102 protein-coding genes, 1 tRNA gene and 1 pseudogene (2 of these 104 running past the window's edge) are annotated in these 113,592 nt (G+C 72.0%); 57 read left to right on the top strand and 47 right to left on the bottom strand.

All coding sequences use genetic code 11. The features are described 5' to 3' along the window. Positions 1-125: the end of an MFS transporter gene (locus ACQRWP_RS26930; protein WP_430498701.1), read on the top strand. It extends 1,369 nt beyond the left edge of the window; the window shows 125 of its 1,494 coding nt (coding positions 1,370-1,494); its start codon lies beyond the left edge, outside the window; it ends in the stop codon at positions 123-125. A gap of 29 nt (positions 126-154) precedes the next feature. Here ACQRWP_RS26930 and leuA read toward each other — a convergent pair whose 3' ends face one another. Both leuA and ACQRWP_RS26920 read right to left on the bottom strand, forming a co-directional pair. After that, on the bottom strand, positions 155-1,906 hold the full coding sequence (gene leuA / locus ACQRWP_RS26925) for a 2-isopropylmalate synthase (protein WP_430498699.1): 1,752 nt from the start codon (positions 1,904-1,906) through the stop codon (positions 155-157). A gap of 237 nt (positions 1,907-2,143) precedes the next feature. Continuing rightward, entirely contained in the window at positions 2,144-3,415 is a 1,272-nt protein-coding gene (locus tag ACQRWP_RS26920; RefSeq protein WP_430498697.1) for an MFS transporter, read from the bottom strand. A 78-nt stretch (positions 3,416-3,493) separates the two neighbouring features. Here ACQRWP_RS26920 and ACQRWP_RS26915 point away from each other — a divergent pair, with 78 nt between their 5' ends. After that, complete coding sequence (locus ACQRWP_RS26915) at positions 3,494-4,480, top strand: DUF5937 family protein (protein ID WP_430498695.1); 987 nt, start codon at positions 3,494-3,496, stop codon at positions 4,478-4,480. 13 nt (positions 4,481-4,493) lie between these two features. Here the strand turns inward: ACQRWP_RS26915 and ACQRWP_RS26910 are convergent, their stop codons facing one another. Together ACQRWP_RS26910 and ACQRWP_RS26905 are read right to left on the bottom strand one after the other, a co-directional pair. Next, positions 4,494-5,045, bottom strand: a complete 552-nt coding sequence (locus tag ACQRWP_RS26910) for a nitroreductase family protein (RefSeq protein WP_430498694.1) — start codon at positions 5,043-5,045, stop codon at positions 4,494-4,496. An 85-nt stretch (positions 5,046-5,130) separates the two neighbouring features. Next, complete coding sequence (locus ACQRWP_RS26905; protein ID WP_430498692.1) at positions 5,131-5,919, bottom strand: hypothetical protein; 789 nt, start codon at positions 5,917-5,919, stop codon at positions 5,131-5,133. A gap of 259 nt (positions 5,920-6,178) precedes the next feature. Between ACQRWP_RS26905 and ACQRWP_RS26900 the strand changes: the two genes are divergently transcribed. Both ACQRWP_RS26900 and ACQRWP_RS26895 read left to right on the top strand, forming a co-directional pair. Further along, positions 6,179-7,444: an aspartate kinase gene (locus ACQRWP_RS26900; protein ID WP_151491046.1), complete on the top strand. Its 1,266-nt coding sequence runs from the start codon at positions 6,179-6,181 to the stop codon at positions 7,442-7,444. A gap of 5 nt (positions 7,445-7,449) precedes the next feature. Next, complete coding sequence (locus ACQRWP_RS26895) at positions 7,450-8,511, top strand: aspartate-semialdehyde dehydrogenase (RefSeq protein ID WP_430498690.1); 1,062 nt, start codon at positions 7,450-7,452, stop codon at positions 8,509-8,511. 146 nt (positions 8,512-8,657) lie between these two features. Here the strand turns inward: ACQRWP_RS26895 and ACQRWP_RS26890 are convergent, their stop codons facing one another. Next, positions 8,658-10,067 carry a diguanylate cyclase gene (locus ACQRWP_RS26890; RefSeq protein ID WP_430498688.1) on the bottom strand — a complete coding sequence of 470 codons (1,410 nt, stop codon included), beginning with the start codon at positions 10,065-10,067 and terminating at the stop codon, positions 8,658-8,660. A 199-nt stretch (positions 10,068-10,266) separates the two neighbouring features. Between ACQRWP_RS26890 and ACQRWP_RS26885 the strand changes: the two genes are divergently transcribed. Then, a complete protein-coding gene (locus ACQRWP_RS26885) occupies positions 10,267-11,046 on the top strand; it encodes a phosphodiesterase (protein WP_430498686.1) in 780 nt (259 codons plus the stop codon). A gap of 10 nt (positions 11,047-11,056) precedes the next feature. Beyond that, on the top strand, positions 11,057-11,707 hold the full coding sequence (locus tag ACQRWP_RS26880; protein WP_430498685.1) for a histone deacetylase: 651 nt from the start codon (positions 11,057-11,059) through the stop codon (positions 11,705-11,707). Positions 11,708-11,742: 35 nt separating this feature from the next. Here the strand turns inward: ACQRWP_RS26880 and ACQRWP_RS26875 are convergent, their stop codons facing one another. After that, a complete protein-coding gene (locus ACQRWP_RS26875) occupies positions 11,743-12,540 on the bottom strand; it encodes an alpha/beta fold hydrolase (RefSeq protein ID WP_430498683.1) in 798 nt (265 codons plus the stop codon). A gap of 280 nt (positions 12,541-12,820) precedes the next feature. On the opposite strand from ACQRWP_RS26875, the gene ACQRWP_RS26870 reads away from it, so the two are divergent. Further along, positions 12,821-14,527, top strand: coding sequence for a bifunctional metallophosphatase/5'-nucleotidase (locus ACQRWP_RS26870; protein WP_430498681.1), 1,707 nt, complete (start codon positions 12,821-12,823; stop codon positions 14,525-14,527). Positions 14,528-14,980: 453 nt separating this feature from the next. Here ACQRWP_RS26870 and ACQRWP_RS26865 read toward each other — a convergent pair whose 3' ends face one another. Next, positions 14,981-16,264, bottom strand: coding sequence for an MFS transporter (locus ACQRWP_RS26865; RefSeq protein ID WP_430498679.1), 1,284 nt, complete (start codon positions 16,262-16,264; stop codon positions 14,981-14,983). A 150-nt stretch (positions 16,265-16,414) separates the two neighbouring features. On the opposite strand from ACQRWP_RS26865, the gene ACQRWP_RS26860 reads away from it, so the two are divergent. Next, positions 16,415-16,888 (top strand): hypothetical protein, encoded by a 474-nt coding sequence (locus ACQRWP_RS26860; protein WP_430498677.1) that lies wholly within the window; start codon positions 16,415-16,417, stop codon positions 16,886-16,888. A 68-nt stretch (positions 16,889-16,956) separates the two neighbouring features. On the opposite strand, the gene ACQRWP_RS26855 is transcribed toward ACQRWP_RS26860, so the two are convergent. From ACQRWP_RS26855 to ACQRWP_RS26830, 6 genes are all read right to left on the bottom strand, one after another. After that, a complete protein-coding gene (locus ACQRWP_RS26855; protein WP_430498676.1) occupies positions 16,957-17,781 on the bottom strand; it encodes a class I SAM-dependent methyltransferase in 825 nt (274 codons plus the stop codon). A 151-nt stretch (positions 17,782-17,932) separates the two neighbouring features. Next, entirely contained in the window at positions 17,933-19,381 is a 1,449-nt protein-coding gene (locus ACQRWP_RS26850) for a hypothetical protein (RefSeq protein ID WP_430498674.1), read from the bottom strand. Then, positions 19,378-19,944: a SigE family RNA polymerase sigma factor gene (locus tag ACQRWP_RS26845; protein WP_430498672.1), complete on the bottom strand. Its 567-nt coding sequence runs from the start codon at positions 19,942-19,944 to the stop codon at positions 19,378-19,380. Before ACQRWP_RS26845 ends, ACQRWP_RS26850 begins: the two co-directional genes overlap by 4 nt. A 79-nt stretch (positions 19,945-20,023) precedes the next feature. Beyond that, entirely contained in the window at positions 20,024-20,425 is a 402-nt protein-coding gene (locus tag ACQRWP_RS26840) for a hypothetical protein (protein ID WP_430498670.1), read from the bottom strand. Between the two features lie 106 nt (positions 20,426-20,531). Continuing rightward, positions 20,532-20,608 (bottom strand) — tRNA-Pro (locus tag ACQRWP_RS26835). A gap of 187 nt (positions 20,609-20,795) precedes the next feature. Next, complete coding sequence (locus ACQRWP_RS26830) at positions 20,796-21,689, bottom strand: metallophosphoesterase (RefSeq protein ID WP_430498668.1); 894 nt, start codon at positions 21,687-21,689, stop codon at positions 20,796-20,798. Between the two features lie 25 nt (positions 21,690-21,714). Between ACQRWP_RS26830 and ACQRWP_RS26825 the strand changes: the two genes are divergently transcribed. After that, positions 21,715-22,170, top strand: coding sequence for a GatB/YqeY domain-containing protein (locus ACQRWP_RS26825; protein WP_030328082.1), 456 nt, complete (start codon positions 21,715-21,717; stop codon positions 22,168-22,170). A gap of 112 nt (positions 22,171-22,282) precedes the next feature. On the opposite strand, the gene ACQRWP_RS26820 is transcribed toward ACQRWP_RS26825, so the two are convergent. Next, entirely contained in the window at positions 22,283-24,727 is a 2,445-nt protein-coding gene (locus ACQRWP_RS26820; protein ID WP_430498666.1) for a penicillin-binding protein, read from the bottom strand. A gap of 407 nt (positions 24,728-25,134) precedes the next feature. Here ACQRWP_RS26820 and ACQRWP_RS26815 point away from each other — a divergent pair, with 407 nt between their 5' ends. After that, on the top strand, positions 25,135-25,455 hold the full coding sequence (locus ACQRWP_RS26815; RefSeq protein ID WP_030328078.1) for a WhiB family transcriptional regulator: 321 nt from the start codon (positions 25,135-25,137) through the stop codon (positions 25,453-25,455). 6 nt (positions 25,456-25,461) lie between these two features. On the opposite strand, the gene ACQRWP_RS26810 is transcribed toward ACQRWP_RS26815, so the two are convergent. The 3 genes and pseudogenes from ACQRWP_RS26810 to ACQRWP_RS26800 all read right to left on the bottom strand — a co-directional run. Then, positions 25,462-26,613 (bottom strand): ArsA family ATPase, encoded by a 1,152-nt coding sequence (locus tag ACQRWP_RS26810; RefSeq protein WP_410822253.1) that lies wholly within the window; start codon positions 26,611-26,613, stop codon positions 25,462-25,464. A gap of 53 nt (positions 26,614-26,666) precedes the next feature. Next, positions 26,667-27,644 carry an ArsA-related P-loop ATPase gene (locus tag ACQRWP_RS26805; RefSeq protein ID WP_430498663.1) on the bottom strand — a complete coding sequence of 326 codons (978 nt, stop codon included), beginning with the start codon at positions 27,642-27,644 and terminating at the stop codon, positions 26,667-26,669. 26 nt (positions 27,645-27,670) lie between these two features. Then, positions 27,671-28,258 (bottom strand): annotated as a pseudogene (locus ACQRWP_RS26800) (hypothetical protein); the annotation flags it as partial. A 583-nt stretch (positions 28,259-28,841) separates the two neighbouring features. On the opposite strand from ACQRWP_RS26800, the gene ACQRWP_RS26795 reads away from it, so the two are divergent. From ACQRWP_RS26795 to ACQRWP_RS26765, 7 genes are all read left to right on the top strand, one after another. After that, positions 28,842-29,318, top strand: a complete 477-nt coding sequence (locus ACQRWP_RS26795; protein ID WP_430498661.1) for a hypothetical protein — start codon at positions 28,842-28,844, stop codon at positions 29,316-29,318. Positions 29,319-29,368: 50 nt separating this feature from the next. Continuing rightward, positions 29,369-29,524: a DUF4177 domain-containing protein gene (locus tag ACQRWP_RS26790; RefSeq protein ID WP_007466198.1), complete on the top strand. Its 156-nt coding sequence runs from the start codon at positions 29,369-29,371 to the stop codon at positions 29,522-29,524. Continuing rightward, positions 29,521-29,982 (top strand): RidA family protein, encoded by a 462-nt coding sequence (locus ACQRWP_RS26785; protein ID WP_430498659.1) that lies wholly within the window; start codon positions 29,521-29,523, stop codon positions 29,980-29,982. Before ACQRWP_RS26790 ends, ACQRWP_RS26785 begins: the two co-directional genes overlap by 4 nt. Positions 29,983-30,105: 123 nt before the next feature. Continuing rightward, positions 30,106-30,942 (top strand): MBL fold metallo-hydrolase, encoded by an 837-nt coding sequence (locus ACQRWP_RS26780; RefSeq protein ID WP_430498657.1) that lies wholly within the window; start codon positions 30,106-30,108, stop codon positions 30,940-30,942. After that, positions 30,939-34,586: an adenylate/guanylate cyclase domain-containing protein gene (locus tag ACQRWP_RS26775; protein ID WP_430498655.1), complete on the top strand. Its 3,648-nt coding sequence runs from the start codon at positions 30,939-30,941 to the stop codon at positions 34,584-34,586. Before ACQRWP_RS26780 ends, ACQRWP_RS26775 begins: the two co-directional genes overlap by 4 nt. 212 nt (positions 34,587-34,798) lie before the next feature. Beyond that, positions 34,799-35,302, top strand: coding sequence for a hypothetical protein (locus ACQRWP_RS26770; RefSeq protein WP_430498653.1), 504 nt, complete (start codon positions 34,799-34,801; stop codon positions 35,300-35,302). Positions 35,303-35,332: 30 nt separating this feature from the next. After that, positions 35,333-36,829, top strand: a complete 1,497-nt coding sequence (locus ACQRWP_RS26765; protein ID WP_430498651.1) for a serine/threonine-protein kinase — start codon at positions 35,333-35,335, stop codon at positions 36,827-36,829. Here ACQRWP_RS26765 and ACQRWP_RS26760 read toward each other — a convergent pair. After that, a complete protein-coding gene (locus ACQRWP_RS26760; RefSeq protein WP_425695709.1) occupies positions 36,816-37,157 on the bottom strand; it encodes a hypothetical protein in 342 nt (113 codons plus the stop codon). The two genes, ACQRWP_RS26765 and ACQRWP_RS26760, sit on opposite strands and share 14 nt — an antisense overlap. Positions 37,158-37,325: 168 nt before the next feature. Between ACQRWP_RS26760 and ACQRWP_RS26755 the strand changes: the two genes are divergently transcribed. Continuing rightward, a complete protein-coding gene (locus ACQRWP_RS26755) occupies positions 37,326-38,267 on the top strand; it encodes a transporter substrate-binding domain-containing protein (protein ID WP_430498648.1) in 942 nt (313 codons plus the stop codon). Further along, on the top strand, positions 38,264-39,472 hold the full coding sequence (locus tag ACQRWP_RS26750) for a hypothetical protein (RefSeq protein WP_430498646.1): 1,209 nt from the start codon (positions 38,264-38,266) through the stop codon (positions 39,470-39,472). The genes ACQRWP_RS26755 and ACQRWP_RS26750 overlap by 4 nt, the downstream gene beginning before the upstream one ends. Positions 39,473-39,500: 28 nt before the next feature. On the opposite strand, the gene ACQRWP_RS26745 is transcribed toward ACQRWP_RS26750, so the two are convergent. Continuing rightward, the gene (locus ACQRWP_RS26745) at positions 39,501-39,938 is read right to left on the bottom strand and encodes a hypothetical protein (protein ID WP_430498645.1); all 438 of its coding nucleotides are present in this window, start codon (positions 39,936-39,938) and stop codon (positions 39,501-39,503) included. 97 nt (positions 39,939-40,035) lie between these two features. Between ACQRWP_RS26745 and ACQRWP_RS26740 the strand changes: the two genes are divergently transcribed. Together ACQRWP_RS26740 and ACQRWP_RS26735 are read left to right on the top strand one after the other, a co-directional pair. Next, the gene (locus ACQRWP_RS26740; protein ID WP_410822265.1) at positions 40,036-40,383 is read left to right on the top strand and encodes a PadR family transcriptional regulator; all 348 of its coding nucleotides are present in this window, start codon (positions 40,036-40,038) and stop codon (positions 40,381-40,383) included. Between the two features lie 80 nt (positions 40,384-40,463). Beyond that, positions 40,464-41,393 (top strand): hypothetical protein, encoded by a 930-nt coding sequence (locus ACQRWP_RS26735; RefSeq protein WP_430498642.1) that lies wholly within the window; start codon positions 40,464-40,466, stop codon positions 41,391-41,393. Positions 41,394-41,521: 128 nt separating this feature from the next. Here ACQRWP_RS26735 and ACQRWP_RS26730 read toward each other — a convergent pair whose 3' ends face one another. The 9 genes from ACQRWP_RS26730 to ACQRWP_RS26690 all read right to left on the bottom strand — a co-directional run bounded on the left by ACQRWP_RS26730 (position 41,522) and on the right by ACQRWP_RS26690 (position 52,386). Continuing rightward, complete coding sequence (locus ACQRWP_RS26730) at positions 41,522-42,712, bottom strand: acyl-CoA dehydrogenase family protein (protein WP_430498641.1); 1,191 nt, start codon at positions 42,710-42,712, stop codon at positions 41,522-41,524. Then, entirely contained in the window at positions 42,709-44,733 is a 2,025-nt protein-coding gene (locus ACQRWP_RS26725) for an acetyl/propionyl/methylcrotonyl-CoA carboxylase subunit alpha (protein ID WP_430498639.1), read from the bottom strand. The genes ACQRWP_RS26730 and ACQRWP_RS26725 overlap by 4 nt, the downstream gene beginning before the upstream one ends. A gap of 71 nt (positions 44,734-44,804) precedes the next feature. Next, the gene (locus ACQRWP_RS26720) at positions 44,805-46,406 is read right to left on the bottom strand and encodes an acyl-CoA carboxylase subunit beta (RefSeq protein WP_430498638.1); all 1,602 of its coding nucleotides are present in this window, start codon (positions 46,404-46,406) and stop codon (positions 44,805-44,807) included. After that, positions 46,403-47,599: an acyl-CoA dehydrogenase family protein gene (locus tag ACQRWP_RS26715; RefSeq protein ID WP_430498636.1), complete on the bottom strand. Its 1,197-nt coding sequence runs from the start codon at positions 47,597-47,599 to the stop codon at positions 46,403-46,405. Before ACQRWP_RS26715 ends, ACQRWP_RS26720 begins: the two co-directional genes overlap by 4 nt. Positions 47,600-47,654: 55 nt before the next feature. Next, positions 47,655-49,319, bottom strand: coding sequence for an acyclic terpene utilization AtuA family protein (locus ACQRWP_RS26710; RefSeq protein ID WP_430498634.1), 1,665 nt, complete (start codon positions 49,317-49,319; stop codon positions 47,655-47,657). Then, a complete protein-coding gene (locus ACQRWP_RS26705; RefSeq protein ID WP_430498632.1) occupies positions 49,316-50,113 on the bottom strand; it encodes a TIGR03084 family metal-binding protein in 798 nt (265 codons plus the stop codon). The genes ACQRWP_RS26710 and ACQRWP_RS26705 overlap by 4 nt, the downstream gene beginning before the upstream one ends. A gap of 38 nt (positions 50,114-50,151) precedes the next feature. Beyond that, positions 50,152-50,757, bottom strand: a complete 606-nt coding sequence (locus tag ACQRWP_RS26700; protein ID WP_124853601.1) for a TetR/AcrR family transcriptional regulator — start codon at positions 50,755-50,757, stop codon at positions 50,152-50,154. Positions 50,758-50,853: 96 nt separating this feature from the next. Further along, positions 50,854-51,597, bottom strand: a complete 744-nt coding sequence (locus ACQRWP_RS26695; RefSeq protein ID WP_430498630.1) for a metallophosphoesterase family protein — start codon at positions 51,595-51,597, stop codon at positions 50,854-50,856. Positions 51,598-51,708: 111 nt separating this feature from the next. Beyond that, a complete protein-coding gene (locus ACQRWP_RS26690; RefSeq protein WP_007466162.1) occupies positions 51,709-52,386 on the bottom strand; it encodes a Crp/Fnr family transcriptional regulator in 678 nt (225 codons plus the stop codon). Positions 52,387-52,529: 143 nt separating this feature from the next. Here ACQRWP_RS26690 and ACQRWP_RS26685 point away from each other — a divergent pair, with 143 nt between their 5' ends. The 6 genes from ACQRWP_RS26685 (at position 52,530) to ACQRWP_RS26660 (ending at position 57,847) form a co-directional block, all read left to right on the top strand. Continuing rightward, positions 52,530-53,237: an adenosylcobinamide amidohydrolase gene (locus ACQRWP_RS26685; protein ID WP_430498626.1), complete on the top strand. Its 708-nt coding sequence runs from the start codon at positions 52,530-52,532 to the stop codon at positions 53,235-53,237. 11 nt (positions 53,238-53,248) lie between these two features. Further along, the gene (locus tag ACQRWP_RS26680) at positions 53,249-54,427 is read left to right on the top strand and encodes a CapA family protein (RefSeq protein ID WP_430498624.1); all 1,179 of its coding nucleotides are present in this window, start codon (positions 53,249-53,251) and stop codon (positions 54,425-54,427) included. 41 nt (positions 54,428-54,468) lie between these two features. Next, positions 54,469-55,257, top strand: a complete 789-nt coding sequence (nth, locus tag ACQRWP_RS26675; RefSeq protein ID WP_430498623.1) for an endonuclease III — start codon at positions 54,469-54,471, stop codon at positions 55,255-55,257. Beyond that, positions 55,254-55,916, top strand: a complete 663-nt coding sequence (locus ACQRWP_RS26670; protein ID WP_430498621.1) for a TlpA family protein disulfide reductase — start codon at positions 55,254-55,256, stop codon at positions 55,914-55,916. The genes nth and ACQRWP_RS26670 overlap by 4 nt, the downstream gene beginning before the upstream one ends. Next, the gene (locus ACQRWP_RS26665) at positions 55,913-56,605 is read left to right on the top strand and encodes an NUDIX hydrolase (RefSeq protein WP_091403299.1); all 693 of its coding nucleotides are present in this window, start codon (positions 55,913-55,915) and stop codon (positions 56,603-56,605) included. The genes ACQRWP_RS26670 and ACQRWP_RS26665 overlap by 4 nt, the downstream gene beginning before the upstream one ends. Before the next feature lie 63 nt (positions 56,606-56,668). After that, positions 56,669-57,847 carry a MarP family serine protease gene (locus tag ACQRWP_RS26660; protein ID WP_430498619.1) on the top strand — a complete coding sequence of 393 codons (1,179 nt, stop codon included), beginning with the start codon at positions 56,669-56,671 and terminating at the stop codon, positions 57,845-57,847. Between the two features lie 19 nt (positions 57,848-57,866). Here ACQRWP_RS26660 and ACQRWP_RS26655 read toward each other — a convergent pair whose 3' ends face one another. The 4 genes from ACQRWP_RS26655 to eccCa form a co-directional block, all read right to left on the bottom strand. After that, on the bottom strand, positions 57,867-58,574 hold the full coding sequence (locus tag ACQRWP_RS26655; protein ID WP_430498617.1) for a phosphatase PAP2 family protein: 708 nt from the start codon (positions 58,572-58,574) through the stop codon (positions 57,867-57,869). 37 nt (positions 58,575-58,611) lie between these two features. Beyond that, complete coding sequence (locus ACQRWP_RS26650; RefSeq protein ID WP_430498615.1) at positions 58,612-59,403, bottom strand: phosphatase PAP2 family protein; 792 nt, start codon at positions 59,401-59,403, stop codon at positions 58,612-58,614. Between the two features lie 52 nt (positions 59,404-59,455). After that, the gene (gene mycP, locus ACQRWP_RS26645) at positions 59,456-60,796 is read right to left on the bottom strand and encodes a type VII secretion-associated serine protease mycosin (protein WP_430498614.1); all 1,341 of its coding nucleotides are present in this window, start codon (positions 60,794-60,796) and stop codon (positions 59,456-59,458) included. A gap of 74 nt (positions 60,797-60,870) precedes the next feature. Beyond that, the gene (gene eccCa / locus ACQRWP_RS26640; RefSeq protein ID WP_430498612.1) at positions 60,871-64,854 is read right to left on the bottom strand and encodes a type VII secretion protein EccCa; all 3,984 of its coding nucleotides are present in this window, start codon (positions 64,852-64,854) and stop codon (positions 60,871-60,873) included. 101 nt (positions 64,855-64,955) lie between these two features. Between eccCa and eccD the strand changes: the two genes are divergently transcribed. Beyond that, the gene (gene eccD, locus ACQRWP_RS26635) at positions 64,956-66,359 is read left to right on the top strand and encodes a type VII secretion integral membrane protein EccD (protein ID WP_430498610.1); all 1,404 of its coding nucleotides are present in this window, start codon (positions 64,956-64,958) and stop codon (positions 66,357-66,359) included. A 31-nt stretch (positions 66,360-66,390) separates the two neighbouring features. Here the strand turns inward: eccD and ACQRWP_RS26630 are convergent, their stop codons facing one another. Beyond that, a complete protein-coding gene (locus ACQRWP_RS26630; RefSeq protein ID WP_109816465.1) occupies positions 66,391-66,897 on the bottom strand; it encodes an inorganic diphosphatase in 507 nt (168 codons plus the stop codon). A 527-nt stretch (positions 66,898-67,424) separates the two neighbouring features. Here ACQRWP_RS26630 and dacB point away from each other — a divergent pair. The 3 genes from dacB (at position 67,425) to tilS (ending at position 71,060) form a co-directional block, all read left to right on the top strand. After that, positions 67,425-68,894: a D-alanyl-D-alanine carboxypeptidase/D-alanyl-D-alanine endopeptidase gene (gene dacB, locus ACQRWP_RS26625; protein ID WP_430503298.1), complete on the top strand. Its 1,470-nt coding sequence runs from the start codon at positions 67,425-67,427 to the stop codon at positions 68,892-68,894. Positions 68,895-68,986: 92 nt separating this feature from the next. Continuing rightward, a complete protein-coding gene (locus ACQRWP_RS26620) occupies positions 68,987-70,057 on the top strand; it encodes a zinc-dependent metalloprotease (protein WP_238682311.1) in 1,071 nt (356 codons plus the stop codon). 10 nt (positions 70,058-70,067) lie between these two features. Next, positions 70,068-71,060, top strand: coding sequence for a tRNA lysidine(34) synthetase TilS (gene tilS, locus ACQRWP_RS26615; RefSeq protein WP_430498607.1), 993 nt, complete (start codon positions 70,068-70,070; stop codon positions 71,058-71,060). Between the two features lie 91 nt (positions 71,061-71,151). Here tilS and ACQRWP_RS26610 read toward each other — a convergent pair whose 3' ends face one another. Beyond that, complete coding sequence (locus ACQRWP_RS26610; RefSeq protein ID WP_430498605.1) at positions 71,152-72,114, bottom strand: GlxA family transcriptional regulator; 963 nt, start codon at positions 72,112-72,114, stop codon at positions 71,152-71,154. Between the two features lie 42 nt (positions 72,115-72,156). Here ACQRWP_RS26610 and ACQRWP_RS26605 point away from each other — a divergent pair, with 42 nt between their 5' ends. The 4 genes from ACQRWP_RS26605 to folE all read left to right on the top strand — a co-directional run bounded on the left by ACQRWP_RS26605 (position 72,157) and on the right by folE (position 76,326). Further along, positions 72,157-72,402, top strand: a complete 246-nt coding sequence (locus tag ACQRWP_RS26605) for a hypothetical protein (protein ID WP_430503405.1) — start codon at positions 72,157-72,159, stop codon at positions 72,400-72,402. Between the two features lie 100 nt (positions 72,403-72,502). Further along, positions 72,503-73,078, top strand: coding sequence for a hypoxanthine phosphoribosyltransferase (hpt, locus tag ACQRWP_RS26600; protein WP_354969094.1), 576 nt, complete (start codon positions 72,503-72,505; stop codon positions 73,076-73,078). Positions 73,079-73,606: 528 nt separating this feature from the next. Next, entirely contained in the window at positions 73,607-75,625 is a 2,019-nt protein-coding gene (gene ftsH, locus ACQRWP_RS26595) for an ATP-dependent zinc metalloprotease FtsH (RefSeq protein WP_396791119.1), read from the top strand. 35 nt (positions 75,626-75,660) lie between these two features. Further along, positions 75,661-76,326 carry a GTP cyclohydrolase I FolE gene (folE, locus tag ACQRWP_RS26590; protein WP_030328001.1) on the top strand — a complete coding sequence of 222 codons (666 nt, stop codon included), beginning with the start codon at positions 75,661-75,663 and terminating at the stop codon, positions 76,324-76,326. A gap of 108 nt (positions 76,327-76,434) precedes the next feature. Here folE and ACQRWP_RS26585 read toward each other — a convergent pair whose 3' ends face one another. Then, positions 76,435-77,154, bottom strand: coding sequence for a hypothetical protein (locus ACQRWP_RS26585; RefSeq protein WP_430498602.1), 720 nt, complete (start codon positions 77,152-77,154; stop codon positions 76,435-76,437). A 28-nt stretch (positions 77,155-77,182) separates the two neighbouring features. Beyond that, entirely contained in the window at positions 77,183-79,744 is a 2,562-nt protein-coding gene (locus ACQRWP_RS26580) for an FtsK/SpoIIIE domain-containing protein (protein WP_430498600.1), read from the bottom strand. 195 nt (positions 79,745-79,939) lie between these two features. Between ACQRWP_RS26580 and ACQRWP_RS26575 the strand changes: the two genes are divergently transcribed. Further along, the gene (locus ACQRWP_RS26575) at positions 79,940-80,503 is read left to right on the top strand and encodes a hypothetical protein (RefSeq protein ID WP_430503297.1); all 564 of its coding nucleotides are present in this window, start codon (positions 79,940-79,942) and stop codon (positions 80,501-80,503) included. A gap of 1 nt (position 80,504) precedes the next feature. Here ACQRWP_RS26575 and ACQRWP_RS26570 read toward each other — a convergent pair whose 3' ends face one another. The 7 genes from ACQRWP_RS26570 to ACQRWP_RS26540 all read right to left on the bottom strand — a co-directional run bounded on the left by ACQRWP_RS26570 (position 80,505) and on the right by ACQRWP_RS26540 (position 89,007). Beyond that, a complete protein-coding gene (locus tag ACQRWP_RS26570) occupies positions 80,505-81,104 on the bottom strand; it encodes a hypothetical protein (protein WP_430498598.1) in 600 nt (199 codons plus the stop codon). A 12-nt stretch (positions 81,105-81,116) separates the two neighbouring features. After that, complete coding sequence (locus ACQRWP_RS26565) at positions 81,117-82,295, bottom strand: M23 family metallopeptidase (RefSeq protein WP_430498596.1); 1,179 nt, start codon at positions 82,293-82,295, stop codon at positions 81,117-81,119. Then, a complete protein-coding gene (locus ACQRWP_RS26560) occupies positions 82,292-82,840 on the bottom strand; it encodes a hypothetical protein (protein WP_430498594.1) in 549 nt (182 codons plus the stop codon). The genes ACQRWP_RS26565 and ACQRWP_RS26560 overlap by 4 nt, the downstream gene beginning before the upstream one ends. A gap of 5 nt (positions 82,841-82,845) precedes the next feature. Beyond that, positions 82,846-84,801, bottom strand: coding sequence for an MFS transporter (locus ACQRWP_RS26555; protein ID WP_430498593.1), 1,956 nt, complete (start codon positions 84,799-84,801; stop codon positions 82,846-82,848). Between the two features lies 1 nt (position 84,802). Beyond that, the gene (locus tag ACQRWP_RS26550; RefSeq protein WP_430498591.1) at positions 84,803-88,246 is read right to left on the bottom strand and encodes an ATP-binding protein; all 3,444 of its coding nucleotides are present in this window, start codon (positions 88,244-88,246) and stop codon (positions 84,803-84,805) included. A 70-nt stretch (positions 88,247-88,316) separates the two neighbouring features. Further along, positions 88,317-88,679, bottom strand: coding sequence for a hypothetical protein (locus tag ACQRWP_RS26545; RefSeq protein WP_053654782.1), 363 nt, complete (start codon positions 88,677-88,679; stop codon positions 88,317-88,319). A gap of 13 nt (positions 88,680-88,692) precedes the next feature. Then, positions 88,693-89,007, bottom strand: coding sequence for a hypothetical protein (locus ACQRWP_RS26540; protein WP_030327982.1), 315 nt, complete (start codon positions 89,005-89,007; stop codon positions 88,693-88,695). A 356-nt stretch (positions 89,008-89,363) separates the two neighbouring features. Between ACQRWP_RS26540 and folP the strand changes: the two genes are divergently transcribed. From folP to ACQRWP_RS26505, 7 genes are all read left to right on the top strand, one after another. Continuing rightward, positions 89,364-90,260, top strand: coding sequence for a dihydropteroate synthase (gene folP / locus ACQRWP_RS26535; protein ID WP_430498588.1), 897 nt, complete (start codon positions 89,364-89,366; stop codon positions 90,258-90,260). Beyond that, on the top strand, positions 90,257-90,625 hold the full coding sequence (gene folB, locus ACQRWP_RS26530; protein WP_430498586.1) for a dihydroneopterin aldolase: 369 nt from the start codon (positions 90,257-90,259) through the stop codon (positions 90,623-90,625). Before folP ends, folB begins: the two co-directional genes overlap by 4 nt. After that, positions 90,622-91,149 (top strand): 2-amino-4-hydroxy-6-hydroxymethyldihydropteridine diphosphokinase, encoded by a 528-nt coding sequence (folK, locus tag ACQRWP_RS26525; RefSeq protein ID WP_112674319.1) that lies wholly within the window; start codon positions 90,622-90,624, stop codon positions 91,147-91,149. The genes folB and folK overlap by 4 nt, the downstream gene beginning before the upstream one ends. Positions 91,150-91,168: 19 nt before the next feature. Beyond that, entirely contained in the window at positions 91,169-91,705 is a 537-nt protein-coding gene (locus ACQRWP_RS26520; protein WP_396817813.1) for a DUF3180 domain-containing protein, read from the top strand. A gap of 119 nt (positions 91,706-91,824) precedes the next feature. Further along, positions 91,825-93,039 carry an ABC transporter permease gene (locus ACQRWP_RS26515; protein ID WP_430498584.1) on the top strand — a complete coding sequence of 405 codons (1,215 nt, stop codon included), beginning with the start codon at positions 91,825-91,827 and terminating at the stop codon, positions 93,037-93,039. Between the two features lie 53 nt (positions 93,040-93,092). Further along, entirely contained in the window at positions 93,093-93,401 is a 309-nt protein-coding gene (locus tag ACQRWP_RS26510) for a hypothetical protein (RefSeq protein ID WP_430498582.1), read from the top strand. Between the two features lie 125 nt (positions 93,402-93,526). Continuing rightward, positions 93,527-93,958, top strand: coding sequence for a hypothetical protein (locus tag ACQRWP_RS26505; protein ID WP_308193261.1), 432 nt, complete (start codon positions 93,527-93,529; stop codon positions 93,956-93,958). A gap of 55 nt (positions 93,959-94,013) precedes the next feature. Here ACQRWP_RS26505 and ACQRWP_RS26500 read toward each other — a convergent pair whose 3' ends face one another. Next, positions 94,014-95,018: an ABC transporter ATP-binding protein gene (locus tag ACQRWP_RS26500; RefSeq protein WP_430498580.1), complete on the bottom strand. Its 1,005-nt coding sequence runs from the start codon at positions 95,016-95,018 to the stop codon at positions 94,014-94,016. Positions 95,019-95,020: 2 nt separating this feature from the next. Between ACQRWP_RS26500 and ACQRWP_RS26495 the strand changes: the two genes are divergently transcribed. From ACQRWP_RS26495 to ACQRWP_RS26480, 4 genes are all read left to right on the top strand, one after another. Further along, a complete protein-coding gene (locus tag ACQRWP_RS26495) occupies positions 95,021-95,707 on the top strand; it encodes an ABC transporter permease (RefSeq protein ID WP_354940124.1) in 687 nt (228 codons plus the stop codon). Further along, the gene (locus ACQRWP_RS26490; protein WP_430498577.1) at positions 95,704-96,444 is read left to right on the top strand and encodes an ABC transporter permease; all 741 of its coding nucleotides are present in this window, start codon (positions 95,704-95,706) and stop codon (positions 96,442-96,444) included. Before ACQRWP_RS26495 ends, ACQRWP_RS26490 begins: the two co-directional genes overlap by 4 nt. 200 nt (positions 96,445-96,644) lie before the next feature. Beyond that, positions 96,645-97,649 (top strand): glycine betaine ABC transporter substrate-binding protein, encoded by a 1,005-nt coding sequence (locus tag ACQRWP_RS26485; RefSeq protein ID WP_430498575.1) that lies wholly within the window; start codon positions 96,645-96,647, stop codon positions 97,647-97,649. A 110-nt stretch (positions 97,650-97,759) separates the two neighbouring features. After that, positions 97,760-99,409 carry a hypothetical protein gene (locus ACQRWP_RS26480; protein ID WP_430498573.1) on the top strand — a complete coding sequence of 550 codons (1,650 nt, stop codon included), beginning with the start codon at positions 97,760-97,762 and terminating at the stop codon, positions 99,407-99,409. A gap of 18 nt (positions 99,410-99,427) precedes the next feature. Here ACQRWP_RS26480 and ACQRWP_RS26475 read toward each other — a convergent pair whose 3' ends face one another. Both ACQRWP_RS26475 and ACQRWP_RS26470 read right to left on the bottom strand, forming a co-directional pair. Then, positions 99,428-100,615: an NADH-quinone oxidoreductase subunit D gene (locus ACQRWP_RS26475; protein ID WP_430498571.1), complete on the bottom strand. Its 1,188-nt coding sequence runs from the start codon at positions 100,613-100,615 to the stop codon at positions 99,428-99,430. Continuing rightward, positions 100,612-101,778 (bottom strand): SAM-dependent methyltransferase, encoded by a 1,167-nt coding sequence (locus ACQRWP_RS26470; protein ID WP_430498569.1) that lies wholly within the window; start codon positions 101,776-101,778, stop codon positions 100,612-100,614. The genes ACQRWP_RS26475 and ACQRWP_RS26470 overlap by 4 nt, the downstream gene beginning before the upstream one ends. A 333-nt stretch (positions 101,779-102,111) precedes the next feature. Here ACQRWP_RS26470 and ACQRWP_RS26465 point away from each other — a divergent pair, with 333 nt between their 5' ends. From ACQRWP_RS26465 to ACQRWP_RS26435, 7 genes are all read left to right on the top strand, one after another. After that, the gene (locus ACQRWP_RS26465) at positions 102,112-103,083 is read left to right on the top strand and encodes a Rossmann-like and DUF2520 domain-containing protein (RefSeq protein WP_430498567.1); all 972 of its coding nucleotides are present in this window, start codon (positions 102,112-102,114) and stop codon (positions 103,081-103,083) included. A gap of 55 nt (positions 103,084-103,138) precedes the next feature. Next, positions 103,139-103,987 carry a pantoate--beta-alanine ligase gene (panC, locus tag ACQRWP_RS26460; RefSeq protein ID WP_430498565.1) on the top strand — a complete coding sequence of 283 codons (849 nt, stop codon included), beginning with the start codon at positions 103,139-103,141 and terminating at the stop codon, positions 103,985-103,987. A 44-nt stretch (positions 103,988-104,031) separates the two neighbouring features. After that, on the top strand, positions 104,032-104,460 hold the full coding sequence (gene panD / locus ACQRWP_RS26455) for an aspartate 1-decarboxylase (RefSeq protein WP_112674301.1): 429 nt from the start codon (positions 104,032-104,034) through the stop codon (positions 104,458-104,460). A 96-nt stretch (positions 104,461-104,556) separates the two neighbouring features. Then, the gene (locus tag ACQRWP_RS26450; protein ID WP_430498562.1) at positions 104,557-105,453 is read left to right on the top strand and encodes a septum formation family protein; all 897 of its coding nucleotides are present in this window, start codon (positions 104,557-104,559) and stop codon (positions 105,451-105,453) included. 98 nt (positions 105,454-105,551) lie between these two features. Next, on the top strand, positions 105,552-107,249 hold the full coding sequence (locus ACQRWP_RS26445) for an L-aspartate oxidase (RefSeq protein WP_430498560.1): 1,698 nt from the start codon (positions 105,552-105,554) through the stop codon (positions 107,247-107,249). 53 nt (positions 107,250-107,302) lie between these two features. After that, on the top strand, positions 107,303-108,199 hold the full coding sequence (gene nadC / locus ACQRWP_RS26440; RefSeq protein WP_430498558.1) for a carboxylating nicotinate-nucleotide diphosphorylase: 897 nt from the start codon (positions 107,303-107,305) through the stop codon (positions 108,197-108,199). A 17-nt stretch (positions 108,200-108,216) separates the two neighbouring features. Then, positions 108,217-108,975: a type III pantothenate kinase gene (locus tag ACQRWP_RS26435; protein WP_430498556.1), complete on the top strand. Its 759-nt coding sequence runs from the start codon at positions 108,217-108,219 to the stop codon at positions 108,973-108,975. Positions 108,976-109,011: 36 nt separating this feature from the next. Here ACQRWP_RS26435 and ACQRWP_RS26430 read toward each other — a convergent pair whose 3' ends face one another. Then, complete coding sequence (locus tag ACQRWP_RS26430) at positions 109,012-109,752, bottom strand: class I SAM-dependent methyltransferase (RefSeq protein ID WP_430498554.1); 741 nt, start codon at positions 109,750-109,752, stop codon at positions 109,012-109,014. Between the two features lie 88 nt (positions 109,753-109,840). Here ACQRWP_RS26430 and lysS point away from each other — a divergent pair, with 88 nt between their 5' ends. The 3 genes from lysS to ACQRWP_RS26415 form a co-directional block, all read left to right on the top strand. Further along, entirely contained in the window at positions 109,841-111,349 is a 1,509-nt protein-coding gene (gene lysS / locus ACQRWP_RS26425) for a lysine--tRNA ligase (protein ID WP_430498553.1), read from the top strand. Between the two features lie 112 nt (positions 111,350-111,461). Then, positions 111,462-111,806, top strand: coding sequence for a histone-like nucleoid-structuring protein Lsr2 (locus ACQRWP_RS26420; RefSeq protein WP_036392792.1), 345 nt, complete (start codon positions 111,462-111,464; stop codon positions 111,804-111,806). Positions 111,807-112,340: 534 nt separating this feature from the next. After that, on the top strand, positions 112,341-113,592 hold the start of the coding sequence (locus tag ACQRWP_RS26415) for an ATP-dependent Clp protease ATP-binding subunit (protein ID WP_430498550.1). It continues 1,295 nt past the right edge of the window; only the first 1,252 of its 2,547 coding nucleotides appear in the window; its start codon is at positions 112,341-112,343; the stop codon falls past the right edge of the window.

Genomic DNA, 113,592 nt, shown 5'->3' with positions numbered 1-113,592 from the left:
AGTGGTGTGCCGGGCTGCTCGTGGCCGGCGCGCTACTGGCCCTCGTGCTGGTCCACCGACCGCCCCGGGAAGCCCCGCCGTCACAGCCCTGCCATTCTCTGCCCGCCGCGACACCCCCGAAGTAGGAAGCCACTTCGGGGGTGCCGCGCACAGGTCAGCGGCGGGCGCGGTTGACGGCGCTGGTGACCGCCTTGATCGACGCGGTGACGATGTTGGCGTCGGTGCCGACACCCCAGACCGTCTTCCCGTCCACCTCACACTCCACGTACGCGGCGGCCTGCGCGTCACCACCGGAGGAGAGCGCGTGCTCGTGGTAGTCGAGCACCCGTACGCCCACCCCGACCGACTGGAGTGCGTTGACGTACGCGTCGATCGGGCCGTTGCCGACCGCGGCGAGGGACCGCTGCTCGCCGCCCACACCGACCTGGGCCTCGATCTCGACCTTGCCGTCCACCGTGCCGATCGTGTAGCCGGCCAGCCGGACCGTCGGGTCGGGCTGGTGGTCGAGCAGGTAGTGCGTCGCGAAGATCTCCCACATGGCGGCCGGGTCGACCTCGCCGCCGTCGTGATCGGTGACCTGCTGCACCACCCCGGAGAACTCGATCTGGAGCCGGCGCGGCAGGTCCAGCTGGTGCTCGCTCTTCATGATGTACGCGACGCCGCCCTTGCCGGACTGCGAGTTGACCCGGATGACCGCCTCGTAGGTGCGGCCCAGGTCCTTCGGGTCGATCGGCAGGTACGGCACCGCCCAGGTGTGCTCGTCCACCGATACGCCGGCCGCCTTCGCGTCGGCGGCGAGGGCGTCGAAGCCCTTCTTGATCGCGTCCTGGTGGGAGCCGGAGAAGGCGGTGTAGACCAGGTCGCCCGCGTACGGGTGGCGCTCGTGCACCGGCAGCTGGTTGCAGTACTCGACGGCTCGCCGGATCTCGTCGATGTTCGAGAAGTCGATCATCGGGTCGATGCCCTGGGAGAAGATGTTGAGCCCCAGGGTCACCAGGTCGACGTTGCCGGTGCGCTCACCGTTGCCGAACAGGCAGCCCTCGATGCGGTCCGCGCCGGCGAGCAGGCCCAGCTCGGCGGCGGCCACGCCGGTGCCGCGGTCGTTGTGCGGGTGCAGGCTCAGCACCACGCTGTCGCGGCGCGGCAGGTGCCGGTGCATCCACTCGATCGAGTCGGCGTACACGTTGGGGGTGGCCATCTCGACGGTGGCCGGCAGGTTGATGATCAGCGGCCGGTCCGGAGTCGGGTCGATTACGTCGATCACCCGGGAGCAGACCTCCAGCGCGTACTCCAGCTCGGTGCCCGTGTAGGACTCCGGCGAGTACTCGTAGAAGATCTCCGTGTCCGGGGTGTGGATCTCCGCGTACTTCTGGCAGAGCCGCGCCCCGGTGGTGGCGATGTCGGCGATGCCGTCCCGGTCCAGGCCGAAGACCACCCGCCGCTGGAGGGTGGAGGTCGAGTTGTAGAAGTGCACGATGGCCCGCTTCGCGCCGCGCAGCGACTCGAACGTCCGGTCGATCAGGTGCTCCCGGCACTGCGTGAGCACCTGGATGGTGACGTCGTCCGGGATCATGTCGTCTTCGATGAGCTGCCGGACGAAGTCGAAGTCGGTCTGGCTGGCCGACGGGAAGCCGACCTCGATCTCCTTGTAGCCCATCTGGACCAGTAGCTGGAACATCCGGCGCTTGCGCTCCGGCGACATCGGGTCGATCAGGGCCTGGTTGCCGTCGCGGAGATCCACGGCGCACCAGCGGGGGGCGGCCTCGACGGTGCGGGTGGGCCAGGTGCGGTCCGGCAGCTCGACCCGGAACTGCTCCCGGTACGGCTCGTAGCGGTGGTACGGCATCCGGCTGGGGCGCTGCCGGGCGATCGGATCGGTCTCAGCGTCGGTGACAGGTTGAGCCATCTCAGAGTGCTCCCTGGAACATGTGGCGTCAGCAGATCGGAAGGTGTCGGCGAGATGCCGGGCGACGGTGCGCGGCGGTGCCGAGAAGAAACTCGGATGTGCTGGACGGCGCGATGCGACTCCGCGACGAGGTGCCGGCCGGTCAGGCCTCGTCGCGGCGGCTAAGGAGGAGCAGCGCCTGCCACATGACCAGGTCACCCTACGTGATGGAACGGGGGGTGGAAAGACAGGTCCGGACTATGGGACCGGAGTCATGGCCGGTGCCGCGGCCTCGGCACCCAGCCGCGGCGTGCGTCCTGCCCAGGCCACCGCGGGCACGATCGCCAGCCCCACCAGCACGAAGATCGCTGCTATCGGTAACCAACCCCACCCGCCGGTGGTCACCCCGAGCGCGGTCAGCCCCGCCGGCGCGATCAGGTACTGGACCTGCACGCCGAGTCCGAGCGCCCCCACGTACGCACCGCGCTGGTCGGCCGGCGGCAGGGTGGCGGTGAGCCCCCAGGTGCCCGCCGACTCGATCAGCTCGGCCAGGATCAGCAGCAACGCGGCGGCCACCAGCACCACGACGGTGAGCGCGCCCCGAGTGACGCCGGAAATCGGCAGGACCAGGCAGAACAGGGCGATCAGCAGTCCACCCCGACGGGAGGCCCGGGCCGCGCCCGCCGCGGTGTCCGCGCCCCGGCTGACGCGCACCTGGAGCAGCACGATCAGGATCGTGTTGAGCAGCACCAGCCCGGCGATCACCGTCTTCGGGGCGTCGGTGTGGGTGAGAATCCAGAGCGGCAGCACCGTCAGGTAGAGCACCCCGTGCGCGGTGAGCAGCCCGGACAGCAGGGACACCGCCATGAACGGCCGGTCCCGGAGCACGGCGAGCCGACTCATCGGCTCCGCCGGTCGGGCCACCTGCGGCAGCCGGGGCAGTCGCCGCACGAAGAGGGCCGTCACGAGGAAGACCGTCGAGATGAACCAGACCATCCCCCGGTACGCCGTGATCGTGTCCACCGCCAGCACCAGGCCGCTGATCACCGCGCCGAGCCCGAAGCCGACGTTCAGCGACGAGCGCTGGTACGCCATCGCCGTGACCCGTTCGGCCGGCGGGAGCGCGTTGATCGAGTAGACCTGCCGGGCCACGCCGACAGCGGCGTCCACGGCGGCCAGCGCCACCACCACGGCGAGGAAACCCGCGAAGCCGCCCACGAACGGGTAGGTCGCGAACAGCGCCGCGTTCAGCACCAGCCCCACCACCCAGACCCGCTGCGGTCCGTACCGGTCGGTGAGCCCACCCAGCGGCACCGTGCCCAGCAGCGACACCCCCGCCGCGATGGACAGCCCCAACCCGACCTGGGCGGCGCTGAGCCCGAGTGCCCGGGTGAAGAAGACGGCGCTGCCGGCGTGGAACAGGCCGCTGCCGACGGCGTAGACCATGGCCTGCACGGCCAGGGCGCGCGTCAGCCCGGCTGGCGGTACGACGTCTCGGACGGCGGTGCGGATGGTTTCTCGGGTCCCCATTTGGCTGAGTGAACGGGTGCCCCATGACCCCGGTCGAGTCTTTTAGGCTGGACCGAATCCTGCTCCCCGGGGGTGCGTGTGTCCGAGTTGCGGTTCAGCGTGGCCGACGTGGCGGGAGTGCGGCTCGCCGTGTCACCGGCCAACGAGACGGTCATGAGCATGTGGGCGCTGGCCAACCCGGTCCGCTACGCGGTGCACCTGCCCTGGATCGACCGGGCCCGGGTGACGTTGCGTCGTCCCGAGGTGGCCGACCGGGTCCGACCTCTGGTGGGGTTGGTCGTGCCGGGTCGCTGGCTGCCCGACTTCCTCACCCCGGCGGCGCGACCGAACGTGGAGATGGCCGAGCAGCTCGACCAGATCGCCGCGACGCCGCCTGCCGTGGTGGTCCAGGACCTGCTGGCGACCACCTCACAACGACCGCTGAGCCCGTTCGGGCGGGCGCTGCTCGCCGACCCCGGCGGGCTGCTGCCGCAGGTCGTCGACGCGGTGCGGGTCTGGTACGACGAGGCGATCGCCCCGGACTGGTCGCGGATGCGGGCGCTCCTCGACGCCGACGTGGCGTACCGGGCCGCGCAGCTCGTCGAGAGCGGCGCCGGTCGGTTCGTCGAGCAGCTCCACCCGAGCCTGCGCTGGCACGGCGACCGGGTGATCAGCGACGACACGTTCGAGCGGGACTTCGACCTCCGCGATCGTGGGCTGGCGCTGAACCCGACGGTGTTCAGCGAGCGGCACGTGCTGTGGAACCTGCTGGAGGATTCGCTGCCGGCCGGCGCGTACCCGGTTCGCGCCGTCGGGACGCTCTGGGAGGCGAGCGCGCCGCCGCCCGGCGACCCACTCGCACGGGTGATCGGGCCGGGCCGGGCCGCGCTGCTGCACCTGCTCGAGACGGCGCTGACCACCACCGACCTGGCCCGACTCACCGGGATGTCCGCCGGGAACGTCTCCCAGCACCTGGCCGCGCTGCACGGCGCCGGTCTGGTCTCCCGCCTCCGGCAGGGTCGGCACGTCCTGTATCGCAACACCGAGGCTGCTGCGGTCCTTCTTCGCGCGAGCCGCGGCGAGTAGGGCCGGCGAGCGATCAGCCGAGCAGGAGTTCGGCCAGCGGTCGGCGGCGGCGTAACCCCGTCTCCTCGGCGACGAGGTCCGCCGGCAGGCTGTGCGGGTCGCCGAGTTGCCCGACGACGAGCACCGCGTACGGCCGCACGTCGGGGGGCAGGTGTAGGTCGGCGGCGAGTCCGGCGCGGTCCACGGTCAGCACCTGCCGCACGTGCAGCCCGAGCGCGGTGGCCTGCACGGTGAGATGGGCGACCGCCTGGCCCAGGTCGTACGCCGCTCCGTCCGGCGGCGTGGCGTCCGGTGCGGTGTCGCCGTCGACGTGTGCGGCGAGCAGCAGCGCGGCGGCACGGTGTGCCCACCGTTGGTCGCGCTCGGGCAGGTTGACCAGGATCCGTTTCCACGTCTCGTCGTCGCGGTGACCGAGGGTGAACCGCCAGGGTTGGCGGTTGCCCAGTGACGGTGCCCAGCGGGCCGCTTCCAACAGGGAGGACGCATCGGTCGCGTTCAACTCCTCGGTGGGGTGGAACGCCAGCGGACTCCAGCGGTAGGCGAGCAGCGGGGTGAGGTCGGTCATACGCCGGATCGTCCCGTATGGGCGATTCGCCCCCTCGGGAGGGGGTAGCTAAATGTGGGCAAGAGCACCCGTAACGGGACGAAGATCAGGGCGTTCCCGCGCTCGGGCTGTCCGACGGGTCCGGGGTCGGCGGCGCCGCGGTGTCGAGCGGCTCCCGATCGACCACCACCGGGCCGGCCAGCTGCACGGTGGCCGGTGCCGGGCCGGGTGCGGCCGCCAGCCTCAGCGACCCGGCCCCGGTTCGGACGCCGGTCGGCGTGCCGTCCTGGTCGTAGCAGTAGATGCCCACATCCAACGGGGCGTTGAGCGACGCCGAGGTGGAATCCACCGAGTAGCAGGTGCCGGTGAGGCCCTCGGGCGCGTCGGCCGGAGCGACCGCCAACGGCGCGCGTCGGTCGGTGAGCACGTACAGCCAGTCGGTGAGCAGGTGCTGGACCCGGGGGTCCGACCGGCGTGGGATCGCGTCGTCGCGATCACCCAGACGTACGCAGCTCGCCGACTCGGTATGACCGGCCGACGGTAGGGCGCACTGGAACAGCCCGTCGGCCGTGTTGGCCATCGAGACATCGGCGGTGCCACCCAGGGCGCCCCCCGGCACGTCCACCCGCCAGCTGCCGTCGTTCGCGCTGGTGAGAACGATGGTTCGATCCGGTTGACCCGCCTGGCTGTAGACGTACTGGGCCACCAGGTGACGGTCCTGAGCCGCCGCGGCCAGCGCGGCCAGCTCATCCCGTGCGGCGTCCACCTCGACCGGCCCCGGATCGACGGGCGGCGGAGTCGGAGGCTGCTCACTGGTGCAGGCGACCAGGAGGGCCGGCAGGGCGAGGACGAGCGGCCCGAGCACGCGGCCGGCCGAACGGATGAGGACGGGCACCGGCCCATTCTGGTGGGTGTGGGCGGTCGGTGGGTGCCGGCGCGTACCGGGCTCGTTCCGGCGTGTCGGGCGGGGCGTCCCCGCGTACCCACCCGACCTGGTGGGACCGGCCCGGCCGGGCCCGGGCGGGCCGGATCGTGGGATCACCTGACCCGGCTTCGTTACCCGCCGGATACCCTCATGAGGTCTGACACGCGCCGCCGGCCCCGGTTCCGGCGGCGTCGGCACGCTCAGGGTCGCTGGGAGGGAGTGCACCGTCGTGGCACTCGTGGTGCAGAAGTACGGCGGGTCCTCCGTCGCCAACGCCGAGCGGATCAAGCGGGTGGCCGAGCGCATCGTCGCCGCCCGCAAGGCCGGCGACGACGTGGTGGTGGTGGTCTCCGCGATGGGCGACACCACCGACGAGCTGCTCGACCTGGCCAACCAGGTCAGCCCGCTGCCGCCGGGCCGCGAGCTGGACATGCTGCTCACCGCCGGGGAGCGGATCTCCATGGCCCTGCTGGCCATGGCCATCCACAACCTGGGGTACGAAGCCCGCTCGTTCACCGGTTCGCAGGCCGGCGTGATCACCACCTCGGTGCACGGCCGCGCCCGGATCATCGACGTCACCCCCGGGCGACTCAAGGGCGCGCTCGACGAGGGGTCGGTGGTCATCGTGGCCGGCTTCCAGGGCGTCTCGCAGGACACCAAGGACGTCACCACGCTGGGCCGCGGTGGTTCGGACACCACCGCGGTGGCGCTCGCCGCCGCCCTGCACGCCGACGTCTGCGAGATCTACACCGACGTGGACGGCATCTTCACCGCCGACCCGCGGATCGTGCCCAACGCCCGGCACATCCGGCACATCACCTACGAGGAGATGCTGGAGCTGGCCGCGTGCGGCGCGAAGGTGCTGCACCTGCGTAGCGTGGAGTACGCCCGGCGGGCGGGGTTGCCGATCCACGTCCGTTCGTCATACTCGACCAACACCGGCACGATGGTCACCGGATCGATGGAGGACCTTTCCGTGGAGCAGGCACTGATCACCGGAGTCGCGCACGACCGCAGCGAGGCCAAGATCACGATCGTCGGGGTGCCCGACGAGCCGGGTGCCGCCGCGCGGATCTTCGACACCGTCGCCGGCGCCGAGATCAACATCGACATGATCGTGCAGAACGTCTCCACCGAGGGCACCGGCCGGACGGACATCTCGTTCACCCTGCCCAAGGCCGACGGCCCCACCGCGATGGCGGCGCTCAGCAAGATCCAGGAGCCGGTCAAGTTCAAGGGCCTGCTCTACGACGACCACGTCGGCAAGGTCTCACTGATCGGCGCGGGCATGCGCTCGCACCCCGGGGTGGCGGCCGGCTTCTTCGCCGCGCTCGGCGCCGCCGGGGTCAACATCGAGATGATCTCCACCTCCGAGATCCGGGTCTCCGTGGTCTGCCGGGACACCGACCTCGACGCTGCCGTCCGCGCCATCCACGACGCGTTCGAGCTGGGCGGCGACACCGAAGCCGTGGTCTACGCGGGGACGGGTAGGTAGCGCCGATGACGGCGCTGCCCACCCTCGCCGTGGTCGGAGCGACAGGTGCCGTCGGCACCGTCATGTGTGAGCTGCTCACCGGGCGACGCAACGTCTGGGGTGAGATCCGGCTGCTCGCCTCCGAGCGCTCCGTCGGGCGCCGGGTGCGCTGCCGGGGCGAGGAACTTGTCGTCCAGGCGCTGACCCCCGAGGCGTTCGACGGGGTCCAGGTGGCCATGTTCGACGTGCCCGACGAGGTCTCCGCCGAGTGGGCGCCGACCGCCGTCGCCCGGGGCGCGATCGCGGTCGACAACTCCGGCGCGTTCCGGATGGACCGCGACGTCCCGCTGGTCGTCCCGGAGATCAACCCCGAGCAGGTCCGCAACCGACCCCGGGGCATCATCGCCAACGCCAACTGCACCACCCTGGCGATGATCGTCGCCGTCGCGCCGCTGCACCGCGAGTACGGCCTACGAGAGCTGGTGCTCGCCTCCTACCAGGCGGTCTCCGGAGCCGGCCAGTCCGGCGTCGATATCCTGCACGACCAGCTCACCAAGGTCGCCGGCGATCGGGCGCTCGGCTCGCGTACCGGCGACGTACGCCAGGCGGTCGGCGACGACCTGGGCCCGTTCCCGGCACCCATGGCGCTCAACGTGGTCCCCTGGGCCGGCTCCCCGGCGGACAGCGGCTGGTCGTCGGAAGAGATGAAGATCCGCAACGAGTCGCGGAAGATCCTCGGCCTCCCCGACCTCAAGGTCTCCGCCACCTGCGTCCGGGTGCCGGTGGTCACCGCCCACTCGGTCGCCGTGCACGCGGTCTTCGCCACCGAGGTCGACGCCGAGGGCGCCCGCGAGGCGCTGCGCAACGCACCCGGGGTGATCCTGGTCGACGACCCCGCGGCCGGGGAGTTCCCCATGCCGATCGACGCCGTCGGCACCGACCCGTCCTGGGTCGGCCGGATCCGCCGTGCCCTGGACGACCCCCGCGCCCTCGACTTCTTCGTCACCGGCGACAACCTCCGCAAGGGCGCAGCCCTCAACACCGCCCAGATCGCCGAACTCCTAGCCAAAGAACTCCGAACCCCCTAACAGCTGTTTCGTCACCTCCGCGCACCGCCGCCCCCACCCTGCGCAGGTCGATCATGGAGTTGTGGTGGGCGCTTTAGCCCCGGCAGCAGCAAATGTCCCCCACCACAACTCCATGATCGACGGGGTGGGGTGGGGTGGGGTGGGGGTTACGCGGCGGAGAGCAGGACGCCGTCTCGGCCCTGGCGTTTTACCGCGTAGAGGGCCTGGTCGGCTCGCTTCAGGGTGCGGTCGGCGGTTTCGCCGGGGCGGGGCAGCGCGACGCCCACGCTGATCGTGCGGCCGATGCGTCGAGCCGCCTCGGTGAGCCGTTCGGCGATCCGGACCGCCTCCTCCGGGCGGCTCACCTCGATCACCGCGACGAACTCGTCGCCACCGATCCGGTACAACTCGTCGCCGTGCCGCAGCGCACCCTCCAGCGCCCGGGCCAACCCGACCAGCACCCGGTCGCCGGCCTGGTGGCCGTACGTGTCGTTCACGATCTTGAAGCCGTCCACGTCGATCGCCAGCAGGGCCGTACGCCCGGGGGTGGCCGCCGCGATCCGTTGCCCGAACGGGCCGGTGTGCCGCAACCCGGTCAGCGGGTCGGAGCTGGCCTGTTCCCGCAGCCGGGCCAGCGTGCGCAGCCGGTCCACGCTCGTCCAGGCCTGCCCGGCGAGCAACTCCATCAGGCTGACCGTGGTCGGGTCCGGACGCAGCGCGCGTTCGTCGGCGACCAGCAGCACCCCACCGGCGTCCGTCGGCCCGACCGGCACGGCGACCAGCGTGCGTACCCCCGCCCGGGTCAGTGGGCGGTAGTCCTCGGTCGGGGGATGCCCGGCCTCGCCCAGCGTGTACCCGGCGCCGTACCGGTGTGCCCGCTCGACCATCCGGTCCAGGGCGGCCGGACCCGCCCCGGCCAGCTCGGCGCGGATCCGGGTCTCCAGGTCGCTCGGCGTCGCCGGGGACGGGCCGAGCTGGCCGCCGATCAGCAGTAGTGCGGTGGAGAGCGTGGAGACCTCCCGGGCGGCACGGGCCGCCGCCCCCATCACCTCCCCCTCGTACGGCGCGGAGGAGAGCGCGGCGGCGTGCCGGAGCAGCTTCTCGCTGCGGCTCTCCGCCGGTGGGCCACCGAGGGCGCCGATCCGCGCGCCGAGCCCGTCGGCCAGCCGCTGCGCGGTCTCCCGCCACGGCTCCAGGTCGGTCGGCTCACTCCACTGAAGGTCGAGCACGCCGATCGCCCGACCCGTCGGGTCCAGCACCGGTACGCACAGCTCGGCGGTCACATCCGGGCGTACCGGTAGGTAGTCCGGGTCGACGGTGACGTCCGGGACGACGGCGGGAGCGCCGGTCGCGTACACCCGGCCGACGATGCCGGTCCGCGCCGGCACGGTGGCGAAGACCTGCCAGGCCCCGGTCGCCGCGACGCAGCGCAGGCGGTCGTGGACCGCGAGCAGCACGGAGATGGTCGCCGGGGTGTGGCGGGACAGCGCGGTGACCGTCCACCGACACGCTTCCGGCGTGCTCGACGCCATCGGCAGGCGGACGGTGACGTCACGGATGACTCGCTGATGATCCACTCGCACGTCGTTCCAGGTAGGGGAGGGGCCCGGCCGACGCCGAACCGCTCGATCAAGCGTACTCACGGTGGCTGGGACCGGCCGGGCTTCGTACACACGTGCTATCCACAGGCTGTGGACGCAGCCTGTGGACGCATGCCCCCCGGGATGCCGCGACCGGCGATAGCGTGGAGCATCCCGGCGCCGAGGAGGCGAGCCCATGCTCATCGCCCAGCTCAGTGACCCGCACCTGACCACCGGCCTGCTCGCCGCCGAACCGGCCGCCGGGTTGCACCGAGCGCTCGGCCGGGTGCTGGCGTTGCGACCCCGACCGGACTGCGTGGTGATCAGCGGCGATCTGGCCGACCACGGCCAGCCCGACGAGTACGCGGCGTTGCGCGAGGTGATCGGCCGGTTCCCGCTGCCGGTGCACCTGACCACCGGCAACCATGACGACCGGGAGTCCCTGCTCGACGCGTTCGGCGGCACACCGTGGCTGGGCGGCGGCTTCTCCGCCTACTACCACGTCGACCACGAGGCGGCGTCCGTCGTGGTGCTCGACTCGCTCGTCCCCGGCAGCGACGGCGGCCAACTCGGCGAGGAACAGCTCGGCTGGCTTGACGGGGTGCTGGCCGGGCGGCCCGAGGTGCCCGCCGCGATCTTCCTGCACCACCCGCCGGTCGCGGTCGGCATCCCCGCGGCGGACTCCATCCGGCTCGCCGACGGTGACGCGCTCGCCGAGGTGATCGGCCGGCACCGGCACGTCGTACGGGTCGGCGCCGGCCACCTGCACCGCCCGGTCACCACGGCGTACGCGGGCACGGTCCTCACCGTGGCACCCAGCACGTGGAAGCAGAGCACGCTCACCATGAGCGCCGACGAGCAGATCGGTTGGGTCAACGAGCCCACCGCCTTCCTGCTGCACTCGGTCGAGGCCGGCGGCTGCGTCACCCACACCGTGCAGGTCAGCCACTCCGCCGGGCAGACCTGCGGCTTCTGAGGGGTTCGTCATGCTGGCCTGGTACGTCTCGTACGGCTCGAACATGCACGCCGCCCGGCTGGGCTGGTACATCGGCGGCGGCTGCCCACCCGGCGGAAAGCGGACGTACCCGGGCTGCCGCGACCGGCGCCCACCCAGCCGGTCGACGCCCGTGTCGCTGCCCGGCGGCATCTACTTCGCCGGCGAGTCCGGTGCCTGGACCGGCGGCATGGCCTTCTACGACCCGCACCTGCCGGGCGAGGCCGCGGCCCGCGCCTACCTGGTCACCCTGGAGCAGTTCACCGACATCGCGGCCCAGGAGATGTACCGCCCTCCGGGCGACACGACGGAGCTGATCCCGGCGACCGGCGCGGCCATCGACGCCGCCGTCGCCAACGGACGGGCCAGGCTCGGCCCGGGACGGTACGAGACGCTGCTCTGCCCGGGCAGCCGCGACGGTGTTCCGATGCTCACCTTCACCGCCCCCGAGGGGGCGTCAGCCGTGCCGTGCCGACCTCCCGCGCCGATCTACCTCGGCATGATCGCCCGAGGGCTGCGCGAGTCGCACGGCTGGCCGGCCGAACGGATCGCCACCTACCTGGCGGCCCGGCCCGGCGTGGCGGGCGCCTGGCCACCGGAGGCCGTAGCGGCCCTGGTCGACGAGGCGCTGGCCGACGGCTGACCGACCAACTCGCGCCTCGTCGGCCGTTGGTGCGGTCAACCGAGCAGGAACTCGCGCAGCGCGGGGGCCAGCGTCGCCGGCGGCACGTCGTGGTAACCGCCGTCGAGGCTCACGGACCGGCCGCCCGGCACGGCCTCGGCCGCCGCGCGACTCGCGTCCCGCAACCACTGTGGACTGCCGGTGCTGTCCACCGCGAGGGTGGGCGCGGTGATGGCCGCCAGCCGGTCGGCGGGGAGTCGCCCTCCGGCGGTGACGATCGCGTCGTACACCAGGGTGTGCGCGACCGCCGTCAGCCCACCCCACATCGGTTGCGACCGCATCCCGGTGATCTGCTCGGCCGGCAGCCCCACCGAGGCGCTGAGGAAGGTCTCCACCGCGCCGTCCCGGTCGTCGGCGGCGATCAGCTCAATGAGCTGCGGGGTGATGTCCTTGCGGACGCCCACGTGTGAGCCGACCTGGAACGGCGGCTCGAACATGACCAACTTGGTCACCGGCAGGCCCTGTGCGGTGGCGAGAGCGGCCAGGACGGCCCCGGAGGAGATGCCGTAGACGGCGGCGGAACCATCCGCAGCCGCGATCAGGGCGGCCAGGTCGTCGATCTCGCGGCCGACCTCGTACGGTGCGGTGTCGCCGCTGTAGCCCCGACCCCGACGGTCATAGCTGAAGGCGGTGAAATCCGGTGCCAGTGCGGCGCCCAGATCGCGGGTCGCGTTGCGATCGCTGAACGCGCCGCCGACCAGGATGACCGCCGGCCCGGCACCGGACCGCTCGAACGCGATGGGTGTGCCGTCGACCGATCGCACCTGCTCCGCCACGGGTGTCGTTCCGCTCACGATGCCGCCCCCCACTCCTCGTTGGTCGTCCCGTCCTTTCTAGACCCTGGGTCCGACGTTGTCCGGCAGACCGCGTTAAACGATGATCGATAGCGGCCTCGGCGTACGCGCTGCTCCGATGCGCTGCCCGGGTCGACCGGTGGGCGTCCGGATGAGAGGCTGTCGGGGCGGGGGCCATGCTCAACCACCGTCATCCGCGACCCTTTCTACGGCGCCCGTCGGCGGCCCCGGTCGACCCAGAGTCCGGGCACCGTACGCGCCGATTCTCACGAGGAGATCCATGTTCATACCCGGGATGCGTCGGGCCGCTGTCGGCCTGACCGCGCTCGCGGTGGCCGCTTTCGGCGCGGTCGCCACCAGCCCTGAGCAAGCCGACGCGCGGCCGAAGCCGGTCGACGTCACCCTGCTCGCCCTCAACGACTTCCACGGCAACCTCGAACCGCCGAGCGGGTCCAGCGGCACCATCGCCGGGCAGACCGCGGGTGGCGTCGAGTTCCTCGCCACCCACCTTGCCGAGCTGCGCGCCGCAGCCAAGAAGAAGAACACCATCACTGTCGCCGCCGGTGACCTGATCGGCGCGTCCCCGCTGCTCTCGGCCGCGTTCCACGACGAGCCGACCATCGAGGCGCTGAGCATGGCCGGGCTGGACTACGCCAGCGTCGGCAACCACGAGTTCGACGAGGGCGCCGCCGAGCTGCTGCGAATCCAGAACGGCGGCTGCCACCCGGTGGACGGCTGCATCGACGGCACCCCGTACCGGGGGGCCGGCTTCCAGTACCTGTCCGCGAACGCCTTCAAGACCGCGACCGGCAAGCCGCTGATGGCGCCGTACGCGATCCACAAGGTGCAGGGCGTCAAGGTCGGCTTCATCGGCATGACCCTGGAGGGCACCCCGCAGATCGTCAGCCAGCAGGGCGTCGCCGGCCTCAGCTTCGCCGACGAGGCGGACACCGCCAACCGGTACGCTCGCGAGCTGCGCCGCAAGGGTGTACAGGCGATCGTCGTCCTGCTGCACGAGGGTGGCACCCAGGCCGCGACCGGCGGGATCAACGACTGCGTCGGCATGACCGGCCCCATCGTGGACATCACCAACCGGATGGACCCGTCGATCGACGTGGTGGTCAGCGGGCACACCCACCAGGCGTACAACTGCGACATCAACGGCAAGCTGGTCACCAGCGCCAGCTCGTTCGGTCGCCTGGTCACCGACATCGACCTGAAGATCGACCGTCGGTCCGGCGATGTCATCTCCGCCGCCGCGAACAACGTCGTGGTCACCCGCGACGTCGCCAAGGACCCGCGGCAGACCGCGCTGATCAACCGGTACAAGACCGTGCTCGGCCCGGTCGCCGGACGCCAGGTCGGCGTGACCAGCCAGGCGATCACCCGGAGCCAGGAAACCCTCTTCGGTACGAGTCTGGGCGAATCGCCACTGGGCAACCTGATCGCCGACGCGCAGCTCGCCGCCACCGACGACGAACAGAACGCCGTCGCCGCCTTCATGAACCCGGGCGGGGTCCGGGCCGACCTCGACGCCGGCCCGGTCACCTACGAGGAGGCGTTCACGGTGCAGCCGTTCGCCAACAACCTGGTGACACTGGACCTCACCGGGGCGCAGCTCTACTGCGTCCTGGAGCAGCAGTTCGTCACCGGTCGGACCCTGTACCCGTCGGCCACTGTGGGCTACGTGGTCGACCCGAACGGCACCACCGGTACGGTCGCCGACCCGTGCGCCGGCACCCGCGTGGTCCGGGGCAGCCTCACCCTCGGCGGCACCACCGTCGACAACGCTGCCACCTACCGGGTGACGGTGAACAACTTCCTGGCCGGCGGCGGCGACGGCTTCAGCGCCCTCACCGGCGGCACGAACCTGGTCACCGGCCAGATCGACCTGGACGCCTTCGTCGACTACCTGACCGCCCAGTCGCCGGTCTCCGCGCCGACGCTGGACCGGATCCGCACCACCGCCGAGGTCCCCGCCGCCTGACGGCCGACCCCGCGATCATCGGGCCCCGGAGCACCAGCTCCGGGGCCCGACCCGTCCCAGACCCAGACCCCGCCCGCCCGCGCCCGCCCGCGCCCGTCCCCGCGCACGCCCGCGCCCGCCCGCGCCCGCCCCTCGGGGCAAGATCGCGCTCGAACATGGATGTAGTGGCATCGGCGCGTGGGGATGCCACTACATCCAGGATTGAGCGCGATCTTGGCCCGCGACAAGATCAACGGCGAGATCAATGAGGAAGATCCGCGCAACTTCCCGGATGTTGCTGTCTCCCGCGCGCCCGAGGCACCGACTTCCGGGAAGTTGCTCGAATCTTGGTGCGGGGTGCGGGGTGCGGGGTGCGGGGTGCGGGGTGCTTGGCGCAGCGCGGTGCTGTGCGGGGTGCTTGGGTGAGGCGCAGGATGGGGGTATGTCGCGGGCGGCGCGGAGGGGCGGTCGAGGTCAGGCCGGGGCGGGCGTGGGGTTGGGGGATGCCGGGGTGGTCGTCGCCAGGCCGTCCTGCTCCGTGGTGAGCAGCCGGCGCAGGGAGAGCGCGACCAACGAGGCGACCAGGCAGCCGCCGACCACCGTCGCCACCCAGACCATGCCGTTGGCGGCGCCGATGAGCGGGCCGGCGGTCACTGGGCCGATCACACCGCTGATTCCGAAGATCATCGAACTCATCGCGTTGTATCGGCCGCGCAGCTCGTCGGTGGCCAGGGCGTTGGTCAGTGCGGGCATCACCGGGGACAGCATCGTCTCGCCGAAGCCGAAGATCGCCGAGCAGAGCACCACGCACAGGGCGGCCAGTACGGCGTTCTCAGCACTGACCAGGCCGGCCGCGCCGAGGACCAGCCAGGCGGCGGCGAACACCGCTCCGACCACGGCCAACGCCCGGGTGCGGCTGCGTCCCTCGATACGGCGGATCACCAGCAGTTGCGCGAGCACGATCATCACGGTGTTGGCCGCGAGCGCCCAGGCCACTACCCGGGGGTTCACCTCGGCCACCCGCACCGCGTACGCGGCGAAGCCCACCTCCACCTGCGCGTAGCCGCAGGTGGTGAGGATCAGCCCGAAGATCACCAGCCGCCGGAACGGGCGGTCACGGAGCACCGTCAGGTAGCCGCCGGGCGACGGATCGTCGACGCCTCGACGTTTGCCGAGTCGGTGGCCCACGCCGGGCAGGGTGAGCAGGATCAGCGCCGGCATCAGGTAGGTCACCGCGTCCAGCAGGTAGATCGCCTGGAAGGTGCCGGGCCGGGCGGTGTCGACGATCGCGCCGGAGGTCATGCCACCGATGCCGATGCCGAGGTTGAGCAGGGCGAAGTTCAACCCGAAGACGCGTTGCCGCTCATCGTCGTCGGTCAACGACGCGAGGATGGTGTTCTGCCCGGACCAGATCGCCGAGCTGCCGATCGCGATCACCGTCATCACCAGCAGGGCCGAGCCGGTCGAGTGGACCAGCGCCAGCGAGCCGGTGCCGATGGCCTCGATCAGCAGGCAGGGCACCACCACGCGGCGGGCGCCGATCCGGTCGATCAGCGTCCCGCCCAGCGGCGACAGGGCCAGGGTGACCACGCCGTACCAGCCGATGACGAGCCCGGCGCGGGTGTCGGTGAGCCCGCGGACATCGGTCAGGTAGATGAACAGGAACGGCAGGGTCAGACCCCGCCCGATCGCCGAGAGCAGAGTGCCGAGGAGGATCCGGCGAGCTTCCGAACGGCGGGGCAGGGCGCGACGCAGCATGCCGGCATTCTGTTCGGTGGGTCTGACGCCGCGCGAACCGTTTTGGCCACGCCACGCGGTCGCCGGGACCGGCAGGTGACCAATCCCACGTTGATCCACTGGCCGTGATCGCGGCCGGTCGGTGTCCGCCGGGTCTGCGATGCTGGCTCGATGACCGGCACCTGGCGACATCTGCCCGCTACCGCCCGCGCCATCGCGTTGACCGCAACGACGGCCGTCGCCGCCGCCCAGGCACGCGACGCTCAGGCGTACGACGAGGCGGTCAGCGGTCTCGCCGCAGACGAGCGTTCCGGCCTGGTGCTCGGCGCGGTGGTCCGGTTACTGCTGGAGGAGAGCCATCCGGACGGGTTGGCCGGCGACGACATCCGTCAGGTGTTGACCCACTGTGTGCAGGAGTCGACGCGGTGGCGTTCGGATGTCGACCCGCACGTGGTGCTTGTCCTGCTGGCCGGGGCGTTGGGGGTGTACGACCCCGACGGCGACGAGTCATCGCCGGACGCGACGGCGCTGGCCCGACACGCTCCGCTGCTGGTGGCCGACCTGTTGGCGGCGACCAGCGTGCCGTTGGACGGCTACCTGGCCGCCGCGTTCGCGGAGATCGAGCGCACCGAGCGGCAGGACTGAGATCGAGCGCACCGAGCGGCAGGACTGACCGGCCCGCGCCACCCCGAACAAGGTGACGCGGACGGGCGTCAGGCCGGGTCGGGGGTCCGCTGCGCCACGACCTCCAGGTACTCCGCCGGGATGCGGACCGTGGCGTCGGTGGCGCGGGTGTGGGTGCGGGCCAGCTCCACCAGATCGGCGTGCAGGTCCGGGCGCCGCTCCTCGGGCAGTGCCTCGAACGCCTTCAACGTCGGCCCGTAGTTGACCCGGAAGAAGTCGGCGAACTCCTCCGGTGTGCCGAAGCGGAAGACGAACTCCCGGCGTACCGCCCGCAGTTCACCCACGGCCGCGCCGAGCAGTTCGCGGACCCGGCCCTCGTCGCCCCACTCCACCGGCGGGCGCAGCCCCGCCGGTGGCGACACGTGCCGCCCCACCGTGCGGAACAGGTCGCCGATGAAGCCCTGCGGCGTCCACGACGCCAGCGCCACCGTGCCGCCGGGCCGGCAGACCCGGACCAGCTCGGCCGCCGCCCGCTCCTGGTCCGGCGCGAACATCACTCCGACGACGGAGAGGACCGCGTCGAAGGACCCGTCGGCGTACGCCAGGCGCTCTGCGTCGCCGGTCACGAACGTGACTGGGAGTCGCTCCGCAGCGGCGCGGGCCTGGCCGCGTTCCAACAGTTCGGGTACGTAGTCGACGCCGGTCACGACGCAGCCGCAGCGGGCGGCGGCGATGGCGGCGTTGCCGGACCCGGTCGCCACGTCGAGTACGCGGGCGCCGGCCGACAGGTCGGCGGCGGTCACCAGAAGCTCGGAGATCGGGTGGATGAGCGCGGCGACCGCGCCGTAGTCACCGCTGGCCCATGTCACCTGCTGGCGTGCCTTCACGGCGATGAGATCGGGTGCGATGGTCATCGGTGGTCCCCCTCGGACATTGTGGTGTGCCACTGACGTTAGGGGCGGCAGCCCCTCGGGGGATCGGTAGAAACACCTATACCGGCAGCTGAAGGCTGGTCGGCGGGGTGTCCGATAGGCGTCACCGCGCCGGCGGCCGTCTCGGACGCGATCACTTCTCGTTCCAGGTGTCGGTCTCGGTTGTCCGCCGGGAGCCCTGCTTCGACACCTGGCCGCTGGCGATTGTCCCGCCGGACACGTCGAGCGCCTCAACGACAAGGCCCGCGGTGGGGCGGGGCACCTGCATGGCCGTCCCGGAGCCGCTGACGGCGCTCCTCGCCACCTCCTGCCCATCGCGCAGGACGCGCACCGTGGTGGCGGCTGCCGGCGTCACCACGAGCAGAAGCTGCTGGCCCTCGCTACCGCCGGTGTCATCGTCGATGGACACGGCCAGCACGCCGGCGGGATCGGTCGGGTCTGCCGTCGCGGTGAAGGAGGTGCCAGTGCTGAGCACGCCGTCGGACCGTGGCTGATCGGGGGCGATCGACACCTCACCGACCCAGTCGCCCCCCACCCCGGGAGCAGCCAGGACCGTCACCTGGGCGTCCTCCACCAACGGCTCTCCAGCCGCCGGCGACGTGTCGCCCAGGCCGGTTGGGAGGCCAGCGAGGTGCCCGCCCCACACCACGCTCGGAAGGGCGGTCAGGCGGTAACCCTCCGACTGGGCCCACTGGTACATCAACTCCCGGGCACGTTGCTGCTCCGCGCTGCCGCGTACGCGGGACATCGCCGTCGCGAGCTGAGCGTCGGTGATCGGCTTGGAGGCCAACGAACCCGGACCGGGCGTTATCTGGCGAGTCACCGCGCCGCAGTCGACCCGCCACCACTCGGGCCGTTGGGTCCGCGCCGTACGGACCAGGTAGGACCCGGTCGGCTCCGGGGTCCACCGGAAGGTGTTTCCGTCGGGCAACGGTGAGCTGAGGAAGACGCAGCCGGCCGGAGCGATCGCCACGTGTGCCTCCTCCGGGCCGTCCACGGCCAGGCTCTCGTAGGGTTCCAGAGCGTCGCTGACCCCCCGGACGGAGGCGGTGCTGGCCAGTTCCTGGGCGCTGGCACCCTCGTCGGCGACCAGCCACACAGCTGCGCTCGGCCAGCCGGTGACCGGATCGGGCTGGTTACGGACGAAGGCGGCGAGGGCGACCCGGTGGCCGTCCACGTCGTCGGCGAAGAGGACCTTGACCCCGCTCACCGGCACCGTCAAGCGGGAGAATTCTCCCCGGCGCTGGGCGGCCAACAACTGTTCAGAGAGCTGACGCACGTAGCTGCTGACCCCGGCGACGGCGCCGCGCGGCGGCGACTGGAGGAGCCGGTCCGACCACGCCAGCACGGGTGCGATGGACTCGGACGGGTCGGCCGGTAGTGGCTGCGTGGTCCGGCCCGGGCTGGCGATGGCGAAGGCCGTGCTTCCCACGGTGACCACGAGGGCCAGAACCAGCCCCCCGAGGCGTCGCTGCCGGCTCCGTCGGTATCGCGCCCTCGCTCGGCCGTACGGGTCTGGCTGCGGGGTCAGTGTCCTGCTCAACTCTGCCAGGGCCTGGCTCAGCTCATCGTCGACGGTCATGGTGTTACCCCCGTCATCTTCGTCGTCCCGGTCGGTGCTGGATCAGCTGACGTTGGTGTTGGAGTCGGGGGCTGTGCCGACGGGGGCGCGTCCGGCGCCAGTGCCAGGCGCAGGCGAGCCAAGCCTCGTGATGCGCGACTCTTGACCGACCCGACGGAGCAGCCGAGAGCGGCCGCGACCTCCGCCTCCGGCAGATCGACCACGTACCGAAGCACGATCACGGCACGGGTACGAGGTGTCAGCGCCCGCATTGCCTCGTAGAGAGCGCGCCGTTCGGTAACCGTCTCGGTCATGTCCCGGGTGGGCCGCTCGGGGAAGAACGCAGTCACCACCTCGTGCATCCGGTGGCGACGCCAGACACTGATGTGCTGGTTGATCATGACGCGCCGCAGGTAGGCCATCGGGTCGTCGACCCGCCGCCACCGACGCATCACCTTCACCAGCGCGGCCTGCACCAGATCCTCGGCATCCTGGGTCGAGCCGGTGAGGTGGTACGCCACGCGCAAGAGATCCATGTAGCGCGTCTCGACGAACTCTCGAAAATGCTCGTCGTCAGCTGCCATAAGCCCCCGCCTCGATTGGTTACCTCTCACGACTCCGTCGGGGGTCAAAAGGTTGAAGGCGGGAGCCGGCTACCGGTTGCTACGAGTTGGTAGTCGCGGTCGTCGAGACCCAGATCAGGAAGACGATCGTCGCGACGACCCCGGTGACCGAGACCAGACCGGCCACCAGGGCCGCACGAGGCGCGTTGCGCCCGCGCAGCTCGAAAGCGGCGGTGATGGTGAACAGCAATGCGAACACTTCGAACCCAGCGAGCCCGAGCAGTCCGACGAAGCTCAGCAGACCCTCGACCATGTCGCGGCCACGAAAGATCAGCAGGGCGCTGTACGCCGCTCCCGCCCAACACACCGTCGCCAGGCCCGCCAACACGTACACGGTCAGGAGGGAAACGAAGGTGGCGCGGCCGGCCCTCGGGGTGGCAGGGGGTGCCGCCGGCGGGCCGTCGGGCGGGGTCCACGGTTGAGGCGCCTGGGGGTGGGTCATACGCGGACGCTAGCCACGCGGCCGTGGCACGGGAATCGGTCGACAGGGCTTGCCGGGGCAGACTAAAAGGCCAGGTGAGAGAAGATCTCACCTGGCCTTTTACCTCTGGTCGGGGTGGCCGGATTCGAACCGACGACCTCTTCGTCCCGAACGAAGCGCGCTACCAAGCTGCGCCACACCCCGAGGCGTGCCGACAAATAGTAGCCCACCCGCCCCGATGGTCAAACTCGGTACCCCCGCCGCCCCGGCCCTGCCCGGAGTGGCCAAGATCCGCACAACTACCGGGATGTTGCTGCCTCACGACGCGCCGAGGCAGCAACATCCCTGATGGTGCGCGAATCGCGAAGCGGCCGGGCGGGCAGCGCGGCGGTCAGCGGGGGATGAGGGTGAGGATGCTGGCCTCCGGGGGGCAGGCGAAGCGGATCGGGGCGGTCGGGTGGGTGCCGAGGCCGGCGGAGACGTGCAGCCAGGAGTCCGAGCCCGGCCACCGGTGCAGACCGCGCGCCATCGAGCGGGGCAGGCCGCAGTTGGTCACCAGCGCCCCGTAGCCCGGTACGCAGACCTGACCACCGTGGGTGTGCCCGGCCAGCAGCAGCCCGAAGCCGTCCGCCGCCATCTGGTCGAGCACCCGTGGCTCGGGTGAGTGCGTCAGCGCGATGGAGAGATCCGCCGAGGACGAGACCGCGCCGGCCACGGAGGGGTAGTCGTCCCGGTCGATGTGCGGGTCGTCGACGCCGACCAGGTCGAGCTGTCGGCCGCCGGCCTTCAGCATGGTCCGGGCGTTGTTGAGGTCGGCCCAACCGGCGCCGATGAAGACCTGACGCAGTTCCTCGTAGGGCAGCTCGACGCCTTCGGTGTACTCCCGGTCGGGCAGGAAGTACGTGAAGGGGTTCTTCAGCACCGGCCCGGTGTAGTCGTTGGAGCCGAACACGAACGCGCCCGGGTAGTCCAGCAGTGGTTGCAGGGCCCGCAGCACCCCGGGCACCGCGCCCGGGTGCGCCATGTTGTCGCCGGTCACGACCACCAGGTCGGGGTCGAGGGCGGCCAGCGATGCCACCCAGCGCTGCTTGCGCGCCTGGTCGGGCATCATGTGCAGGTCCGACAGATGCAGCACGCGCAGCGGCTCCGCGTCGGCCGGGAGCACCGGCACGTCGTACCGCCGCAGAGTGAACATGTTGCGCTCGACGAGCGACGCGTACGCCAGGGTGGCCGCGCCGATCGTGGCGGTTCCGGCGGCGAGCCGGAATAGTGTGCGCTTTCGCATGGCGTTCAGGGTAGTTTGACCGTCCATGAGCACGCTGAAGGACCGCCTCACTGCCGACATGCGTTCCGCGCTCAAGGCGCGCGACGAGCTGACCACCTCCACGCTGCGGATGGCCCTGGCCGCCGTCGGCACCGCCGAGGTCGCCGGCAAGGCCAAGCGCGAGCTCACCGATGACGAGGTGCTCGCGGTGCTGACCAAGGAAGCCAAGAAGCGTCGGGAGGCGGCGACCGCCTTCGCTGACGCCGGCCGCGCCGAGCAGGCCGCGAAGGAGAGCGCCGAGGGTGAGGTGCTGGACCGCTACCTGCCCAAGCAGCTCTCGGACGCCGAGCTGACCGAGCTGGTGTCGGGGGCGCTCGCCGCGGGCGGCTTCACCGGCAAGGCCCAGATGGGCCCGGCGATGAAGGCGGCCCAGGCCGCGGTGGCGGGCCAGGCCGAGGGTGGCCGGGTGGCCGCCGAGGTACGCCGACAGCTCGGTCTCTGACTCAGCGGGTCAGTGGCGCGGCAGGACGTCTTGCCGCCGCTCACTGATCCGCGCAGACGAAACGGGCGGGCACCCGAGGAGGGTGCCCGCCCGTTGTGTCCTACTCGTCGGCTCAGCCGTTCGGACGGCCGTTGCCTGGTCGACCGGGTTGGTTGCCGGGCTGGCCGCCCGGAGTGCCGTCGGTGTTGCCCGGCGTTCCGCCGCCACTGCTGACCTGGATGGTGACCACGCCATTCTTGATCGTGCGTCCGTCCGGACTGGTGCCGGCCGCGTCGCCGGCCTTGCAGGAGGACGGCACCTTCGCGCTGGAGACGACCGGCTCGAAGCCGGCACCCTTGAGCCGGGACTTCGCCTGATCCACCGAAACGCACTTCACGTCGGGGATGCTGCGCTGGTCACCCTCGGAGATCTTCTGGCCCGGCGGCTCGAACTTGATCCGCGGTTTGCCCTTCATGGCATCCCGCAGGGTTTCGTAGACCGGCGGGTTGATGCCGTCCTTCTGGGAGTGCTTCATCTTGACGTTCGTCTGCGGCCAGTCCGGGTCGGCCATGATACCGGCCACCGAGTACTGCTTGGTCATGGCGACCAGGGCGGCCGTCTTCTCCGAGTCGGTGGTGCCGGACTTGCCGGCCACCGGCGCGTCGACGATGTTCTTCACAACGGCGGCCGTACGGCTGCCACCGCACTTGCTGGTGCTCGAGTTGTCGCCGACCGGGCAGCGGGCGGCATCCACGGCGGCCCGTGCCACCTCGGTGCTGAACCGCTTCTCACAGCGCGGGTTGGCGATGTCCAGCTTGTTGCCCTCCGGGTCCCGGATTTCCTGCACCGGGATCGGCTCGCAGTACTTGCCGTCGGCCGCGAGGGTCGCGTACGCGTTGGCCAGGTCCAGCGGCGTGGTGGAGGAGACACCCAGGGTGAAGGCGCCCCACTGGTGAGCGTATTCCTTGGTCGCGGCGAACTTGGCGTCGTTGCTCGCCCGGAACTGGATGCCGGCCCGCCGGGCGGCGTCGACCACGTTCTCCGCACCGACCTGCTGCTGGAGCGGGACGAAGTAGGTGTTGATCGACGCGCTGAAGGCGCTCCACATGTTCTGCACGCCGCCGGCCTTGAGGCCGGAGTTGGTCGGGCAGTAGAAGTGGGTGCCCTTGCAGGCCGCCGGGCTGCTGCTGTCGATGATGTATTCCGACTTGAACTGCTGCGGCGCGTTCATCGAGTAGCTGAGCGGGATGCCCTTCTCCAGCGCGGCGACGATGCTGAAGATCTTGAAGGTCGAGCCGGCCTGGTAGCCGGTGATGCCGTTGCCACCGGTGAGTAGCGGGTTGACCGTCGCCGGGTAGTTGCCCCGGATCTTCTTCTTGCTCTTCGCTGGGTCGCTGGAGAGCTTGTTCTTCGGGTTCTTCGGGTCGTCGAGCTTGAACTGCCGGTTGACCGCGAGCGCCCGCACCCGGCCGGTGCCCGGCTCGACCACCGCGACCATTGCCGCTTCCTTGCTGTTCACGCTCTTGGCCTTACGGACCGCCTTGTCCGCGCCACGCTGCGCCTGGACGTCGATCGAGGTCACGACGGTGTAGCCGCCGCTCTTCAGCCGCCGCTCCCGGTCGTACGTGGTCGAGCCGAACGTCTCCTGATCCATCCACCAGCGGTAGAAGTAGTCGCAGAAGAAGCCCCACTCGTTGACGTTGGCGGCGACGCAGCCGTTCGGGGTGCGCTTGTCCTTCACCACCAGATCGGTCGCCTTGGCGACGTCCGCCTCCTGCTGGGTGATGGCCTTGATGTCGACCATGTTCTGGATGACGTAGTCGCGACGGTCCTTGGCGAGCGGGTAACCGGCCTCGGTGGTCGGATCGTTTGTCGTTGGCGCCTTGACCATGCCGGCCAGCAACGCCGCTTCCTCGATCTTCAGCTTGCTCGGCGACTTACCGAAGTAGACCTGGCTGGCGGCGTAGATGCCGTACGCGCCGTTGCCGAACGAGGCGAGGTTGAGGTAGCGGGTGAGGATCTCGTCCTTGGAGAATTCCTTGTCGACCTGGAGGGCCAGCCGCATCTCGCGCAGCTTGCGTGCGCTGGTGTCCTCGGTCGCCGCGACGACGTCCGCCGGGTGGGTGGCCGAGTAGGCGATGGCCAGCCGGACGTACTGCATGGTCAGCGTCGAGGCGCCCTGCCGGCCGGAGCCCTCGCTCTGGTTGTTGACGAACGCGCGGGCGACACCGTTGATGTCGACGCCGTTGTGCTTGTAGAAGTCATGGTCCTCGGCCGCGATGATGGCCTTCTGCATGAACGGCGAGATGTCGGGGAGTTTCACGTCCCGTCGGTTCTCGTCGTACATCGTCGCGAGCGGTGTCTTGCCGTCCGAGGCCAGCAGGTAGCTGATCTGTGGCGCGCGGGCCACCGTCAGCTCCGTGGGCAGGGCACCGAATGTCTCGGCGCCGGCCTTCGCAGCCAGGCCGGACATCGCTACCGCGGGGAAGGCCGCCGCAGCGACCACCACGCCGGCCAGCAGGCCACACACGAGTAGCGATGCGGCGTTGGTCAGCACATTGTGGTCACGTTTCCGCATCCAGGTCACCTCGACAGGGTACGCGAGTAGGGAACGAGGGGCGCTGGGGCGTTCTTTCCCCATTTCCTGCGCGCGCTGCCCTCGTTGTGCTAAACGCACGACCCCCGGTACTTGGTTGCGTGTGACCCGGCGTGAGTCTCCTCCGATTCGGTGAGGCGGCGCAGCGTTATCGCTGACCTCGGCGGGGTAACCGGCGGTCGAAGGCCCGGGAAGCCGGGAGTGTCCGGAATGATGGATTTCGTCGACAACGTTGCGTAATCAGTCGACTACAGAGCATGATGGGGGCGGCGACAGCGCCACATGTCGTCCGCGCCGCCTTGGGGAAGGCAGGCCGGACGATCGGGGGGAATTGCCGGCTGACGTGCATCGACGAGGTCGGTAGGTACTGCAAGGGGGGACGTGTACACATGGGCATGATCACTGACTGGCCGTCGCTTGCGGCATGTCAGAACGGGGACCCGGACGCGTTGTTCGTACAGGGCGCCGAACAGAACGTGGCGAAGCGGATCTGCCGGAGCTGCCCAGTTCGGTACGAGTGCCTGGCCGACGCGCTGGACAACCGGATCGAGTTCGGTGTGTGGGGCGGCATGACCGAACGCGAACGGCGGGCGCTCCTGCGTCGTCACCCGCAGGTGACGAGCTGGCGCAAGATGTTCGAGGCCGCGATGAAGAAGAACAGCAAGGACAAGGCCGGCAAGGACAAGATTCTCGTCAGCGCGGCCAACTGACGCCGGTCACGGCCGGCTGATCGCCGCGCCGATCGTCCGTAGCCCGTCGACGTCGTGCACGTCGGCGGGCTGCGCCGTGACCGAAACCGCCGGCACGGCCGGGAACGCCTCGGTGAAGCGTGCGGCGACCTGCTGCTCGCGTACCGCCTGGCGAGCCAACGCCGCGTGTGCCCGCAGCACGTCGGCGGTGGCCTCATGCCCACCCAGCTCGGTCAGCCGCTCGGCGGCGACCCGGCTCTGCTCGGCGTCCAGCTCCGGGACCGCCGGGCGGTGCACCCGGTTGAGCACCAGGCCGGCCAGCGGCATCCGCTCGTCCCGTAGTCGGCCCGCGAAGTAGGCGGCCTCCCGGACCGCGTCCGGCTCCGGCGTCGCGACCAGCAGGAAGGCCGTCTCCCGCGCCTGAAGGATTCGGTACGTCTGCTCGGCGCGCTGCCGGAAACCACCGAACATCGAGTCCAGTGCGGCAACGAAGCCGGACAGGTCGGTGAGCAGCTGCGCGCCGAGCACCTTCTGCACCACCTTCGAGAACATTCCGAACGAGGCCGTGACCAGGCTGAACATGCTCCGACCGCCGCTGCGCGCCGGGGCCAGCAGCAGTCGCAGCATCCGGCCGTCGAGGAAACGGGAGAGCCGAGCCGGCGCGTCCAGGAAGTCCAGTGCCGAGCGGGACGGTGGAGTGTCCACCACGATCAGGTCCCACTCGCCCCGGGCGTGCAGCTGGCCCAGCTTCTCCATCGCCATGTATTCCTGCGTGCCGGCGAAGGTCGAACTCATCGCCTGGTAGAACGGGTTCGCGAAGATCTCCGCGGCCTTCGTCGGGTCGGTGTGCTGCAACACCACGTCGTCGAAGGTGCGCTTCATGTCCAGCATCATGGCGTGCAGCTCGCCGCCGCTGCTCTCGACGTCGATCCCCTTGACCTGGCGAGGGGTGTTGTCCAGCTCGGTCAGGCCCAGCGACTGGGCCAGCCGGCGGGCCGGGTCGATGGTGAGCACCACAGTGCGCCGGCCGTGGTGCTCGGCCGCCCGCAGCGCCAGCGCCGCGGCCGTGGTCGTCTTTCCCACCCCGCCGGCACCGCAGCACACGACGATCCGTACGCCGGGGTCGGCGAGGATCTGGTCGACGTCCAGCTGCGGCGCCGCGTCTTCGGAAGGCACCAATCGAGCGTATCGGGCCGGTGGGTCCGCGCGCCCGTGCTGCGCTCAGGTGTGAGTCATTCGGCGCGGACGAGGGCCTGGGCCAGCGTCGCGAGCCCCGCCCGATCCACCCCGTCGGGCAGCAACGGCAGCTCAATCATCGGCAGCCCCAACTCCACCAGGTCGGCGCGGAGCGAATCCTCCAGTTCGCGCCGGATGAGCTGGTCACGCGCCTCATCGTGCAGTCCGGACACGATGTCCCGATCGGCCGGCAGCCCGGCGGCGACCAGCCCGCGCTTCAACTCCGCGGCGGTGACCGCCGGTCCTGCGGGCAGCGGGGGTCGGACTCCGTTGACGAGCACCTTCCCGACGCCGAAGCCGAGGGCCGTCAGGTCGGCGATCGCGTCGACCGTCTCCTGGGTCGGCATCTCCTCCAGCAGCGTGACCACGTGTACCGCGGTCATCGGGGACCGCAGCAACGCGGCGACCCCCTCGCTCTGGGTCTTGATCGGGCCCACCTTGGCCAGCCGGGCGGTCTCCGCCGTCACGTTGAGGAACCGGCCGATCCGCCCGGTCGGCGGGGCGTCCAGCACCACCGCGTCGTACGCGCGCCGCTGCCCGGTGGTGCGGGTGGTGGCCTCCTTCACCTTGCCGGTGAGGAGGACGTCCCGCAGGCCGGGCGCGATGGTGGTGGCGAAGTCGATGGCGCCGAGCTTGCGTAGCGCCCGGCCCGCCGCGCCCAGTTTGTAGAACATGTCCAGGTACTCGAGCAGCGCCTCCTCGGCGTCCACCGCGAGCGCGCGCACCTCACCGCCGTCCGGCGCGTCGGCGAGGTGCCGCTCCTCGTACGGCAGCGGCTCGATTCCGAACAGTTGGGCGATGCCCTGCCGCCCCTCGACCTCGACCAGCAGGGTGCGCCGGCCACCAGCGGCGAGCGCGAGGGCCAGCGCCGCCGCCACGCTGGTCTTACCGGTGCCGCCCTTGCCGGTCACCACGTGGAGACGGGCGGGCCATCCGGTACCGGCCGGGTCGATCGGACGCTCAGCTGCACACACCCGTCGAGCCTATCCAGGCTGGGCGGTCAGGCGACCTCGCAGACCCACCAACCCGTCTTCTGCACCACAGTGAAGCGCAACTCCTGGTCGGCGACCTTCTCGTCGGCGGTGGTCATGGTGAGCCGGGTGGAGACGGTGGCCCGTTCCCCGGTCTGGTTGTCCACCTTCGGGGTGGTCCACCGGAAGCGCGGGTTCTGGTAGGTGGAGGCGTACTTCTCCACCTCGGCCACCTTCGCGGCGATCTTGTCGTCGTCGCGGGAGGCGGCGCAGACGCGACTGGCCGCCTTGTTCGCGTCGCGATCCTTGTAGACAGCGGTGAGGAACTCGTCGACGGCGACCGCCGGCTCCTTGGCGCCTTCGCCGGTCTCGGTATCGCGCAGGGTCAGGAAGGCCACGACCCCGCCGCCCACGCAGAGCACCATGATCACGACCAGAGCGATCGCCGCGATCAGCAGGCCGCGCTTCTTCTTCGGCTCGGCTGTGCCCTGATAGGGCGGGTAGGCCGGTGGGGCCGGGGGGATCGACGAGGGGTTCGGGGCGCCCGGCGGCGTCGGCGCGGCGGCCGAGGTGGGGCCGCCGTGCCCGTCCGGCTGCCCGGCGCCGGTGGGCTGCCCCGGGAAGGTCGGCTGGCTGGCGCCGGTTGGCTGCCCGGGGAAGGCCGGTGAGGTGGGGGCGGCGGAGAGCGCCGGCTGGGCGGGAGATGCGGGGAGGGCGAGCTGCCCGGGCGGCGGAGCGGGGGTTGGCTGGCTGGGGATGGCCGGCGCGCCGGGCTGACCGGCGGGATCCGGGTGGGCCGGCGGGTGAGCGGGTGTGCCGGCCTGGTCGCCGCTGGGCGGGTGGGTCATGTCGTTCCCCCAGGGGTGCGGCGCCCGCCGCCACCCCTGGCGCCGAGCGTGATCGAGCGGGCGGCCGGGCGCAGCGCGACCGTCCGACCGGAAGGGTAGCGGTCGATGACCGCATCGGTGTCGCCCCTGCCTGTCGGGCGACCCAGCGATCCGGTGAGCGGTACCCGCGTCGCTTTCGGTGTCAGGCCCCCGACCTGCGGTGTGTCGCATATGTGACTGTTGGTGACCTCTTGTGCGCGTCCTGTTGGCGGGACCGTGGCCACAGACCTACCTTCGTCCGGTGCGGGGGCCGGAACGGACGAATGGGTCCGGGCCGGAAGCATGGTCCGAGAGGTACGACCGGAGGCAGTGCATGCGCGACGCGGACAACATCCCTCGCACCCAGTTCCCGACGAACGACCGGCCCCGCCGGGCCGGGTCCGTGGTCGAGGCCGGCGGGCAGGTCACCAACCAGCCGATCAACGAACGGTCGTACCGCCGGATGCCGGAGCAGGCGGAGACGGCCCGAGTGCCGAGCCAGCCCGCCGAGCGGACCCGCGAGGACGACGAGCCGGGCTTCGTCATCCACCTGCCGATCCGGGTGCCGAGTCTGGCGGCGGCGACCGTGCTCGCCGGCCGGGTCGCGGTGTCCCTGGGCTTCCTGCCTGAGCTGGACGCCGGCGAGACCACCGTCTCCAACGCCGACGATCAGAACAACCGGCACCGGGTCTTCTGTGACCTGCTGCTGCCCGACCGGTCCCGCTGCCCCCAGGGGTACGAGCACGAAGGGCGCTGCGGGGAGCTGCCGGCCGCGCCGGAGCAGCGTCCCGTACCTCGTCCGGCCAGCTGACCGTAGGCTGTCCCTCGAACAATTCCGCACCTAGAGGGAGCCCTTCAGCGATGCAGAAGTGGGAATACTCCACGGTCCCGCTGCTGGTCCACGCGACCAAGCAGATCCTCGACAACTGGGGCGAGGACGGGTGGGAGCTCGTCGCCGTGGTCCCCGGCCCGAATCCGGACCAACTGGTCGCCTACCTGAAGCGGCCCAAGGCGTGAGCAACGGTCCGCACGCGAAGCTCGCCGAGCTGGGTTTCGAACTGCCCGAGGTGGTGCCGCCGGTGGCCAGCTACGTCCCGGCCGTGCAGTCCGGGCAGCACGTGTACGTTTCCGGCCAGTTGCCGATGGCCGAGGGCAAGTTGCTGGCGACCGGCAAGGTCGGCGCCGGGATCTCCGCCGAGCAGGCGAAGGACCTGGCCCAGCGGTGCGCGCTCAACGCCCTGGCCGCGGTCGACTCGCTCGTCGGCCTGGAGAACGTGGTCAAGGTGGTCAAGGTGACCGGGTTCGTGGCCTCCGCGCCCGGCTTCACCGGTCAGCCCGCCGTGATCAACGGTGCCTCCGACCTCTTCGGCACCGTCTTCGGGGAGGCCGGCCGACACGCGCGTAGCGCGGTAGGCGTGGCCGAGCTGCCCCTGGACGCCCCGGTGGAGATCGAGCTGATCGTCGAGGTCGCCTGACGCGTCCCCTCCGCCCCGCGATCTTGCACTTTCTGCTCGGACGAAAGCCCTGAACGGGGATGAATCAGGGGCCGCAAGTGCAAGATCGTGGGGTGTGGCGGGCGGGGTCGTACGATCGCAGCCATGAGCGGGCACGTGACGGGGGCGGTGGCGGCGCTTGCCGACGAGTTACCCCGCTGGGTTTCACTACTGCGTGCGCCGAACCCGGGGCCGATGACCCTCGACGGCACCAACACCTGGGTGCTGCGCGCCCCGGCGGCCGAGTCCGGCATCGTGGTCGACCCGGGGCCGGCCGACGAGGGGCACCTGACCCGGATCGCCGAGCACGGCCCGGTCGGGCTGATTCTGATCACCCACGGCCACCCCGACCACACCGAGGGCGCGGCCCGGCTGAGTGAGCTGCTCGGCGGCGTGCACGTGCTCGCCGTCGACCCGGCGCACACCATCGGCGGCGATCCGCTGACCGAGCCGGGCGAGCATTTCGGCAGCTTCGGTCTGGCGATCCGTCTGCTGGAGACTCCGGGGCACACCGCCGACTCGGTCTGCTTCCTGGTCGAACACGACGACGAGCGGGTGGTGCTCACCGGTGACACCATCCTCGGCCGGGGCACCACCGTGGTCGCCCACCCGGACGGGCACCTCGGTGACTACCTGAGCAGCCTGGAGACGCTGTCCGCGTACCGGGGAATCCCGGCGCTGCCTGGACACGGCCCGGCGCTGGCCGACTGCGCCGCCGCTGCCGACTTCTACCTCGCCCACCGCCGGGCCCGGCTCGACCAGGTCCGGGCGGCGGTCGCCGCCGGCGCCCACACCCCCGCGGACGTGGTGGCGGCGGTCTACGCGGACGTGGACCGCTCGCTCTGGTGGGCGGCCGAATGGTCGGTCCGCGCGCAGTTGGAGTATCTGGGCGTCGACACCGGGGAATCCGCGCCCGGGGTCAGTGGGTTGGAGCACATGTGACCTGCCCCGTGTGTGGAACCGTTGCCGTTCCCGGCGCGCGGTTCTGCCACAACTGTGGCGCCGCGCTGCCGGCCGCCGCCACGTTGCCGGCGGCCGAGCGCCGGGTGGTCACCGTGCTCTTCGGTGACCTCTCCGAGTTCACCTCCTGGTCGGAGGACCTCGACCCGGAACGCGTCGGCGCGGTCACCGACCGGGTGCTCGCCGCCCTCGCCGGTGCGGTGAAGACGTTCGGCGGGCACGTCGACAAGCTGACCGGTGACGGCATCATGGCGGTCTTCGGCGCCCCGGTGGCGCACGAGGACGACGCCGAACGCGCCGTCCGGGCCGCCCTGTCCATGCAACGGGCCGTCCGCCGGGTGCTCGACGACGAGCGGGGCGGCGGCGCGCCGCTCGGGCTGCGGGTCGGGCTGAACACCGGCGACGTCATCGCGGGCATCCAGGCCGCCATCGAGTACACGGTCATCGGCGACACTGTGAACACCGCGGCCCGGCTCGCCGACGCCGCCGCCGTGGGAGCCGTCTACGCCGGTGGACGCACCGCCGCGGCCACCAGGCACGTCGCCTCCTGGCGGGCACTGCGCCCGCTGCGGCTCAAGGGCAAGCGTGAGCCGGTCGAGGCGTACGAGCTGCTGGGTCTGCTGGACGCGCCGGGCACCCGCTCGGGGCTCGGCGACGAGGCGCCGTACGTCGGCCGGGAGACGGAGATCGGTCGGGTCGCCGGCCGGCTCGCCGAGGTGATCGACCAGGGCGACCCACGGGTGCTGCTGATGACCGCCGAGGCGGGCATCGGCAAGTCCCGGTTCGCCGCCGAGGTGGAGCGCCTCGCCGCCGGGTACGACGTCGGTGCCGGCCGGTACGCGGCGCACACCGGGGCCCGGGTGCTCTCGGTGCGCTGTGCCGCGTTCGGGGAGCGGCGACGGCTGGCGCCCCTGGCCGACCTGGTGCGGGCCGCCGTCGGCCTGCCCAGCGACGCCTCCACCGCGCTGACCCGGCCGGCGGTCGAGGAGCGGCTGCGCCGGCTCGGGCAGCGGCTCGCCCGCTCCGGTTCGGAGACACCGCCGATCGCCACGGAGCAGCTGCTCGCCCTGCTCGGCTACGCCGAACTCCCGGCGCACGGTGGCACCGACAGCGGCGAGTGGGGCGGATCGGGCACTCCGGCCGCGGACGCCGAGGTGGTGCCGAACGCGGTCGCCGACCTGCTCAGCGGTCTCGCCTCGGAGGCGCCGCTGGTGATCGTGGTGGACGACCTGCACGATGCCACCGCCGAGACGATCAGTGCCCTCGGGCTGACCCTGTCCAGGCTCACCGGCCCGGTGCTGGTGCTGCTGCTCGGCCGCCCCGAGCTGGTGCGTACCGCTGGCGCGCTGACCCGTGTCGCGGACGCCGAGGTGCACTCGCTGCCGCCGCTGCGCGGTGCCGACGCGGCCCGGCTGCTCACGACCTACCTCGGCGGCGGCAAGCTGCCGCAGGCCGACACCGACAGGTTGCTCGCCACCGCGCAGGGCAATCCGTTCTACCTCGCCGAGCTGGTCACCCTGCTGATCGAGCGGGGCGCGCTCACCACCGAATCGGTGCGCGGCGCCGCGTCGGCGCGAGGTGCCGCCGTGGAGCGGCCTGGCTCCGGCGAGCGGGAGCAGAGCGGGTCGACCGGCTGGCGGTTGGTGCCCGGTTCGTTGGGCAGCCGGCTGCTCTCCCGGGACCTCGCCGCCGTGCTGGCGGCCCGGATCGACGCGTTGCCGCCGGACGCCCGGTCGGTGCTGCGCGACGCCGCGGTCACCGGTGACACGGTGCCGACCGGCGCGTTGGAGGCGATGCGCGAGCAGCGCGGCGGTCGCGACGGCCGGCCGTCGGCAGTGGTCGCGGTCGAGCTCGACCGGGCGGTCGAGGAGTTGCTGCAACGCCGCATGCTGCACCGCTCGCGTGCCGGCTACTCGTTCGCCACACCGCTCATGCGGGAGGCCGCGTACGCCGGGGTGAGCAAGGCCGAGTTGGCCGAGCGGCACGCCGCGCTGGCCCGCTGGGCGGCGCCGGCGGACGAGACCACGCCCAGCACTGTGGGCGGGTTCACCGACGAGGCCCGGGACGACTTCGTGGCGACGCACGTCGAGCGGGCCGCCACGCTCGCCGACGCGGTGAAGCTGCGCCCGGACGCGCCGGCCCGGGCGGTGGTTCCGCTCGGCGTCGCCGCGCTCGGTCGGGCCGCCCGTCGGTCGCTCTCCGCCGGAGAGCCGGCAATGGCCGTCGAGTACGCCGAGCGCGCCATCGAACTGGCCCGCGACGGGGTGCCGGCAACCGATCGGGTGGTGCACGCTCGGGCGTTGCTCCAGGTCGGCCGGGTCTCCGACGCGTTGGCGTACGCCGAGAAGATCGCCGCGAACGCGGGGGACGAGGTCACCCGGGTCAGCGCCCTGCTGTTGGCGGGGCAGGCCCAGGAGACCCTCGGCGACCAGGGCCGGGCGGTGACCGCCTGGCAGGAGGCGTTGCAGGTGGCCACCGAGGGTCGGCTGCCCACGCAGCGCGCCACGGCGATGCGCCGGCTCGGCATGGCCGACTTCGTGGCGGGGCGGCTGAGTCAGGCGAGCAGCCGGTTGGCTGCCGCGTACCAGGTCAGCCTCGGCGCGCAGGACCGACGCGGGCAGGCGTGGTCCCTGCAGAACCTGGCCTGGGTGACCACCACCCGGGGTGACTTCGCCGGCACCGACGCGGTGCTCGGCCGGGCCGCCCGGCTCTTCGCCGAGCTGAAGGACCCGTACGGGCGGGCCTGGCTGCGCGGCACCACGGCGTTCGCCCGACTGCTCGCCGGCCGGCTGCGGGAGGCGTGTCGGATGGCGCAGGTGTTCCTGCCGTTCGGCGAGCGGGTCGGTGAGGCGTGGGCGGTGGGCACGTTGCGGGCGGTGGCGGCTTTCGCCACGGCCGAGCTGGGTGACCTGGCCGAGGCGGACCGGGAGGCCCGGCGGGCGTACCGGGAGTTCGCCGCCGCTTCCGACGACTGGGGGCGTGGGTTCGCCCTGGTGGTCCGGGCAGTGGTGGCGCGTGGGTTGGGCGAGCCGGAGCACGCGGCGGACCTGCTCACCGACGCCCTGGCGTACGCGGAGCGCACCTCGCATCCGCTGCTCACCGGGATGGCCGGCACACTGCGCGGCTTCGTCGCGTTGGACATGGGCGACTGCGAGACGGCCGAGCGGGTGGCCCGCGCCGTGCTGACCGCCGTGGAGCCCCACAACCCACAGGCCCCGGCGCAGGTGGCGCCCCGGGTGTTGCTGGCGACGGCCCGTCTCGCCGCCGGCGACTCGGCGACCGCAGTCGGGCTGCTCGCCCCGGTGGCCACGGCCGCCGCGAACGCACCCTCGCTGCTCTTCTCCCGCCGCCAGACGATGGCCCAGTACGCTGCGGCGCTGCTCGCTCACGGTCAGCGGGAGCAGGCGTTGGACTGGGCCCGCCGGGCGGTCACCGCACCGGCCGAGGACGTGCGCAGTCAGGTGATCGCGGCGAGTGTGCTGGCGGAGGCGTTGGCCGCCTGCGGTCGCCCGGCGGAGGCGCTGTCCTGTGCGCAGGAGGCGGTCCGCCTGGCGTACGCCACCGAGCAGCGCAGCGAACGCGCCGCAGCCGACGCCCTCCACACCCGCCTGACCGCCCTGGTCTAACCCCATCCCTGCCCCACTCTCACCCTCCGCTGTTGATCAAGAGGTTTGCGTCAGCAATCGGGTTGTCGATGACCGGAATATCTTGATCAACTTGAACCAGGGAGGGCAGTTTGCCGGTTCTGGGGATGTGGTGGTCGGGGTGAGCGGCTAGCGTGTCACCACCGCGTACGGGTCCACAGTGGTGACCGTCGCCGTGCCTGGGGAGGCCCTTCATGAAGCTGCCGCGATCCATCGCGGGCTGGACCATCGCGGTCTTCGGCGTGTTGGCGCTGGTGATGGGCGCGGTTGGGCTGCTCTGGCCGGAGGCGCAGCTGCGCATGCTCGGGTTCGAGGTGCCGGCGACGCGAGCCGTCGGTGACCACACCGGGACGTTCCTGCTGGCGTCCTCGATGGCGGCCTTCAACATGGGCGTCTACTACCTGCTCGCCACGGTGACCGAGTGGCGGGCGTTCTACCGGTTCACTGTGGTCTTCCGACTGGTCACGTTCACCGTGTTCGCCATCGCGGTGCTGGCCGACATCGCTCCCGACCGGTTCTTCGGGGTGGCGGCGTGGGAAGGGCTGGGCGCCGTGGCCACCGCCATCGGTCTGCGTCTGGACGCCCGCCGGGGCATCCCGGCCGGCGGGGTCGGATCGTCCGAGGGTGTCGGGACGACTGCGGTCGCCGAGGAGGGTACCGGTCCCGCCGGTGCCGCTCCGGCGGACGCGGTGCGCTGAGCCATCGGTCGGGTTGGGTATTTTCGAGCGGTGACCGACACCCCGACCGGCGGCCTGCCAGTGCCGATCGTGCCCGGCCTGACTGATTTGCGGGTCTTTGCCCGGGGCGGGTACGCCACCGTCTACCAGGCCACCCAGATCTCCGTGGGTCGCGAGGTCGCCGTCAAGGTGGAGAACCGGACGCTGGACAGCGAGCGGGATCAGGCCCGGTTCCTGCGCGAGGCGCGGGCGGCCGGCCGGATGTCGTCCCACCCGCACGTGGTGGACCTCTTCGACGTGGGTGTCACAGTCGATCAGCACCCCTACCTGATCATGGAGCTCTGCGACGGCTCGTACGCCGAACGGATGCGCACCTCGCCGCTCGGCCCGGTGGAGGCCCGCGACCTCGGTATCAAGATCGCGGACGCGCTGGCCCACTCGCACGCCGCCGGGGTGCTGCACCGGGACGTGAAGCCGGCCAACATCCTCTACTCGCCCTTCAACTCGGCGGTGCTCGCCGACTTCGGGCTCGCGGTGCTCGCCGAGCACCGGGACGCCTCGGTCACCCTGGAGGTGCTCACCCCGGCGTACGCGCCGCCGGAGATGTTCAGCCACAGCCCGCCGTCGCCGGCCGTCGACGTGTACGCGCTCTGCGCCACCCTCTACGCGGTGATGCACGGCCGGCCGCCACGCTGGCAGTCCGAGCGGAACCCGAGCCTGGTCACCGTGCTGGAGATGTTCAACCAGCCGCTCCCCGCCCTGCCCGGGGTGCCGGACGAGCTGATCGACGTGCTGCGCGTCGGCATGGCCAACGATCCGGGCGAGCGTCCCTCGGCCGTGGAGTTGCACGACCTGCTCACCAACCTGCCACTCGGCTCGCCGGCGACACCGGTCAGTGGCGCTCCGGTCAGCGGTGCCGCGACGCTCTCCGGCCCGTACGCGGCCAGCCAGCCGGTGCCTCGATCGCCCATCGAGGACACTCAGCGCGCCGACCCCGCCGGTCGGCGTTGGCGGCGCTGGCTCTTCGGCGGTGCCGGGGTGCTCGCGCTCGCCGCCTCCGCGACCGCCGGGGCCTGGGTCGCCGACCGGGCACCACCACCCGCGCCGTACCCCTCGGCCACCCAGATCGCCGCACCGGCGACCGGACCGTTGCCCGGCTGCGCGACCGGCACCGGTGCGCCCACCGCCCTGCCCGAGGGTGCCCGGTGCCTGCCCGAGCTGGAGTGCTTCGGCCCGATGCGGATCCGCGGCAGCCGCGCCGAGGCGGCTCGGCTGTCCTGCGCCGGCCGTCACACCTGGGAGACGTACGCCGAGGGCATCCTGCCGGTGTCGCTGGTCGGGGCCGACTACGACGAGGTGGCCGCCGCTGAGCCGGTGCGGCAGGTTTGTAGCGCCACGACGTTCCGGTTGACCACCGGGATCGCCGAGGCGACCGGCTGGCACCTGGAGGTGCTACCGCCGGTCGACGGCAGCATCGACCGGACCTACCGGTGTCTGGCGGGGCGCGGCGTGGACGCGCTCTCCGCACCAACGCTCACCGGCCGCTGAGCCCGTTCGGCCCGCGTCGGCGGTCACGCACCGCACGCAACGCGTCCCGGGGGTCCAGGGCGTCGAGGGTGTCCGCGTCGATCCCGTACGGCATCAGCTCGGGCGGCCCGACGGCAGCCGACCGGTCCGCCGGCTCGGGATCGTCGACCTGGCGAGCGGCGGAGACCGCGACCCCGGCAATCATGGTCATTAGCACGCAGAGTAGCGCGAGAACCACGCCGAGGAGGTCCTGTCGGCGCCACACGACCAGCATGACCAGCGGCGCGAGGGCTCCCAGCGCCGCGAGCACCGCGACCGTGCGCGCATCGGGTCGGGACAATCGGCTCACCCGTCCAGCATGTCGTGACGAGGCCGGCTGTCAACCGCCGAGCCGACCGCCGCGCCGATAGACGTCGATCCGAGCGGCCCACTCGACATGGATCGCCGCACCCACACGGATTCGACAAGAACGGCTACTCTCGGTGTTCCGCAGGCTCTTCCGGCAGCGAGGTCGCCCATGAACTCAGGCAGTTCGCAGTCCCGGCTCCGCTCGTTCGCGTCGACGCTGGCGGTCGCCCTCACTCTCGTGCTCGCCGCCGCGGCCGGTTGCGACAGCCGGAAGGAACCGGACCTGCCTTCCGTGCAGGAGAAGATGCGCGAGACGCACATCTACGGTCAGTCGAAACTGCGGGTCGGTGTCGCCACCAACGAGCCGTTGATGAGCGAGCTGCGCAACGGCAAGCCGGTCGGCTTCGACGTCGAGATCGCCCGGTACATCGCGGCCTCCCTTGGCTACGAGGGGGATCAGCGGCTGGAGTTCGTACCGGTGGCCACCGAGGAACGGATTCCCGCGCTACAGGGCGGGACTGTCGACCTCGTGGTGTCCAGCTTCTCCATCACCGAGGAGCGCAAGAAGGTGGTGAGCTTCGCGGGGCCGTACTTCGTCACCACCCAGGAGGTGATGGTGCCGGCCCGGCTGAAAGGCAAGATCAGCACGATTGAGGACCTTCGTAACCCGGACTACAAGATCTGCACGAGCGGCGGCTCCACCTCCGAGGCGGAGCTGGGGAGTCACCAGGTCAAGGCGCTGGTCGTGAAGACCGTTGGGGACTGCGTCGCCGGCATCCGAACGGGCCGCTACGACGCGGTCAGCTCCGACGAGACGATCCTCGCCGGTTTCCTGGCGCACCACCCGAAGGAGTTCGAGATCGTCGACATGCCCTTCGGCACCAGCGAGTTGCTGGGCATCGGCGTGCCGATCGGCGATCCCGCCCTGCGCGACCTGGTCGCGTTCTTCCTGCAGAAGAGCTACCAGCAGGGGCGCGACGAACAGGCGACCCCCTGGCAGACCGCGTACAACCGGACCCTGGGCCCCTGGCTGAAGGCCGAGAAGCGCCAGCCGCAGCCGCTGGAGGTGCCGAAGCTGGTCGACTTCGACGACAAGGCGCCCGCGAAGTGAGCGCGGCGCCGACCGCAACCGGCGGCGACGGGCCGGTCCCGCCGCCCCGCACGTCAGTGCCCGGCGGCGCCGCGTCGACAATCGACGGTACGGCCGCAGCGCCGCCGGCCGTCGATCGCCCAGCGGCCGGAGCTGGAGGTGAGGGTGCCTGGCCGGCCGCTGTGCCGGTCGCCGAACCGGCCGAGCTGGTCGTTGCCGCGGTCGAGCCCGGGCGGGTCCGCTGGGATCCGGCGGAGCGGCGCGCCCGCGCCAGCCAGTCGTTCTGGACGGCAGTGGTGGGCGTACCGGCGATCTTCTCGGTGCTCCGCCTCGGTGTGGAGGCCGGCGGGGAGCTCCAGACCACGCTGCTGCTGGTGGCCAACGTCGGGCCGGTCAACCTGCTCGCCGGTTTCCTGACCACGGCGGCCCGGCTGCTCTCCACCGGCCTGGTCGCCGTGTTCGCGCTCGGCGCGGTGCTGGCCGTCAGCGCGGATCGACTTCCGCCGGGCACCCGTCGCCGCCCACTCTTCGCCCGCTGGGCCGACATCACCCCGGCCTGGGTGGTGCTGGCCAGCTTCCTGCTCGCCCTGATCACCTGGCCGTTGCTCTACCTTCCGCTGCTGTTGCCGGCGTTCGTGGCCGCGTTCCAACTGCGCCCGGGGCGGCTGCACGAGCGGGTAGCGCCTCGGCTGCTGCTGATCGGCGCGCTGCTGGCCGGGTACGGCTGGCTGATGCTGCCCACGATGCGCGACGCGATGCGGCAGGGCGACGAGTGGCTGGTGCTGGTGCTCATCGTGGTGCCTCCGCTGCTGGCCCTGTTCATCGCGGGGCCGCTGCCGGGCATGGTGATCCGGCCGCTGGCGTCGGTGACCGAGGTGGCGGTGCTGGCGACCCTGATCTGGGCCGCGGTGCCGGTGATCACCACCCCGGTGTTGCCGCTGACAGTCACCACAGTGGGCCCGGAGAGTGGGCCCACCGAGGACGTACGCGGGCACGTGGTCACCACCGACGACGTCAACATGGTGATCCTTCAGGAACGGGGCGGCGTCCGGTACGTCCCGGTCGGTCTGGTCCGCGCCCAGGTGCTCTGCCCGAGCGAGGAGGAGTTGCCCCGCCACCAACTGCGCATTCACGACTTCCACGTCGAGGATTCGCTGTTGGAGGGCATGGGTCGTCGGGTCCGCCCGGTCCACCGCATCGACGCCGCCTGCCGTACCCCGGCCTGACGCCCGTCTGAGGAGGGCAGCGCGTCGCCTACCGTGCCCGGCGGTTGGCCCGCACGAGCGCGACGGTGGCCAGCGGCACGCTGACCGCGGCGAAGGCCGCGACACCGGCGAGCAGGTAGGCGGTGCTGTGGTTCTGCGGGGCGCGGCGATCGGCCACCTCCGCCTCCGGGTCCTGCGGGTCGTAGACGATCGGGATCTCGTCGCCCACCGCCGGAGCGGCACCCGGCGGCTCGTCGCCCTGACCAACCAGCGTCTGCGCCCGCCGCCCGTCCGCGGTGTCGAACTCCACGTGGATGCGGCCCTTGTTGACCTTGACGATTTGGGCGGTGGCCTCCACCCCCCGGTCCTGTAGCGCCTTGTCGTTGCTCCACACCGTCCAGGCGGCGATGGCGAAGCCGATGACGACGACGAGGCCGAGCCCGGCGAACAGCGGTGCCGGCGGGCGACGGGTTCGCAGCAGATCCATGCCGCTCTCCATGTCCGGCGGGGCGGGCCGGTAAACACGAGTCGGATTGTGGCGAGCATCCACTCGTATATACAGTCGCACGGTATATGCTGCGGGGATGGCGAAAGCTTCCCTGCACGAATCCACCTACCTGATCCTCACCGCGCTCGTCGAGGCTCCACGGCACGGGTACGCCGTCCTCGAGGAGGTCCGCCAGATCTCCGATGGGCGGGTCGACCTGCGCGCCGGCACCCTCTATGCGGCCCTCGACCGGCTGCGGACCGAGGGCCTCATCGACATCGAGCGCGAGGAGCAGGTGCAGTCCAGGTTGCGCCGCTACTACCGACTCACGGCGTCGGGGGCGCAACGACTCGCCGAGGAGTCGGCGCGGCTGCGGAGCAACGCCGACGCGGCGAGCGTGCGACTGCGCCGCGCCGGTCTCATCGTCGACGGGGGTGCGGCATGACGTTGGAACACGGTTACCGGTGGCTGCTGGCCTGTTATCCCCGCGCCTACCGTCGTCAGTACGAGGACGAGCTGATCGGGGTGCTGCTGGACGACGCGTCACCGGGCCAGCGCAGGCCTGTGCCGCGAGACGTGCTCGCCCTGCTCGGCGGGGCGTTGCACGCGCATGTCCGCCAGGCTGGTGCGCGATTCTCGGGCGATGCGTGGCGGGAGGCGGCACAGGCGCTCGGCCTGATCGCCGCGTTGATGTTGTTCGTGCGGGATGCGCGCGTTCCGGTGCTGCACCTCGCCATGTTCGCGGACAGCTATCCCGAGGGGTTGGGAGAACCGTTCGTCCTGTGGCCGGTCGGTTTCGTGGCGCTGCTGTGGCTCACCGTGGCGGTGTCGGCCGTGTTCGGGTGGGGCCGGGCAGCAGCCGCGATCGCCGTCTGTTGCGCGGCGTTCGAGGTGGTGCGGGTCGCCGAGGATTACGGGCAATATTCCACGGTGCGCAATCTCTGGCCCGCCGTGCTCGCCGCGATGGTTCCGCTGGTGCTGGCCGTCCGTGCTCCCCGTTCCGCGACGGCTTCCCTCGCGCGCTGGCGGCTCGGCGCGCTGGCGGCGGCGACGCTGGTCAGCGTCGGTGCTCCGAGCATCGCCCAGGTGACTGGTGCTGATGACTCGACGACTCCCGTTTACGGCACGTGGATCTTCACCGTCGGCGTCGGCCGGATCGAGGCGATCCTGTTGATCGCGGGATACCTGCTCTTCGCCCTTGTCATCCTGTCGACGCCGGCGGTGTTGCGGCGACGCCTGCTCGCCCTTGTGGTTCCGGTGGGCGTCACGTTGGTGCTCACCCGGGTGGGGCTCGGCACCACGGGGACGTTCCTGGAGCGTTCCACCCACGACGGTGTCCTCGATGCGCTCACCCTGGCGCAGTGGCTGACCCTGGTGCTGGCGCCCGCGCTGCTCTTCGCGGTGGCCGTGGCGATCCTGCACCAGCGGGAGCGCTCGGGCGCACAAGGCGCGTGAGGAGGCCGCGCGTCACGCGGCCGAGCGGCTGATCGACTCGGCTTCCTGAAATCAGGGGTATCGCTGGCCCTCGGACACCCCGGAACCCAGGAAACCGAGTCGATCAGCCCCGGGCGCGCTGGCCCGGGTCAGTACGACTTGTCCTGGCCGAGGACGTGTTGGGCCACGAAGTTGAGGATCATCTCGCGGCTGACCGGGGCGATCCGGCCGGCCCGGACCGCGCCGAGCAGGGTCGCCACCCCGTACTCGGTGGTCATGCCGGCCCCACCGAGCACCTGCACGGCGGTGTCCACGGCGAGCGCGGCGGCCTCCCCGGCCGCGTACTTGGCCATGTTGCCGGCCACCCCGGCCTCCAGGTCACGGCCGGCGTCGTACAGGGTGGCCGCCTTCTGGATCATGAGGCGGGCCAGCTCCACCTGCACCGCCGCGTGTGCCAGCGGATGCGACACCCCCTGGTGCGAGCCGATGCTCCGACCACCCCAGACCTTGCGGGTGGCGGTGTACTCACTGGCCCGCTCGATGGCGTACCGGCCGGTGCCGGCGCCCATCGCGGCCACCGTGATCCGCTCCGGGTTGAGCCCGGCGAAGAGCGCCGGCAGCCCGGCGTCCAGCGACTCGCCGAGCAGCGCGTCGGCGGGTACCCGCACGTCGTCCAGGTAGAGCAGGAACTGGTTCTCCGGGGACACGATCTCCATGTCCAGCTTGGAACGGGTCAACCCGGCCGCGTCGGTCGGCACCAGGAACAGCGCCGGCTTGAGCCGCTGCGGAGACGTATCCCCTGAGCCGGCCGAGCCTTCATCGACGGCGACACGGGCCACCACCAGCACGTGACCGGCCTCGTCGACGCCGGAGATGTAGCACTTGCGGCCGTTCAGCAGCCAGCCGTCGCCGTCGCGGCGAGCCACCGTGCCGAGCCGGTGGAAGTTGGAACCGGCCTCCGGCTCGGTGATCGCAAAAACGATCTTCTGCGAGCCGTCGGCGAGGCCCGGCAGGTGCCGCTTGCGCTGCTCCTCGGTGCCGTGCCGACTGAGCACGGTCGCCGCGATCGCGGGGGAGACCACCAGCAGCAGCAACGGGCAACCCGCCGCCGCCAACTCCTCGCAGACGATGGCCAGCTCGGTGATGCCGCCGCCCCCGCCGCCGTACTCGGTGGGGATGTTGACCCCCAGGTAGCCGAGCCGTCCGGCCTCCGCCCACAGCTCGGTGGTGTGTTCGCCGGCCCTCGCCTTCTCGACGAAGTAGGAGTGACCGTACCGGCGGCCCAACGCCCGCACGGCGTCGCGCAGCTGGTCCTGCTCGGGGGTGAGGTCGAAGGTCATCGGGGGTCCTTTTCGTCGACAACGGCCAACACGGCGCCCGTCTGCACCTGGCCGCCGGTTGGCACCGGCAACTCGGCGACCACGCCGTCGATCGGGGCGAGCACGGGATGTTCCAGCTTCATCGCTTCCAGCGTGAGCAGCGGATCGCCGGCGGCGACCCGCTGGCCGACCTCGACGTGCACCCTGGTCACCACGCCGGGCAGCGGCGCGAGCAGCGACCCGGCCGCCACCGCCGCTGTGGGCAGCGGGAGACGCGGCAGCTCGACCAGGCTCGCCGCCCCGTCCGGGCCGTCCACGAAGACAGCCGACCCCACCCGGTGTACGCGGTACGCGCGCCGAACCCCGTCGACGTCGAGCATCACCCGGTCCGGGGTGGCCTCGACCAGCGCCACTATGGGCTCACCCGCCGACCCGGTGGTTTCGGTCGCTGTCGGTCGCTCGGGAGCGCCTTCTGCCGCTGACGTGCTGGACCATTCGGCGAGTCGGCCGGTCCGGTCCAGCCGGTAGCGGATCTCGATCTCGTCGCCGTCCGGCCCGACGAAGCGGCTGACCTGCGGGACTGCGGGCACGTTGCGCCAGCCGGAGGGGAGCCCGGAGAGCACCGGCGCGGTCGCCCGGCGCTGGGCGGCAGCGGCCAACGCCGCGGCGAGGGCGGTGATCGGCAGCCGGTCGGCGGGGAGCAGCGGGGCGAAGACCTCCGGGTGCCGGTCCAGGAAACCCGTGTCGATCTCCACGGCGGCGAACGCGGGGCTGCGCAGCACTCGGACCAGCAGGTCCCGGTTGGTGGTCACCCCGTGCAGCTCGGCCCGGGCCAGCGCGCTGGCCAGCAGCCGGGTCGCCTCCGCGCGGGTACGACCCCAGGCGATCACCTTCGCGAGCATCGAGTCGTAGTGCACCCCGACCACCGAGCCGGCCAGCACACCCGAGTCGAGTCGCAGACCCGGCCCGGCCAGCCCACCGAACTCGGTCGCCACCGCGCCGACGCTGAACCGGTGCAGGGTCCCGGTGGCCGGCCGCCAACCCGCCGCCGCGTCCTCGGCGCAGAGGCGTACCTCGATCGCGTGCCCGGTGCTCGCCGGCAGGGCCGCCGGCAACGGCTCACCCTCGGCGACGAGCAGTTGCAACCCCACCAGGTCCAGCCCGGTGCACAACTCGGTGACCGGATGCTCGACCTGAAGTCGGGTGTTCATCTCCAGGAAGAAGAACTCGCCGCCCGGAGCGAGCAGGAACTCCACAGTGCCCGCGCCCAGGTAGTCGACCGCGCGTCCGGCGGCCACCGCCGCCTCGTGCAACGCCGTCCGCACCCCGTCCGGAACGACCGCCGGCGCCTCCTCGACGATCTTCTGGTGCCGGCGCTGGATCGAGCACTCCCGGTCACCGAGGGCCACCACTCGACCGTGGGCGTCACCGAAGATCTGCACCTCGACGTGCCGGCCGCGCTCGACGTACCGCTCGATGAAGACAGTGCCGTCGCCGAACGCGGCGGCCGCCTCGCGGCGCGCGGAGGCCACGGCCTCGGCCAGTTCGTCGGCGGTCCGGACGATCCGCATGCCCCGGCCGCCACCGCCGGCGGATGCCTTCACCAGCACCGGGAAGTCGGTGATCTCGTCGGTGTCGGTCCAGCTCGGCAGCATCGGCACGCCCGCCTCGGCGAGCAGCGCCTTCGCCGCCAGCTTGTCGCCCATCGCGGCGATCACCTTGGCCGGCGGCCCGACCCAGGTCAGACCGGCGTCGGTCACCGCCGCCGCGAACTCGGCGTTCTCGGCGAGGAAGCCGTAGCCGGGGTGGACGGCGTCCGCGCCGCTGCGGCGGGCCGCGTCCAGGATCAGGTCGACCCGCAGGTACGTCTCGGTCGGCGAACTCCCCGGCAGGCGTACGGCCTGGTCGGCCTCGGCCACGAACGGCGCGTCGGCGTCCGCGTCCGAGTGCACGGCGACGGTCTGCACGCCGAGCGCTCGGCAGGTGGCGAAGACCCGACGGGCGATCTCGCCCCGGTTGGCCACGAGCAGTCTGTTGATCATGGTCCCCTGAGCCTGCCTCTCATTCGCGACTGCGGGACTCCGCTTCGCTGCGTTCCTCGCGCTCACGGTGCCTACATCCGGAAGACGCCGAAGCCGTCGGCGCCCTTCACCGGTCCGTTGTGGATCGCCGAGAGGCAGAGCCCGAGGACGGTCCGGGTGTCCCGGGGGTCGATCACCCCGTCGTCGTAGAGCCGGCCGGAGAGGAAGAGTGCCCCGGACTGCGACTCGATCTGCTGCTCGACCATCATTCGCATCGCCGCGTCGGAATCCTCGTCGTAGTCGCGCCCCCGCGCGGCAGCCGCCTGCCGGGCCACGATCGACAGCACCCCCGCGAGCTGCGCCGGGCCCATCACCGCCGACTTCGCGTTCGGCCAGGTGAACAGGAACCTCGGCTCGTACGCCCGGCCGCACATGCCATAGTTGCCGGCGCCGTAGGAGGCGCCCAGATTCACAGTCAGGTGCGGCACCGTCGAGTTCGACACCGCGTTGATCATCAGGGCGCCGTGCTTGATGATGCCGCGCTGCTCGTACTCGGTGCCGACCATGTAGCCGGTGGTGTTCTGCAAGAAGATCAACGGGGTGTCCGAGGCGTTCGCGAGCTGGATGAACTGGGCCGCCTTCTGCGCCTCCGCGCTGAACAGCACCCCCCGGGCGTTCGCCAGCACCCCCACCGGGTACCCGTGCAGCTCGCCCCAACCGGTGACCAGCGCGTCCCCGTACGCCGGCTTGAACTCGTCGAAGTCGCTGCCGTCGAGTATTCGGGCCAGCACCTCCCGCGGGTCGAACGGCACCTTCAGGTCGGCGCTGGTGATGCCGAGCAACTCCTCCGGGTCGTACTTCGGCGGCTGCGGCACCGCCGTCCGCGGCGACGGGCCCTGCTTGCGCCAGTTCAGCCGGCGGACGCACTGCCGGGCCAGCCGGATGCCGTCCCGCTCGTCGGCGGCCAGGTAGTCGGCGAGCCCGGACGTGCCGGCGTGCATCGCCGCGCCACCAAGCGACTCGTCGTCGGTGACCTCGCCGGTCGCCATCTTCACCAGCGGCGGACCGGCCAGGTAGACCTGTGAACGGTCCCGAATCATGATGACGTGGTCGGACATCCCCGGCACGTACGCGCCGCCGGCAGTGGCGTTGCCGAAGACCACGCTGACAGTGGGGATGCCGGCCGCCGAGAGCCGGGTGAGGTCACGGAACACCCGACCACCGGGGACGAAGATCTCCGCCTGGGTGGGCAGGTCCGCCCCGGCCGACTCCACCAGGTTGACCATGGGCAGCCGGTTGGCCAGGGCGATCTCGCCGGCCCGCCGGGTCTTGGCGAGGGACCACGGGTTGACCGCGCCGCCGCGTACCGTCGGGTCGTTGGCGACGATCAGGCACTCCACGCCCTCGACCACCCCGATGCCGGTGACCACGCTGGCCCCGACCGGGAAGTCCGAGCCGTACGCGGCGACCGGCGACAACTCCAGGAAGGGGCTGTCGGCGTCCACCAGCAGCTCAATCCGCTCCCGAGGGAGCAGCTTGCCGCGGGCGTGGTGCCGGGTTACGTACTTCTCGCCGCCACCCGCCCGCGCCTGGTCCAGCGCGGCGTCCAACTCGGTCAACCGCTCCAGCAACGCCGCCCGATTCGCCTCGTACGAGGGCGCGGACGGGTCGACCGCGCTGTCCAGGATGGTCATAGGCCCATGCCTTTCGCGATGATCTCGTTCATGATCTCGGTGGTGCCGCCGCCGATGCCGAGGATCCGCGCGTCGCGGTAGTGCCGCTCCACCTCGGCGTCGCGCAGGTAGCCGAAGCCGCCGTGCAACTGCAACGCCTGGTCGACGACGTGGTCGCAGGCGGCCACCGCCACGTTCTTCGCCATCGCCACCTCGGTCACCACCGGCTCGCCGGCCGCCACCCGAGCCGCGACCCCGTGGACGTACGACCGGGCCGCCTCGGCCCGGGTGTGCATCTCGGCCAACCGGTGTCGGATCAACTGCCGGCTCGCCAGCGGACGCCCGAAGGTCTCCCGATCCCGGCACCAGCGCACCGCCAACTCGACGCAGCGCTGCGCTGTCGCGTACGCCTGGGTCGCCAGCGACAGCCGCTCCGCCGCGAAGTGCTGCATGATCGCCAGGAAGCCGGTGTTCTCCGCGCCGATCCGGTTGGCGACCGGCACCCGCACGTCCGCGAAGGACAACTCGGCGGTGTCCGAGCAGTGCCAGCCCAGCTTCTCCAACCGGCGTCCCACAGTGAACCCGGGTGACCCCTTGTCGATGACCAGCAGGGTGAGTTCACCGCTGCCGGGGAAGTCGGTACACACGGCGGTGGTCACGAAGTCGGCCCGGTGCCCGCTGGTGATGTACGTCTTCGACCCGTTCACCACGTAGTGGTCGCCGTCGCGGCGGGCGGTCGTGCGGATGCCGGCCACGTCCGAACCGCCGTCCGGCTCGGTGATGGCCAGCGCGCCGATCATCGTCCCGGACAGGGTGGGCCGCACGTACCGCTCGATCAGGCTGTCGTCGCCCGGGGACGAGACACCGCCGAGCCGACCGCCCAGCGAGCCACCGGTGCGGGCACCTGCCGCAGCGACCATGTGCGGCAACGCGATTCCGTGCGTGAACAGGGCCGCCACCAGCCCGGACGAGCCGCCGGATCGGATCAGCTCCTCGGTCACGATGATCGAGTCGAGCAGGTCACCGCCGCTGCCACCGACCGACTCCGGGAAGCCGATGCCGAGCAGGCCGAGCTTCGCGGCGGTCGCGTGCAGTGCCCGGGGCACCTCACCGGCCCGCTCCCAGTCGTCCAGGTGCGGCAACACCTCACGGGTCACGAACGCCCGGGTCAGCTCGCGTAGTTGCCGGCGCTCGGGGGTGTCGACAATGCTCACGGCGCCACCTCTGTTCGCGACTGCGGGGCTCGCAAGATCGGCTCACTCCTCGCGCTCACGGCGCCACCTCGGTCGGTAGGTCGACGATCCGGGCGCGCAGCAGCTCGCCCAGCGCCTTGGCCTGCGGGTCGAACCGGGTGGACGCGGCCACCCCCGCGCCGAGCAGGCCCTCGATCACGAAGTTGACCGCCCGCAGGTTCGACAACTCGTAGCGCCGCACCGACAGCGGCGCGGTCTCCGGCACCAGTTCGGCCAGCCGTTCGACTGTCAACCAGGTCCGCAGCCACGCGTACCCGGGGTCGGAACGCGCCCAGACACCGAGGTTCGCGTCCCCGCCCTTGTCCCCGGAGCGTGCGCCGACCACCTCGCCGAGCGCCCCGCGCCGGGTCGGGCCCCCGACCGCCGCCTCGCCACCCGGGGTCGATTCGTCCTGCCTGGCAGGGGCGGTGCGGATCAGCGGGGCGATCGGCACCCGCTCGCCGCCGGGCAGCACCGCGACGTGCGCCACCGCGTCCTGCGGCACCGCGTCGGCGGTGAAGACGCCGTACGGTGTCGCGTCACCGGGCAGGGTGGTCAGCGTGCAGCCCGGGTACGAGGCCAGGGCCAGCTCCACCGCGGCGGCCGAGAAGGCCCGCCCGGCCCGCGCCTTGTCGCCGTCGCGCAGGTGTACGTGCAGCAGGGCGCTGGCGGCCTCGGTGTCGGCGGCGTCCGGATGGTCGGTCCGGGCCAGCGTGAACTCCAGCCCGTCCTTGCCCACCGCCTCCTCGACCTGCCCGCGGACCAGGGCCGCCTTGGCCTCGATCTGCAGGCCGCAGAGGACGAACGTCATCGAGTTGCGGAAGCCGCCGAGGTTGTTGACGCCCACCTTCAGCGTGGGCGGTGGCGGCGTGCCCCGTACACCGGAGACCCGGACCCGATCCGGCCCATCGGGGTGCAGCGTCACAGTGTCCAGTCGGGTCACCACGTCCGGCCCGAGGTACGACGGCCCGCCGATCTCGTAGAGCAGTTGGGCGGTGACCGTCTCCACGGTGACCGCGCCGCCGGTGCCCGGATGCTTGGTGACCACCGACGAGCCGTCGGGGTGCACCTCGACGATCGGGAACCCGGGCCGATGACCGCCGTCGGGCAGCTCGGTGAAGAAGCTGAAGTTGCCGCCGGTGACCTGCGCGCCGCACTCGACGAGGTGCCCCGCGACGGTGGCCCCGGCCAGCTCGTCGAGGTCGTCGCGGCCCCACCCGTACCGGGCGATGGCCGGGCCGACCACCAGCGACGCGTCGGTGACCCGGCCGGTGACCACCACGTCCGCACCGGCGTCGAGGCAGGCGGCGATCCCGAACGCGCCGAGGTAGGCGTTCGCGCTCAACGCGTCCGGTCGCTGGATCGTGTCGCCCTCGACGTACCCGACCTGGGCCGGCAGGCCGAGCCGGTGGGCGAGCTTCTCGATGGCGGCGGCCAGGCCGGCCGGGTTCAGCCCGCCGGCGTTGGTCACGATCCGCACCCCGCGGTCGAGGGCGGTGCCGAGGCAGGTCTCCAGTTGCCGCAGGAACGTCTTCGCGTAGCCCAGGTCGGGGTCGCGCAGGCGGTCCCGGGCGAGGATGAGCATGGTCAACTCGGCCAGGTAGTCGCCGGTCAGCACGTCCAACTCACCGCCGTCGAGCATCTCCCGCCAGGCGGTGAACCGGTCGCCGTAGAAGCCGGAGGCGTTGCCGATGCGGATCATGCCCGTATCCCGTTCCGGCCGGTCGGCTGCCGGCCGTCACCCGGCGGCCCGGCAAAGGCCTGTGCCACGTCGAGCCACTCGTCGGCGACGGGCCCGGTGGCGACCAGAGCGAGGTCCGCGCGGTGTCGGCGCTGGGTGACCAGCAGGCAGAAGTCCCGAGCCGGGCCGGTGACCCGGTCGGCGGCGTCCGCCGGGCCCCAGCTCCACGTCTCCCCGCCGGGTCCGACCAGCTCGACCCGGACCGGCGCCGTCGGTGCCTGCCGGCCGTGCGCGGCGAAGCCGTGCCCGAGGGTACGCACGCCCAGGTGCGCCACGTGCCGGAGTCGGTCGCTGTCGGGGCGGACCACGTCGAGGGCGTCGGCCACGTCCGCGCCGTGCGCCCAGGTCTCCATGATCCGGGCGGTGGCCATCGAAGTGGCCGACATCCGCGTGCCGTACCAGGGCAGCTTGTCGCCGGCCGGAACGGCGGCCAGCGCGTCGACGAGCGTGGTTCGCCCGGCCCGCCAGCGGGCGAGCAGCTCGGCCGGCGGGGCGAGGAATTCCTCGGCGCCGACGTCGACGAGTCGGGTCACGTCCGGTGCTGCGGTGACAGTCGCGTAGAACGCCTCGGGATCGGTCGCGGCCAACAGCGCGACGTGGTCGGTCCAGGCGAGGTGGGCGATCTGGTGCCCGATGCTCCAGCCCGGCGCGGGGGTCGGCCTCGCCCAGTCGGCGGTCGGCAGTGGCGCCACCAGGGCGTCCAGCTGGGCGGACTCGTCGGCCAGGTCCGTGAGCAGGTCGCTGAGGTCGACCATTGTGCCTCCGGTCGGTGGTGGGCCGGTGCGGCCGGCGGTCAGGGCGTGAGCAGGGTGGCGAGCTGGCGCTTCCAGGTGGTCAACAGGGCGGTCCGGCGGGCGGAGTCGTCGCTGAGCAGGTTGGCCACCCCGAGCCCACGGAGCAGATCGAGCGTTGCCTGCACCGCTTCGCGGACACCCGGTCGACGCTCGTCGACACCGAGCAGGGCGACGGTGAGCCGGTGCATCTCCCGCCCGACCGTCGCCTCCAGCGGCACCAGGGCGTCCCGCAGCTCCCGATCGGTGCGGGCGGCGACCCAGAGCTCCAGCGCGGCCACGAACAGCGGCCCGGTGAACGCCACGGCGAGCAGGTCGACGACCCGGTCCAACCGTTGCGGCCCAGCCGGCAGCGCCTCGGCCTCGGTACGCAACTCGTCGGCCCGGCGCTCGGCCAGATGGGCCACGGCGGCCGTCACCAGCGCCGCCTTCGTCGGGTAGTGGTGCAGCTGAGCTCCACGCGACACACCGGCCCGCGCGGCGACGACGGTGGTCGTGGTGCCCGACCAGCCGTGCTCGATCAGGCAGTCGACGGTCGCCTCCAGCAGCCGGGCCTGGGTGGCGCGGCTGCGTTCCTGCTGAGGGACACGTGTCGATGCGGTGGGCACGGGGACAGCCTGGGGCCTCCGAAACAAACAGTCAAGACTGACTTTTTCTGAGCCCGCGACGCTCGGATGGACACAGGTGGCCTTCCGACTGCTCGCTCAGCGGCCGTCGCGGGGGCCGAAGACGGTCAGCGCGTCGGCGTCGCTGTGCTGGGAGCGCAGGTACTCGTCGGCCCAGGCGGCAGCGTCGGGGAAGGTCGACTCAGCCGCCACCCGGGCGCAGGCCGCGTCCACGTCGAAGGCGGTGCGGCGCAGTTGGACGCCCGGCCCGAGCAGCGCCCACCACGCGCCCGCGCCCCCGTACGGCATGCCGATGCTGCCCGGGTTGACCACCAGACGCCGGTCGACCAGCCGGGTGAAGGGCATGTGCGTGTGGCCGCAGACCACCGTGGCGACCTCGGCGGGCAGACCGTCGAACACCTCCGCCCAGCGGGCCAGCCGGGAGTCGACGAGCACGACCTCCTCGTCATCGCGGGGCGTGGCGTGGCAGAACAGCGTCGGCCCGAGGCCGTCGATCTCCAGCGTCGCCGTCGCCGGCAGCGCGGCGAGCCGGGCCACCTGGTCGTCGCGCAGCTGCCCGGCGGCCCAGTTCGACACCTCGATCGACGCAGGGCGGCCGGCCCGGGCCTCGACCAGCTCGCGGTCGGCATTGCCGCCGACCCAGCACACCCGGTCACCCAGGTCGGCGAGCACGTCCAGCACCTCGACCGGTTGCGGGCCGGCGGCGATGTCGCCGGTGAGCACGATCAGATCGGCGGCGGCGACGTCCGGCTCGACCAGTACGGCCTCCAGCGCCGGCAGGACACCATGGATGTCGGAGAGCACCGCAACTCGGTTCACCATGGCCCCACCCTCACCGCCGGCACCGCCCCGAGGCCAGCGATTCTGCGCCAGGCAGATGGCAAACGTCCCCGCCTACCGTCGGTGACGGCAGGCGGGGACGTTCGGTGCTGCTCAGACGCGGGCGCGACGGGCCAGGCGCTCCGGGTCCAGGATGATGATGCTCTTGCCGTCCAACCGCAGCCAGCCGCGCGAGGCGAAGTCGGCCAGCGCCTTGTTGACGGTCTCCCGGGAGGCGCCGACGAGCTGGGCGATCTCCTCCTGGGTGAGGTCGTGGGTGACCCGCAGAACGCCGCCGTCGCGGGTGCCGAAGCGGCCCGCCATCTGGAGCAGGTTCTTGGCGACCCGGCCCGGCACGTCCGTGAAGATCAGGTCGGCGAGCGAGTCGTTGGTCCGGCGCAGCCGCCGGGCGAGCACCCGGAGCAGCTGCTCGGCGATCTCCGGGCGGTTGTTGAGCCACGGCCGCAACGCCTGCTTACGCAGCCGCACCAGCCGGGTGTCGGTCACCGCGGTGGCGGTCGCCGTACGCGGACCCGGGTCGAAGAGCGACAGCTCACCGACCATGTCCGACGGCCCCATCACCGCGATCAGGTTCTGTCGGCCGTCCGCCGCGCGGCGACCAACTTTGATCTTCCCGGACAGCAGGATGTAGAGGCTGTCACCGGGCTCGCCCTCATTGAAGACGATCTCGCCCTTGCGGACTTCGATCGTCTCCATCTCCTTGGCAAGCGCCTCGGCAGCTTCCGGGTCAACACCCTGGAAGATCCCGCTGCGGGCCAGTACCTCGTCCATTGCGCACCTCCGGTTGCGCGTGCCGTCCGTCGGCCGGGGCCGCCGTCCGCTGATCCCCTCGCGCGCCGCCAAGTCTAGGCGCACGTGAGCATGAATCAGAGGTCGCCCCTGGAATCTTGATCGGTGGGCGTAACCTGCCCGACGTGCTGAGCGAGCCGACTCTGACCAGCCGCGCCGAGGACGGGCGGCCCGTCCCGCTGCTCGTCTGGCGCGCGGACGTGCCTCTGCGGGCGGTCAGCAGTGCCCCGCTGGGCGGTGGCATCGGGGTCCGGCGGTGGGTTTTGAACGCGACCGTACCGATGTCGTACGACCGGGAGGACCCCGCGGCGCACCTGGCCTCGCTCGCCGCCGAGCTGGCCCTCGACGGGCCCGGGATTGGCCTGCTGACCGGCGTCGATGTGACCGAGGTGGTGGCGCGAACCGACGCCGGGGTGCGGGCCTGGGCGACGGTCGGGCTCGGCACGCCGGTGCCCGCGGCCGCTCCGACGCCGGCCGCGCTCACCGAACGCGTCGGCACTGTCAACATCGTGGTGTACGTGCCGGCCCGGCTCGCCGACTCGGCGCTGGTCAACGCGGTGGCCACCGCGACCGAGGCGAAGACCCAGGCGATCACCGAGCTGGGGGTGCCGGGGACCGGCACGCCCACCGACGCGGTCACCGTGCTCTGCCCGGTGGACGGGCCGGAGGCCGCATACGGGGGGCCGCGCTCCACCTGGGGCGCTCCGCTCGCCCGAGCGGTGCACGCGGCGGTGCTCGCCGGTGGTTCCCGGCCGGTCGTGCCGTGGTCCGACCAGCTCAGGGGCGCAAAGTCCAACCGATCGGCTGTCGTCGGCGCGTTTAACGACCGGTAGGGTCGCGAGCGATGTACGCTCCCGCCCTCCTCGCGTCCCGCCCGCGTCGCCGCGTCGCCCTCGGCCTCGCCGCGCTGCTGGCCGCCCTCCTCGTGGCCGGCTGTGCCGACCCCGGTGGTGAGGCACCCGTCTGGCAGCCCGGCGCGGGAGGTGGTGGCACCGGCGCGCCGGTCTCCACGACCAGCCCGAAGGCCACCGGGCCCGCGTCGTCCGGTCAGGGTGGCGCGATCTCGCTCTCCGCCACCGGCGACATCATCATGGGCAACGCGCCCAGTCGGCTGCCCGCCGCCGGCGGTAAGGGCTTCTTCAACTCGGTCACCGAGGCGCTCAAGGCCGACCTGGTGATGGGCAACCTGGAGGAGCCGCTGACTGTCGACACCGGCACCGGTAAATGCGGGGCGAACTCCACCCGCTGCTTCCAGTTCCGCGCCCCGCCGGAGTACGCCGCACACCTGCGTGACGCCGGCTTCGACGTGCTCAACCAGGCCAACAACCATGGGTACGACTACGGGCCCAAGGGCTACGAGAACACCCAGAAGGCGCTGAAGAACTACGACCTGGAGCACACCGGCGCACCGAACGAGATCACCGTGGTCGACGTCAAGGGCGTCAAGGTCGCCGTCGCCGGCTTCTCGTCGTACGTCTGGTCCAACAGCCTCGTCGACATCGACAAGGCGAAGGCGGTGGTCGCCAAGGCCGCCACCATGGCCGACCTGGTCGTGGTGCAGGTGCACATGGGTGGCGAGGGCGTCGACAAGACCCGGGTGAAGCCGGGCACCGAGATGTTCCTTGGCGAAAACCGGGGCGACCCCGTGAAGTTCTCGCACGCCATGATCGACGCCGGCGCCGACCTGATCGTCGGGCACGGCCCGCACGTGCTGCGCGGGATGGAGTTCTACAAGGGGCGCCTGATCGCGTACAGCCTGGGCAACTTCGCCGGCGGCGGCAACTCGCTGAGCAACGCCGGCCGCCTCGGCTGGGGCGGGGTGCTGAAGGTGTCGCTCAAGCCGGACGGCAGTTGGGCCGGCGGCTCGTTCGCCTCCACGTACATGAACTCCGCCGGCAAGCCGACGATGGACCCGGACGACCGGGGCCTGGGCCTGGTCACCGAGTTGAGCCGCGCCGACTTCCCGAAGGGCGGCGCTCGCCTCGACGGGCAGGGGAAGATCTCGGCGCCGACCGCCGGCTGACCCGACGAGGAGCGTCCGGGGTGCGACGTAGGCTGACCGTCGTGACCAGTAGCCCTCCCGGTGCCAGCGAGACCGATCTCGGGCGCAAACGCCGTGCCCGCAAGATCGGCCGGGTGCTGACCGAGACGCATCCCGACGCGCATTGTGAGCTGGACCACTCCAACGCTCTGGAGCTGGCCGTCGCCACGATTCTGTCCGCGCAGTGCACGGACAAGAAGGTCAACGAGGTCACCCCGAAGCTCTTCGCCCGCTACCCGAGCGCTGCCGCGTACGCCGGGGCCGACCGGGGCGAGATGGAGGAGTTGATCCGGCCCACCGGTTTCTACCGCAACAAGACCGATTCACTGCTCAAGCTCGGTCAGGCCCTCCTCGACCGGTACGACGGCGCGGTCCCGGGCCGGCTCGTCGACCTGGTGACGCTCCCCGGCATCGGCCGCAAGACCGCCAACGTGATCCTGGGCAACGCCTTCGACGTTCCGGGCATCACCGTCGACACGCACTTCCAGCGGCTGGTCCACCGGTGGCGGCTGACCGCCGAGACCGACCCGGTCAAGATCGAGCACGCGATCGGCGCGCTGTACGACAAGCGCGACTGGACCATGCTCTCGCACCGGATCATCTTCCACGGGCGACGGGTCTGCCACGCCCGCAAGCCGGCCTGTGGCGCGTGCACCCTCGCGAAGCTCTGCCCGTCGTACGGCACCGGCCCGACCGAGCCGGCGGCCGCCGCCAAGCTGCTCAAGGGTCCTCGGGCGCGCGACCTCGCGGTGGCTGCCAGGGTCGACCCGGAGTTGGTGCCGGCGCAGGCGATCACGGCGGAGGTGCCGTGAACCGCCGTCTCGCCCTCGCCGTCCTGCCGCTGCTGCTGGCGGTCACCGGCTGCACCAGCGGCACGGCCAACGACGAGCCAGCCCCCCGTCCGGCCGCGGCTGAGCGACCGTCCCCGTTCCGGGACTGCGCCACGCTGAGCACGGCGCCCCCTGCCACGTCGCCCGGCTCCGGCACGGCGGCCCCCACGACGGCTACCCCCGCCTCGCCTGGCACGACGGCCCCCGCCGCTGGCGGGTCGGCGCTGCCGGAGCTGACGCTCTCCTGCTTCACCGGCGGCGCCCCCGTCGTGCTGCGGGAGGTGGCCGGGCCGGCGGTGATCAACGTGTGGGCTTCCTGGTGCCCGCCGTGCCGCAAGGAGCTGCCCGCCTTCCAGCGCCTCAGCGAGCGGGCCGCCGGTCAGCTCCAGGTGGTCGGGGTCAACAGCCGGGACAGCCGCAGCGGCGCCCAGTCCATCGGTGAGGACTTCGGCGTCCGGTTCCCGATCCTGGTGGACCAGGGCGAGGCGCTACAGCGCGAGCTGAAGCGCAACGCCATTCCGCTGACCCTCTTCGTCGCCGCCGACGGCCAGGTCCGGCACATCGACGCCAGCGGCGCTCTCGACGACACCAAGCTCGCCAAGCTGGTCCGCCAGCACCTCGGCCTGGCGGTGCCGGCGTGACCCGTCGGCCCCCCGAGTGGATCGAGCCGCTGCTGACCCGGCTCGGCACCGCCCGCGCCGAGGACTTCACCCGGCTGACCACCCCGGCCGAGGGCGGTCGGGAGAGCGCCGTGCTGGTGCTGCTCGGCGAGCAGCCCGGCGCGGGTCCCGACGTGCTGGTCCTGCAACGCGCCGCCACCCTGCGCAATCACGCCGGCCAGCCCGCCTTTCCCGGGGGTGCGGCCGACCCGGAGGACGCCGACGTCCGCGCCACCGCCCTGCGCGAGGCGAACGAGGAGGTGGGCCTCGATCCGGCCAGCGTGACCGTGCTGGCCGAGCTGCCGAAGCTGTGGATCCCGGTCAGCGACTTCGTGGTCACGCCGGTGCTGGCCTGGTGGCACGACCCGCACCCGGTGCACCCACGGGAGCCGGCCGAGGTGGCACACGTCGCCCGCCTGCCGGTCAGCGAGCTGGTCGATCCGGCCAACCGCCTGCGCGTCCGCCACCCGAGCGGCTGGATCGGGCCGGCGTTCTCGGCGCGCGGGATGCTCGTCTGGGGCTTCACCGCCGGCGTGCTCGCCACCCTGCTCGAGATGGGCGGCTGGGCCCGTCCGTGGTCGCGCGGCCGGGTGGTGGAGCTTCCGCCGACCGGGGCGACACCGGCCCCGTCCGCCGGCACCGACGACGCTGACGAGAACGCCCTGCGCTGACCGCACGGTCACCATCCGCAAGCGATGGTCATCCGGCGGGCACACTGCCCGTACGCTTGACCCGTGTCCGTCGTGGATCTCGTCCTGCTGCTGCTCATGCTCGTGTTCGCGATCAGCGGATACCGCCAGGGTTTCGTCATCGGCGTCACGTCGTTGTCCGGCTTCTTCCTGGGTCTACTGCTGGGTCTCCAGCTCGGGCCGCTGTTCGCCAGGCAGTTCGTGGACGCCGGCACCCGTGTGCTGATCTCGCTGGTGGCCATCTTCGGGCTGGCCGTGGTCGGGCAGGCGCTCGCCGGTTGGCTCGGCTCGCACCTACGTAAGACGATCACCAGCGACGTGGGCAGACGGGCCGACGACGTCGGTGGAGCGTTCGTCTCGCTGTTCGCGGTGCTCCTGCTCGCCTGGCTGGTCGCCGTGCCGCTCGGCTCGTCCTCGGTGCCCTGGCTCGCCGCCTCGGTCCGCAACAGCGCGTTGATCACGGTGGTCAACCAGGTCCTCCCGGAGCAGGCCCACCAGCTGTCCACGGCGCTGGAGGACACCGTCGACACCGACGGGTTCCCGGACGTCTTCGGTGACCTCGCGCCCACCCGGGCCCGGCAGGTCGACCCGCCGGACCCGGCACTGGCCGGCTCCCAGGTGGTGGTCAGCGGTCAGCAGTCGGTCGTCAAGGTGCTCGGCTCCGCGCCCAGCTGCTCACGCCGGATCGAGGGTTCCGGCTTCGTGTACGCCGACGACCGGGTGATGACCAACGCGCACGTGGTGGCCGGCACCCGCTCGGTCGCCGTGGAGCTGGGCGGCGAGCGGTACGACGGCAAGGTGGTGGTCTACGACCCGAACCGGGATCTGGCGGTGCTGCTCGTGCCCGGGCTGCCCGGGCCGTCCCTGCGGTTCGCCGCCGGCAACGCGGGCAGCGGCTCTGACGCCATCGTGCTCGGCTTCCCGCTCGACGGCCCGTACAACGCGCAGTCGGCGCGGGTCCGGGACGTCGACCGGATCAAGGGCCCGGACATCTACTCGTCCAACGAGGTGACCCGGGAGATCTACACGATCCGGGCGCTGGTCCGCAGCGGCAACTCGGGCGGTCCGCTGCTCTCCGCCAACGGCCTGGTGCTCGGCGTGATCTTCGCGGCGGCGTCCGACGACCCGAACACCGGCTTCGCGGTGACGGCGGCCGAGGCCCGCCCGGTGGCGTTGGCCGGTGCCGAACGCAACCGGCAGGTCGCCACCGGCGAGTGCACCTGAGCGTCGCCGCGAGGTCAGCTCAGCCCTGGGCCGACATGGCGCGACGCCCGACGGTTGGTAGCTTCGCCCGGCCCCACCGCAGCCCCCGGCCCAGCACGGCACGGGCCATGATCGCGACGCACGTGCCGCCGTTGAGGAAGGACGCCACCACGTCGCTCGGGTGGTGCATTCCCCGGTACATCCGGGTCAGCGCCACGCCCAGCGGCACTATCAGCAGCAGCGTCCACCAGGCGACCTTCGCTCCGGTGCTCCGTGCCCGCAGCGCCAGCAGCACGGCGATGCCGACGTAGAGCGCCACCGCCGCCGAGGTGTGCCCGGACGGAAAGCTCGACGTGGGTGGCGAGACGTCCATGTGCTCCACCGCCGGCCGCCGCCGGTCGATCGCCAGCGTGGTCAGCAGGAACACCAGCGCCTGGGCGGTCACCGCCGCGCACAGGAACAGCGGCTCGCGCCAGCGCTTGAGCCAGAGCCGCAGCGCCAACGCCACCAGCACGGTGACCACGACGATCATCTGGGTGCTGGCCAGCGTGCTGAACACCAGCGAGACGTTGTTCCAGTCGGCGGTGCGGTCGGCGGCGAATTCCCGGTTCACCGCGTCCTCCACGGTGAACGGCCAGGTCCGGGCGAACACCCGGGTGACCAGCACCCCGAGCAGCACCATGAGCCCGAGCAGGAGGGACACCGGCAGCAGCACCCGCCGGACGATCTGGACCACGGTCTCGGACATGGGTCGGCCAGTACCCGGCCGACCTCGTCGTCACTCCTCAGGCCGCTTCAGGGTGCCGCTCAACCTCGGGAGCGACGCCGTCGCGGGTCGGCCGGACCGGCCGAAGACCGGTGTGCGCCCGCCAACTGGTGAACGCGGCGGTGGTGGCCGCGACCACCGCCACACCGAGCATCCATCCACCCACCACGTCGCTGGTGAAGTGCACGCCGAGGGCCACCCTGCTCAGCCCGGTCACCACTGTGAGCAGGACCGCCGCCACCCAGAGCGCGGCCCGCGCCGCCCCCCGCCTGACGTACGGCAGGAGCACCAGCAGCAGCACCCCGGCGGCCAGAGTGGCGTTCAACGCGTGCCCGGAGGGGAACGAGTAACCGGCGGCCCGGGCCACCGGGTCCAGCAACTCCGGCCGGTCCCGGCCGACCAGCAACTTGAGCAGCGGACCGACCAACCCGCCGACGACCATGGTGGTGGCCGCCCAGAGGGCCAGCCGGCGGGCTCCCCGACGCAGCAACCAGACCACCAGGAGCAGGGCGACGGCGCGCAGCGGCATCGGTGCGAAGACCTCGGTCCAGACCCGCATCAGCACGACCCAGGCCGGGTGATCCTGGGCGTAGCCGTGCAGCGCGTCGGTGACCACCGTGTCCAGCCGGTGCAGCGGTGCCCAGGCGCCGAGCACCAGCAGGGTGAGCAGCGCGAACGGCACCAGCACCAGGAACGCCGCCGTCGCGGCGAGAGTGAGCCGCAGCCCCAGCGCATGGTCCGGGTCGAATCGGCGGTGCCGCCAGGACGGCTGGCCGGTGGGGGCGAGGGTGGGCGGCCGCTGCGTACTCATGGGTCCGTTCTACCCGGCCGGGCGGTCGGTCAGGCCTGCCGGTCGGCCGAGATCAACGGGTGCGCTGACGCAACCGGCGCACCATCAGGGCCGCAACGCCGACCAGAGCGACGAGGAGCACGACAGTGGTCCACAGTTGCTCCGGCGCGGAGGTGTCCTGACCGCCCGCCGCCCGAGCCGTCCAGCGGCTCTGCTGACCGGATGCGGCGAGACCGAGTGGATCGCTACCGGCACCGGCCACCGGATCGTCGTCGACCGAGCCGGGCGCCGGACCGAAACCGGTCACGCCCGGCGACGTCTGGTCGTCCAGCGGGTTGGCTGTCACCGGCGGCACCTGAGCGCTCAACGCGGCCACCGGGTCGACCATGCCGTACCCGAAGCGGTCGTCCCGCCCGGTCGGGCCCAGGTCCCGGGCGGTGGCCAACAGCCGGTTGACCACCTCACCCGCGGGCATCTGCGGATAGCGGGACCGGACCAGCGCGGCGGTCGCGGCCACCAGTGGCGCGGCGAAGCTGGTGCCCTGCACCCGCCAGTACCCGCCGGGAGGCTTGGCGCCGACCAACCCGCTGGCGGGAGCGGTGAGCACCGTCGCCCGGCCGGTGATCGATCCGGACCACAGGTTGTCGCTGCTGCGTTCGAGACCGGACACCGCGATGACACCCGGCTCCCGAGCCGGATACCAGACCTTGGTGCTGGTGGAGGTGGCCAGGTTGCCGGTGCAGGCGACCACGACCACGTCCCGCACGAACGCGTAATCCAGGGCGGCGGCCAGGGCCGGACTGTCGCCGCTGCCGCCCAGCGACAGGTTGATCACGCGGGCGCCGTTGTCGACCGCCCAGCGGACCCCCTGCGCGACGATCAGCGCGTCGTCGTAACGGTTCTCCTCGTCCAGCACACGGACCGGCAGAATCCGGGCGTCCGGCGCCAGGCCGACCACACCCCGCTTGTCGTCGTTGCGCCCGGCGATCAGGCCGGCGACCGTGGTGCCGTGACCCACCGGGTCCGGGCCCGGCGCGCCACCGGGGCCGACCAGGTCCTTGCCGGGCAGCACCTGGCCGACCAGGTCGGGGTGGTTGCCGTCCACTCCGGAGTCGACAACGGCCACTGTCACGCCCCGGCCGGTCGAGCTGCGCCACGCCGTCTCGGCCTGCAACTCGTCGAGCTGCCACTGCTCGTCGCGGACCTGATCGGTGCGGGCGACGGCGTCACCGGGGGCGAACGCCATCGGCGCGCCGGCGAGCTGTCCACCGTTCGTGGGCGCGGCGACGGGCACGGCTGCCGCGGTCGGGGCCACGACGGCAAGCGCCGCGGCCACGCCGAGCAGCGCCCGGCCGGTCGCTCGTCGAGCCGCGGACGGACCGCTGTACCGCACCCCAGTCACATCCCCAGCCATTCATCCCGACGGAACCATGACGATCGGAGATTACCGGTTTCCCCACCCGTCACGGGAAGAACCGGCGAGTCAGGTCATTGCGGCGGCAGTTGCGCCAGCTGAACGAGGCGTACGCCCTCCCGCCGGGTGACCAGCCGACCACGCCCCGGCGGCAGCGGTCCGGGTCGCACCGGCCCGACGAGTGCGCCCTCCTCGGGGCTGCCCGCCATCACCAGGCCGGCGGTGGACAGCTCCCGCAGGCGCTGCACGATCGGCTCGTACTGGGCTCGGCTCGCCCCACCGGACCGACGGGCCAGCACCAGGTGCAGCCCGATGTCCCGGGCGTGCGGCAGGTGCTCCTCCAACGCGCGCAACGGGTTCGCCGGCCCCGCCGCCACCAGGTCGTAGTCGTCCACCAGCACGAACAGCTCCGGCCCGGACCACCAGGACCGGTCCCGCAGCTGCTGCGGGGTGACCTCCGGCCCGGGAGCCCGCCGCTCCAGGTAACCGGCGGCCGACTCGACCAGATCGGCCGTGTGCGCCGCCGCGGTGCCGTACCCGATCAGGTGTGGCGTCTCGATGGCGCCGAGCAGGCTGCGCCGGTAGTCGACGAGGATCACCCGGGCCTGCTCGGGAGTGAACCGGGTGATGATCGACGTGGCCAGCGCGCGCAGGAACGACGACTTGCCGCACTCCGAGTCCCCGAAGACCACGAAGTGTGGCTCGGTGGCGAAGTCGAGCAGCACCGGGCGCAGGTCCGCCTCCGCGATCCCGATCGGCAGCCGCAGCCCGGTCGTCGAGGTGAGGTCCAGATCGGCGTACGGCAGCGCCGGCGGGAGCAGCCGCACCCGGGGCGCCGGAGCACCCGTCCACCCGTCGGTGGCCCTCTTGACCAGGTCGGCGGTGTCGCCGCCGGCGGTACCGAGCTGGGGCAGCGCGGTGAGGAAGTGCAGGCCCTCGGCGGTCACCCCTCGGCCGGAGCGCTCCGGCACGTTGGCTGCCGCGCGCCGGGCCACCAGCGAGTCGGTCGGGTCACCGAGGCGCAGCTCCAGCCGGGAGCCGAACAGGTCCCGGATCGCCGGGCGGAAATCCAGCCAGCGCAGCCCGGTGGCGACCACGTGCACCCCGTACGACAGACCCCGGGTGGCGAGGTCGGTGACGAGCGGCTCCAGGTCGTCGTACTCCCCGCGGATGGTGCTCCACCCGTCGATCACCAGGAACACGTCGCCGTACGGGTCGGCGCCCGGCTGGCCGGCCGTCCCCGCTGCCGCTCGACGCTGCCGGTACGCGGCCATCGACTCCACGCCCAGCTCCGCGAAGCGGCGTTCCCGGTCGACCAGCAGGGTGGTCATCTCGCCGACGGTGCGTCGTACGGCGGTCGGGTCGGCGCGGCCGGTCACCCCGCCCACGTGCGGAAGGTCGCGCAGCGCGGCCAACCCGCCACCGCCGAAGTCGAGGCAGTAGACCTGCACCTCGGCCGGTGTGTGGGTGAGCGCCAACGCGCAGATCAGCGTACGCAGGGCGGTGGACTTGCCGCTCTGCGGCGCACCGACCACCGCGACGTGCCCGGCAGCGCCGTCCAGCGCCAGCCAGAGCAGGTCCCGGCGTTGCTCCAACGGCTTGTCCACCACTGCCATCGGCACGCCGAGTGCCCCGTGCAACTCCGGGTTGCCCACGGTGAGCCCGCGTTTCGGGTGCACCTCGACCGGACCGAGAAGCTCGTCCAGGGCCGGCGGCTGGCCGAGCGGCGGGAGCCAGACCTGGTGCGCCGGCGGGCCCTGCCCGACGAGCCGGTCCACCAGCAGGTCGAGCAGCGTCCTGGTGCCCTCCTCCTCCGCCACGACTGGCACGACCGGGGCTGCCGGCTCAGGCACCGGTACGACGTGGGTGGTGAAGGTGAGCAGCCGCGCGCCTCCCTCGGCGGCGACGCCGCCCGGCGCGGCCCGACGGCGGACGGCACCGGAGACGTACGCGGCCTTGAACCGGGCCAACGGGTCGGTGCCGGCGCGCAGGTAGCCGTGGCCCGGTGAGCGGGGCAGCTCGTGCGCGTCCGCCACGCCGAGCACCGTCCGGGATTCCAGCGCCGAGAAGGTGCGCAACCCGATCCGGTACGAGAGGTGGGTGTCCAACCCGCGGAGCCGGCCCTCCTCCAGGCGTTGGCTGGCGAGCAGCAGGTGCACGCCGAGCGACCGGCCCAGCCGGCCGATCTGCACGAACAGGTCGATGAAGTCGGGCTTGGCGGAGAGCAGCTCCGAGAATTCGTCGCAGATCAGCAGCAACGACGGCAGCGGTGCGAGGGGGCTGCCCGCCGCCCGGGCCCGCTCGTAGTCGCGCACGCTGGCGAAGTTGCCGGCGCGCCGCAGCAACTCCTGGCGGCGGACCAACTCCCCGTTGATCGCGTCCACCATCCGATCGACCAGGGGCAACGCGTCGGCCAGGTTGGTGATCACGGCCGCGGTGTGCGGCAGCCGGTCGAACGAGGTGAAGGTGGCGCCACCCTTGAAGTCGACGAGCACGAAGTTGAGCTGCTCGGAGCTGTGCGTGGCGGCCAGCCCCAGCACCAGCGTGCGGAGCAGCTCGGACTTGCCGGAGCCGGTCGCCCCGATGAGCAGGCCGTGCGGACCCATGCCGTCCTGGACGGACTCCTTGAGGTCCAGCTCGATGGCGCCGCCGTCCGCGCCCACCCCGATCGGCACCCGCAGTCGATCCCGTGCCGAGCGCGGCAACCAGCCCTGTTCCGCCGTGAAACTCTCCGGGTCACCGAGACCGAGCAGCTCGGGGAGGCCCAGGTCGGCCTGGAGCGGGGCGTCCGGCCCGCGGGCCGCGCCGGCGAGCCGCAGCGGCGCCAACCGTCGGGCGACCGCCTCGGCGTCGGCCAGGTCCAACTGGTCGGCGGTGCCCACCTCGGCGTGCCCGTCGGACGACCGCGAGTGCAGCCGCCGGCCGTGCAACTCCAGCAGCAGCGCGTACCGGTCCAGCAGTCGGGGCGGCGGGGTGTCCAGGTCCAGCACGGTGACCGCGTCGATGCCGCCGTCGCCGGTCAGGTCACTGGCGCCGGTCAGGTCGCCGCCGTCGAGGACCACCACCACGTGCGGACCGTCGGTGGCCGGGCCGGCCGGGCTGAACCGGGACCGGGTGGCCAGCACGTCGGCCAGCAGCGACTCCAACTCGGCGGCGGAGCTGGTGACCAGCCGTATCGGGCCGAGCGCGTCGGTGCGGCCGGGGTGGTGGGCGTGCGGGAGCCACTTCACCCACTCCCAGCAGGCCCGGCGCTCCGGCCCGGCGCAGACCGCGACGAGCAGCTCGTCGGGGGCGTGGAAGACCGCCAGCTGGGTCAGCACGGCCCGGACCAGCGCCTGCGCCGCCGGGTCGCCGGTGGGTGGGCCGCCGGTGGTCGGGGTGGTCGCCCGGCCGCGGCCGGCGGGGCGTACGTGCACCCGGGCGAAGCTACGCAGCGACAGCGCCACCGGCAGGTCCGGCACCACGGAGTACGCGTCCAGGAAGCGGCGTAGCGCGCCGGCGGTCATCGGTTCGAGCTCCTCGAGCGGTCGGGTGACCGGTGGGACGAGTGGGGTGGCCAGGGTCTGCGGCCCGACGGCGACCCGCACCACAGCGAAATCCGGGTCGGCGGGGCGCCGCTCCCAGACCCGGTGGCTGTCCACCGTCGACCAGAGCCGACCCGGATCCGGGTGCCGGTAGTAGAGCCCGGCCCGCTGCTGGCCCGCGGTCCGCCGGACCCGCCGCCGCAGCGTGGCCAGGTGGCGCAGGTACTCCCTGCGGGCGGCCATCATCTCGGACTTCTTCGGGGTGCCGGAGGCGCTGCCCCAGGACGTCACCAGCATTGCCAACGAGGAGAGCCCGAACATGCCGCCCACCACGTACGAGTAGGCGCCGCCGCCCCGGCCGAACATCATCGCCATCGCCACCGTGCCGCCGAGCATGGGTAGCAGCATGAGCAGCTGCTGCCACCGCCCGCCGGTCACCACGGGGATCTCCGGCGGTGCGTCGACCGACAGCTCACCGGCAGGAATCTCCGGCGCTGGTCGGCGCGGTGGGCGCTTGATGACGACGGTGGACACTCGGCCTCCTGACAGCGCTGGGTAACCCGAGCCTGGCTCATGGTAGGTAAAGTCCTGTCGTCCGCGCAGCCTCCGATCCCCCTCGATATGGAGACCAGTCGATGACTACCGGGCTGGCACGCGTCACCATCAGCGCGCCGCAACGACGGGTGGACGTCGCCCTGCCGGAGCAGGTGCCCCTGGCTGAGCTGCTGCCCGACGTGCTCCGGCACGCCGGTGTCGGGCTGGCCGACGACGGCGAGCAGCACGGCGGTTGGGTGCTCCGCCGCACCGACGGGGCGCTGCTGGTGACCGCGCAGGCGCTGTTACCGCAGGGGGTCCGCGACGGTGAGGTGCTGCACCTCGTGCCGGCGCGCGCGCACTGGCCCGAGTTGGAGTACGACGACGTCATCGAGGCGATCGCCGACGGTGCTCGCCGCCGCGGCGGCGCCTGGTCGCCCACCGCCACCCGGGCAGCCGGTCTGGCCGGTGCCGCCGTACCGCTCGCGGTCGGACTGCTCGCGCTGCTCGCCGGTGGCCCGGCGCACCGGGCCGGCTGGCTGGCGGCCGCCGCGGTGGCGCTGGTGCTCACCGTGGCCGGCACTGTGGCCTCGCGCGCCAACGGCGACGGCGCCGCCGGGGCGACGCTCGGCGGCTACGCGCTGCCCTACGCGTTCACGGCCGGGGCCCTGGCCGTCGGCTCCGGCGACCCGGTCGGGCCGATCGGACCGGCCCGCTGGGTGGGCGCTCCCGAACTGCTGGCCGGCTCGGTCGCGCTGCTGCTGGTGGCGTTGATCGGCCTCCTCGGGGTGGCCAGTCTGCTGCGGGTCTTCGTGGCCGGTGTCACGGTCGGTCTGATCGGCGCGGGGGCCGCGCTCGGTGGGCTGCTGATGACCACGGCCGGTACGGCGGCGGTGCTGCTCAGCGCACTGGTCTTCGCCGTCGGCGTGATCCCGCTGCTGGCCATCCGGCTGGGCAAGCTGCCGCTGCCGCCGATCACCCTGCCGGCCGCCACCTCCGCGGAGGAGCCGGAGCGGGCCCGGGATCTGCCGGACCGGGGCCGGGTGCTCGCCGCGGTGATCCGCACCGAGGAGATGCTCACCGGGATGCTGATCGGCCACGCGCTGCTGGTGGTGGCCACCGCGGTCGTACTCGTGGTCGCCGGTGGCACGGCCGGTCGGGTGCTGGTGGCGGTCACCTCGGCCGTGCTGCTGCTGCGGTCGCGGCTGTTCGTGGCGCTGCGACACCGGGTGCCGACGGTGCTCGCCGGGCTGGCCGGCTACGCGGCGCTGGGTGCGGTGCTGGTCGGTCGGGCCGATGAGACCGGGCACTTGGTGCTGGTCCTGGGCGGGGCGGCGCTGGCCCTGGTGGCGGTCGCCAGCGGCACCGGGTACGCCCGCCGGCCGGTCTCGCCGTACCTCGGGAGGATCGCGGACCTCACCGACACGGCCCTGGTGGTCGCCGTGGTGCCGATCGCCTGCGCGGTCCTCGACCTGTACGACCGGGCCCGAGGGTTGCTCGGTTGAGCGACCCTCGGGCCCGGTGCGTCAGCGGTCGTCAGTGGGCGGATTCGCCGCGCGCCTCGGCGTCCCTGGCCCGCTGGTAGGAGGCGTGGATCTCGGCCTCGGCCTCGGTGCGGCCGACCCAGGTCGCGCCCTCCACCGACTTGCCGGGCTCCAGGTCCTTGTACACCTCGAAGAAGTGCTGGATCTCCAGGCGGTCGAACTCGCCCAGGTGGTGGATGTCGCGCAGGTGCTCCTGGCGGGGGTCCTCGTAGGGCACGCAGAGGACCTTGTCGTCCCCGCCCTTCTCGTCGGTCATCCGGAACATGCCGATGGTGCGGCAGCGGATCAGGCAACCCGGGAAGGTCGGCTCGGGGACCAGCACGAGGGCGTCCAGCGGATCGCCGTCCTCGCCCAGGGTGCCCTCGATGAACCCGTAGTCGGCCGGGTACTGGGTGGAGGTGAAGAGGGTGCGGTCCAACCGGATCCGGCCGGTCTTGTGGTCCACCTCGTACTTGTTCCGGTGACCTTTGGGGATCTCAACCGTCACGTCGAAATCCATCTGCACGCTCCCTCGTCTGCCCACGCTGGCTAACGGAACCACTGGCGGCCCTCCGGACAGGTGAATGCCCACCCGCCGACTCCGGCCGCCGCATAGTCTTCGGACCGAAGTAGTGTCACCCAAGCCGATTTTCGCTGGGGGAGGAGGGGGTCGTGGGGAGGGAAGATTCACACTACCGCCCGGACGGGGGCTCCGCGCACGGTACCGGACGATCCGGCTCCGGCAGTGCCAAGGGGCGGGTCCCGGTGCCGGAGGCGCACCTCCCACGGGCTCCCGAAGCACCGAGCCCGGCACCGGAGACGGTGCCCGAGCGACCCCGGCCGCTGCCCTGGCGCCCGCCGACCGGGTCGGCTTCGCCCGCTCCGAACACCGGTCACTTCCCGGTAGCCGGCGGTGAGCAACCGGTGAGCGGCCCGCCGCGCGGCAGTGCCACGGTCCCGGTCAGCCCTGCGCCGCTCAGCCCGTCGTTCGGTCCCGGGCCGACCGGCCCCGGCGGGGTCCCACCGGTGGGCCCGCCGATCTCCGCGTTGCCGGCACCCGCCGATGCCGCACCCGCACCCGCACCCGCCGCGCCGCGCCGCCGGAGGCGGCTGCCGGTGGTACTGGCCGCCGTGCTCCTGCTGGTGCTCGCCAGCGTCGGCGTCGTGATCACCCGTCCCGGTCCGGTCGCCGGGTGGCTGGGCGACGACGCCGGGTCCGGGCCGAACGCGGTCGGCGTAACTCCGGAACCCGCCCCGTCGGACGTGCTGGGCGGCCCGGATTCGAACGCCCCGGTGCCCACCCCGGACGGGGTTCGTGCCGTGCTCGATCCACTGGTCGGCGTCGCCGCCCTGGGCGACCGGGTGAACGTCTCGGTCGCCGACGTGATCACCGGTCAGACGCTGTTCGACAAGGGGGCGGACGACGGCACCGTGCCCGCCTCGGTGACGAAGCTGGCGACCGCGGTGACCGTGCTGGCGGCCCGGGGGCCCGGCTACCGGATTCCCACTCGTGTGGTGGCCGGCGCGAAGGCCGGCGAGGTGGTGATCGTCGGGGGCGGCGACCCGACCCTCGCGATCAACAAGAAGGGCTACTACCCGGGTGCGGCGCGCCTCGACGACCTGGCCGCCCAGGTGCGTACCGCGCTCGGCGGCACACCCCCGACCAGCATCGTCGTTGACGGCTCGGTCTACTCCGGCCCGGTCTACGGCCCTGGCTGGGACGACGACATCCCCACCGGTGGCTCGGGCGGCGCGGTGACCGCGTTGATGACCGACGGCGCCCGTACCGACCCGGGCGTCGAGCACGGGTCCGCCCCGCGGTTCGCCGAGCCGGACCTGGCCGCCGGCAAGGCGTTCGCCCGGTTGCTCGGGGTGCCGACCGAAGCCGTGAAGCGTGGCACTGCCCCGCCTCAGGCGGCGGCCGGTGCCAGCCCGGCACCGGGTACCGAGCTGGGCGTGGTGCAGTCTCCGCCGATGATCCGGCTGGTCGACGTCATGATCAGCGAGAGCGACAACCTGGTGGCCGAGGCGCTCGCCCGGCAGGTCGCGTTGGCCCGCGGTCAGCCCGCCTCGTTCGACGGTGGCGCCGCCGCCATGGACGCCGAGGTGGCGGAGCTGGGCCTGCCCGCCGAGGAGATCAGCGTCTCCGACGGCAGCGGCCTGTCCCGTCTCAACCGGATCAGCCCGTCGCTGCTGACCGACCTGGTTCGGTTGGCCGCCAGTCCGGACCACCCGGAGTTGGCCGGCGTCTTCGGTGGCCTGCCGGTGGGCGGTTGGTCCGGGACTCTGAACGAGCGCTACCGCACCGCCGCCGGCACCGCAGCTGGCGCGGGCAGCGTCCGGGCCAAGACCGGCACCCTGACCGGCGTGCACTCCATCGCGGGCCTGGTCACCACCGCCGATGGTCGGCTGTTGACCTTCGCAGTGCTCACCGACAAGGTGCCGGGTGACCGGGACACCGCCCAGCCCGCACTGGACCGGATCGCCGCCGCGCTGGCCGGTTGCGGCTGCGGCTGACCGTCGCCGGTTCGGGGTGACGCCGTCGCCATCGGTGTCGATCGAGGGCGCGAGCCCGGGCCGGGGTGTCGCGGCGCGGGTACGGTGGGTCCATGGCGCAGTTCGTGGACTGGGATCTGGCCGCCGCCACGGCGGGAGCATTGAGCAAGTCTGGCCCTCGCGTGTCGTACGCCGAAGCCACCGACGTGGTCGGCGACCTGCGTCGGCTGACCGACGAGGCGGCCGGGCACGTGGCCGACTACACGGGGTTGCGGGCACAGGTGTCGCATCCGCCGGTGCGGGTGGTCGATCGCCGCGACTGGGCCGCGACCAACATCGCCGGTCTCCGCGAGGTGATCACTCCGCTGGTGAGTCGGCTCTCCGGCGACAAGCAACCGGGCGCGTTGACCGAGGCGATCGGGTCTCGGCTGACCGGGGTGCAGGCCGGGACGGTGCTGGCCTACCTCTCCGGCCGGGTGCTCGGCCAGTACGAGGTCTTCTCGGCTGACCCGGGCCAGCTGCTGCTGGTCGCACCGAACATCGTCGAGGTGGAGCGCAAGCTCGGCGCCGACCCTCGGGATTTCCGGCTCTGGGTGTGTCTGCACGAGGTCACCCACCGCACCCAGTTCACGGCCGTGCCGTGGATGCGGGCCTATTTCCTCAGCGAGGTGCAGGCGTTCGTCGACGCCTCGTCCAGCGGAAGTGAGCACCTGGTCGAGCGGTTGCGGCGCGGGGTGGCCACGTTGTCCGAGGCGGTCCGTGACCCGGAGAGCCGCACCAGCGTGCTGGACATCGTGCAGACCCCGGCACAGCGGGCCGTACTGGACCGGCTCACCGCGTTGATGACCCTGCTGGAGGGGCACGCCGAGTTCGTGATGGACGGCGTCGGCCCGCAGGTGATCCCCAGCGTGGAGCGGATCCGGGCGTCGTTCAACCGACGCCGCGAGGCGGGCAACCCTCTGGAGAAGGCAATCCGCCGACTGCTCGGGGTGGACGTCAAGATGCGCCAGTACGCCGAGGGGCGCAAGTTCGTGCACGGGGTGGTGGAACGCGTCGGCATGGACGGGTTCAACTCGATCTTCAACTCGCCGCTGACCCTGCCGCGACTGTCGGAGTTGGGTGACCCGGACGCCTGGGTCGCCCGGGTGCACGGCCCGGCCGGCACCATCCCGGCCGCTGGCTGACCACCCGCCGGTGGCCGCGCTCGCTCCACCGGTGGCCGCGATCCGGGTGGCGGTCCGCCGCGCCCTGACCGGTCTGCCGTCCGGCGGTCCGGTGCTGGTGGCCTGCTCCGGTGGCGCCGACTCGCTCGCGCTCGCGGCGGCCACCGTCTTCGTGGCGCCTCGGCTGGGCCGCGCCGCGGCGCTCGTCACCGTCGACCACGGCTTGCAGGACGGCTCCGCTGAGCGCGCCGAGGCGGTGGCCACCTGGGGGCGGGGGGTCGGTTTCGGGTCGGCGACGGTGGTCCGGGTGGAGGTGGCCGGGCGTCCCGGCGGGCCGGAAGCGGCCGCCCGCGAGGCCCGCTACCAGGCGCTGACCGAGGCGGCCCGGCAGCAGAACGCCGTCGCGGTGCTCACCGGGCACACCCGTGACGACCAGGCGGAGACGGTGCTGCTCGCGCTCGCCCGGGGCGCCGGCCCACGAGGGCTGGCCGGGATGCCCGCCCGGCGTGATCTGGGCGGGGTGCCGCTGCTGCGGCCGCTGTTGGAGATCGGTCGGGAGCAGACGCGCGCCGCCTGCGCGGTGCTCGGGCTGAGCCCGTGGCAGGACCCGCACAACACCGACCCGTCGTACGCCCGGTCGAGGGTGCGCGCCGACCTGCTGCCGGCGCTGGTGCGGGCGCTCGGGCCGGGCGTGGTGGACAACCTCGCGCGTACCGCCCGGCTGGTGGCCGCCGACAACGCCGCGCTCGACGAGTTGGCGGGGACGGCGCTGGCGGCGGCCCGGTGCCCCGACGGCGGGCTGTCCGTGTCGGCGCTGCTCGGCCTGGTCCCCGCTGTACGCGGCCGGGTGCTGCACTCCTGGGCCCGCGAGCTGGGCGCCCTGCCCGGTGCCCTGTCGCACCGGCACGTCGCCGCCCTGGACGCCCTGGTCACCGATTGGCGCGGTCAGGGCCCGGCCGACCTGCCGGGCGGTGTCCGGGTGCTCCGCCGCGACGGCCGGCTGGCATCGGTGCGCCCCACCTGACCTGACCGGCCTCCTTTGCTCTGCTTCAACCCGCGCAACACCGCGAGCCGCCGGGTGTTTCCTGGAGGTGGTGGTGCTCGGCCGGCCGGTCTCAGCTGCTGTGCGCCCGGTCCCGGAAGGTGGTCCGGTAGCTGTGCGGGGTGGCGCCGACCCGACGGCTGAAGTGATGGCGCAGCGCGGCCGCGTCGCTGAAGCCGGACTGGTCGGCGACCGCCTCCACGCTCAACGGGGTTTCCTCCAGCAGTCGCCGGGCGAGCAGCACCCGCTGGTTGGTGAGCCAGTCGTGTGGGGTGGTGCCGGTCTCGGCGCGGAACCGGCGGGCGAACGTTCGGGGCGCCATGCCGGCGCGGGCGGCCAACTCCTCCACGGTGATCGTCCGGTCCAGGTGACCCATCAGCCACTCCAGCACCGGTTCGAGGGTGGGTGCCTCGGGCGCCTTCGGGATGGGCGCCTCGACGTACTGGGACTGACCGCCGTCGCGGTGCGGCGGGACCACCATCCGCCGGGCCAGCCGGGTCGCGGTGGCCGAGCCGTGCTCCTGGCGGATCAGGTGCAGGCAGGCGTCGATGCCGGCCGCCGTGCCGGCGCTGGTGAGCAGCCGACCGTCCTGGACGTAGAGCGAGTTGCAGCGCACCCGGGCGCGCGGGTGCCGGCGTTGCAACTCGTCCACGTACCGCCAGTGGGTCGTGCACTCGCGGTCGTCGAGCAGCCCGGCCTCACCGAGCAGGAAGGCCCCGGAACAGACGCTGAACAGGTGCGCGCCGCGGGCGTCGGCCCGGCGTAGCGCGTCGAGCACCGGGCCGGGGACGGTGGTGCCCTGGCTGTGCGCGGGGATCGCCACCAGGTCGGCCTCGTCGACCGGGCCGAGGTCGGCGTGTGGGGTGAGGTGGAACCCGGACGAGGTACGCACGGGCTCGCCGTCCGGGCTGCACACCTGGAAGCGGTAGGCCGGAAAACCGTCGGCTGTCCGGTCGGTGCCGAACACCTCGGCGAGTACGCCGAGCTCGAAGGGAGCGACCTGGTCGAGGGCGAGGACGGCAACGGACCGCAGCATGTGACGAGGGTAACCCGACAGGTGGCAGTAAATCGATGACCAATGGCATTCCTGCCACTGTCCGGTTGCTTCATCACGTCGCAGACTGGTCTCAGTCCGGTGCGCACCGGCGGCGAAACCGACAGCAATCATGCGAAAGCGAGCGCCGCCATGGAGTTCCTGCTCTTCCTCCTGTTCCTCGTCCTGCTCGTCGCCGCCTCGGCGGCCGGCCTCACCGTCGACAGCCACGATTCGGCCGACTGGAAGCCGAGCGACGATGGCCGTCGCTGGCGGTCACGTACCAACTGATGCGATTAGCGTTATTTGCGCAGAAAATCATTGGCGGGACCGCGCCAAAAGGTGCGGCCCCGCCGACGGAGGCCATCCGACGTACGGCAGGCTAGGAGTCATGGCTGACGGCTCCTGGTACGACGCCGACATCGACCACGTGATCATCTCCGAGGCGCAGATCCGCGAGAAGACGGCGGAGCTGGCCAAGCAGGTCTCCGCCGACTACGCCCACGTGGGTGACGGACTGCTGCTGGTGTGCGTACTCAAGGGCGCGGTGATGTTCATGGCGGACTTCGCCCGGGCGCTGGGCCGCAACGGCCCGCCGGCGGAGCTCGACTTCATGGCCATCTCGTCCTACGGCCAGGGCACCACCTCCTCCGGGGTGGTCCGCATCCTCAAGGATCTGGATCGGGACATCGCCGGTCGGCACGTGGTCGTCGTCGAGGACATCGTCGACTCCGGGCTCACGCTCTCCTGGCTGCTGCGCTACCTCGAGTCGCGCTCGGCGGCGAGCGTCGAGGTGGTCGCCCTGTTCCGCAAGCCGGACGCGGTGAAGGTGCCGGTCGGAGTGAAGTACGTCGGCTTCGACATCCCCACCGAGTTCGTGGTCGGCTACGGCCTCGACTTCGCTGAGCGCTACCGGGAGCTGCCGTACGTCGGGGTGCTCAAGCCCGAGGTCTACGCCCGCTCCTGACGCCGGCCGACGCGTCGGACCGGCCCGCCGGTCGACATGAGCCCGACTTGCATCGGCATCCATCAAGCCGACGTTCAGCGCGCTCTCAGCTGATGCGGTTACCGTGTAGCACGGTGGCCCGGAGGTTTCTCCGCGCTCGACCCTCTCGATCGCGTGACCGGGCGCTCGGGTGGCCGAGCCGGACTCCCCGCCACGCCGGCTTCCACCCGGACTCGCCGTACGTTGGCTGCGGGGCTGGTGGGCCTGCCCACGGTGCGTGTCGTCGATGTCGAAGGCGTGCAGAGTGCGGGGGCTCGCAGGTTCGCTGCTGGCGTACACGGTCTTTTGATGGTGCACGACTGCGGGGCTCGCAAGCTCACTCCTCGCGTACACGGTGTACCGTCGAATGACCGCGGCGCGGTAGTTTTCGCGCCTCGGGGTCGAGGCCGGCCCGCACGGCGGCTCCGGCCGCCGCTCAACGCGGCGACACCATCAGACGGTCAGGACGTCGATCAGGAGGATGCGGGCGCCCCGGCGCTCGACAACAGTATGGAACGTACGCGTTTCTTCCGCCGACCGGTGGTCTGGATCATCCTGGTCATCCTCGGCGCCGTTGTGCTCAGTCAGCTGTTCACCAGTGGTCCCAGCTACCACCGCGTGGACACTTCCGTTGCGCTCGATCAACTGCACACCGCCAAGATCAACAAGGTGGTCTTCCAGGACAAGGAGCAGACGCTCCAGCTGGACCTGGCCCAGAAGACCAAGTTCGGTAAGACCGAGACCAACAAGATCGAGGCCCAGTTCCCGTACCAGGCTGGCGACCAGATCTGGAACGAGGTGTTGGACGCCAAGGCGAACAACCGGGTCACCGGCCCGGCCGACGCCAAGGTCTCCTCGGACAGCATCTGGGTGAGCCTGCTGGTCAACCTGCTGCCGATCGCGCTGCTCGTGCTCCTGCTGCTGTTCTTCATGTCGCAGATGCAGGGCGGCGGCTCCCGGGTGCTCAACTTCGGCAAGTCCAAGGCCAAGATGATCACCAAGGACACTCCGAAGACGACCTTCGCGGACGTCGCGGGTGCCGAGGAGGCCGTCGAAGAGCTGTACGAGATCAAGGACTTCCTCCAGAACCCGGCCAAGTACCAGGCCCTGGGCGCCAAGATCCCGAAGGGCGTGCTGCTGTTCGGCCCGCCCGGCACCGGCAAGACGCTGCTGGCCCGCGCGGTCGCCGGCGAGGCCGGGGTGCCCTTCTACTCCATCTCCGGCTCCGACTTCGTGGAGATGTTCGTCGGCGTCGGCGCCAGCCGGGTCCGTGACCTGTTCGAGCAGGCCAAGACGAACGCCCCGGCGATCGTCTTCGTCGACGAGATCGACGCCGTCGGCCGGCACCGTGGCGCCGGCATGGGCGGCGGCCACGACGAGCGGGAGCAGACGCTCAACCAGCTGCTCGTCGAGATGGACGGCTTCGACACCAAGGGCGGGGTCATCCTGATCGCGGCCACCAACCGGCCGGACATCCTCGACCCGGCGCTGCTGCGCCCGGGCCGGTTCGACCGGCAGATCCCGGTGGACGCCCCCGACATGGAGGGCCGCAAGGCCATCCTGCGGGTGCACGCCAAGGGCAAGCCGTTCACGCCTGACGTCGACCTCGACGCGGTGGCCCGTCGCACGCCGGGCTTCAGCGGTGCCGACCTCGCCAACGTGATCAACGAGTCGGCCCTGCTCACCGCTCGCAAGGAGCAGCGGGCGATCACCAACGACTCGCTGGAAGAGTCGATCGACCGGGTGGTCGCCGGTCCGCAGCGGCGGACCCGCGTCATGAGCGACAACGAAAAGAAGATCACCGCGTACCACGAGGGTGGCCACGCGCTGGTCGCCTGGGCGCTGCCGCACGCCGCGCCGGTGCACAAGGTGACGATCCTGTCCCGTGGCCGCTCGCTGGGCCACACCCTGGTGCTCCCGACCGAAGACAAGTACACCCAGACCCGCGCCGAAATGATCGACACTCTGGCGTACGCGCTGGGCGGTCGCGCCGCTGAGGAACTCGTCTTCCACGAGCCGACCACCGGCGCCGGCAACGACATCGAGAAGGCCACCCAACTGGCCCGCGCGATGATCACCCAGTACGGCATGAGCTCCAAGCTCGGCGCGATCAAGTACGGCACCAGTGGGGACGAGCCGTTCCTCGGCCGCAACATGGGCCACGAACGGGACTACTCGGACTCGGTGGCCGCCGAGATCGACGGCGAGATGCGGGCACTGGTCGAGCTGGCGCACGACGAGGCCTGGGAGATCCTGGTGGAATACCGGGACGTCCTGGACAACATCGTGCTCGAGCTGATGGAGAAGGAAACCCTCTCCACGGCCGACATGGCGCGGATCTGCTCCCGGGTGGTCAAGCGCCCGCCGCTGGCGCCGTACAACGGCTTCGGCAAGCGCCAGCCCTCCACTGAGCCGCCCGTGCTCACCCCTTCGGAGAAGGACAAGCTCAAGGCGCAGGCCCAGGCTGACGGCGCGCAGGCGTCGGTCGGCGGCGTGGCGCCGTCCAACAACTCGGACGGCACGCACTGAGCAACGACCCGACGGCCAGCTCCCCACACCGGGAGCTGGCCGTCTCCGCGACCGAACCCGACGGCGACGACGAGCTGGACTACGTGGCCGCGCGGCTGATCAGCGGCAAGCTGACCGGCCGCCCCGTCGAGGACGCTGTCGACCTCGGCCGGATCGAGAAGGCCGTCCGCGAGATCCTGATCGCGGTCGGCGAGGACCCGGACCGCGACGGACTCCAGCAGACGCCGGCCCGGGTCGCCCGCGCGTACGCCGAACTCTTCGCCGGCCTGCGGGTCGACCCGGCCCAGGTGCTCAGCACCACCTTCGAGGCCAACCACGAAGAGCTGGTCATCGTCCGGGACATCGACGTGATGAGCCTCTGCGAGCACCACCTGCTGCCCTTCCGGGGCAGCGCGCACATCGGCTACATCCCGGGCCCCGACGGGCGGATCACCGGCCTGTCCAAGCTGGCTCGACTCGTCGAGGTCTTCGCCCGTCGGCCGCAGGTGCAGGAACGGCTCACCTCGCAGGTCGCCGACCTGCTGATGAGCAAACTCGCACCACGCGGCGTCGTCGTCGTGCTCGAATGCGAGCACATGTGCATGGCGATGCGCGGCATCCAGAAATCCGGTGCCAAGACCATCACGTCGGCCGTACGCGGCATCCTGCAGACGGACTCCAAGTCGCGGGCCGAGGCGATGGCGTTGATCATCCCCCGCTGACACCCCGACGCACCACGACCGGCCGACACCCACCCGGGACGGCCGGCCGTTGCGTTTCCGCACCCGCCCGGGGTTGTTCCGGCCGGGCGGTTTTCCGGCCCCGGCGGGTCAGCCAGCGAGCAGGGCCAACAGCAGGCCGGTCGTGGCCAGCACCGCCGGCACCAGGCACACCAACGCGCCGAAACGCACCGTACGGTCCAGCCGCTCGGTGGGGCTGACCCGGAACAACCGCCCGATGCCGATCCAGCCGGCGACGAACGCGACCGCCGGCATCGGCAGGCCGCAGATCAACGCCGCCACGGTGGCCGGTCCCACCCCCGTCGCCGCCAGCACCACGACCTGGATCAGCGGTACCAGCAGCGCAAACGGCCCGTACACCAGGAGGTTGCGCGCCCGCGCGGGCCAGGACCCCGGCCGGAACCGGCGGCGCGCGGTCAGCGCCGCGTCCGCCGCCTCGGCCCGACCACGCGCGGTCCGCAGCGCCGCCAACACGGCCGCCGGACCACCCGCCATCGACCGGGCCGCCTCGGTCAGCTCCGGCGGCGACGGCACCAGGGAGATCGCCGGTACGCCCAACTCGCGCAGCCGTTCCTGCTGACTCGCCAGCCCGGTACGGACCACCGTCAACTCCTCCCGGGCGGCCTCCGCCGACCGAGCCTGCTCACCGGCGGCGGCAGACGCGCTCCGGCGTACCCCGTCCAGCTGGCGGGCGGCCGCAAGATACTCCGTCCAGGCCGTGGTGGGCTCGACGGCCCGCGGTGTGGCGTCCCCGGTCGCCGCAACGGCCCGCTGCCGCCCTGGCCCGGTCACCGTCGCGTTCGGATCCACCTCGACACCCTCCACGCGCGCCACCCGATCAGCCGGCCTCGTCGGCGAACGGCACCAGCACCGTGCCCCGCTCGTCCGGGCCGTCCCAGAGCACCGCCCGGTCGGGGCGCACCTGCCACTCGACCGGCCGACCGAAGACTGCGGTTAGCTGCGCGACCGGCACGTCCAGCACTGCCACCGCCGCAAGCTTGTCGACCTCGCCCGACGGCTCGAACAACGCGGCGAACGGCGGCACCGCACGCCACCAGCCCAGCAGATGCCGCCCCGCAGGCGGCCCATCCCGCAGGAGAGAGCGCAGCCGGTCCACCGGCAGCTCCCGAGGACCCGGCCGGTCCAGGCCGAAAACCACCAGATACGTCGGCAGGTCGTCGGCCGCGTCCGCGAGCAGCGTCGGCAGATCCACCAACTCGGCCGAATGCCGGGTCGCCAGATCGGCCGTCAACGCCTCGGCCAGGGCCCGGGCGCCCGGATCCGGTGCCGCCACCAGGAAGCGGGCGCCGCCCGGTGCGTGGTGAGCCGACGTGCTCCGCGCCGCCGTCGCCAACAGCCCACCCGCCGCCGTGCCCGAGCCCAGCACCGCGAGGTTGCGCCCGGCCGCCGGGCCCAGCGGCACGGCGACCGTCGAGCGGGCCACGTCAACCGCCCGACCCAGCAGGGCGGCCGGGCCGTGCGCCTGCCCCGCCAGGGCCGCCCGGTGACGCGGATCGTTGCCCAGCAGCGGCCGGGCGTAACCCGCGAAGACCACCGGCGGCACCGACCCGGCCGGACGGGCCGCCCACAACTCGTGCCGCAGCTTCTCCACGACCTCCGGATGATCCTGCGGGTCCGGGTGGCGGATCAACCGTTCGTGACCCCGGATCGCACCCCGTGGGCCACCGAGCCCGCCGGCCGTGTTCACCACAGCGCTGCCCACCGGCAGACCGGCCGCCGAGTCGTTCGTCGGCTCCAACACCGGACTGCCACCCGGCAGCGCCACCCGCACCGGAAACTGCCCGAGCATCGAATCCCGATGACCAGCATCCGCGCGCGCACTCAACCCCAACTCGCCCGCGCCCGCCAAGACCAGGTGCACTCCGTACGCCCGACCCGCCCGGGCCAGCCCGTCCAACTGGGCGGCCACCTCGGCGGCCAGCCGGTCCCGCTCGGCGAAGAGCAGCGGCACATTGTCCACCACACAGACGATCCGCGGCAGCGGCTGGTGCTGACGCAGCTCCGCGAAGCGTTGCCCCCCGGCCCGGGCACCCGCCTCCGTGCGGCGCTGGACCTCGGCCGTCAACTCGTCCAACAGATCCCGGACGTACTCCCGGTCGGCGGCCATCGCGGCCGCGCGCACCTGCGGAACCCACGACCGATCCCGCTCGGTCTGCAGAAACTCCACGAAGGACTCGCCGTCGCCGAGATCCGCCAGGTAGAACGCCAGGTCGTCCGGGCCGTAGCGGGCTGCCAGGCCGAGCAGCGCGGTGGTCAGGAACGCCGCCCGACCCGCCGCGGACCGGCCACTCACCAGCCAGTGTGGGGTCAACTCGGTGAAGCCCAGCGGCACCGACCGGCCCCCGGCATCGCCGACGGTAGTGGTCAGCCCGTCGGCCGAGTCCGACTCCCACAGTCGCTCACCCGTCGGCGGCAGCAGAGCACCCAACGCCAACCGGGAACCCGCCTCCACCTGCTCGGCGAGCCGCCGACAGACCGCGTCGACCAGTTCGGCCGGCGGGTCCGCCTCGACGAAGACCGGCGAGTTCAAACCGCCCGGCGGATCGGCGCCCGGCCCGGCGAACGACGCCCCCGGCGGATCGCCCAGCAGTGCGTACGCATTACGCAGCGCCAGCGAAGTGGTGTGCGGCAGCGGCGCCCGGGCCGAGTACGGGCCGGCGGGCGGCCATCCCGCCACCACCAGATGCAGCCCAGCAGCCGACCCCTGCTCGGCCAACGTCTCGATGCGCGCCAGATCGGTCGGGCCGGTCGACTCCGGCAGCGCGGCCACCACCAGCAACAACGTCCGATCGTGACGCCGGCGCCCACTCGCCCCCGGCGTCACCCACTGCTCCGCCTCGGTCAGCACCACGCGCAACCCCGCCACGTCCACCGCCGGCGGCGGCAACAGGCCAGCATCCGCGAGCGCCCCGAACGGCGTCAGCACAGCACCCGTGGCATCCACCGCGCGAATCAGCAGGGCACCTGCCGGTGCCGCACCCAACAACCGCAGGAGTACGGCCCGGAGCAACCCCGCCACCCGCGGCTCCCGCGCGTCAGCGTCCACGCTGAGGTGACCGGTGCCGACAAGTGGCACCAACGCGGGGAAACGAGCGTCGTCCAACGGCGCCGCAGTACCGACCCGAACGAACGGCGGTGGACCATCTCCCGCCGGCGAGTCCACGGTGAGCGAGTCCAGCGCCGCGCCCGACCAGCCAGGAGCCAGCAAGGCCGCAGCCGTCCGTAGCCGGTCGGCCACCTCGTACTGACGGCGCTGATCGGCCGGAGCCGGCCGCGTCTCGTCCAGGATCCCAGCAGCTGCGGTCGCGACGGCCGCAGCCCGACGGTGCAGGGCTGCGGCGCGGTTCGTGCGAGCCTTCGGACCGGCCACCGCGTCCACCCCCTCTACCCGAGGTTGGCAACCCCTCCCCAAGCAGAGACGGTATCCCAGCCGACGGCCCTCCTCCGGGAGGTGCCTCGGCGCTGCGCCGGTGTTGTCGTGGATCTCACCGGTGGGGAGGGGTCCGTCACGATCCGCTGGATCTGAGGCATTGGCTCCGGAGCGTCCAGCCGATAACTTCAGGAGGTGGAATCAGTGCAGCCCCCCGCCGGTTCCCAGGTCTCCCGCGTACCGGCCCAGCGGACACCGTCCGAGCAGCTGCCGCCCGCCCCGGCGACGCCGGCACCGCAGCCGCCACGCCGTCGAATGCGGACGGTGCTCACGGTCGTCGCTGGCGTGCTCGCCCTGCTCTGCCTCGGCGGAGTCGCAACTGCCTACGTGTGGTACACCCGCGCCTCAACCCCGGACCGCAGCGCACCCGACGTGGTCGTGGACAACTACCTTCGCGCGTTCCTCGTGGATCGCAATGACACAAGAGCAGACCTTTTCACCTGCGAGCGCGGGGCCGAGTTGCAGGCCATTCGAGACCTGAGAGCTGAGATTGAGCAGCGCGAGGCGAAGTTCGATGTCACGGTGCGAGTCAGTTGGGGCCAACTGACTCGCACGCCGTCTAGTGAGGGAGAATCGGTCGGTACCACGCTGATCATTTCCGGGTCTGCCGAGGGCGTTGTCCGAAGCAGCCGCCGAGACGACTGGACGTTCACGGTCGTCGAAAATGACGGAGGGTGGCGAGTATGTGGCGGCACGCCGGTTGGCTGAGTCACTCGATCCACAGAAGGTGAACCGGAACCTCCAGCGTGGTGGGTGATTGGCCGCGCCAGGCCCAGCGGTACCACTCCACCTCGGGTGTGATTCGCACGCAGATGTCCCCTTCGGCACCCGAGTAGGTTTCGGTGACTGCTCGAAGGTCGCGGTGCTCCCGGCCCTCCTCGACGTGCACCACCCGTCGACCGGTGACCGCGTCCGCTTCGAAGACCGGGGTGGGCGTCCGGTGTGCCGGGCCGTCCAGCGAGACCAACCGGATGCCCGTGTCCCGGGCGTCGTCCACCCCGGGTCGGCTGCCGACGGTCTCCACCCAGACCCGCTCCACCGGCACCAGCGGCGCGAACACCTCGACCTGGTCGGCTTCGGCCCGGTACCACTCGTGCTCGGGGATCACCGGCACGTAGGTTCGGGCGCTCTGCACCACCCGGTCGTCCGCCCGCAGGTCCCCGCGCCAACCCAATCCCGGCAGCCCGACCAGTACCCGTCGCCCGCGCAGCTCGACCCGATCCGTCGCGGGGACGATGGCCAGCGGTCTCGGCGGCTGCGGTGCCCAGTCGGGCTGGTCGGCGAACGGGTCGGGCAATGGTCCGGTCATGAACCGGTGGCCTCACTCGGCAGCGCGCAGCGGGGCGCCCCGCTCGCGCATGAACGGGACCGGGTTCACCGCGCCAGACGCGTTGCGGTCGTTGCGCAGGTGCACCTCGAAGTGCAGGTGCGGGCCGGAGGAGTTACCACTACTGCCGACCTTGCCGATCACCTGACCGGCCGTCACGATCTGATCTTTCTTGACGAAGGGCTGAACCACCATGTGGCAGTACCGGGTGATGTAGCCACCGGCGTGCAGCAGGTCGACGAACCAGCCGCAGCCCCCCTTGCCGGGGAATCCGTCCACGTTGCAGTCCTGTCGGCGGCGGCGGTCCTCGTCGCAGATCGAAACCAACACTCGACCGGTCGCTGCCGCGCGGATCTCGGTGCCCTTGGCCGCGCCGATGTCGACTCCGTTGTGGCTGGGCCGGCTGGTGGTGCGGAAACCGGAGCCGACTCCGCCAGGGATCGGTGCGGTCCAACCGGAGGCGGCGATCTGGCCGCGCTCGGCCGCGTTGCACACCGCCTTGCCGTTGATCTCGACAGTGCGGGCCGCGCCCCCGGCCAGCGCGTCCACGATCCGGCTGGCTACCTCCTCGTGTTTGGCGTACGCGTCCGGATATGCGCTGACCTGCACCCGCTGCGCGACCACGGTCAGTGGTCGGCGTTGCCAGCTCTCCACCTTGACGAGCTTCTCGTAGAACTTGCGGGCCGCGTACGCGGGGGTCAACCGCTCGGCGACGCTGCCCCACCCCGGCCGCTGCTGGAACAGGCCCAGCGAGTCGTGGTCCGCGCCAACCCCCTCGTGCGGCAGAGCCAGGGACGCGGGTACGCCGCTGTTCGCCAGGTTGCGTAGGGCCGACTCCTGCATCGCGGTGGCGAGGGCGACCACCCAGCCTCGGGAGGGTACGCCCATGTCCTGGCCGACCTTGATGATGATCGCGGCATTGCGGACCTGGGTGTCGCCGTACTCGGTGAACCGCGGCAGCTTGCCCGTGATGTTGACCGCTCGCACCGGTCCGCACTCCGTGCCTGCCATGGTGTCGCCGTTCTCGGACTCGTCGCCGCCGAGCCCGGTGAGGAAGAACGCCGCAGTGCCGCCGGTGCAGCAGAGTAGGAGCAGCATCCCGGTGAGCACCGCGGCGACCACACCGAGCCGGAGAGGCCCGCGGCGGGTTCCGGCACTACCAACGTCGCTCATGGCCGCTCCCAGTCCAGAACGTCGACCAGCCAACCATCGTCGGACGTGACCAGCTCCAGCCGGAGCCCGCCGGCATCGAGGGGGAGTAGCAACTCGACGAAAGTCTCGGTCCGCTCTCGCATTGTTGGCGGACCGGTGACCTTCTCGGCGGGCACGCTCTCGGGCTCGGCGCCGGTCAACTTCTCCCTCAGCGCCGGCGTGGAGAGTGGCCGTAGGCCAGCCTGCCACTCTTCCGTGGTCATCCCGGGACGGCCCAGCCAGGCCTTGGCGAAGCGGTCGGCAGTCTGTTCGGGCGTGCGGGCGCCGGGCGACGTGACGGGTGACGGTGGAGCCGCGCTGTTGAGTAGACCGTCGTCGCCGGCTGTGGGGTCCACGGTGATGATCGGCCCATCCGGACGGCTACTCAACCCATCGGCTGAGTCGCCCGGGTTGGAGATCAGCCGGGTCGCCCCGAGCACGCCGACGACCACCACCCCGATCGCCAGCGCGATGCCCAGCCGGGACCGCAGCGCCCGAGTGAAGAGGAATTCCAGCGCCCGTCGCATGACCGTCACCTCGCTTCTGAGCGCACCCGTGGTCCGGCGCGGTCCGGTGCTCGCTCGGTGGACCCCGGGCGGTAGACCACGAAGGACGGGTTCTCAGCCGGCACATCCGGCTCGGTCCAGGTCGCTGGCTGTCGGCGTCGGGGCTGCGGAGCGACCGGGCGGCTCCGACCTCTGCCCTCCTCCGCCGGCGCCTCGTCGGGCCGCTCTCGACCGTCGGGGCGCGCCGTGTCTGCCCGCCGGCCCTCGGCCGCAGCTGCCGGCGTCGGGGCCGGGTCCTCCCGCCGCGCCTCCGGACGTAGTCGGGTCTGCGTAGCGTCGGGCGACCGTCGACGTCCGCCCACCGGCTCGGCGGTGCCGCCCGGCTCGGCCACGTCCAGCCGAGCGGCGGTCCGCATGTCGCGGAAGAACCGGCGGTGCCAGGACCCGGCCGAACTGACCGCTTCGCTGCTGTCCTTGCCGCCGAGTTGGGTGATCCGCCGGTACGGCCGCAGCAGCAGCCATCCGACCACCCCGCAGAGCCAGACCAGCACCACCTGAAGCCAACCCGGCAGGGTGGGTGTGCTCATGATCAAATCAACAGCGAAGAGGTAGATCGCGGCGCCGGTGCCGAAGATGGCAATGTTGAACACTGCGGCAACGACCGCGTTAGCCAGTCGGCGCAGCCCGGCGCTGGCCGGTCGGAGTAGGCCGATCGTGCCGAGAATCGGGGCAGCGATCACCGCCCACCGGAAGATCAGGAAGCCCAGCAGTACCAGCACTGACGCGGTGAGGTCGAACATCGCGAAGAGCACGGCCGCGAGCACCGCGATGAACCCGGAGCCAATCCGGTCCATGTCGCGGGATCCTGTCAGGAACTCGTACGCCTCCGGGTCTTCGGTCTCGATCTGCTCCGCGATCGTCATCCACTGCTGCTGCTTGGCCTTGATCGTCGCTCCCCGGGTTCCCGGGTTGGCACGCAGCTTCTCGGCCTCCTCCCAGGAGAACGCCTTAGCGTCGTACAGGGCGGGGCCATACTTGCGGGCAGTCTCGCTGTCCGCCGAGCCGAGCACTCCACGTAGCCAGTTGCGGTAGAGCATGGCCTCGGTGGCAGTGTCGCTGGCCCGAACGGCAGGCGGCCGGTTGTCCTTGCATGCCTTGGGATCCGGATCATCGCACTGATCAGGCGGGGTGTCTCTGGAAGCCGGGCCTATGGCGTCGTGCACGACGCCGAGTGAGGTGATCAGGGTGCCGTCGGCGATGTTCGCGGACTTGACCGGCCAGGCCGCCAGTGCGGTGACCGCAACCATCACGAGTAACGCCCACCCGGCCGTGGTCATCGCATTGCTCATGTCCGACTGGCGGGAGCGCCACAGCAGGTAGAGACCCACCACGCAGAGCGTGACAATCCCGAAGACGCTGAATACCTTCTGGTAGATGGCTTTGGTGGCCTTCTCCACCAGCGGGTCGGCCCAATCCCACATCGAGCGAGGGTCCCAGGCCCGTTCCCGCAGAGCGTTCGAGGCGCCCACGACCGCCGTGGCGATCATGAGCTCACCGTTGGCGACGGTGGTGGTGAACTTGTAGTCCGGATGGAGGACGGCGGAGGCACAACCACCATCCGGTCGATAAGTGTTGAAGCTGTAACCGCCGTAGCCGTAGTCGCTGTAGATGCCCTTCGGTCCGGGCAGCTTGGACGAGTCCGGGCGGGAGGCGAACCAACCAGCGAGGCCCGAATCCGGGGCGGACGGTACGGGCGGCTTCCGACACTCGATCTCCCCCTCACCGACCTGCTTCAGCTTCGCCACGCAGGCGCGGAAGTCGGCTTGCCATTCTGCGGTGGTGCAGAGGTCAGCGCGGGCCTGGGCGGTGGGCGGCGCCGCGGCTGCGGCCTCCGCGCCGATCAGCGGCCAGGTGAGGGTCGCCCCGGCCAGTACGCCAAGGGCGAGCAGGAACGACATGGTCCTTGCCCAGGCCCTAGCCATGTCACGCCTCCAGATCCGGCAGGGGGATGCTCGGCAGGACTCCGGCCGCCGCGGCGATCGCGGCGGGCGTCGTGTCGAGGTGGTCCAGCAGCCCTTCGACGTACGAGACGTCGACTCGGACCTTCTGCACCCGGCCGTCGACGTCGCGCATCACGAACTCGCGGAAGCCGAGCCGGCTGGACGAGCTGGTGTCGGCGGCGGAGAGTGAGGCCAGGGTGGCCTCGTACCCGTCGTTGACCGGCACCCGCAGTAGCCGCAGCGCTTCGGAGGCGATCTCGGCGTCCTCGGCGATGCGGCCGACGAAGACGGTGGAGACGAGGTTCTGCACGTCGAGGCCGAGGATGTCTTTCGGGTTCTGCGAGGCGACCAGCGCGGCCAGGTTCCACTTGCGGGAGTCGCGGGCGAGTCGGACCAGGAACGAGCGCCCGGACCGCCAGCCCTCCATGAAGTGCGCCTCGTCGAGGCCGACGAGCTTGCGGGACGACATCGAGCCGCCGTAGCAGCGCCGGACGGCGAGCCGGTGCGCGGTGTGCAGCATCGGCAGGGCCAGTGCTTCCTCGGCTGACCAGTACTCGCGTTCGATCTTGAGGTCGGGCAGCCGTAGCCCGGCCATGGTGATCACAGTGAGCGCCGCGTCGGCACCGAGCAGCCCTTCCGGCGGTCGGCCGAAGAAGAGCATGGCCAGCGGCATCTCGGCGGTGTCCAGCAGGAGGTTGGCCAGTTCCTTGCCTGCGTCGTCGTCGAGCCGCCCGAGGCAGCTCACCACGTCGTCCAGGGTGGAGGTCTCCTCGGCGGGGACCTGGCGGACGGCGTGCCGGAAGAGGGTGGCGGTCGACGCCTCCCTGGCCACCTGCGGCGGGACGAGCATCATGCAGATGTCCTGGACCAGCATCCGCCGCTCGGCGCGGGCGTTGGAGACCGCGATCTCGAACTCCCGGTCACCGGCGGCCCCGGTGCCGAACTCGGAGCGCAGCGGCGTCGGAATGAGCGAGTAGGGCGCCAGGGTGCCGTGCTCCGAGCCGGTCAGGTTCAACACCCGGGAGTACGGCCGCAGCTCGGGCATCGCGCAGAGGCGGGCCAGCGGGCCGGACGGGTCGAGCAGGGTCACCTGGACACCTCGGCGGGCGGCCAGGTAGCCCAGGGCGCCGAGCAGGGTCGACTTGCCACCACCCGGTTCGGCGACGAAGACCGCGAGCCCGGAGCGTTCCCGGACCTCCATGGGGAAGTGCAGGTCCAGGAAGACCGGGCGGCGGCAGGTGCCGGCGGTCCGGCCGATCAGGTCGCCCCGCCGGTCGCCCACGTTGGAGGCGGCCTGGGGGAGCGCGGCGGCGAGCAACGGCACCGGCATTCGACGCACGTAGCCGGTGTTGGCGATCGGTTCGCCGGGGATGAACTCGCGGGCCAGCCAGTCCTGGTTCTTCGGGTGCTGCAGCGAGATGCGTAGCTCCCGGGAGTAGAGCTGGATGAGCCGGCGGGCCCGCTCCAGGCATTCCTCCCTGGTCCGGCCGCCGACCGCGATCCGGTGCCAGCCGTGCGCACGGGCCGAGTCGACCGGCAGCCCGGTGGTCATCTCGTCGCCGATCACCAGGGCGCGCTTGGCCAGTCGTTCCAGCTCCGGGGGCGCGTCGATGCCGTGTTCGGCGTAGTCGAGCTGCTGCGAGCGGATCATCCGCAGCCGGTGTTCGAGATTGCGGAAGGAGTCGCCGGAGCCGAGGATGTCGACGCGTGTGGAGATTTCCATCGGCCAGGGCAGCCGCTCGTGGAAGTGCAGCCAGGGCTCGTGTCGTTCCGGGATCTCCAGCGGCTCCATCCGGCCGACCGCGAGCACGGCCACGTGCCGCTCCTCGCCGGTCATCCGGTTGACCAGCTTGACCGTCGAGCCGTACGGGGTGCGGTAGCGCTCCACCTGCTCGGTCATGGCGAGCAGGTCGCCGCGCTCCCAGCGCCCGTCGGTGACGGGGGAGAGGGTGCTCGGAGGTGACATGCACAGCGCCACCGAGCGGTAGAGCAGCCATTCCAGCTCCTGGGCGGTGACCCGCCGCCCGCGCATGCCGAACGCGCCGAGCACCTCGTCGAACTGTTCCACGGTGCGGCCCAGCTTGCGGCGCTCCCCATCGGCGGTGCCCCGGCCGAAGGTGCGCAGCAGCCGCTCGGTGAGCGAGTCGCCGAGGGACCGCCGGGCGAAGGTGACGCCAAGGTAGGTCTGGCCCTCGGCGTGGTTGACCGCCATCAGGTGGCGTTGGGCGGCGACCAGGTGGTCGGCCCAGCCGGTGGTGCCGGGTACGTCGGGCAGCGGCGCCGAGGTGTGCGTGTCGATCGTGCGCGCCCACTCGTCGGCGGGGAACGGCCGGGTGGTGCGGCGCAGGTGCAGTCGGAAGCCGGCCAGGCCGGCGTACTGCTCGGAGATCGCCGACAGCAGCGCCTCGCGTTCGGCGTCCGGCCGGAACGCCCAGCGGACCTCGGGCAGCCAGTACCAGGCGGTGACGGTGTTCGGCGTGAAGGTCAGGTGGCCGGCGATCTCGGTGATGGCCAGTTCGACGGACGGATCCCGATCCCCGAATTTGATCTTCGGGGCACGAACCCGGGTCGGCTTGATCGGTCGGTCCGGTCGGCTCGTCGTGCGCTGTCGGGGCGCGACGACCTCCTTGCCGGTGGCCGCGGTGCCGGCGCTCCTGGGTCGATCCGTGTCGGTGGCCCGGCGCGCGGTGCGTTCGAGAGCTGGCCGATCCGCAGATGTGATCATGGCCGGCTGCTCCGGCGGAGCGGTGGACCGGCCGGCGGCGGCCGTCGGCTGGGGCGCTTGAACCGCCGGTCGGGCCGTCGCTGCGGGACGGCCGCCCGGCGCGGTGCTCGCGGGTCGGCGGACGGGACCGGTGGTCGCCGACGGCGACCCTTCGCCGATGGACGGGTCGGGCTCGTCCGGCGGACGCAGCATCGGCCGTCGATCGCCGGCCTGGTGCGGCACCCGGGACTCGCTGGCCGGGTGGCCGCCTCCGTGCCGTGGCTCGACGGGTCGGCCACCGTTGCCGGGCGGCTCGGCGGGCGTCCACGGTGGCTCCAGCTCGGGAACCGCGCGGGCAGGTGCCGGGCTGGCGGTGGGTGGCGGCTGATGCGGGATCGGCGGCTGCTCGCGGGTGCTCGGGCCGGCGGTGACGGCTCGTGGCGAGCCGGGTCGCCCCCCGCCGCCGAAGAGGTCCAGGAAGGGGGAGTCGATGTCGGCGTTCTCGCCGGCCGACACGGCGCTGGGCTCGGCCGGTGGCGTCCGGCGGGGAACCGGCCGGGGCGCCTGGAACACGCCGACGGCACCATGGCCGGGTGACGTCACCAGCGCGGGGTCGAGGGCAACCTCGTCCTCGTCCTCGGTGTAGTCGAACGAGTGCGCACGGTGACCGGCTGGTACGCCCGGACGACCGGCCGGGGAGCCCGGCGTGGAGGAGCGGCTCATGCGATCGCCTCGGCCACTGTCGGCAGACCCCTGCCCGCGTCCTGCGACGGACCGTTCGACGTACGTCCGGTCATGCCAGCTCCTCCCGGATCCTGATCCGGCTGCCGACCAGGCGCGGATCGCGCTGCTCGACCGCCGGCTCCCGGGTGCGTCGCCAGTCGGTCAGCGCGGTGCGGATGACCACCCGCGCCGGCCGATCGGGGTCGACGTGCCGGAAGATGAACGACGTGGTCACGATGGCGAGCGCGATCTCCCAGGCGGGGAAGAGCTCGACCGTCAACGTGAACAGCCAGTGGATGAACATGTAGAGGGGGACCAGCAGCATGAAGAGCCCGTACTGGGCGTAGGGCAGGTGGACCGGAAGGGTGTAACCGGGCGGCCCGAGGTAGACCAGGCGGGCCCGGTAGATGTCGTCGTCGGTGCGCAGCCGCATCTGGTGAACGCGCCTATTCGAAGATGAGGTCGATCAGGTAATCGCCGACGAAGAAGAGTGTTGCCGCGCCCGCGATGAAGGCGAGCCCGACGATGGCGATCGCGGAGCTGGTCAGCACCTTGGAGATCTCGCCTCGGCTGGCACGGCCGATGAAGATGACGCCCAGGACGGCGAGCAGGATCGGCGCGATCTTGCTGGCGAAGAAGGTGACGACACTGTTGGTGTCGATCCCCTTCGGTGCCGGCTCCGCGAGTGGAGCCGACGCCAGGGTGGAGAGCGCGTGGGCGACGCCGGACGACGCCGTCTCCATGAGCTCGAAGGCGATCACTGGAACCTCCCCATAGCGCGGCCGGCGGTGCCGCGGCGGTGCAATAGGCAAGCCTGGCAGGAAAAGCGCTCCACAGGGCATGGCGTTCTTGACCCTGTGTTCGTTACTCACCACGGAGGGTGGCGAGGTTTGGGCGGATTTTCCCCGCTTCGGCCCTCCCTCCAAGCTTCGCCATCTCGATGCTGGCCAATTCCAAAGCGTACGGGCCGCCCCGGATTGCGACAAGCCGCGAAGGGGCTGCCCGTTACTGCCCGGATGACCGATCGTACACCTGTTCTAATCACCACGTCAGGGGCGCTGGTGCGGGGCCGACCCGGGTCGCTGGGCGCCGCTGCCGCGACCGGTACCGTCTAGTCGTGACCGATCTGGTGCGGGCTTCGGGCCCGGTGGTGATGGGCGTCCTCAACGTCACACCGGACTCCTTCTCCGACGGCGGACGGTACGCCGACCTGGACGCTGCCGTCGGACACGGCGTCCGTCTGCGCGACGCCGGTGCGCACCTGGTCGACATCGGTGGCGAGTCGACCCGTCCGGGCGCCGAGCGGATCGACGCCGCGACCGAGGCCGAGCGGGTGTTGCCGGTCATCCGCGAGCTGACCGCCGCCGGTGTGACGGTCAGCGTCGACACCAGCCGTGCCCTGGTCGCGGAGGCCGCCCTGGCCGCTGGCGCGGCGGTGGTCAACGATGTCTCCGGTGGCCTGGCCGACCCGGACATGGCCCGGGTGGTCCGCGACGCGCACTGCCCCTGGGTGCTGATGCACTGGCGCGGGCACTCCCGGGCGATGCGCGAGCTGGCCACCTACACCGACGTGGTGGCCGACGTCCGGGCCGAGTTGGCCCAACGGATCGACACGGCGCTGGCCGCCGGAGTGGCCGCCGACCGCCTCATCGTCGACCCCGGGCTCGGCTTCGCCAAGACGGCCGCTCACAACTGGGAACTCAGCGCCCGCCTGCCGGAGCTGCTGGATCTCGGCTACCCGCTGCTCTTCGGGGCGAGCCGCAAGTCCTACCTCGGCGGGTTGCTCGCCGCCGCGGACGGCACACCGCGACCGACCGCCCAGCGGGAGGCGGCCACCGTGGCCACCAGCGTGCTGGCGGTCGCCGCGGGCGCCTGGGGCGTACGCGTGCACGACGTCCAGGCCACCGCCGACGCGCTCGCCGTCTGGGCGGCGACCGGCAGCCCCCGGCTGGCCGTGCCGCCGCACGACAAGAAGCGAACGCAACACGATCACGAGCATGGGGTACGGCGATGACGACCGACCGGATCCAGCTGACCGGCCTGCGGGCGCGCGGCCGGCACGGGGTGTACGACTTCGAACGCGAGCAGGGGCAGGACTTCGTGGTCGACGCCGTCCTGGAGCTGGACCTCGGCCCGGCCGCCGCCAGCGACGACGTCACCGCCACCGTGCACTACGGCGAGCTGGCCGAACGCCTGGTCGCGGTGGTGACCGGCGAGCCGGTCAACCTGATCGAGACTCTGGCGGACCGACTCCTCACGGTCTGCCTGGCCGACGAACGGGTCGACACCGCGACGATCACCGTGCACAAGCCGGAGGCCCCGGTGCCGCACACCTTCACCGACGTGGCCGTCACCATGACCCGGACGCGTACCCGATGACCCGGGCGGTCCTCTCGCTCGGCAGTAACCTGGGCGACCGCCTGGAGCACCTGCGCACGGCCGTCGCCACCCTCGGCGACGCGGTGCTCGTGCTCTCCGGGGTGTACGAGACTCCACCGTGGGGCGACACCGACCAGCCCGCGTACCTCAACGCGGTGGTGCTCGTGCAGGACGAGAGCGCGACCCCGCGCGACTGGCTGGAGCGGGCCCGGGACGCGGAGCGCGCGGCCGGCCGGGTCCGTGACCCGCAGCGGCGGTTCGGGCCGCGCACCCTCGACGTGGACGTGATCGCGGTCTGGGGCGACGACGACGAGCCGGTGCTCAGCGACGACCCGGAGCTGACCCTGCCGCACCCCCGGGCGCACCTGCGCGCCTTCGTGCTGCGTCCGTGGATCGACATCCAGCCGTACGGTCGGCTGCCCGGTCACGGCTGGCTGACCGACCTGCTGACCACCGGCCCGGCGGCGGACGAGGCGTTGGAGCTGCGTCCCCGGCCGGAGTTGGCGTTAGAGTCGACGGCATGACCGAGCGGAACCGGCCGGCATGACGCAGGCGAAGCCCCCACCCCGCGGGTCGGGCCCGGACGGGTCGCGGATGGGCCCCACCCGGATCTCGACCCTGGTCGTGGCCGGCCTGGCCGCGGCGGCGGTGGCCTGGCTGCTGATCAGCACCCTCTACTACAGCGGCATTCCCCGGCTGCCCTGGCTGCCGGTGGTGACGCTGGCCGGGCTCGCCGTGCTGGAGGCGTACGCCGCGATCAACACCCGGGGCCGGATCGAGCGCAAGCCGGGTCGGGACCCGGTGAATCCGCTGTTGGTCGCCCGCTTCGTGGTGCTGGCCAAGGCGTCGGCACTGGCCGCGGCGATCTTCGCGGGCTTCTACGCGGGGCTCACCGGCTGGCTCTTCGTGGAGACCACCCGCGCCGCCCTGGACGATCGACCGGCCGCCGGCGGGGGCCTGCTCGCCTCGCTGGCACTGGTCGGCGCCGCGCTCTGGTTGGAGCGCTCCTGCCGCGTGCCGGAACGCCCGGACGACGAGCGCGAGCAGGACCCTCGGGAGAGCCGCCCCGGCCAGCGCTGAGCAGGGGGTTACGCCCGGCTGCGGGCGCGGGTACGGTGCCTGCGATCGGAGAGCAAGGGCCGCCCAGGGTCCGTCCGTGCGCCGGACTGGGGACGGTCGGCCACTGGGGAGGCGGCGTCATGGGGTACGAAGAAGCGGGCCGGGACCGGTCGGCCGAACCCTCGTCGGGGGTGCCGGCCGCCGTTCTGGACAACGTCTTCGACGACCCCACCCACGGTGAGCCCGGCCGGGATCGGATCGGCGTACACCTGGGCTGGGAACTGCTGCTGCTGGCCGGGCTGGCCGCCGTGAGCTGGCTGCTCTGGCGGGAGGATCCGACCGCGGTGCGCGACGGCAACCTGCGCACGCTGCTGATCGACGCGGTCGGGCTGGGGTTGCTCGCCCTGGCCGCCGGGCTGAGCCTGCGTACGGCCGCGCCTAACCTGGCCGTCGGCCCGATCGCGGTAGCGGCCGCCCTGCACTATGCCGAGCAGGGTGACCGGGGCCTGCCGGCGTCGCTCGGTCCGGCCGTGGCGGTCGCCGCGGTGGGCGGGCTGGCGCTGGCGCTGGCCGTGGTGGTGCTGCACGTGCCGGGCTGGGCCGCCAGCCTGGCCGGCGCCGCCGCAGTGGTGGTGTACATCGAGCGCCGTTCGGCGCCCGTGCTGGTGCAGGGTGACTACGACCCGACCAGCAGCGCCGGTTACCTCTTCGCCGGCTTCGCCGCGGTGGCCGTCCTCGGCGGGCTGTTCGGCGCGATCCGGGCGATCCGCCGGCTCGTCGGCCGGTACCGACCGATCGCCGACCCGGCCCGTCGGCGGGGGGCGGTGGCCGCCGTGGTGACCGCCGTCGCGCTGGTCGTCTCCACGGTGCTGGCCGCTCTGGCCGGCGTGCTGCTCGCCGCCAACGACCCCGGGCCGGTGGCGCCCACCTCGGGGCTGGACTGGACGGTGCTGGCCATCGGGGTGGCCCTGCTCGCCGGCACCAGCGCGTACGGCCGCCGGGGCGGTGTGTTCGGCACGCTGCTGGCGGTCGGCCTGGTCACCGTCTTCCAGGTGTACGCGCCGGAGCGCGGCTGGACGCTGAGCAACTGGGTGGTCGGCGGGGCCGCACTCGGCGTCGGGCTGCTGGCCACCCGGCTGGTCGAGACGCTCGGGCGGCCCCGAGCCGGCAGCCCGGACCGGCCCGAGCCGGTCAGCGACGGCACGATCAGCTCGGGCTGGACCACGCCGCAGCCGCAGTCCGTCGACAACTGGCCTCCCACGCTGCCGACCCAGGCTGCGCCCCAACCGGTCGACCCGTGGCGGGATCCGCGGTGGGAGGACGGCCCGCGACGGTGGGACACCGACGAGCGGTGAGCCGCGTCGCGTCCGCCGAGCCGGAGCTGATCTCGACCGTTAGGCTCGGCGACATGACCGACACACCTGCCGCCACCCCGGGCGGAACCTCGTTCGCCGAGCTTGACGCGCTGTCCACCGAGGAGCTGCGGGAGCGGGCGTTCGCCCTCGCCCGGGATCGTCGGGACGTGAAGTTCTACTGGTCGGTGCTGCGCCACCTGCCGAACGCGGACGAGGCCACGGTGCTGGACGGCGCCCCGAACTCGATCGGCCCGACGATCGACGAGGCCAACGCGCTGTGGCGGGAGCTGACCGGTCACGGCTACGAGGAGTCGGCGCCGCTGCTGCGGGCCGCCTTCATCGACTACCTGATGAAGCACTGAGCCGCTCGGGGCAGCCCAGGTCCGCCCGAGCCACCGGTTCGGGGCCTGGGCGGATCGCGTCGCTCATCCACCGTTCCGGCCCGGTCAGCCGCTACGGCACGGCCGCCGGCACCGGCGCGCTCGCGGTGTTGCTGCTGGTCGGCATCTGCGGAAGTCCGGCGTACACCGGTTGGGCCGTCACCCTGACCGACCCGGAGTCGGCCGGCGCGTTCTACGCGCGCCTGCTCGCCTGGCCGGCCTGGCGGCTCGACGCGGACGGGCAGGCCGGCGGGTTGTTCGCCGCCGACGTGCGAGCCGTGCTGCTGGTGGTCCTCGCGGTGGCGCTGCTCTACCTGTTGCCCGCCGCCCAGGTCGCCCGGGTGCCCGGCCCGGTCAGCCAGTTCTTCTCCGGCTGGGCCGCGTACGTGCTGGCTGGTGGGCTGGCCGCCGTGCTGGCGGCGCTGCTCGGCCCGGCGCCTTCACTGCTGGGGGCCCTACAGGACGCCAGCACCGGTGCCGGTTACGGCTTCCTCACCGGGTGGATCATCGGCATCGCCAGCCTCGGCGGTCGCGCCTGACCCGCCGAGGCGGGGTCAGGCGCGGCGGTCGTACGGGCGCCGCGACCGGGGTGGGTCAGCTGGTCGGGCGGCCGAGGTCGAGGAGGCGCTGTCGGCTGAGCGCGCCCACCGGCCGGCCGGCGTCGGTCACGAGGAGCCGGTCCCGGCCCGAGGTGAGCAGGACCGCCAACGCGTCGTACGCCGAGCCGTCCACCTCGACGGTGGGCAGGTCCGGTGCGGCGTCCTCGGGCACCGGCTCCAGCGCCTCCCGGTCGAGCGGGGTGACCGCCAGCCGGCGGATGCCCCGGTCGGCGCCGACGAACTCGCGTACGAACGGAGTGGCGGGTGCGCCGAGCAGCGCGGCCGGCGTGTCGTACTGCTCCAGGTGCCCGCCCTCGGAGAGGACCGCGATCCGGTCACCGAGTCGGACGGCCTCGTCGAGGTCGTGGGTGACCAGCACGATCGTCTTGCGCACCTCGGCCTGGAGGCGCAGGAACTCCTCCTGTAGGCGGGCCCGGACGATCGGGTCGACGGCCGAGAACGGCTCGTCCATCAGCAGCACCACCGGGTCGGCGGCGAGCGCGCGGGCCACCCCGACCCGCTGCCGCTGGCCACCCGAGAGCTCGTGCGGGTAGCGACCGCCGAACTCCGCCGGGTCCAGTCCGACAAGGTCGAGCAGCTCGTCGACCCGGGCCCGGGTCTGGCTCTTGGGCCAGCGGAGCAGGCCCGGCACCGTGGCCACGTTGGCCCGTACCGTCTGGTGTGGAAAGAGGCCGACGTTCTGGATCACATAACCGATGCGACGGCGTAGTCGTACCGGGTCGACGTCGGTGACGTCCTCGTCGCCGAGCGTGATGCGACCGGCGGTCGGTTCGATCAGGCGGTTGATCATCCGCAGCACTGTCGACTTGCCGCAGCCGGACGGGCCGATCAGCACCACCAGCTCGCCGGCCCGGACCTCCAGGCTGAGGTTCCGGACAGCCTCGGTGCCGTTCGGGTAGCGCTTCTGGATGCCGTCCAGGGAGATCGACGCCGCGCGAGGGGATTGGGCCACGCTGGCAGCCTCCGGGGTAACGTCCACGTATGTCCTTCCGCCTGAGCTACCGGGCCGACCCGGGTAACCCCTGGTTCTCCTGGCAGTACGTGCGGGACAACTCTGACACGATCCTCGCCGCGGTGCGCGAACACGCCTCCCTCACCGGGCGAGCGGTGTTGATCGCGGTGTTGATCGCGCTGCCGTTGTCCGTGCTGGCGTACTGGGTCCGTCCGCTCGCCGGTCCGATCCTCGCCGTCAGCGGGGTGGTCTACACCATCCCGTCGTTGGCGCTCTTCGCGTTCATCGCCCCCTACCTGGGCACCGGGGCGACCACGGTGCTGGTCGGGCTGGTCCTCTACGCGTTGCTGCTGATCGTTCGCAACGTGGTGGCCGGTCTCAATCAGGTGCCCCCGGAGGTTCGCGAGGCCGCCGAGGGCATGGGCTACGGCCGGTGGAGACGCCTGTTCCGGATCGACCTGCCGCTGGCGCTGCCGGGCATCGTGACCGGCGTACGGCTGGCGACCGTCTCGACCGTGGCGTTGGTCACGGTCGGGGTGCTGGTCGGGCACGGCGGACTCGGGCAGTTGATCTTCGCGGGCTTCCAGAACAACCTCTACAAGGCCGAGATCATGACCGCCGCGCTGCTCTGCGTGGCGCTCGCGGTCGTGCTCGACCTGCTGCTCATCCTGGTCGCCCGACTGGTGACCCCCTGGTCCGCTCGGAGGGCACGGTGACCGTCGCGGCGAACCCGATCGGGCAGGCGATCACCTGGATCAACGACCCACTGAACTGGACCAACCCGGGCGGCATGCTGGACCGGCTCGGCGAGCACCTGACGATCTCCGCCCTGGCGGTGGCGCTCGGCTGCCTGGTGGCCTGGCCGCTCGGGCTCTGGCTGGGGCACCTCGGCCGAGGCGGCGGCCTCGTGGTGCTGATCTCCAACGCCACCCTGGCCATCCCCACCCTGGCGCTGCTGACCATCCTGCCGGTCGCCTTCGCGAGCGGCTTCGGGAAGACACCGGTCGTGGTGGCACTTGCCGTCTTCGCCGTGCCGCCGCTGCTGGCCAACGCGTACACCGGGGTGCGGCAGGTGGACCCGGAGGCCCGCGATGCAGCCCGGGGGATGGGTCTGTCCAGCGCACAGCTGCTGCGCCGGGTGGAGTTGCCGCTCGCGGTGCCCTACCTGGCGGCCGGCTTCCGGACCGCGGCGGTCCAGGTGATCGCCACCGCGGCGCTGGCCTCCTTCGTCAACGGCGGCGGCCTCGGGCAGATCATCCGGACCGGCTTCGGTATCGGTATCGCGGCCGGCGGCGGGCAGATCGTCGCCGGCGGTGTGCTGGTGGCCGGGCTCGCGCTGCTGGCCGAGGTGGTCCTCGGCGGCGTCGAACGGCTGGTCACCCCCAAACCGCTGCGCCGCGGGCGGCAGCGCCTCGGGCGGCCCCGGGCCGCCGACGCCACCGGGAGCGCCTGACCCGTCCGGGTGAGCCCGCGTCGAGCCGGCGACCCAGGTCCGTCCGATCGGTGACGATGAGGTGACGAAGTCCATCCCAAGTTGTCGGTCGGTTGCGGAGCATGTTGGGTGGACATTCGCGGGCGACCGACAGTCAGGATCGCCCGTCGGACACGCGGCCGGCCCGGGACGGGCCGCGCCGGGACACGGAAGGCGGGCACATGCGCGCACGTACACGTCTGGCGATCGGGGCGGTCAGCGCCGTCGCCGGGGCAGCGCTCCTCACCGGCTGCGGTGACGCCGGCTCGTCCGGCACCGACGCACCCCAGACGAGCGCCTCCGGCGCCGGGTGCGCCCCGGTCGCCGGTCAGCAGCTCATCGCCTTGCAGGACGACAAGAAGCTCCAGAACTCCGACAACGTCATTCCCGCGGTCAACAGCAAGGCGGCCAACCCGCAGCTGATCGCCGCACTGGACAAGGTCTCCGCCGCGCTCGACACCCCGAAGCTGATCCAGCTCAACAAGGCGGTGAACGAGGACCGCCAGACCGCCAAGGTGGCGGCCGAGGAGTTCGCCAGCGCGAACAACCTCACCGCGGGCATCGCCAAGGGCCCGGGCGGCGACATCACGGTGGGCGCCGGCAACTTCGCCGAGAGCCAGATCCTGGGCGAGCTGTACCGGGTCGTGCTCACCGCCGCCGGCTACCAGGTCAAGGTGCAGCAGATCGGCAACCGGGAGCTGTACGCGCCGGCCCTGGAGAAGGGCGAGATCCAGGTCGTCCCGGAGTACGCGGCGACCATGGCCGAGTTCCTCAACACCAAGGCCAACGGCCAGAACGCGCAGCCGGTCTCCTCGCCGGACATCAACACGACGGTGACCGCGCTCAAGGCCGAGGGCGACAAGGCCGGCCTCACCTTCGGCACCCCGGCCGCCGCACAGGACCAGAACGCCTTCGCGGTGACCCAGGCCTTCGCCGACAAGTACGGCGTGCGGACCCTCTCCGAGCTGGCGGCGAAGTGCTCCGGCAGCGCGACCGTGCTGGGTGGCCCGCCGGAGTGTGAGCAGCGTCCGTTCTGCAAGCCGGGCCTGGAGAAGACGTACGGGCTGTCGGTCGGCAAGTTCTCCTCGCTGGACCAGGGCGGCCCGCTGACCAAGAGCGGGCTGCGTGACGGTTCGATCAGCGTGGGCCTGATCTTCTCCTCGGATGGCGCCTTCGCCACCAGCTGAGCCCTTCCCGCACGTGCTGAGGACGCCCTCGCCCCCGACCGGGCGGGGGCGTCCGCGCGTCCCGGGGACCCCGTTCCCTCCGGTGGATATCGTGGGTAGGCTGCACATCCATGCCAGCCCCGGCCACCTCCGACGCCCGGCGTCGACCACCGCTGCTGACCATGCTCTTCTGGGCGGGCGTCGCTCTAGCGCCGGTGGCGGCGCTGATCCTGCTGGTGGCCGACGGCAACGGCCCGCTGCGCTTCGCCGCGGTGCTCGCCATCCTCGCGGTGGTGCTGATCGGCCTCTCCATCGCGCTGCGGCCCGACGGCGAGGGCGACTCGGCGCGGACCGACGAGCTGCTGGACGAGATCGAGGAGCTGCGTCGGGAGCTGCGTAGCGAGATCGTGGCCGCCGCCCATCGCGGTAACCAGGCGCTCGACCAGGCCCAACGCGCCCAGGAGGGGATCGCCGCGGTGCGCCGCCGTCTCGACGCCAGCGGTGCCGCCCTCGCCGGTGCCGCCCCCGCTGTCGAGCCGGCGGGCGCCGGACGGGCGCGGGTGGCTGCCGCCGAGGCGCCGGTGGACGACGTGCCGGTGGCCCGTGTCCGGGGTGACGCGCCCGCCGGCCGCTCCCGGGTGCCCGGTCCCGACGACGCGCCCCGATGGGGGCGCCCCGAGCACCCGGACGACGAGGCGGCGTACGCCCGCGAGGCCCCCGAGCCGCCGGCCGCCGCCGGGACGTACGGCGGGGAACGGCCGGCCGCCACTGCGTACGGCTCGGCCCGCCCCCGGGAACACGACCGCCCCGAGGCCGCGCACCGGCCGGGTGGCGTGGTCCGACACACCGAGACCGTGCACGTGACCACCCGGCACACAGTGGTGGACGGCGGCCCGGCCGAGCCGGCCGGGCGCTACGGCGGCGGGTACGCCGGTCAGTGGACCCCACCCGCGCAGGAGTGGACCCGGGGCGGCGACGCCGACGAGCGCCCCCGCCCGGCCGGCCGGGCGAGGAGCGAGCCGGAGGAGCACCCCAGGGCCGGGTACGGCGACGAGCCGGGCTGGACGGGCCGCCGCGACGAACCGGAGTGGACCGATCGGCGCGGCCCGTACGCCCAGCCCGACGAGCCCGCTCCGGCGGCCCGGTCGCACCGAACCCCGGAGCGGCCAGCGGCGGGCTCCTGGGACAGCCCGGACGATCGGGGCTGGTCGGAGCAGCACAACCGGGCCGGTGCCGCGGCGCCGCAGCCCGGGCCGCCGCTGCGGGCCGACGACACCGGCGAGTACTGGTCGCAGCTGCGGGCCGGTGACCGGTGGGCCGCCGTCCGCGACGACGAGAACGGTCGCGAGTTGCGGGTCGGCGAACGTCGGGCCGAGGTGCACGCCGACGCCACCGGCACCGAGTACCGGGTGGCCGACCGCTGGGCGGCCGTCCGTCACGAGGAGCCGCGCCGTCACGAGGAGCCGCGCCGTCACGAGGAGCCGCGCCGCCACGACGACGCCGGCCGCTACGAGGACGCCGGCCGCTACGAGGACGCCGGCCGGTATGAGGAACCGCGCCGCCACGACGGGGGCCGGCGGGCCGAGCCGGGAAGGCCGGCGCTGCCGGTCGGTGGTGTGCCGGTGCCGGACGAGTGGCGCCCACCGCGCCAACGCGGCCACCAGGCGGAACCCGCGCCGGAACGGACCGGCCGGCGGCGGGTCGACGAGCGCTACGGCTACCCGCCGCAGGACGACGTACCGCGTGCCGGCGGCGCGCCACCCGCCGACCGCTGGCGGTAACCGGTCAGGCGACCCCTGTCACTTGTCGATGTCGCCGACCACGAAGAACATCGAGCCGAGGATCGCGATCAGATCCGGGACCAGGCAGCCGGGGAGCAGGGTGGCCAACGCCTGCACGTTCGCGTACGAGGCGGTGCGCAGCTTCAACCGCCACGGCGTCTTCTCGCCCCGGGACACCAGGTAGTAGCCGTTGATGCCGAGCGGGTTCTCCGTCCAGGCGTACGTGTGCCCCTCTGGCGCCTTGAGCACCTTCGGCAGCCGTGTGTTGATCGGCCCGGTCAGCCGGTCCACCCGGTCGAGGCACTGCTCGGCAAGGTCCAGCGACGCGTACACCTGGTCGAGCAGCACCTCGAAACGGGCGTGGCAGTCCCCGGCGGTCTTGGTGACCACCGGCACGTCCAGCTCGTCGTAGGCCAGGTAGGGGTCGTCGCGGCGCAGGTCCAGGTCGAGCCCGGAGGCCCGGGCCACCGGACCGGACGCGCCGAACGCGGCGGCGTCCGCGGCGGACAGCACGCCCACGCCGACGGTACGGGCCAGGAAGATCTCGTTACGCCGGATCAGGTGGTCCAGGTCGGGCAACCGGCGGCGTACCTCGCTGATGGCCGCGCGGGCCCGCCCGGTCCAGCCGTACGGCACCTCTTCCTTGAGGCCACCCACCCGGTTGAACATGTAGTGGATCCGGCCGCCGGAGACCTCCTCCATCACCGCCTGGATGGTCTCGCGTTCCCGGAAGGCGTAGAAGATCGGCGTGATCGCCCCGATCTCCAACGGGTACGAGCCGAGGAACATCAGGTGGTTGAGCACCCGGTTCAGTTCCGCGAGGGCCATCCGCAGCCAGGTGGCCCGCTCGGGCACCTCCATGCCCATCAGGCGTTCCACAGCGAGCACCACACCCAGCTCGTTGGAGAACGCCGAGAGCCAGTCGTGCCGGTTGGCCAGCACGATGATCTGCCGGTAGTCACGCACCTCGAAGAGCTTCTCCGCGCCCCGGTGCATGTAGCCGACGATCGGTTCGCAGGCGACCACCCGCTCGCCGTCGAGCACCAGCTTCAACCGCAGCACACCATGCGTGGAGGGGTGCTGCGGACCGATGTTCAACACCATGTCGGTGCCGAGCTGCTGATCACCGGTGCCGGCGATCAGGCCGGCCCCGGTGCCGACGGTCAGTTCACGGAGGTCCCCGGCGTCGGTGGTCATGCCCGTCATCGTGCCACGGGCGGCCCGAGCGGGATGCCGACCGGCTGGCGTAACCACCAGTGCCCGCCGAGCCCAGCCGGGTCGGTCAGCTCGGCCACCGCCGACGCGGCGGCCAGCGCCCGCACGTAGCCAGCCGGGTCGGTGCCGGCCAGGCTGAGCGGCGGTCGCCCGCCGTCGGCCCCGAGCGCCCGCAGCGCCTCCCGCTGCAAGACCAGGGAGTACGCGCACCGGGCGACCGCCGCACCAGCGAAGGCGACCGAGTCGATGGCCACGTGCGCGGTCACATCACTCGACCCGTCGGGCACCGGAGGCACCTGTCGCCCACCCCGGTACCCGGTCAACGTCCCGTCGACCGGTCGTGCCTCCCTCAGGTGCCCATAGTCGACCGCCACCGCTAGCCCTCGGCTGATCTTCTGGACCGCGTCGGCCCAGGCTTCGTCCCTCGGCCTTCCAATCTCTACGCGGTGGTTGGTGTGGGGGGTTGCCCGGAAACCCGACTCGCTTCCGCTTTCCGCGTCAGACCAGGTCGCCCCCGGACTCGGGTCGCTGTCCGCACTGGGCGTGCTCGCGGGGCCGGGCCACCAGTTCGTGAGCCAGTCGAGATCAGCAGGGCTGACCAGCTCACCAAGCGTCTCCGTGCCGCTCTCGGGGTCGACCAGCACATATCGCCAACCATCTTCCGCGTGCATCGCCACGTCGAGTGGGACGTTGTCCAGCCACTCGGTGGCGATCAACACTCCGGTGATCTTGGCGGGGATCTCGGCTGTCCAGTTGATCTCTTCGGGCAGGTTGTCGGGGCGGTCCGCGTACTCGACTGCTGTGAAGCGGACTCGCTCCGCGAGCGACGGACGGGCGGTGCCCGACGACGGCTCATCCCGCAAGGTACGGGCGGAAACCCCCACCGCAACCCCGACGGCGCCCCCAGACGCGACGAGGCCGAGCAGGCTTTGCAGGAGTTCCCCACGCCCAGCGCCCACGTCAACAACATCGAGCCGGTCAGGGTGGCCGAGGGCAGCGTCCACGTCCGAGATCAGGCGCAGCAGGGCGGTGGCGAAGGCCGGGGACGCGTGCACGCTGGTGCGGAAGTGGTCGGCCGGCCCGGTGCCGGCGACGAAGAAGCCGCCCGGCCCGTAGAGGGCGCTGGCCATGGCGTCACGCCACAAAATCGACATCAGTGCATTCCGCGTTGCGCGTGGGTCACCGTGCCGACCCTACGGTCACCGAATACGAGGCGACGCGTGATCCCCGCACTCGCGAGCTGCGCGTCCCACCCGCGAGCTGCCGTGTCGATCATGGAGTCGTGGTGGGGGACAATTGCCTATTCCGCTGCCAAACCAGGCACCACGTCTCCATGATCGACGCGGGCCGGGCTGGGGCGTGGGCTGGGGTGTGGACGGGGCGTTGCGGCGGTGGTGAAGGTTTTCACACATGCTTGTCCGGGTTCGGTAGGCCGGGCGCATACTTGCGATCGACCGGTACCCCTTCTCGAGGACTGGATCGTCGTCATGAGCGCACCGTTGCGCCCGCGTCCGGCCGGCCCATCCGGGCCCGCCGCCTCGTGGGATAGCGCCGTTCCCGGCGCCCGCGCCACCTCCCGTCTGCTCACCGTCGGTGTCATTGGCGCCGGTCGGGTCGGCGCCGTGCTGGGCGCCGCGCTCGCCGCCGCCGGGCACCGGGTGGTTGCCGTCTCCGGCAGCTCCGGAGCCAGTCGCGCCCGCCTCGCCCTGCTGTTGCCCGAGGTGCCCCGCCGCCCGGTCGCCGCCGTGGCCCACGCCGCCGACCTGCTGCTGATCGCGGTGCCGGACGACAGGCTGGCCGGTGTGGTGACCGACCTCGCGCAGCGGGGCGCGCTGCGCCCGGGCCAGATCGTCGCGCACACCTCGGGAGCGCACGGCCTGGCCGTGCTGGGGCCGGCCGTCGCGGCCGGCGCCCGGCCGCTCGCCCTGCACCCCGCGATGACCTTCACCGGTACGCCGGACGACCTGGCCCGTCTGGACGGCATCTCGTACGGGGTGACCGCCCCGGCGGAGCTGCGCCCGCTGGCTGCCCGGCTGGTCGCCGACCTCGGTGGCGTGCCCGAGTGGGTGGCCGAGTCGGACCGCCCGCTCTACCACGCCGCGCTGGCCCACGGCGCGAACCACCTGGTGACCCTGGTCAACGAGGCGACCGACCGGTTGCGGGACGCCGGGGTGTCCCGACCGGAGAAGGTGCTCGCTCCGCTGCTGCGGGCCGCCCTGGAGAACGCGTTGCGGCTCGGCGACGACGCGTTGACCGGTCCGGTCTCCCGTGGTGACGCCGGCACCGTGCAGCGGCACCTGGCCCGATTGGCGGCCACCGCGCCGGAGTCCGTCCCCGCGTACCTGGCGTTGGCACGTCGTACCGCCGACCGGGCGATCGCCGCCGGCCGGCTGCAACCGGTGGACGCACAGTCGCTGCTCGGCGTGCTGGCCGACAGCGGTCGGGAGGTGGCCGCGTGAGCGTGAGGAGTGAGCCGATCTTGCGAGCCCCGCAGTCGCGAACCGAGGTGTCGCTGTGACGCAGGTGGTGCACACGCGCGCCGAGTTGGCCGAGGCCCGGGCCGGGCTGAAGGGCACTGTCGGGGTGGTAATGACCATGGGCGCGCTGCACTCCGGGCACGAGACGTTGCTGCGCGCGGCCCGGGAACAGGCCGACCACGTGCTGGTTACGGTCTTCGTGAACCCGTTGCAGTTCGGGCCGAACGAGGACTTCGACCGTTACCCGCGCACCCTCGACGCCGACCTGGAGGTGTGCCGGCGGGCGGGCGCCGACCTGGTCTTCGCCCCGTCGGTGGCGGACATGTACCCGGACGGGCAGCCCCGCGTACGCCTCGATCCGGGCCCGCTCGGCGCCGAGTTGGAGGGGGCGAGCCGCCCCGGCTTCTTCCACGGCGTGCTCACCGTGGTGCTGAAGCTGCTCCAGCTCACCCAGCCGGACCTGGCGTTCTTCGGCGAGAAGGACTACCAGCAGCTCACCCTGGTCCGGCGGATGGCCCGCGACCTGGACGTGCCGGTCGAGGTGGTCGGCGTGCCGACCGTCCGGGAGCCGGACGGGCTGGCGCTGTCCAGCCGCAACCGTTACCTGAGCGAGCCGGAGCGGGCCGCCGCGCTGAGTCTGTCCGCGGCGCTGCGGGCCGGCGCGCGGGCCGCCGACGACGGCCTGGACGCGGGGGCGGTGCTGACCGCCGCGCACGCCGCGTTCGGCGCCGGTACGCCTGGTGCCCGCCTCGACTACCTGGTGCTCACCGATCCCGAGTTGGAACCGGGGCCGGTGGCCGGGCCGGCCCGGCTGGTGATCGCCGCCTGGGTGGGCGCCACCCGGTTGATCGACAACGCGGCGATCCACCTCGCCCCGCGCCCCTGACCCGGTCGCACCACCGTCCACCGATACCGCGAAAGGCCACTCCGATGTTGCGGACCATGCTCAAGTCGAAGATCCACCGAGCCACGGTGACCCAGGCCGACCTGCACTACGTCGGTTCGGTGACGGTGGACGAGGATCTGCTCGACGCCGCCGACCTGCTCCCCGGCGAGCAGGTGGCGATCGTGGACATCACCAATGGCGCCCGGCTGGAGACGTACGTGATCCCGGGCGAGCGGGGCAGCGGCGTGATCGGCATCAACGGCGCCGCCGCGCACCTGGTGCACCCCGGTGACCTGGTCATTCTGATCTCGTACGGGCAGATGGACGACGCCGAGGCCCGGACCTACCGGCCACGGGTCGTGCATGTCGACGCCGACAACCGGGTGATCGAGTTGGGTGCCGACCCGGCTGCGGCGGCACCCGGCACGGCCGGGAACCCGGTACCCAGCCCGTTGGCCGTGTCCGGAGTCTGATCCCCCGTACCGCGATTCCGGTCTGTTACCGGAAGGTCATTTCCGGTTACCCTGGGCACGCTGGCGGAAGCCGGTCGGTGGCTGGGGGAGGCCGCGATGAGCCGTGCCATGACGACCCTGTTCGCCGCTGCCGTGTCGGCAGTGCTGCTGGTGGGCTGTGCCGGGTCCGGCGGCCTGGACGGTGATCTGACCGACGACTGGGCGGCGTTGCCAGCGCCGTCGGCGTTCACCCCGGCCGCCGGTGTGTGTCACGCCGCCGACTTCACCGACCTGGTCAGCCTGGCCAGCTATGAGCCGGTGGACTGCGCCGGGCCGCACCGCCTGGAGACCGTGCACGTCGGGGCGTTCCCGGCCGGGCGGACGACCGCTCCGGCGGGTGGTTCGGCCGAGCTGCGGGGCGCATTCGCCGAGTGCGACACCCGGGCGACCGGCTACGTGGGGGACGACTGGCGGTCCGGCCGACTGCGGCTGTCCGTGGCGCTGCCCAACGGGCCGGGTTGGACGGCGGGTTCCCGGTGGTTCCGCTGTGACCTCACCGAGCTGACCACGGTCGAGGCGGCGGCCACAGTGGTGGTCCGGTCGGGCAGTCTGCGGGACGCGTTGAAGGGCCCCACCGCGCTGCGCCTCGGTTGCCAGCAGACCCGCGGTGGCGCCGGGCGGGGTGTGCAGACGCTGACCCCGGTGGAGTGCGGCAAACAGCACGACGCCGAGTTCGTCGGGGTGTGGCGCGCACCGGACCTGGCGTACCCGACCCGGGACGCCGACTGGCTGCCGCTCTACGCGGGTTGTCGCAGCGTCCTGGCCCGGTACGCGGGCGTACCGGACGACGCCAAGCTGCGCTTCCGCAGCGGTGTGGTGGTCCGTCCGCCCGGGGCTGGGCGCTGGAAGGTCGGTGATCGGGGCGTCCGCTGCTATCTGTGGCTCAGCGACCGTACGGTGACCGCCTCGCTGAAGGGCGCGGGCCCGGCTGGTCTACCGGTCCGGACGAAATGACCACGGCCTGACGGTCGGCGCGCGCCGGACGGGGTCGCCCAAAACACTCGTCCCGCCCCCGCCGCCCCGGGCGAGGATGGTTCGGGTTGACTGGGGGGATGGACCTCCCGACCGTCGACCTGCCTGCCCTGCCCGCGCTGCTGGCCGCGCCCGCGCCCGGCTGGGTGGAGACCACCGACGTGATCGTGGTGGGTTCCGGCGTGGCCGGGTTGACCGCGGCGCTGCACCTGCGTGAGGCGGGTCTGCACGTCACGGTGGTCACCAAGGTCAACATTGACGACGGCTCGACCCGGTGGGCGCAGGGCGGCATCGCCGCCGTGCTCGACCCGGCCGACACCCCGGCGGCGCATGCCCGGGACACCGAGGTCGCCGGGGTGGGGCTCTGCGACCCGGCGGCGGTTCGGGTGCTGGTCGAGGAGGGCCCGACCCGGCTCCGTGAGCTGATGCGGATCGGCGCCGAGTTCGATCGTCACCCGGACGGCTCGCTGATGCTGACCCGCGAGGGCGGGCACCGGGCGGACCGGATCGTGCACGCCGGCGGGGACGCCACCGGCGCGGAGGTGCAGCGGGCCCTGCACGCAGCGGTGCAGCGCGACCCGTGGATCCGGCTGGTCGAGCACGCTCTCGTGCTGGACCTGCTGCGCGCGCCCGGCGACGGCCCGGACGGGCTCGGCCCGGCCTGCGGCATCACCCTGCACGTGTTGGGTGAGGGCAGCGAGGACGGCGTCGGCGCGCTGCTGGCCCGTGCCGTGGTGCTCGCCACCGGCGGCATGGGGCAGATCTTCTCGGCCACCACCAACCCGGCGGTCTCCACCGGGGACGGGGTGGCGCTGGCGCTGCGGGCCGGCGCGGCGGTGACCGACGTGGAGTTCGTCCAGTTCCACCCGACCGCCCTGATCACTCCGTCCGGCGCGGGGGTGCCCGGGGCGGGGCACGCACAGCAGCCGCTGGTCTCGGAGGCGTTGCGCGGCGAGGGCGCGTACCTGGTGGACGCGGACGGCAAGAGGTTCATGGTGGGCCAGCACGAGTTGGCCGAGCTGGCACCCCGGGACGTGGTGGCCAAGGGCATCCACCGGGTGCTGCTTGCCACCGGCGCGGACCACGTCTTCCTCGACGCACGGCACCTGGGCGGCGACTTCCTGGCCGGTCGGTTCCCCACCATCGTGGCGTCCTGCCTGGCGATCGGCGTGGACCCGGCGACCGACCTGATCCCGGTGGCGCCGGCCGCCCACTACGCCTCCGGCGGGGTCCGCACCGATCTGCGCGGCCGTACCTCCATCCCCGGCCTGTACGCCTGCGGCGAGGTGGCCTGCACGGGCGTGCACGGCGCGAACCGGCTGGCCAGCAACTCGCTGTTGGAGGGTCTGGTCTTCTCCCGGCGGATCGCCGAGGACATCGCGGCCGGCCTGCCCGAGCAGGCCCAGCCGGCGGAGACCGGCGCCTGGCGTGGCGGGACGGGCTGGGTGCTGCCCGCGGAGGTGACGCCGACCCTGCAACGGGCGATGACCCGGGGGGCCGGGGTGCTCCGATCCGCGGCGACGCTGGCCGAGACGGCCGGGACGTTGACCGAGCTGGGCGCTGCCCGGGGCCGGCCGCGGACCGCCGACTGGGAGGCGACCAACCTGCTCACCGTGGCGTCGACGCTGGTTGCCGCCGCGTACGCCCGTGGTGAAACCCGGGGCTGCCACTGGCGGGAGGACTTCCCGACGGCCGACGAACGGTGGCTGGGCCATCTGGTCGGGGCGGTCGGGGCGCAGGAGCGGGTGACGCAGCAATGGGAGGGAAGGTCACAGTGAGCGCGAGGAGCGAGCCGATTCTGCGAGCCCCGCAGTCGCGAACGGAGATGGCAATGACGGAGTCGACGGAGACGGCGTTGCGGGCGGCTGGTCTGGATCCGGCGCACGTACGGCAGGTGATCGAGGGCGCGCTGGTCGAGGATCTGGGCCCGGATTTCCTGGACGTCACCAGCGTGGCCACCATTCCGGCGGAGCAGACCGACACCGCCGACCTGGTGGCCCGCGCGGACGGGGTATTGGCCGGGATGGCGGTGGCCGCCGCCGTGTTCGAGCTGGTGGGCGAGGTGACGGGCTTCGGTCGTACCGTCGAGGTGTCGGTGCTCGCCCGCGACGGCGAGCGGGTGGCCCGCGGCGACGTGCTGGCGACGGTGACCGGCCCGACCCGGCTGCTGCTGACGGCCGAGCGGACGGCACTCAACCTGCTCTGCCGGATGTCCGGGGTGGCCACCCACACCCGCGCCTGGGCGGACGCGCTGGCCGGCACGAAGGCGATGGTGCTGGACACCCGCAAGACGACGCCGGGCCTGCGAGCGCTGGAGAAGTACGCGGTGCGGGCCGGCGGTGGCACCAACAAGCGGATGGGCCTCTACGACGTGGCCATGATCAAGGACAACCACAAGCTGGCGGCCGGCGGCATCACTGCGGCCTACCGGCGGGTCCGGGAGGCGTTCCCGGAGGTGCCGGTGCAGGTCGAGGTGACCACTGTCGACGAGGCGGTCGAGGCGGTGGAGGCCGGGGCTGATTTCCTGCTCTGCGACAACATGACGCCGGAGGTGCTGGCCGAGGCGGTGGCCGCGGTGGGTGACCGGGCGGAGCTGGAGGCGACCGGCGGGCTGACCCTGGAGGTGGCCGGCCGGTACGCGGCCACCGGCGTGGACTTCCTCTCGGTGGGCGCGCTGACGCACTCGTCGCCGATCCTGGACATCGCGCTGGACCTGCGCGCCAACTAGTTGTCTAGGCTGCGTGCGTGCTGCTCTGCATCGACATCGGAAACACCAACACCGTGCTGGCGACCTTCGACGGCGACAAGCTGGTGCACTCCTGGCGGATCAAGACCGATGCCCGCTCGACGGCGGACGAGCTGGGCCTGATGTTCCGGGGTCTGCTCGCCGGGGACAACGTCGAGATCACCGGTGTGGCCGCCTGTTCCACGGTGCCGGCCGCGCTGCGGTCGCTGCGCACCATGCTGAGTCGTTACTACGCCGACCTGCCGAGCGTCGTGGTCGAGCCGGGAGTGCGGACCGGGGTGCAGTTGGCGATCGACAACCCGAAGGAGGTCGGCGCCGACCGGGTGGTGAACACCCTGGCCGCGTACACCCTCTACGGCGGCCCGTCGATCGTGGTGGACTTCGGCACCACCACCAACTTCGACGTGATCAGCGAGCGCGGTGAGTTCCTCGGCGGCGCGTTCGCCCCGGGCATCGAGATCTCCTTCGACGCGCTGGCCGCCCGGGCCGCGCAGCTGCGCAAGGTCGAGGCCACCAAGCCCCGCTCGGTGATCGGCAAGAACACCGTGGAGTGCCTCCAGGCCGGCCTGTACTTCGGCTTCGCCGGGCAGGTGGACCGGATCGTCGAGCGGATGACCGAGGAGTTGGGCGAGGTGCGGGCGGTGATCGCCACCGGCGGCCTCGCCTCCCTGGTGATCAACGAGTGTCGCACCATCACCCACCACGAGCCGATGATCACGCTGATCGGTCTGCGGATGGTCTACGAACGCAACCTGTGACCCCGGCCGCCGTCGGGCGCCGGCCTCGCGCGGCCGTCAGCGCCGCCGGGCGCGCAGCACCAGCGTCCGGTACGGCAGCTCGATGGTGTCCCGGCCAACCAGGGCAGGGTGGGTGTTCAGGAGTTCGGTCAGTTCCCGCTCGACCCGCCGCTGATCGTCGGTGGAGGCGGTGAGCCAGTACGAGCGGGTGCGGACCATGCCAAGTAACTCGTCCGGTGTGAGCGTGGTGCGGTGCGTGAACTCGCGCTTCTCGACGGCGTCGAACGCGGGGCCGAAGTCGGGGCGCTCGCCGAAGACCTCGCTGGTCGACTTGTCCCCGAAGTGGGCGATGCGACCCAGCTCGGCCACCCAGTCGACGCTGCCGTCCCGGATGTTCCAGATGGGGGCGAATGTGCCGCCGGGACGTAGCACCCGGGCGATCTCGGCGTGCGCGGGCTCCTGGTCGAACCAGTGGTACGCCGTCCCGACCAGCACCGCGTCCGCCCCCGAGTCGGGCAGCGGCATGGCCTCGGCGCTGCCCGCCAGGGCCGTCGTGCCCGGGGTGCTGGCGGCGAGCTGCGCCCGCATCCCCGGATCGGGCTCGACCGGTACGACCTCGTGGGCCAGGGCCAGCACAGCGCGCGTCAGGATGCCGGTGCCCGCCGCGAGATCGACCACCCGGGCTTCGCTGAGCCCGTCGAGTGCCCAGCGGATCGCCGCCTCGGGATAACCTGGTCGAAACCGGTCGTAATCACTCGCGGCGGCACCGAACGACAGGGCGTGAGTGTGATCGACCATGACGGGCAGGTTATCCCGTAACGGCCTCCGGACCGCTTGAGTACGCTCGGGCCTGACCCCCTGTATCTCCGTGACGAGGAAGCGTGCCGTGAGCGAGCAGAACCCCGTGCCAGTCGACCCCGCCGATGACCTTCCCGAGCAGATGAAGGTCCGCCGGGAGAAGCGGGACCGGATGCTCGCCGAGGGCGTCGAGCCCTACCCGGTCGGCTTCCCCCGCACCACCACCCTGGCGCAGGTCCGGGCGGGCTACGCCGACCTGCCCACCGACACCGCTACCGGCGACCAGGTCGCGGTCACCGGCCGGGTGATCTTCGTACGCAACACGGGCAAGCTCTGCTTCGCGACCCTGCGGGACGGCGACGGCACCGAGTTGCAGGCGATGCTCTCGCTGGACCGGGTCGGGCCGGAGCGGCTGGAGGCGTGGAAGCGCCTCGTCGACCTCGGCGACCACGTCGGCGTCACCGGTGAGGTGATCACCAGCCGCCGGGGTGAGCTGTCGGTCCTGGCTCAGCAATGGGAGATGACCGCCAAGGCGCTGCGACCGTTGCCGGTGGCCCACAAGCCCCTCTCCGAGGAGGCGCGCGTCCGGCAGCGTTACGTCGATCTGATTGTCCGGCCGCAGGCACGGGAGATGGTGCGCACCCGGGCCGCCGCGGTACGCAGTCTGCGCGATTCACTGCACGGGCAGGGCTTCATCGAGGTGGAAACGCCGATGTTGCAACTGCTGCATGGCGGTGCGGCAGCCCGACCGTTCGTGACCCACAGCAATGCGCTGAACACCGATCTGTATCTGCGAATCGCTCCGGAACTGTTTCTCAAGCGCGCTGTGGTCGGCGGTGTCGACCGCGTCTTCGAGATCAACCGCAACTTCCGTAATGAGGGTGTCGACTCTTCGCACTCGCCGGAGTTCGCGATGCTGGAGACGTACCAGGCGTACGGCGACTACGACACGATCGGCGAGCTGACCCGTAATCTCGTGCAACAGGCGGCGATCGCGGTCAGCGGCTCGACGGTGGTGACCCACGCCGACGGGCGGGAGTTCGACCTGGGTGGCGAGTGGCGGTCCGTGACGTTGTTCGGTGTGCTTTCCGAAGCGCTGGGCGAGGAGGTCACGGTCCGTACCGAACGGTCCCGTCTGGTGGAGTACGCGGACAAGGTGGGATTGGCCGTGGACCCGAAGTGGGGCCCGGGCAAGCTGGCCGAGGAGTTGTTCGAGGAACTGGTCGTCCCCGGCCTGGAGGCGCCCACCTTCGTGCGGGACTACCCGGAGGAGACCAGCCCGCTGACCCGGGCGCACCGCAGCGAGCCTGGGCTGGCCGAGAAGTGGGACCTGTACGTGCTCGGCTTCGAGCTGGGCACCGGGTACTCCGAGCTGGTCGACCCGATCGTGCAGCGCGAGCGACTGGTCGCCCAGGCCCAGTTGGCCGCCCGTGGCGACGACGAGGCGATGCGGCTCGACGAGGACTTTCTTCGGGCGATGGAGTATGGAATGCCACCGGCCGGCGGTATGGGAATGGGAATCGACCGGCTGTTGATGGCCCTGACCGGCCTCGGAATTCGGGAAACGATCCTCTTCCCGTTGGTCCGCCAGGAGTAGTCCCGTCCGGGCTCACGCCGAGTCGTAACCGGATCCTATTGACGCGACGAGCGGCGCGCGGGTTATTGTGCTCTCGTTAGCAGGAGCACCCTGCTCGAAAGGAATGTGGGACGTGGCCAAGCAGATCATTCACAAGCTGGTCGATGACCTGGACGGCGGGGACGCGGACGAGACCGTCAAGTTCGCCCTCGACGGCGTTCAGTACGAGATCGACCTGTCGAGCGCCAACGCCGCGAAATTGCGCGATGCATTTGCCTCGTACGTAGGTGCCGGCACCAAGGTCGGCCGGGGCGGTGTCGTGATCGGTGGGCGGGCTGCCCGCGGTCGGGGCGGCGCGACCGCCGATCGGGAACAGAACAAGGCGATCCGGGAGTGGGCCAAGAAGGCCGGCAAGGACATCTCGGACCGGGGTCGTATCCCGCAGGAGATCGTGGACGAGTTCCACGCGAAGCGCTGATCCGTCAGCGACTTGGTGGCCAGTCGCCACCGCAGGCGACACCGACGCCGGGCCGGAGGAGTTCTCCGGGCCGGCGTCGCCGTATCCGGGCGGCGTCGCCGTCCCCGTCCGGGGCGTTGCCGTGTCCGTTCGGGGCCGGGAAGCATTCCGGACCCGCCGACGTTGTCCACAACCAGTGGAACAGCTATCCACAGCCTGTGGACAACCTCCCCCAGGGGCCGGCGCGGCGCTCGCCGCGACCGCCGGTCCACCCTCCCGGGCCTCCCGGAGCGCTTCCGGACCCCGGATGGGGCTTCCGTCGAGCCAGTCGGATTTCGCTCTGCGCGTAGCGACAGGGCTACCGGAACACCTCCTGAGCGCGGACGGTTGTTCAAAACGACGTGCAACCGACCCAGAGCAGAGACACACGACCTCAGCTGAGTCGGTCAGCGACGATAGAGTAAGGAGGCACGGACGCCCGTCCTGGACGTTCGTGCACCGGCCCCGCCAAGATCTTGACCATCAAGGCGCACGGCACGTGAGGAGCACGAGGGCATGTTCGAGCGGTTCACCGACCGAGCGCGACGGGTTGTCGTCCTGGCCCAAGAAGAGGCCCGGATGCTCAACCACAACTACATCGGTACGGAACACATCCTGCTGGGCCTGATCCACGAAGGTGAAGGCGTCGCGGCAAAGGCCCTGGAGAGCCTCGGCATCTCCCTGGAGGGCGTCCGCCAGCAGGTCGAGGAGATCATCGGCCAGGGCCAGCAGGCGCCGAGCGGGCACATCCCGTTCACGCCGCGGGCCAAGAAGGTGCTGGAGCTGTCGCTGCGCGAGGCGCTGCAGCTCGGCCACAACTACATCGGCACGGAGCACATCCTGCTCGGGCTGATCCGTGAGGGCGAGGGCGTCGCCGCCCAGGTGCTGGTCAAGCTCGGCGCCGACCTCAACCGGGTCCGCCAGCAGGTGATCCAGCTGCTCTCCGGCTACCAGGGCAAGGAGCCCGCCGCGGCGGGCGCCGCGCCGGGTGAGGCCGCGCCGTCGACCAGCCTGGTGCTGGACCAGTTCGGCCGCAACCTGACTCAGGCCGCCCGCGAGGGCAAGCTCGACCCGGTCATCGGGCGCGAGAAGGAAATCGAGCGGGTCATGCAGGTGCTCTCCCGCCGTACCAAGAACAACCCGGTCCTGATCGGTGAGCCCGGCGTCGGTAAGACCGCCGTGGTGGAGGGCCTGTCCCAGAAGATCATCAAGGGCGAGGTGCCCGAGACCCTCAAGGACAAGCAGCTCTACACGCTCGACCTGGGCGCGCTCGTCGCCGGTTCCCGCTACCGCGGTGACTTCGAGGAGCGCCTCAAGAAGGTGCTCAAGGAGATCCGCACCCGCGGCGACATCATCCTGTTCATCGACGAGATCCACACCCTGGTGGGTGCGGGTGCCGCCGAGGGCGCGATCGACGCCGCGAGCATCCTCAAGCCGATGCTGGCCCGTGGTGAGCTGCAGACCATCGGTGCCACCACGCTCGACGAGTACCGCAAGCACCTGGAGAAGGACGCCGCTCTCGAGCGCCGCTTCCAGCCGATCCAGGTGGGTGAGCCGTCGCTGGCCCACACCATCGAGATCCTCAAGGGCCTGCGGGACCGCTACGAGGCTCACCACCGCGTCTCGATCACGGATGCCGCTCTCGTGGCTGCCGCGACCCTGGCCGACCGGTACATCTCCGACCGCTTCCTCCCGGACAAGGCGATCGACCTGATCGACGAGGCCGGCGCTCGGATGCGAATCCGTCGGATGACCGCGCCGCCAGACC

The organism is Micromonospora trifolii, assembly GCF_050516465.1.
Taxonomy (GTDB): Bacteria; Actinomycetota; Actinomycetes; order Mycobacteriales; family Micromonosporaceae; genus Micromonospora; species Micromonospora trifolii.
The sequence above is the reverse complement of the archived record's forward strand: the minus strand, read 5'-3'. Positions and strand labels throughout refer to the sequence as shown.

Excerpts from the sequence above, each read along its gene's own strand:
- ACQRWP_RS26820 (WP_430498666.1), bottom strand. The coding sequence starts at position 24,727 with ATGCGGAAACGTGACCACAATGTGCTGACCAACGCCGCATCGCTACTC.
- folK (WP_112674319.1), top strand. The coding sequence starts at position 90,622 with ATGACCCGGGCGGTCCTCTCGCTCGGCAGTAACCTGGGCGACCGCCTG.
- ACQRWP_RS26515 (WP_430498584.1), top strand. The coding sequence starts at position 91,825 with ATGGGGTACGAAGAAGCGGGCCGGGACCGGTCGGCCGAACCCTCGTCG.
- leuA (WP_430498699.1), bottom strand. The coding sequence starts at position 1,906 with ATGGCTCAACCTGTCACCGACGCTGAGACCGATCCGATCGCCCGGCAG.
- ACQRWP_RS26520 (WP_396817813.1), top strand. The coding sequence starts at position 91,169 with ATGACGCAGGCGAAGCCCCCACCCCGCGGGTCGGGCCCGGACGGGTCG.
- ACQRWP_RS26730 (WP_430498641.1), bottom strand. The coding sequence starts at position 42,712 with ATGACCTTCGACCTCACCCCCGAGCAGGACCAGCTGCGCGACGCCGTG.
- ACQRWP_RS26860 (WP_430498677.1), top strand. The coding sequence starts at position 16,415 with ATGACCGGCACCTGGCGACATCTGCCCGCTACCGCCCGCGCCATCGCG.
- ACQRWP_RS26865 (WP_430498679.1), bottom strand. The coding sequence starts at position 16,264 with ATGCTGCGTCGCGCCCTGCCCCGCCGTTCGGAAGCTCGCCGGATCCTC.
- ACQRWP_RS26815 (WP_030328078.1), top strand. The coding sequence starts at position 25,135 with ATGGGCATGATCACTGACTGGCCGTCGCTTGCGGCATGTCAGAACGGG.
- ACQRWP_RS26610 (WP_430498605.1), bottom strand. The coding sequence starts at position 72,114 with ATGCTGCGGTCCGTTGCCGTCCTCGCCCTCGACCAGGTCGCTCCCTTC.
- ACQRWP_RS26565 (WP_430498596.1), bottom strand. The coding sequence starts at position 82,295 with ATGAGCGACGTTGGTAGTGCCGGAACCCGCCGCGGGCCTCTCCGGCTC.
- ACQRWP_RS26605 (WP_430503405.1), top strand. The coding sequence starts at position 72,157 with ATGGCATTCCTGCCACTGTCCGGTTGCTTCATCACGTCGCAGACTGGT.
- ACQRWP_RS26485 (WP_430498575.1), top strand. The coding sequence starts at position 96,645 with ATGCGCGCACGTACACGTCTGGCGATCGGGGCGGTCAGCGCCGTCGCC.
- ACQRWP_RS26855 (WP_430498676.1), bottom strand. The coding sequence starts at position 17,781 with ATGACCATCGCACCCGATCTCATCGCCGTGAAGGCACGCCAGCAGGTG.
- ACQRWP_RS26690 (WP_007466162.1), bottom strand. The coding sequence starts at position 52,386 with ATGGACGAGGTACTGGCCCGCAGCGGGATCTTCCAGGGTGTTGACCCG.
- ACQRWP_RS26480 (WP_430498573.1), top strand. The coding sequence starts at position 97,760 with ATGCCAGCCCCGGCCACCTCCGACGCCCGGCGTCGACCACCGCTGCTG.
- ACQRWP_RS26920 (WP_430498697.1), bottom strand. The coding sequence starts at position 3,415 with ATGGGGACCCGAGAAACCATCCGCACCGCCGTCCGAGACGTCGTACCG.
- ACQRWP_RS26650 (WP_430498615.1), bottom strand. The coding sequence starts at position 59,403 with ATGAGTACGCAGCGGCCGCCCACCCTCGCCCCCACCGGCCAGCCGTCC.
- nadC (WP_430498558.1), top strand. The coding sequence starts at position 107,303 with ATGACGGAGTCGACGGAGACGGCGTTGCGGGCGGCTGGTCTGGATCCG.
- mycP (WP_430498614.1), bottom strand. The coding sequence starts at position 60,796 with ATGGCTGGGGATGTGACTGGGGTGCGGTACAGCGGTCCGTCCGCGGCT.
- ACQRWP_RS26825 (WP_030328082.1), top strand. The coding sequence starts at position 21,715 with ATGAGCACGCTGAAGGACCGCCTCACTGCCGACATGCGTTCCGCGCTC.
- ACQRWP_RS26895 (WP_430498690.1), top strand. The coding sequence starts at position 7,450 with ATGACGGCGCTGCCCACCCTCGCCGTGGTCGGAGCGACAGGTGCCGTC.
- ACQRWP_RS26745 (WP_430498645.1), bottom strand. The coding sequence starts at position 39,938 with ATGGATCTGCTGCGAACCCGTCGCCCGCCGGCACCGCTGTTCGCCGGG.
- ACQRWP_RS26465 (WP_430498567.1), top strand. The coding sequence starts at position 102,112 with ATGAGCGCACCGTTGCGCCCGCGTCCGGCCGGCCCATCCGGGCCCGCC.
- ACQRWP_RS26545 (WP_053654782.1), bottom strand. The coding sequence starts at position 88,679 with ATGCGGCTGCGCACCGACGACGACATCTACCGGGCCCGCCTGGTCTAC.
- ftsH (WP_396791119.1), top strand. The coding sequence starts at position 73,607 with ATGGAACGTACGCGTTTCTTCCGCCGACCGGTGGTCTGGATCATCCTG.
- ACQRWP_RS26755 (WP_430498648.1), top strand. The coding sequence starts at position 37,326 with ATGAACTCAGGCAGTTCGCAGTCCCGGCTCCGCTCGTTCGCGTCGACG.
- ACQRWP_RS26910 (WP_430498694.1), bottom strand. The coding sequence starts at position 5,045 with ATGACCGACCTCACCCCGCTGCTCGCCTACCGCTGGAGTCCGCTGGCG.
- ACQRWP_RS26790 (WP_007466198.1), top strand. The coding sequence starts at position 29,369 with ATGCAGAAGTGGGAATACTCCACGGTCCCGCTGCTGGTCCACGCGACC.
- ACQRWP_RS26885 (WP_430498686.1), top strand. The coding sequence starts at position 10,267 with ATGCTCATCGCCCAGCTCAGTGACCCGCACCTGACCACCGGCCTGCTC.
- ACQRWP_RS26840 (WP_430498670.1), bottom strand. The coding sequence starts at position 20,425 with ATGACCCACCCCCAGGCGCCTCAACCGTGGACCCCGCCCGACGGCCCG.
- ACQRWP_RS26705 (WP_430498632.1), bottom strand. The coding sequence starts at position 50,113 with ATGGTCGACCTCAGCGACCTGCTCACGGACCTGGCCGACGAGTCCGCC.
- ACQRWP_RS26720 (WP_430498638.1), bottom strand. The coding sequence starts at position 46,406 with ATGACCATCCTGGACAGCGCGGTCGACCCGTCCGCGCCCTCGTACGAG.
- eccD (WP_430498610.1), top strand. The coding sequence starts at position 64,956 with ATGACTACCGGGCTGGCACGCGTCACCATCAGCGCGCCGCAACGACGG.
- folB (WP_430498586.1), top strand. The coding sequence starts at position 90,257 with ATGACGACCGACCGGATCCAGCTGACCGGCCTGCGGGCGCGCGGCCGG.
- ACQRWP_RS26725 (WP_430498639.1), bottom strand. The coding sequence starts at position 44,733 with ATGATCAACAGACTGCTCGTGGCCAACCGGGGCGAGATCGCCCGTCGG.
- ACQRWP_RS26430 (WP_430498554.1), bottom strand. The coding sequence starts at position 109,752 with ATGGTCGATCACACTCACGCCCTGTCGTTCGGTGCCGCCGCGAGTGAT.
- ACQRWP_RS26850 (WP_430498674.1), bottom strand. The coding sequence starts at position 19,381 with ATGACCGTCGACGATGAGCTGAGCCAGGCCCTGGCAGAGTTGAGCAGG.
- panD (WP_112674301.1), top strand. The coding sequence starts at position 104,032 with ATGTTGCGGACCATGCTCAAGTCGAAGATCCACCGAGCCACGGTGACC.
- ACQRWP_RS26450 (WP_430498562.1), top strand. The coding sequence starts at position 104,557 with ATGAGCCGTGCCATGACGACCCTGTTCGCCGCTGCCGTGTCGGCAGTG.
- ACQRWP_RS26560 (WP_430498594.1), bottom strand. The coding sequence starts at position 82,840 with ATGCGACGGGCGCTGGAATTCCTCTTCACTCGGGCGCTGCGGTCCCGG.
- ACQRWP_RS26680 (WP_430498624.1), top strand. The coding sequence starts at position 53,249 with ATGTACGCTCCCGCCCTCCTCGCGTCCCGCCCGCGTCGCCGCGTCGCC.
- ACQRWP_RS26630 (WP_109816465.1), bottom strand. The coding sequence starts at position 66,897 with ATGGATTTCGACGTGACGGTTGAGATCCCCAAAGGTCACCGGAACAAG.
- ACQRWP_RS26510 (WP_430498582.1), top strand. The coding sequence starts at position 93,093 with ATGACCGACACACCTGCCGCCACCCCGGGCGGAACCTCGTTCGCCGAG.
- ACQRWP_RS26740 (WP_410822265.1), top strand. The coding sequence starts at position 40,036 with ATGGCGAAAGCTTCCCTGCACGAATCCACCTACCTGATCCTCACCGCG.
- ACQRWP_RS26710 (WP_430498634.1), bottom strand. The coding sequence starts at position 49,319 with ATGATCCGCATCGGCAACGCCTCCGGCTTCTACGGCGACCGGTTCACC.
- ACQRWP_RS26780 (WP_430498657.1), top strand. The coding sequence starts at position 30,106 with ATGAGCGGGCACGTGACGGGGGCGGTGGCGGCGCTTGCCGACGAGTTA.
- hpt (WP_354969094.1), top strand. The coding sequence starts at position 72,503 with ATGGCTGACGGCTCCTGGTACGACGCCGACATCGACCACGTGATCATC.
- ACQRWP_RS26770 (WP_430498653.1), top strand. The coding sequence starts at position 34,799 with ATGAAGCTGCCGCGATCCATCGCGGGCTGGACCATCGCGGTCTTCGGC.
- ACQRWP_RS26695 (WP_430498630.1), bottom strand. The coding sequence starts at position 51,597 with ATGGTGAACCGAGTTGCGGTGCTCTCCGACATCCATGGTGTCCTGCCG.
- ACQRWP_RS26470 (WP_430498569.1), bottom strand. The coding sequence starts at position 101,778 with ATGTCGATTTTGTGGCGTGACGCCATGGCCAGCGCCCTCTACGGGCCG.
- ACQRWP_RS26620 (WP_238682311.1), top strand. The coding sequence starts at position 68,987 with ATGGCGCAGTTCGTGGACTGGGATCTGGCCGCCGCCACGGCGGGAGCA.
- ACQRWP_RS26870 (WP_430498681.1), top strand. The coding sequence starts at position 12,821 with ATGTTCATACCCGGGATGCGTCGGGCCGCTGTCGGCCTGACCGCGCTC.
- ACQRWP_RS26555 (WP_430498593.1), bottom strand. The coding sequence starts at position 84,801 with ATGGCTAGGGCCTGGGCAAGGACCATGTCGTTCCTGCTCGCCCTTGGC.
- ACQRWP_RS26880 (WP_430498685.1), top strand. The coding sequence starts at position 11,057 with ATGCTGGCCTGGTACGTCTCGTACGGCTCGAACATGCACGCCGCCCGG.
- ACQRWP_RS26475 (WP_430498571.1), bottom strand. The coding sequence starts at position 100,615 with ATGACGGGCATGACCACCGACGCCGGGGACCTCCGTGAACTGACCGTC.
- ACQRWP_RS26550 (WP_430498591.1), bottom strand. The coding sequence starts at position 88,246 with ATGAGCCGCTCCTCCACGCCGGGCTCCCCGGCCGGTCGTCCGGGCGTA.
- ACQRWP_RS26795 (WP_430498661.1), top strand. The coding sequence starts at position 28,842 with ATGCGCGACGCGGACAACATCCCTCGCACCCAGTTCCCGACGAACGAC.
- ACQRWP_RS26845 (WP_430498672.1), bottom strand. The coding sequence starts at position 19,944 with ATGGCAGCTGACGACGAGCATTTTCGAGAGTTCGTCGAGACGCGCTAC.
- ACQRWP_RS26495 (WP_354940124.1), top strand. The coding sequence starts at position 95,021 with ATGTCCTTCCGCCTGAGCTACCGGGCCGACCCGGGTAACCCCTGGTTC.
- ACQRWP_RS26830 (WP_430498668.1), bottom strand. The coding sequence starts at position 21,689 with ATGCGAAAGCGCACACTATTCCGGCTCGCCGCCGGAACCGCCACGATC.
- ACQRWP_RS26655 (WP_430498617.1), bottom strand. The coding sequence starts at position 58,574 with ATGTCCGAGACCGTGGTCCAGATCGTCCGGCGGGTGCTGCTGCCGGTG.
- ACQRWP_RS26570 (WP_430498598.1), bottom strand. The coding sequence starts at position 81,104 with ATGACCGGACCATTGCCCGACCCGTTCGCCGACCAGCCCGACTGGGCA.
- ACQRWP_RS26445 (WP_430498560.1), top strand. The coding sequence starts at position 105,552 with ATGGACCTCCCGACCGTCGACCTGCCTGCCCTGCCCGCGCTGCTGGCC.